This window comes from Proteus cibi, assembly GCF_003144405.1.
Classification (GTDB): domain Bacteria; phylum Pseudomonadota; class Gammaproteobacteria; order Enterobacterales; family Enterobacteriaceae; genus Proteus; species Proteus cibi.
In genome coordinates this window covers 1-115343 of the sequence record NZ_PENW01000010.1, presented here as the reverse complement: position 1 = coordinate 115343, position 115343 = coordinate 1, and the positions used below count along the sequence as shown (strand labels likewise).

103 protein-coding genes, 1 tRNA gene, 1 pseudogene and 2 riboswitches (1 of these 107 running past the window's edge) are annotated in these 115343 nt (G+C 38.0%); of the genes and pseudogenes, 51 read left to right on the top strand and 54 right to left on the bottom strand.

The window, feature by feature from the left end:
• From fliN to fliF, 9 genes are all read right to left on the bottom strand, one after another.
• Positions 1–74 carry the 5' portion of a flagellar motor switch protein FliN gene (gene fliN / locus DK865_RS06200; protein WP_023581830.1) on the bottom strand. 337 nt of this gene lie to the left of the window's left edge, so 74 of the gene's 411 nt are visible here — the first part of the coding sequence; it begins with the start codon at positions 72–74; the stop codon falls past the left edge of the window.
• Positions 67–1098, bottom strand: a complete 1032-nt coding sequence (gene fliM / locus DK865_RS06195; protein ID WP_023581831.1) for a flagellar motor switch protein FliM — start codon at positions 1096–1098, stop codon at positions 67–69. The genes fliN and fliM overlap by 8 nt, the downstream gene beginning before the upstream one ends.
• 5 nt (positions 1099–1103) lie before the next feature.
• Positions 1104–1586 carry a flagellar basal body-associated protein FliL gene (gene fliL, locus DK865_RS06190; RefSeq protein WP_006533151.1) on the bottom strand — a complete coding sequence of 161 codons (483 nt, stop codon included), beginning with the start codon at positions 1584–1586 and terminating at the stop codon, positions 1104–1106.
• A gap of 177 nt (positions 1587–1763) precedes the next feature.
• Positions 1764–3167, bottom strand: coding sequence for a flagellar hook-length control protein FliK (locus DK865_RS06185; protein WP_109391454.1), 1404 nt, complete (start codon positions 3165–3167; stop codon positions 1764–1766).
• Complete coding sequence (gene fliJ / locus DK865_RS06180; protein WP_006533149.1) at positions 3167–3613, bottom strand: flagellar export protein FliJ; 447 nt, start codon at positions 3611–3613, stop codon at positions 3167–3169. The genes DK865_RS06185 and fliJ overlap by 1 nt, the downstream gene beginning before the upstream one ends.
• Positions 3614–3649: 36 nt before the next feature.
• Positions 3650–5017 (bottom strand): flagellar protein export ATPase FliI, encoded by a 1368-nt coding sequence (gene fliI, locus DK865_RS06175; protein WP_109391453.1) that lies wholly within the window; start codon positions 5015–5017, stop codon positions 3650–3652.
• Positions 5017–5736: a flagellar assembly protein FliH gene (gene fliH, locus DK865_RS06170; RefSeq protein ID WP_023581834.1), complete on the bottom strand. Its 720-nt coding sequence runs from the start codon at positions 5734–5736 to the stop codon at positions 5017–5019. Before fliH ends, fliI begins: the two co-directional genes overlap by 1 nt.
• Entirely contained in the window at positions 5729–6727 is a 999-nt protein-coding gene (gene fliG, locus DK865_RS06165) for a flagellar motor switch protein FliG (RefSeq protein WP_023581835.1), read from the bottom strand. The genes fliH and fliG overlap by 8 nt, the downstream gene beginning before the upstream one ends.
• Complete coding sequence (gene fliF, locus DK865_RS06160; RefSeq protein ID WP_023581836.1) at positions 6724–8451, bottom strand: flagellar basal-body MS-ring/collar protein FliF; 1728 nt, start codon at positions 8449–8451, stop codon at positions 6724–6726. Before fliF ends, fliG begins: the two co-directional genes overlap by 4 nt.
• A 276-nt stretch (positions 8452–8727) precedes the next feature.
• Between fliF and fliE the strand changes: the two genes are divergently transcribed.
• The 8 genes from fliE to DK865_RS06120 all read left to right on the top strand — a co-directional run bounded on the left by fliE (position 8728) and on the right by DK865_RS06120 (position 14289).
• The gene (fliE, locus tag DK865_RS06155; protein ID WP_004248328.1) at positions 8728–9039 is read left to right on the top strand and encodes a flagellar hook-basal body complex protein FliE; all 312 of its coding nucleotides are present in this window, start codon (positions 8728–8730) and stop codon (positions 9037–9039) included.
• Positions 9040–9595: 556 nt separating this feature from the next.
• Positions 9596–10471, top strand: coding sequence for a hypothetical protein (locus DK865_RS06150; RefSeq protein WP_036912721.1), 876 nt, complete (start codon positions 9596–9598; stop codon positions 10469–10471).
• A gap of 169 nt (positions 10472–10640) precedes the next feature.
• A complete protein-coding gene (locus DK865_RS06145; protein WP_109391452.1) occupies positions 10641–10979 on the top strand; it encodes a GlpM family protein in 339 nt (112 codons plus the stop codon).
• Positions 10980–11032: 53 nt separating this feature from the next.
• Positions 11033–11263, top strand: coding sequence for a DUF6500 family protein (locus DK865_RS06140; protein ID WP_023581838.1), 231 nt, complete (start codon positions 11033–11035; stop codon positions 11261–11263).
• A 104-nt stretch (positions 11264–11367) separates the two neighbouring features.
• On the top strand, positions 11368–11583 hold the full coding sequence (locus DK865_RS06135) for a hypothetical protein (RefSeq protein WP_023581839.1): 216 nt from the start codon (positions 11368–11370) through the stop codon (positions 11581–11583).
• Positions 11584–11958: 375 nt separating this feature from the next.
• Positions 11959–13092, top strand: a complete 1134-nt coding sequence (locus DK865_RS06130; protein WP_109391451.1) for a hypothetical protein — start codon at positions 11959–11961, stop codon at positions 13090–13092.
• Positions 13093–13277: 185 nt separating this feature from the next.
• On the top strand, positions 13278–13559 hold the full coding sequence (locus DK865_RS06125) for a DUF2622 domain-containing protein (protein ID WP_109391450.1): 282 nt from the start codon (positions 13278–13280) through the stop codon (positions 13557–13559).
• A 259-nt stretch (positions 13560–13818) separates the two neighbouring features.
• A complete protein-coding gene (locus DK865_RS06120) occupies positions 13819–14289 on the top strand; it encodes a GNAT family N-acetyltransferase (protein WP_023581842.1) in 471 nt (156 codons plus the stop codon).
• A 141-nt stretch (positions 14290–14430) separates the two neighbouring features.
• Here DK865_RS06120 and fliT read toward each other — a convergent pair whose 3' ends face one another.
• Genes fliT through fliD form a run of 3 tightly spaced genes read right to left on the bottom strand, consistent with a single transcriptional unit; the run spans position 14431 to position 16640 of the window.
• Positions 14431–14784, bottom strand: coding sequence for a flagellar protein FliT (gene fliT / locus DK865_RS06115; RefSeq protein WP_023581843.1), 354 nt, complete (start codon positions 14782–14784; stop codon positions 14431–14433).
• Positions 14785–14802: 18 nt separating this feature from the next.
• On the bottom strand, positions 14803–15201 hold the full coding sequence (gene fliS / locus DK865_RS06110) for a flagellar export chaperone FliS (protein ID WP_023581844.1): 399 nt from the start codon (positions 15199–15201) through the stop codon (positions 14803–14805).
• A gap of 20 nt (positions 15202–15221) precedes the next feature.
• Complete coding sequence (fliD, locus tag DK865_RS06105) at positions 15222–16640, bottom strand: flagellar filament capping protein FliD (RefSeq protein WP_109391449.1); 1419 nt, start codon at positions 16638–16640, stop codon at positions 15222–15224.
• A gap of 386 nt (positions 16641–17026) precedes the next feature.
• Between fliD and DK865_RS06100 the strand changes: the two genes are divergently transcribed.
• The 6 genes and pseudogenes from DK865_RS06100 to fliZ all read left to right on the top strand — a co-directional run bounded on the left by DK865_RS06100 (position 17027) and on the right by fliZ (position 22111).
• The gene (locus tag DK865_RS06100; protein WP_109391448.1) at positions 17027–18127 is read left to right on the top strand and encodes a FliC/FljB family flagellin; all 1101 of its coding nucleotides are present in this window, start codon (positions 17027–17029) and stop codon (positions 18125–18127) included.
• 214 nt (positions 18128–18341) lie between these two features.
• Complete coding sequence (locus DK865_RS06095) at positions 18342–18620, top strand: type II toxin-antitoxin system RelE/ParE family toxin (protein ID WP_109391447.1); 279 nt, start codon at positions 18342–18344, stop codon at positions 18618–18620.
• The gene (locus tag DK865_RS06090) at positions 18620–18934 is read left to right on the top strand and encodes a HigA family addiction module antitoxin (protein WP_023581847.1); all 315 of its coding nucleotides are present in this window, start codon (positions 18620–18622) and stop codon (positions 18932–18934) included. Before DK865_RS06095 ends, DK865_RS06090 begins: the two co-directional genes overlap by 1 nt.
• 272 nt (positions 18935–19206) lie before the next feature.
• Positions 19207–20358 (top strand): annotated as a pseudogene (locus tag DK865_RS19005) (FliC/FljB family flagellin).
• A gap of 441 nt (positions 20359–20799) precedes the next feature.
• Complete coding sequence (locus tag DK865_RS06080) at positions 20800–21522, top strand: RNA polymerase sigma factor FliA (RefSeq protein WP_036912728.1); 723 nt, start codon at positions 20800–20802, stop codon at positions 21520–21522.
• A 58-nt stretch (positions 21523–21580) separates the two neighbouring features.
• Positions 21581–22111: a flagella biosynthesis regulatory protein FliZ gene (gene fliZ / locus DK865_RS06075; RefSeq protein ID WP_088495242.1), complete on the top strand. Its 531-nt coding sequence runs from the start codon at positions 21581–21583 to the stop codon at positions 22109–22111.
• A gap of 428 nt (positions 22112–22539) precedes the next feature.
• Here fliZ and putA read toward each other — a convergent pair whose 3' ends face one another.
• A complete protein-coding gene (gene putA, locus DK865_RS06070) occupies positions 22540–26508 on the bottom strand; it encodes a trifunctional transcriptional regulator/proline dehydrogenase/L-glutamate gamma-semialdehyde dehydrogenase (RefSeq protein ID WP_109391446.1) in 3969 nt (1322 codons plus the stop codon).
• Positions 26509–26977: 469 nt separating this feature from the next.
• Here putA and putP point away from each other — a divergent pair, with 469 nt between their 5' ends.
• Complete coding sequence (gene putP / locus DK865_RS06065; RefSeq protein ID WP_109391445.1) at positions 26978–28462, top strand: sodium/proline symporter PutP; 1485 nt, start codon at positions 26978–26980, stop codon at positions 28460–28462.
• Positions 28463–28573: 111 nt separating this feature from the next.
• On the opposite strand, the gene DK865_RS06060 is transcribed toward putP, so the two are convergent.
• Together DK865_RS06060 and DK865_RS06055 are read right to left on the bottom strand one after the other, a co-directional pair.
• Positions 28574–29404: a hypothetical protein gene (locus tag DK865_RS06060; RefSeq protein WP_023581852.1), complete on the bottom strand. Its 831-nt coding sequence runs from the start codon at positions 29402–29404 to the stop codon at positions 28574–28576.
• 227 nt (positions 29405–29631) lie between these two features.
• A complete protein-coding gene (locus DK865_RS06055) occupies positions 29632–30468 on the bottom strand; it encodes a hypothetical protein (protein ID WP_162556612.1) in 837 nt (278 codons plus the stop codon).
• Between the two features lie 294 nt (positions 30469–30762).
• On the opposite strand from DK865_RS06055, the gene DK865_RS06050 reads away from it, so the two are divergent.
• The 6 genes from DK865_RS06050 (at position 30763) to DK865_RS06025 (ending at position 37793) form a co-directional block, all read left to right on the top strand.
• Positions 30763–31209 (top strand): DUF6386 family protein, encoded by a 447-nt coding sequence (locus DK865_RS06050; protein WP_023581854.1) that lies wholly within the window; start codon positions 30763–30765, stop codon positions 31207–31209.
• Between the two features lie 652 nt (positions 31210–31861).
• Positions 31862–32392, top strand: coding sequence for a fimbrial protein (locus DK865_RS06045; protein ID WP_023581855.1), 531 nt, complete (start codon positions 31862–31864; stop codon positions 32390–32392).
• Between the two features lie 62 nt (positions 32393–32454).
• Positions 32455–33180 (top strand): fimbrial biogenesis chaperone, encoded by a 726-nt coding sequence (locus DK865_RS06040; RefSeq protein WP_023581856.1) that lies wholly within the window; start codon positions 32455–32457, stop codon positions 33178–33180.
• Positions 33181–33196: 16 nt separating this feature from the next.
• Positions 33197–35725, top strand: coding sequence for a fimbria/pilus outer membrane usher protein (locus tag DK865_RS06035; protein ID WP_109391443.1), 2529 nt, complete (start codon positions 33197–33199; stop codon positions 35723–35725).
• Positions 35722–37101: a fimbrial protein gene (locus DK865_RS06030; RefSeq protein WP_052026884.1), complete on the top strand. Its 1380-nt coding sequence runs from the start codon at positions 35722–35724 to the stop codon at positions 37099–37101. The genes DK865_RS06035 and DK865_RS06030 overlap by 4 nt, the downstream gene beginning before the upstream one ends.
• Before the next feature lie 2 nt (positions 37102–37103).
• Positions 37104–37793 carry a fimbrial biogenesis chaperone gene (locus tag DK865_RS06025; RefSeq protein ID WP_109391442.1) on the top strand — a complete coding sequence of 230 codons (690 nt, stop codon included), beginning with the start codon at positions 37104–37106 and terminating at the stop codon, positions 37791–37793.
• Positions 37794–38040: 247 nt separating this feature from the next.
• On the opposite strand, the gene DK865_RS06020 is transcribed toward DK865_RS06025, so the two are convergent.
• A tRNA-Lys gene (locus DK865_RS06020) sits at positions 38041–38116 on the bottom strand.
• Positions 38117–38376: 260 nt separating this feature from the next.
• On the opposite strand from DK865_RS06020, the gene cycA reads away from it, so the two are divergent.
• From cycA to DK865_RS06005, 3 genes are all read left to right on the top strand, one after another.
• Positions 38377–39789 (top strand): D-serine/D-alanine/glycine transporter, encoded by a 1413-nt coding sequence (gene cycA, locus DK865_RS06015; protein ID WP_109391441.1) that lies wholly within the window; start codon positions 38377–38379, stop codon positions 39787–39789.
• A 287-nt stretch (positions 39790–40076) separates the two neighbouring features.
• Positions 40077–40511, top strand: a complete 435-nt coding sequence (locus tag DK865_RS06010) for a universal stress protein (RefSeq protein ID WP_036912744.1) — start codon at positions 40077–40079, stop codon at positions 40509–40511.
• 202 nt (positions 40512–40713) lie between these two features.
• Complete coding sequence (locus DK865_RS06005) at positions 40714–41532, top strand: MBL fold metallo-hydrolase (protein WP_109391440.1); 819 nt, start codon at positions 40714–40716, stop codon at positions 41530–41532.
• Positions 41533–41605: 73 nt separating this feature from the next.
• Here DK865_RS06005 and DK865_RS06000 read toward each other — a convergent pair whose 3' ends face one another.
• Positions 41606–42190 carry a GrpB family protein gene (locus DK865_RS06000; protein WP_023581863.1) on the bottom strand — a complete coding sequence of 195 codons (585 nt, stop codon included), beginning with the start codon at positions 42188–42190 and terminating at the stop codon, positions 41606–41608.
• Positions 42191–42440: 250 nt separating this feature from the next.
• Entirely contained in the window at positions 42441–42887 is a 447-nt protein-coding gene (locus DK865_RS05995; protein ID WP_023581864.1) for a universal stress protein, read from the bottom strand.
• A gap of 235 nt (positions 42888–43122) precedes the next feature.
• Between DK865_RS05995 and psiE the strand changes: the two genes are divergently transcribed.
• Positions 43123–43536, top strand: a complete 414-nt coding sequence (psiE, locus tag DK865_RS05990) for a phosphate-starvation-inducible protein PsiE (RefSeq protein WP_023581865.1) — start codon at positions 43123–43125, stop codon at positions 43534–43536.
• Between the two features lie 146 nt (positions 43537–43682).
• Positions 43683–44498, top strand: coding sequence for a 23S rRNA (guanine(745)-N(1))-methyltransferase (rlmA, locus tag DK865_RS05985; protein ID WP_109391439.1), 816 nt, complete (start codon positions 43683–43685; stop codon positions 44496–44498).
• A 92-nt stretch (positions 44499–44590) separates the two neighbouring features.
• On the opposite strand, the gene mntP is transcribed toward rlmA, so the two are convergent.
• The 4 genes from mntP to pabB all read right to left on the bottom strand — a co-directional run bounded on the left by mntP (position 44591) and on the right by pabB (position 49347).
• Positions 44591–45178, bottom strand: coding sequence for a manganese efflux pump MntP (gene mntP / locus DK865_RS05980; RefSeq protein ID WP_023581867.1), 588 nt, complete (start codon positions 45176–45178; stop codon positions 44591–44593).
• A 59-nt stretch (positions 45179–45237) separates the two neighbouring features.
• Positions 45238–45376: riboswitch (yybP-ykoY riboswitch) on the bottom strand.
• 489 nt (positions 45377–45865) lie between these two features.
• The gene (locus DK865_RS05975) at positions 45866–47227 is read right to left on the bottom strand and encodes an L-serine ammonia-lyase (RefSeq protein WP_069367596.1); all 1362 of its coding nucleotides are present in this window, start codon (positions 47225–47227) and stop codon (positions 45866–45868) included.
• A 184-nt stretch (positions 47228–47411) separates the two neighbouring features.
• The gene (locus DK865_RS05970; protein WP_023581869.1) at positions 47412–47975 is read right to left on the bottom strand and encodes a CoA pyrophosphatase; all 564 of its coding nucleotides are present in this window, start codon (positions 47973–47975) and stop codon (positions 47412–47414) included.
• Entirely contained in the window at positions 47962–49347 is a 1386-nt protein-coding gene (gene pabB, locus DK865_RS05965; protein ID WP_109391438.1) for an aminodeoxychorismate synthase component 1, read from the bottom strand. The genes DK865_RS05970 and pabB overlap by 14 nt, the downstream gene beginning before the upstream one ends.
• Positions 49348–49459: 112 nt before the next feature.
• On the opposite strand from pabB, the gene DK865_RS05960 reads away from it, so the two are divergent.
• Positions 49460–49642 carry a YoaH family protein gene (locus DK865_RS05960; RefSeq protein WP_023581871.1) on the top strand — a complete coding sequence of 61 codons (183 nt, stop codon included), beginning with the start codon at positions 49460–49462 and terminating at the stop codon, positions 49640–49642.
• 96 nt (positions 49643–49738) lie between these two features.
• On the top strand, positions 49739–50128 hold the full coding sequence (yebF, locus tag DK865_RS05955; RefSeq protein WP_023581872.1) for a protein YebF: 390 nt from the start codon (positions 49739–49741) through the stop codon (positions 50126–50128).
• A gap of 105 nt (positions 50129–50233) precedes the next feature.
• On the opposite strand, the gene DK865_RS05950 is transcribed toward yebF, so the two are convergent.
• Positions 50234–50467, bottom strand: a complete 234-nt coding sequence (locus DK865_RS05950; RefSeq protein ID WP_023581873.1) for a DNA polymerase III subunit theta — start codon at positions 50465–50467, stop codon at positions 50234–50236.
• 1345 nt (positions 50468–51812) lie between these two features.
• Between DK865_RS05950 and DK865_RS05945 the strand changes: the two genes are divergently transcribed.
• Positions 51813–53285, top strand: a complete 1473-nt coding sequence (locus DK865_RS05945; protein ID WP_109391437.1) for an alanine/glycine:cation symporter family protein — start codon at positions 51813–51815, stop codon at positions 53283–53285.
• A 111-nt stretch (positions 53286–53396) separates the two neighbouring features.
• A complete protein-coding gene (locus DK865_RS05940) occupies positions 53397–54236 on the top strand; it encodes an N-acetylmuramoyl-L-alanine amidase (RefSeq protein ID WP_109391436.1) in 840 nt (279 codons plus the stop codon).
• 135 nt (positions 54237–54371) lie between these two features.
• On the opposite strand, the gene brnQ is transcribed toward DK865_RS05940, so the two are convergent.
• The 3 genes from brnQ to DK865_RS05925 form a co-directional block, all read right to left on the bottom strand.
• Positions 54372–55718: a branched-chain amino acid transport system II carrier protein gene (gene brnQ, locus DK865_RS05935; RefSeq protein WP_023581876.1), complete on the bottom strand. Its 1347-nt coding sequence runs from the start codon at positions 55716–55718 to the stop codon at positions 54372–54374.
• 302 nt (positions 55719–56020) lie between these two features.
• A complete protein-coding gene (yidA, locus tag DK865_RS05930; protein ID WP_109391435.1) occupies positions 56021–56827 on the bottom strand; it encodes a sugar-phosphatase in 807 nt (268 codons plus the stop codon).
• 127 nt (positions 56828–56954) lie between these two features.
• Entirely contained in the window at positions 56955–57341 is a 387-nt protein-coding gene (locus tag DK865_RS05925) for a helix-turn-helix domain-containing protein (protein ID WP_109391434.1), read from the bottom strand.
• A 360-nt stretch (positions 57342–57701) separates the two neighbouring features.
• On the opposite strand from DK865_RS05925, the gene mgrB reads away from it, so the two are divergent.
• Entirely contained in the window at positions 57702–57857 is a 156-nt protein-coding gene (mgrB, locus tag DK865_RS18800; protein ID WP_226892284.1) for a PhoP/PhoQ regulator MgrB, read from the top strand.
• Between the two features lie 149 nt (positions 57858–58006).
• On the top strand, positions 58007–59389 hold the full coding sequence (locus tag DK865_RS05915; protein ID WP_023581879.1) for an amino acid permease: 1383 nt from the start codon (positions 58007–58009) through the stop codon (positions 59387–59389).
• 95 nt (positions 59390–59484) lie between these two features.
• On the opposite strand, the gene pagP is transcribed toward DK865_RS05915, so the two are convergent.
• Complete coding sequence (pagP, locus tag DK865_RS05910; RefSeq protein ID WP_036912760.1) at positions 59485–60120, bottom strand: lipid IV(A) palmitoyltransferase PagP; 636 nt, start codon at positions 60118–60120, stop codon at positions 59485–59487.
• Positions 60121–60834: 714 nt separating this feature from the next.
• Positions 60835–60923: riboswitch (TPP riboswitch) on the top strand.
• Positions 60924–60974: 51 nt separating this feature from the next.
• On the opposite strand from pagP, the gene thiD reads away from it, so the two are divergent.
• Positions 60975–61772: a bifunctional hydroxymethylpyrimidine kinase/phosphomethylpyrimidine kinase gene (gene thiD, locus DK865_RS05905; protein ID WP_036912764.1), complete on the top strand. Its 798-nt coding sequence runs from the start codon at positions 60975–60977 to the stop codon at positions 61770–61772.
• Positions 61773–61822: 50 nt separating this feature from the next.
• Here thiD and fbaB read toward each other — a convergent pair whose 3' ends face one another.
• From fbaB to DK865_RS05865, 8 genes are all read right to left on the bottom strand, one after another.
• Positions 61823–62872 carry a class I fructose-bisphosphate aldolase gene (fbaB, locus tag DK865_RS05900; protein WP_006533078.1) on the bottom strand — a complete coding sequence of 350 codons (1050 nt, stop codon included), beginning with the start codon at positions 62870–62872 and terminating at the stop codon, positions 61823–61825.
• Positions 62873–62921: 49 nt separating this feature from the next.
• Positions 62922–63815, bottom strand: a complete 894-nt coding sequence (yegS, locus tag DK865_RS05895) for a lipid kinase YegS (protein ID WP_109391433.1) — start codon at positions 63813–63815, stop codon at positions 62922–62924.
• A gap of 296 nt (positions 63816–64111) precedes the next feature.
• Complete coding sequence (gene trhP, locus DK865_RS05890) at positions 64112–65491, bottom strand: prephenate-dependent tRNA uridine(34) hydroxylase TrhP (RefSeq protein ID WP_023581883.1); 1380 nt, start codon at positions 65489–65491, stop codon at positions 64112–64114.
• A gap of 119 nt (positions 65492–65610) precedes the next feature.
• Positions 65611–66318, bottom strand: a complete 708-nt coding sequence (gene baeR, locus DK865_RS05885) for an envelope stress response regulator BaeR (RefSeq protein ID WP_023581884.1) — start codon at positions 66316–66318, stop codon at positions 65611–65613.
• A 24-nt stretch (positions 66319–66342) separates the two neighbouring features.
• Positions 66343–67719, bottom strand: coding sequence for an envelope stress sensor histidine kinase BaeS (baeS, locus tag DK865_RS05880; RefSeq protein ID WP_109391432.1), 1377 nt, complete (start codon positions 67717–67719; stop codon positions 66343–66345).
• Positions 67716–70799: a multidrug efflux RND transporter permease subunit MdtC gene (gene mdtC, locus DK865_RS05875; RefSeq protein WP_109391431.1), complete on the bottom strand. Its 3084-nt coding sequence runs from the start codon at positions 70797–70799 to the stop codon at positions 67716–67718. The genes baeS and mdtC overlap by 4 nt, the downstream gene beginning before the upstream one ends.
• Positions 70796–73927 carry an MdtB/MuxB family multidrug efflux RND transporter permease subunit gene (locus tag DK865_RS05870; RefSeq protein WP_109391430.1) on the bottom strand — a complete coding sequence of 1044 codons (3132 nt, stop codon included), beginning with the start codon at positions 73925–73927 and terminating at the stop codon, positions 70796–70798. The genes mdtC and DK865_RS05870 overlap by 4 nt, the downstream gene beginning before the upstream one ends.
• Positions 73927–75162, bottom strand: coding sequence for an MdtA/MuxA family multidrug efflux RND transporter periplasmic adaptor subunit (locus tag DK865_RS05865; protein ID WP_023581888.1), 1236 nt, complete (start codon positions 75160–75162; stop codon positions 73927–73929). The genes DK865_RS05870 and DK865_RS05865 overlap by 1 nt, the downstream gene beginning before the upstream one ends.
• Before the next feature lie 104 nt (positions 75163–75266).
• Between DK865_RS05865 and DK865_RS18615 the strand changes: the two genes are divergently transcribed.
• Together DK865_RS18615 and dtpA are read left to right on the top strand one after the other, a co-directional pair.
• The gene (locus DK865_RS18615; protein ID WP_162556611.1) at positions 75267–75404 is read left to right on the top strand and encodes a hypothetical protein; all 138 of its coding nucleotides are present in this window, start codon (positions 75267–75269) and stop codon (positions 75402–75404) included.
• A 319-nt stretch (positions 75405–75723) separates the two neighbouring features.
• Positions 75724–77190, top strand: a complete 1467-nt coding sequence (gene dtpA, locus DK865_RS05860; RefSeq protein WP_036912769.1) for a dipeptide/tripeptide permease DtpA — start codon at positions 75724–75726, stop codon at positions 77188–77190.
• A gap of 134 nt (positions 77191–77324) precedes the next feature.
• Here the strand turns inward: dtpA and DK865_RS05855 are convergent, their stop codons facing one another.
• Positions 77325–78698 (bottom strand): MFS transporter, encoded by a 1374-nt coding sequence (locus tag DK865_RS05855; protein ID WP_023581889.1) that lies wholly within the window; start codon positions 78696–78698, stop codon positions 77325–77327.
• Positions 78699–79469: 771 nt separating this feature from the next.
• Between DK865_RS05855 and DK865_RS05850 the strand changes: the two genes are divergently transcribed.
• Complete coding sequence (locus DK865_RS05850) at positions 79470–79691, top strand: hypothetical protein (RefSeq protein WP_036912772.1); 222 nt, start codon at positions 79470–79472, stop codon at positions 79689–79691.
• A 72-nt stretch (positions 79692–79763) separates the two neighbouring features.
• On the opposite strand, the gene mgtE is transcribed toward DK865_RS05850, so the two are convergent.
• The 6 genes from mgtE to purM all read right to left on the bottom strand — a co-directional run bounded on the left by mgtE (position 79764) and on the right by purM (position 87504).
• Positions 79764–81227 (bottom strand): magnesium transporter, encoded by a 1464-nt coding sequence (gene mgtE, locus DK865_RS05845; RefSeq protein ID WP_023581891.1) that lies wholly within the window; start codon positions 81225–81227, stop codon positions 79764–79766.
• 232 nt (positions 81228–81459) lie between these two features.
• Positions 81460–82992: an exopolyphosphatase gene (ppx, locus tag DK865_RS05840; RefSeq protein WP_023581892.1), complete on the bottom strand. Its 1533-nt coding sequence runs from the start codon at positions 82990–82992 to the stop codon at positions 81460–81462.
• A gap of 4 nt (positions 82993–82996) precedes the next feature.
• Positions 82997–85078, bottom strand: a complete 2082-nt coding sequence (gene ppk1 / locus DK865_RS05835; RefSeq protein WP_109391429.1) for a polyphosphate kinase 1 — start codon at positions 85076–85078, stop codon at positions 82997–82999.
• A gap of 46 nt (positions 85079–85124) precedes the next feature.
• Positions 85125–85715, bottom strand: coding sequence for a spermidine N1-acetyltransferase (gene speG, locus DK865_RS05830; RefSeq protein WP_023581894.1), 591 nt, complete (start codon positions 85713–85715; stop codon positions 85125–85127).
• A gap of 105 nt (positions 85716–85820) precedes the next feature.
• The gene (purN, locus tag DK865_RS05825; protein ID WP_109391428.1) at positions 85821–86450 is read right to left on the bottom strand and encodes a phosphoribosylglycinamide formyltransferase; all 630 of its coding nucleotides are present in this window, start codon (positions 86448–86450) and stop codon (positions 85821–85823) included.
• Positions 86451–86463: 13 nt separating this feature from the next.
• Positions 86464–87504: a phosphoribosylformylglycinamidine cyclo-ligase gene (purM, locus tag DK865_RS05820; RefSeq protein ID WP_109391427.1), complete on the bottom strand. Its 1041-nt coding sequence runs from the start codon at positions 87502–87504 to the stop codon at positions 86464–86466.
• A 231-nt stretch (positions 87505–87735) separates the two neighbouring features.
• On the opposite strand from purM, the gene upp reads away from it, so the two are divergent.
• From upp to hda, 4 genes are all read left to right on the top strand, one after another.
• Positions 87736–88362: a uracil phosphoribosyltransferase gene (gene upp / locus DK865_RS05815; protein ID WP_023581896.1), complete on the top strand. Its 627-nt coding sequence runs from the start codon at positions 87736–87738 to the stop codon at positions 88360–88362.
• Between the two features lie 108 nt (positions 88363–88470).
• Positions 88471–89772, top strand: coding sequence for a uracil permease (uraA, locus tag DK865_RS05810; RefSeq protein WP_023581897.1), 1302 nt, complete (start codon positions 88471–88473; stop codon positions 89770–89772).
• A gap of 286 nt (positions 89773–90058) precedes the next feature.
• Entirely contained in the window at positions 90059–91264 is a 1206-nt protein-coding gene (locus tag DK865_RS05805; protein ID WP_023581898.1) for a mechanosensitive ion channel family protein, read from the top strand.
• Between the two features lie 222 nt (positions 91265–91486).
• Positions 91487–92194: a DnaA inactivator Hda gene (hda, locus tag DK865_RS05800; RefSeq protein ID WP_006533048.1), complete on the top strand. Its 708-nt coding sequence runs from the start codon at positions 91487–91489 to the stop codon at positions 92192–92194.
• Between the two features lie 214 nt (positions 92195–92408).
• Here hda and DK865_RS05795 read toward each other — a convergent pair whose 3' ends face one another.
• The 3 genes from DK865_RS05795 to bepA all read right to left on the bottom strand — a co-directional run bounded on the left by DK865_RS05795 (position 92409) and on the right by bepA (position 96191).
• Complete coding sequence (locus DK865_RS05795; RefSeq protein WP_109391426.1) at positions 92409–93659, bottom strand: MFS transporter; 1251 nt, start codon at positions 93657–93659, stop codon at positions 92409–92411.
• Between the two features lie 694 nt (positions 93660–94353).
• The gene (gene arsC, locus DK865_RS05790) at positions 94354–94710 is read right to left on the bottom strand and encodes an arsenate reductase (glutaredoxin) (protein WP_109391425.1); all 357 of its coding nucleotides are present in this window, start codon (positions 94708–94710) and stop codon (positions 94354–94356) included.
• An 8-nt stretch (positions 94711–94718) separates the two neighbouring features.
• Positions 94719–96191, bottom strand: coding sequence for a beta-barrel assembly-enhancing protease (gene bepA, locus DK865_RS05785; RefSeq protein WP_109391424.1), 1473 nt, complete (start codon positions 96189–96191; stop codon positions 94719–94721).
• 154 nt (positions 96192–96345) lie between these two features.
• On the opposite strand from bepA, the gene DK865_RS05780 reads away from it, so the two are divergent.
• Entirely contained in the window at positions 96346–97422 is a 1077-nt protein-coding gene (locus DK865_RS05780; protein ID WP_023581901.1) for an AI-2E family transporter, read from the top strand.
• A gap of 72 nt (positions 97423–97494) precedes the next feature.
• Here DK865_RS05780 and bcp read toward each other — a convergent pair whose 3' ends face one another.
• Positions 97495–97965, bottom strand: a complete 471-nt coding sequence (gene bcp / locus DK865_RS05775) for a thioredoxin-dependent thiol peroxidase (protein WP_109391423.1) — start codon at positions 97963–97965, stop codon at positions 97495–97497.
• A gap of 18 nt (positions 97966–97983) precedes the next feature.
• Positions 97984–98541 carry a glycine cleavage system transcriptional repressor gene (locus DK865_RS05770; protein ID WP_036912784.1) on the bottom strand — a complete coding sequence of 186 codons (558 nt, stop codon included), beginning with the start codon at positions 98539–98541 and terminating at the stop codon, positions 97984–97986.
• Between the two features lie 215 nt (positions 98542–98756).
• Between DK865_RS05770 and dapA the strand changes: the two genes are divergently transcribed.
• The 4 genes from dapA (at position 98757) to purC (ending at position 102804) form a co-directional block, all read left to right on the top strand.
• On the top strand, positions 98757–99656 hold the full coding sequence (gene dapA / locus DK865_RS05765; RefSeq protein WP_023581903.1) for a 4-hydroxy-tetrahydrodipicolinate synthase: 900 nt from the start codon (positions 98757–98759) through the stop codon (positions 99654–99656).
• Positions 99657–99672: 16 nt separating this feature from the next.
• Complete coding sequence (gene bamC / locus DK865_RS05760) at positions 99673–100719, top strand: outer membrane protein assembly factor BamC (RefSeq protein ID WP_023581904.1); 1047 nt, start codon at positions 99673–99675, stop codon at positions 100717–100719.
• Between the two features lie 291 nt (positions 100720–101010).
• The gene (locus tag DK865_RS05755) at positions 101011–101601 is read left to right on the top strand and encodes a phosphatase PAP2 family protein (protein ID WP_023581905.1); all 591 of its coding nucleotides are present in this window, start codon (positions 101011–101013) and stop codon (positions 101599–101601) included.
• 489 nt (positions 101602–102090) lie between these two features.
• A complete protein-coding gene (gene purC, locus DK865_RS05750) occupies positions 102091–102804 on the top strand; it encodes a phosphoribosylaminoimidazolesuccinocarboxamide synthase (protein ID WP_088495303.1) in 714 nt (237 codons plus the stop codon).
• A gap of 160 nt (positions 102805–102964) precedes the next feature.
• On the opposite strand, the gene DK865_RS05745 is transcribed toward purC, so the two are convergent.
• Together DK865_RS05745 and DK865_RS05740 are read right to left on the bottom strand one after the other, a co-directional pair.
• Positions 102965–103576: a glutathione S-transferase family protein gene (locus DK865_RS05745; protein ID WP_109391422.1), complete on the bottom strand. Its 612-nt coding sequence runs from the start codon at positions 103574–103576 to the stop codon at positions 102965–102967.
• 92 nt (positions 103577–103668) lie between these two features.
• Positions 103669–104367, bottom strand: a complete 699-nt coding sequence (locus DK865_RS05740; protein WP_109391421.1) for a helix-turn-helix transcriptional regulator — start codon at positions 104365–104367, stop codon at positions 103669–103671.
• A 266-nt stretch (positions 104368–104633) separates the two neighbouring features.
• Between DK865_RS05740 and ypfJ the strand changes: the two genes are divergently transcribed.
• The 3 genes from ypfJ to DK865_RS05725 all read left to right on the top strand — a co-directional run bounded on the left by ypfJ (position 104634) and on the right by DK865_RS05725 (position 108083).
• Entirely contained in the window at positions 104634–105518 is an 885-nt protein-coding gene (gene ypfJ, locus DK865_RS05735) for a KPN_02809 family neutral zinc metallopeptidase (protein WP_109391420.1), read from the top strand.
• Between the two features lie 61 nt (positions 105519–105579).
• Positions 105580–106032 (top strand): DUF441 domain-containing protein, encoded by a 453-nt coding sequence (locus tag DK865_RS05730; protein WP_006533030.1) that lies wholly within the window; start codon positions 105580–105582, stop codon positions 106030–106032.
• Positions 106033–106034: 2 nt separating this feature from the next.
• Positions 106035–108083 (top strand): tRNA(Met) cytidine acetyltransferase TmcA, encoded by a 2049-nt coding sequence (locus DK865_RS05725; RefSeq protein ID WP_109391419.1) that lies wholly within the window; start codon positions 106035–106037, stop codon positions 108081–108083.
• Here DK865_RS05725 and DK865_RS05720 read toward each other — a convergent pair.
• Complete coding sequence (locus tag DK865_RS05720) at positions 108046–108255, bottom strand: YpfN family protein (RefSeq protein ID WP_023581910.1); 210 nt, start codon at positions 108253–108255, stop codon at positions 108046–108048. The genes DK865_RS05725 and DK865_RS05720 overlap by 38 nt on opposite strands.
• Before the next feature lie 99 nt (positions 108256–108354).
• Between DK865_RS05720 and DK865_RS05715 the strand changes: the two genes are divergently transcribed.
• Positions 108355–108738 carry a DUF454 family protein gene (locus DK865_RS05715; protein WP_023581911.1) on the top strand — a complete coding sequence of 128 codons (384 nt, stop codon included), beginning with the start codon at positions 108355–108357 and terminating at the stop codon, positions 108736–108738.
• A gap of 2 nt (positions 108739–108740) precedes the next feature.
• Here the strand turns inward: DK865_RS05715 and DK865_RS05710 are convergent, their stop codons facing one another.
• From DK865_RS05710 to DK865_RS05700, 3 genes are read right to left on the bottom strand one after another with little or no spacing between them, the layout of a single operon-like run.
• Entirely contained in the window at positions 108741–109409 is a 669-nt protein-coding gene (locus DK865_RS05710) for a M15 family metallopeptidase (protein ID WP_109391418.1), read from the bottom strand.
• Positions 109406–110536, bottom strand: coding sequence for a succinyl-diaminopimelate desuccinylase (dapE, locus tag DK865_RS05705; RefSeq protein WP_023581913.1), 1131 nt, complete (start codon positions 110534–110536; stop codon positions 109406–109408). The genes DK865_RS05710 and dapE overlap by 4 nt, the downstream gene beginning before the upstream one ends.
• Positions 110537–110541: 5 nt before the next feature.
• On the bottom strand, positions 110542–110913 hold the full coding sequence (locus DK865_RS05700; protein ID WP_036912792.1) for an ArsC family reductase: 372 nt from the start codon (positions 110911–110913) through the stop codon (positions 110542–110544).
• Positions 110914–111119: 206 nt separating this feature from the next.
• Here DK865_RS05700 and DK865_RS05695 point away from each other — a divergent pair, with 206 nt between their 5' ends.
• Complete coding sequence (locus DK865_RS05695) at positions 111120–111680, top strand: hypothetical protein (protein WP_023581915.1); 561 nt, start codon at positions 111120–111122, stop codon at positions 111678–111680.
• 79 nt (positions 111681–111759) lie between these two features.
• On the opposite strand, the gene DK865_RS05690 is transcribed toward DK865_RS05695, so the two are convergent.
• Positions 111760–112383, bottom strand: coding sequence for a response regulator (locus DK865_RS05690; RefSeq protein ID WP_036912795.1), 624 nt, complete (start codon positions 112381–112383; stop codon positions 111760–111762).
• Between the two features lie 555 nt (positions 112384–112938).
• Here DK865_RS05690 and maeB point away from each other — a divergent pair.
• A complete protein-coding gene (maeB, locus tag DK865_RS05685; protein ID WP_036912798.1) occupies positions 112939–115221 on the top strand; it encodes an NADP-dependent oxaloacetate-decarboxylating malate dehydrogenase in 2283 nt (760 codons plus the stop codon).
• The last annotated feature ends 122 nt before the right edge of the window (positions 115222–115343 follow it).

Here is a 115343-nt window from a genome sequence, read left to right as displayed (position 1 = left end):
TGCTGTTCCATTGCATCAGCCCACATATCCTCAGCCGATTGTGAATTATCAGTTGGGCGATTTGCATCACTCATTGGTTTGTTCCTCATCCAGAGCGTTTAAAACAGGGTTAATTAGGTGTTCAACACGAAGGGCATATTGCCCATTTACTGTACCGTATTGGCTTGTTAATACGGGCACACCATCAACATGTGCAATCAATCTTTCTGGTTTATCAATCGGGATAACATCCCCTTCTTTCAGGGTTAACACTTTTGATAAACGCAGTGGGATGTCAGTAAAGTTTGCAACCAGTTCAAGTTCTGAATGCTGAACTTGGTTGACTAAACTATCTAACCAAACCCCATCTTCTTGACGAACATTTTCAATTGGTGGATTGATCAGTCGTTCACGTAATGGCTCAATCATGGCGAACGGAATACAAATACTAAATTCCCCAACCATTGAACCAATTTCTACCTGAAAAGGTGTCGTAACAACAATGTCGTTCGGTGATGAGGTGATATTGGTAAATTTCACCTGCATTTCAGAACGAACATATTCCACCTGAATTTTGAATATGGAATCCCAAGCATCACGGTAGGCATCAAGTGCCAGTTTCAACATTTTGTTGATGATCCGCTGCTCTGTGTTGGTAAATTCACGTCCTTCCACAGGGATTGGAAAACGACCATCACCACCAAACAGGTTATCTACCGCGATATAAACCAGATTAGGTTCAAAGGTAAATAATGCTGTTCCTCGTAAAGGCTTTAAATGCACCAAGTTAAGATTTGTTGGCACAGGTAAGTTACGAGCAAAGTCGTGATAAGGGTGAATTTTAACGCCACCAACAGTAATGTCAGGACTCCGACGGAGCATGTTAAACAGCCCCATACGGAATTGACGAGCAAAGCGTTCGTTAATAATTTCTAACGACTGTAAACGTTCTCGAACCACACGACGTTGCGTGTTGGGGTCATAAGGCTGAATATCCGGTTCATTCGGATCCTTCGCTATCGCAGGTTCCCTGTTCGCGCTTTTTTTGGCGTCGTCACCTGATGTGTCATCATTCAGCAGAGCATCAATCTCTGCCTGTGAAAGGATATTATCGCTCATAATGATTATCGCAGAATAAACGTGGTAAACAGTACATCGGAGAGGATCTGTTCAGATTCTCCCGGTACGAGAGTCGGTCTCAGCGTTTCTTTTACATCCGTCATTAGCTGGAGTTTTCCATTGTCTGTCGCGAGCTTATTAGCTTGTTGACGAGAAAGCAGTAATAACAAGCGGCTACGAACCTCAGGTAAATAATCATGTAGACGCTTACGAGTGTCTTCATTGTGCAATCTTAATGTGATCCCTATGTAGAGCACTCTGTCTAAGTGTTCTTCGTCATCAATTAGATTTACCGTAAAGGGTTCTAATGACATAAAAACGGGTGCTGGTATAACTTTTTGCTGACTTGTGCCCGCTGAACCTGATTTAGCATGCTTCAATGCCCACCAACTATATCCACCGAATGCCGCTGCAATAATGGCGATCACCAATAATACGATGATCAGAATTAAGCTATAGCTTTTACGTTCATTGCTGTAATTAGACATGGACAGTTAAATTCCTGTTTTGTAGTGGATACGTGTTCACTGTTGTGGACTTCCATATCCATCTAAATCAACCTTAATTATCCCGCTATTTCTGTTTTTTAATTGCAGAAACAGATGGGGAAAAAACCATTAACTCTTACGTTTATTGACATAGTGTGTCCTCCCAATACATTTGTATTAGGCAAAAATATCAACACCACCACGAGCAGATGCTAATTCTTGAGGCGTAAGGGTTATCTTTTGTAGTGCCGTTTCGGAGGCTAATTGCAGAGAATTACCCTCGCTTCCTTGATGATTATCGGCACCATCTCCACTAAATTGAGAGGAATCTGACATATTTTGTTGTTGCCAACTGTCAGATGTGTCGCTAGACACCTGACTCTGCGTGAGCTGGATCCCATTTTCAGAGAGTGCTTGACGCAATTGATTCATGGCATTTTCTAATACAGAACGAACTTGTCCGTTTTGTGAAGCAAGGTGTAACTGCGCTTGCCCATCTTCTATTTTCATGCGGATATGCAATGAACCTAGTTCTTCAGGGTGTAAACGTAGTTCTGCCTTTTGTAAGCCATTACGGCTAAACATCACAATTTGTTGATTCAGTTGCTGTTGCCACTCTTGTGTTCCCACTTGTGCATTTAATACCTGTGTTGCCATCGGTGAAAATTGCATTTGTGGTTGTGTTGAAGAGTGAGCATGACCCGTAATACTTTGTGATGCCAAAGAAGAAGAGGTAGAAAGGGTGTTGTGCAGATCGTTTTCTACAACACGATTACCTGTCACCATTTGCTGAGCAACATTGTCCGCTAATTTTGCATTTGCAACTTGCTTATCGCCGTTTAGCAATGCATTCACTTTTTCTGCTGTTGGCGTTAAAAGCGTGGCGATGCTATCGACTTTTTTCGCAGACGGCTTTTCTGTTTGATTCGCACCGACAAGTGCACTTTCTGTTGCTAATGTTGCTGTCTCTGGACGTAGCTGGGTTAACAAAGACTTTTCATCTGATTTTGATAAGTTTAGCTTGTCGGTAAGGTTGAAGTCCGACATATCGCTATCTTTTGAAATAGTACGCGCTAACGAGGCTAAACCTGCATCATGTTTAACTGATTGAGGCTGTTGTAATGCTTGAGTCAGTTGTTCTGAGGGTAGGGTTAGACGTTTTAATCCAGGGAGTCCTGCTAACTGAACGGGAAGCTCAGCGGCAAGCTCTTCTGCTGACATTAATAAAGAAGGGGTTTTATTTTCAACAATCGCCGCAAATTGTTCATTATCCGGCAAAGTCAGAGCCAATTGAGGTTTCTCAAGAGAGGACTCTTCTATCACATTGGGTTCTGTCGTGACAGACGCAAGATGACTATCATCTTCTTTTGTTTTGTCTTCATCAGAGTGTGAATGTGCTTTGTTTTCTTTTGTTGAATGGTTTGTGATATTGGCTGTCTTTTTATCACTCTGTGCATTTTGGGGTTGAGAGCCCAAAAGCTGAGCAAATGTCGGGGCATTATCACCGGGCTGACTATTTGAAGCGGATGTCGTTCCCGAAGAGGCTGCAGCGACATCCATGGTCAGAAGCGTTATCTCCATCAAGTTGTTCTCCGTAAAGTACTACGCTGTGCGTACTCGTCCATTTGTTTCTGTTCAATACGATCAAGATGTCGCTTACGGCTATCTTCAGCACGTTGCTCCAAAGTCTCAAATGCATTGAGTCGTTGCTGTTTTTCTCGCCATTGTTCAGTTGCAAGATCGAGCTGCGCCTGCCAATGTTGAAGTTGTTGTTTATGTTGTTCGATAGTCAATTCGAGCGTTTTGAGAAATTGTTGGTAGTTTTGCCACGATGCTGACGACATCCCCCCCAAATTCAACGTTTCATTTAGACGTACACGGTATTCATCCTGATACCCAATCAACATATTGAGTTGCTGTTCCATTTGTTGATGACTCTGCCGGACCTGAGCCAGTTGAATAGCGGCTTGTTCAGCCGCTGTCTGTGCCAGTTCTCTCAGTGTCACTAAAGGTGACTGCTCCCGCATTGGAACCCTCTTTACTTTCTCTGATTATGTTCAGAATTAGTTTACTGTGATCAGTTGATTAAGTTGCTCACATGCACTTTGATAACTGCATTGCTCTTGGATATCTTGTTGTAAGAACTTCGCGAGGGACGGATAAAGTGCAATGGCTTTATCAAGCATAGGATCACTCCCCGCCGCATAAGCCCCTACGTTAATTAAATCGCGGTTACGTTGATAACTCGACAACAGCTGTTTAAACACTTGTACGCGACGATAATGTGTTTTATCAATTAATGACGTCATTGCACGGCTTATAGACGCTTCGATATCGATAGCAGGGTAGTGCCCAGATTCTGCAAGAGAACGCGAAAGCACAATGTGACCATCTAAAATCGCACGCGCAGAGTCTGCAATGGGATCTTGTTGATCATCACCTTCTGTTAGCACAGTATAGAAAGCCGTGATAGAACCCCCACCATCAACGCCATTTCCCGCACGTTCGACTAGTGCAGGCAATTTAGCGAAGACAGACGGTGGATAGCCTTTGGTTGCAGGCGGTTCGCCTACAGCAAGGGCGATTTCACGTTGTGCCATACTGTAACGGGTGAGTGAATCCATAATCAGTAAGACATGTTTTCCGCGATCACGAAAATCTTCTGCAATACGTGTTGCATAAGAAGCACCTTGCATACGAAGAAGCGGTGATACGTCAGCCGGTGCAGCGACAACCACGGAGCGCGCTAAACCGTCAGTACCGAGAATGTTTTCGATAAAGTCTTTAACTTCACGTCCACGTTCACCAATTAATCCAACAACAATGACGTCAGCTTGAGTAAAACGCGCCATCATGCCTAATAGCACACTTTTACCGACACCAGAACCGGCAAAAAGCCCCATACGCTGACCACGACCCACGGTTAATAGTGAGTTGATTGCGCGCACACCTACATCCAATACATCAGTAATAGGGGTACGTTGTAGTGGGTTGATTGGTGGAGTGATCAGTGGGGCACGATAACCTGTATCAGGTGGTGGTAAACCATCTAAAGGGTAACCAGAACCATCTAAAACACGCCCTAACAGCGCATCTCCAAGAGGTAACTGGCGACCTTCATTTTCACCACCCGGAGTGGCCTGTGCGTAAACACGGGCACCCGGTGTTAATCCCTCGACTTCCTGTAAAGGCATTAACAACATTTGGCTACCATTGAACCCAACGACTTCACTTTCAACTTCTTCAACCGTTTTACCAATAGTACGTTCTATTAAGCAGGTAGAGCCAAGAGGCATAACAAGCCCCTTAGCTTCCATGACTAAACCTGTTGCTCTGGTTAAACGACCATATTGACGTACACGCGGGATTTTATTTAAACGCGCTTCGGCATCACTGAGTTTTTCTAACCAACGCCCCAATCTTGCTGTCATTACAACGCCTCCGGAGCAGCAAGACGACAAAGTTCATGCCAACGAGTTGCAATCGTGGCATCAAGATCGCCATCATTTGTCACCACACGGCATCCACCAACATGAATACTGTTATCGGCAACCACTTTCCAACCATGAGCAGAAAGTGAATCACCCAGCTCTTTTTCTATTTGTGGAATATGTTTTGGGTTAACTCTTAACTGTGGGTTGTTTGAGAACATTTGTTCTTGTTGCAACATTAAGGTTATTTGTGCCAGTAATGCAGATCCATCACAAACCGCAGGCTGACCTAAAACTTCTTTTGCTGCGGTGAGGGCGATTTGCATTAAACGTGAAGCAATAACACTGTCTAACCCGTTTAAAGAGTGCCTAAACTCCGCTAACAATCCTTGCCATTCATTAATTAATGGTGATTGTTGAGCAATGCCTTGGCGAATACCTTCTTCAATACCTGATTGTAATCCAGCCTGATAGCCTTCCTGATAACCCTGGTTTTTCCCTGCCTCAAAGCCTTCAGCGTGGCCCAATTTCTGGGCCTTGTCTTTCATGTCATCAAGCATATTAATTTGCTCAAGGACTTTCTGTTGCTGAACGACTTCTTTTTCCTGTTTTTCGACTTCCTTTTCGTCTTCTGTCGTTTCCTCGACAGTTAATGCCCAATCAGTGAGTTCTTTGGGAACCCAAGGCTTCCAGTTAGTATCAGTATGTTTATCAGACATAGGTATCGTCTCCTCCATGAAGAACAACCTCTCCAGTCTCTGCTAATTTGCGTACCACAAGCAGAATAGCTTTCTGCTCTGCTTCCACTTGAGACATTCGAACAGGGCCGCGAGAACTCAAGTCATCACGCATGATTTCAGCAGCACGTTGCGACATATTGTTGAGGAAGTGATCGCGCAGCTCTTGATCGCATCCTTTCAATGCCACAACCAAGGAGTCGGATTCCACTTCCTGTAGAATGCGCTGGATAGAACGGTTGTCGATATCGATAAGGTTTTCGAACAGGAACATTTCGTCGATAATTTTTTGTGCCAATTCGCCGTCGTAATCGCGAACCGCAGTAATGACATTCTCTTCTTGCTGACTCTTCATCAAGTTGATGATTTCAGCAGCAGTACGAACACCACCCATTTTACTGCGTTTGAGGTTTTGACCATCAAGCAGGTTATTCAGAACTTCTGTTAATTCTGCTAATGCTGACGGTTGAACACCACCAAATGTTGCGATACGTAACATCACATCATTACGTAATTTCTCATCAAACAGTGCCAGAATATCGGCTGCTTGACCCCGTTTGAGGTGAACCAAGATGGTTGCGATAATCTGCGGATGTTCGTCGCGGATAATATCGGCAGCCATTTGTGGCTCCATAAAGTTAAGTGTCTCGATACCCGTCGTTGTTTCGCGAGTTTCTGAGATCTCATCTAATAGATTATTTGCGCGTTCTTCACCCAAGGCTTTAACAAGAACAGAGCGTAAATAGTCGTTCGCATTGACGTTCAATGCCGCGTATTGAACAGCGTCTTCTTCAAAGCTTGCCATAACATCAATCAATTGCTGATTTGAGATATGGCGCATTGAAGACATTGCAATACTCAGTTGTTGAACTTCGCGTGTACTTAGATGTTTAAATACTTCCGCCGCTCGGTCTTCACCGAGTGTTAGTAACATAACGGCGCTTTTTTCGGTTCCAGTTAAGTTATTACTCATTGTTCTTTACTCATCCATTGACGAATGACCATTGCAACGACACGAGGGTCTTTCTCTGCCATTTCACGGATACGTTGGCTCTGCAATTCGGCACTGACACGTTTACGTGCTTGTTTACGTCTTGCTTCGTCATCTAATTCTGCTTCATCAACATCATCTTTAACTTGTAGCTTAGTTTTCAGCACGGCTTTCTGTGCGGCAATTTCAGCTTCACGGCGTTTTTCAAGCTGTGGTTTCACCAGTTTGCGCCATAAGATCCATGCGAGGATGACAAGTAATAACCAGCGACCTAAATCTAATGCTTTCGCAAGAATTTCTGGATTTTCCCATACAGGAACGGTGATCACTTTCTCTTCAATATCGTTGAACTGCGAGTTCACGACACTTAAAGAGTCACCACGTTCTTGGGAATAGCCCATCGCTTCACGGACAAGCCCTTCAATTTGCTGAATTTGCTCATCAGTTAGCGGAACAAGTTTAGTTTCAACAACAGGCTCTTCGCCTTCAGCCGCTTCTTTCTTATCTTCAACTGTTTTGTAGTTCACAATAACAGCGACAGAAAGACGCTCGACATTGCCTACTGGACGCTTGATATGGCGAATTCGGCGATCAACTTCATAGTTGGTTGTTTCATCTAAACGGCTATTGCTGTTTGGATTACGTGTTAATGTGCGATTCGTACCAGTTGCATTAGCGTCATCTGTTTTCTCACCTTCTTGCGCTTTTGGCGTTTCAATCGGCGCTTGTGGTGGAGCAACAGGCTGATTAGATAATGCACCAGGAACACCGCCAGCTAACATGCCACCATTTTGCTCACTTTGGCTCAACTGCTTTGAACGCACAGCGGCTTGATTAGGTGGTTGGTTTGGTTTGTACTCTTCTGCTGTCTCTTCTGTATGAGAGAAATCAACTTGAGCAGTCACCTGCGCATGAACGTTTCCACGACCCACAATTGGACCTAATAACGTTTCAATACGTTGCTGATAACGGCTTTCTAGCTCTTGAACATATTTCAGTTGGATAGAGTTAAGATCGCGACCTAACGCATCAGGCTGTGTCAATAATTTGCCACTTTGGTCAACGATGGTCACACTGCTGTCAGGCATACCCGCGACACTGCTCGCAACGATATGCACGATGGCATTAATTTGACCTTCGTCCAGTGCTCTACCCTGTAAAAGACCCACCGTAACGGATGCAGAAGGGGATTTCTGTTCACGAACAAAAAGAGATGGTTTCGGTAGTGCTAAATGAACTCGAGCATTTTGTACAGGACCTAATGTCTCGATAGTGCGAGCAAGCTCACCCTCAAGTGCACGTTGATAGTTAATCTGTTCACTAAATTGGCTGATCCCGAACTTTTCTTTATCTAACAGTTCAAAACCGGCAGCACCGCCTTTTGGAAGTCCCGCTTGCGCGAGTTTCAGGCGTAATTCATGAACCTGATTGTCAGGTACCATAATCGCCGCGCCATTTTGTGACAAGCGATAAGGTACATTCATCTGTGTTAACTGTGTGACAATTTCGCCACCGTCTTTATCGCTAAGATTACTATAAAGCACTTTATAATCAGGGCTTTGTAACCATAAAAATGCAGCAACAAAAATGGCAATCGCCGCCGAACCCGCAATAATGAGCGGAATTTTCGGATCGGCTTTTATCCGGTTAATAATGGCGTTAAAACCCTTATTCTGGTTCACAACGTCGGTTTTTTCGGCATTCATAGACAATCCTTGCCTTGTAGTTCGGGATGAATACTAAAAGCGTGGCGTAACAAAACAGACTCCCCTTACGCAAATAAATAAACCTACTCTCAGGTGTCTCATTATTGGCCTTTTGCGTTTCATTTAATGGCGTAATTAGCCCTTAACTTTTGCGTTAATTACTCGCTTTGGAATGAAGCCCCTGTGTTAGGGTATAACTCGGTAAGCGTGTTGGTTCACTTCCTTACTATGACATTGATTCAGTAATTGAATTAGATGATTAACGCAGAGGTTTATATGTCAATTCCAGCTATTGAAAGTGTTCTGGATAAAATGCAAATCCAGACTTTGCAAGCATCCAATATTGCGAAACCCCAGCCAGTACAAGCAGGATTTGCAACTCAGCTTGTTCAAGCCGTGGGTAAAATTAATGAAACTCGAGTGAATGCAACCAACAAAGTTCAAGCGTTTACCTTAGGTACACCGGGTGTTGAATTAAATGATGTGATGGTGGACATGCAAAAATCCAGTATCTCATTACAAATGGGCGTCCAAGTCCGTAATAAGCTTGTCGCCGCGTATCAAGAAATCATGAGTATGCAGGTGTAGTACCTTATCATTTGATAACGGTAGCTTTTCTTTTATATAACGATAAAGAAGCACCTAATCAAAACAGAATGGGGCAACTTGCTCAAGATCATTGAATAGATGATATAAGCTTTCGAATGTCATTAAACATTCGAATACTTCTACTATTGTTTGCTATTGATGATAATGAGCGCCCCGATTTGTACAAAAAGAATATACACATCATTTTATTGATGTGCGCTTTTGCACATCTATATCAAAGCAACTCGCTCTTTTGTCTCTTCTTATTTTCCAAAAAGAATAAAAGCAATTGTTAAATAAGTGACTTAACCTATGTTGGATTAGTTTTGTATAAAGCTCGGTTATCGTCTTTCTTCTTGATTTTTTCTATTTTATTTTTTCTTTATTTGATTAATCATAGATATATTATGTGTTATTTGTTTTTATCTATTTGATTATATTATCGTTATTTTATTTTTTAAAAATGAATAGAGAGATTGTTATTTAGCAAATAAACTGTATATTTAAACAGTGTTTTGATGTGTTAAATAATGGAAATGTAAATAAGGATATTATTATGTCAACTGTAACAACAAATAAAGCACTTGTTTTAAGCGGTGAAAGTAAAAATGCCATTCTAACGTTAGATGAGCAACTTGTTCATTGTATTGGTGAAAATGCCCAAATTATTCATACCGGCAAAAATATCAAAATTTATGATAATGAAGGCAGTGAAGATGACGAAGAGAACGGTACTATCAAGCACGGAAAAAATTCACTTTTTATTACCTCAGGTGAAGAAAGTTTTGTCGAAGCTTCAAGTCAATCAGTGACTTTTTCGTCTGGGCAAAGAGCGACGATTTCCCATGGTTATGATTCAGATGAAAATGGAACGCCTTTAGTAAAAAACACCATTGCTATTACAACAGGAGATGAAGCCATTATTTATGGTAATGCAGAGAATTCAATAGGTATTTCAACTGGCGATAATACTTGGGTGCAAGATCTTACGGAAGGCAGTATAGGTATTGCGACAGGAAATAACGCGAATGTTGTCTCTGAAGGTAACTTTAAAGCTGCCGCAATTTTTGGCGATCACTCTGAAATTAGTGGAATGGATGCCAGTTGTTCTGCTTTTGTTGGCGGGCAAAATTGTTCTGTTAATATTGGTGAGAATGGCTTGTTACTGTCTGAATTTCCTTTAAATGCACTGACTGCTGGCGCTAACTCAGTCATTGTTGTGGGGTGGCATGATGGTGAACGTAAACGTTTCTCAACTTATTACCAAGGGACTGATTTTGAAGGTGATGTTTATTGGGTTACAAAAGATCCTGAAACAGGGAAAAAAACGCAACACTATAGAAATAACACCTATAAAACAACAGAATTAGGTGAATTGGTATTAACAGGAACACAAGAAAGTGAAAAAGATATTTCTTGGCAAAAAGACTAATGTTTGTTTAAAGAACATTTAATCTGCTTTAAAGCTCAATAATTTTATTGGGCTTTTTCTAATGGTTGGTATTTAATCATATTTTAAACCACAAAAAATAAAATCAGCCCACATACAAATATGAATAGGTATGATAAAACTAAGGTTTTTATAACTTGATGAAAACACCATGGGATTACTGATTAAAGCGCTGATAGGCGCATTTGTAGTGGTATTAATCGCCGTATTATCGAAATCTCGTCATTACTATATTGCGGGGTTGGTACCGTTATTTCCAACGTTTGCGCTTATCGCACACTATATTGTTGGTTCTGAACGCTCAATTGAAGCGTTACGTACCACAATTATTTTTAGTCTATGGGCTGTTATTCCTTATCTGGTTTATCTCATTTCACTCTATGTGATGATCAACTATGTAAAATTATTTACAGCATTGGCGACGGCGGTTATCTGCTGGATTATCGCAGCTTGGTTACTTATTCAATTATGGAATAAATATCATGGATAGCGTATTTGTTTTTACTTATTTATTACCATGCAAAAAATAATATTAGAGAGAATATGAAAAAATCCCTACAACAAAAAATAATTCAAATATGCGATGACAAAATTTCAGCCAAAGGCGAGGGTGTGGGATTATCTTTTTATGCTTTTTTTGCCAATAAAAATGATGATCCTGAATTATTAATGGAAGCTGCAACATGGTGGATTATGACACATAAATTGGATCACTTTGAAAAAGCAGTAAAAATAAAAAAATTAGTACAATCAGAAATGAAAGAGTGCGCTTAATTTTCTTACGATGAAGTTCCTCTTTTTATAAAACGATTTTATTAAACTAAAAATTATTGATTATTATCACATTAAAGCGGGTCATAAACAGCTATGGTAATTGCATGATTAATAACGTAAACGGTGATGATATGGAATATTGGTTTATTGCGTATAAAGTGCGTTCCAGAAATGGTGATACCTACGCCGGACATAAAATTGTAGAAACAGAAAGTGGGATCACACCCCATATTGCGTTAGAAAAAGCATGTCAGGAAGTTGCTGAAGGAGCACAAGCTGATATTCCTGCGGTGAGAGTAGTTGCTTTTAATCGTTTATAAGACATTCTACCTAATAGAAAATCCTACATTTAATGAATTGACCCCAGTTCATTAATTAATGTGGGATTTTTTTTATCTAAATTTCAGAATTGATTATTTAATGCACTTTATTTATCAACAGATTTACTAATAGAAATAATAAAAAAATAAGGTATCCACTTATATAATTTAATTACATTGATCTGATAGAGCTTTTTTATTTATTTTATTTAATTAAAATTTAATTATGTGATCTCGGCTCTACTAATTTGCTTTTACCCATTGAATAAAAAAAGTCCTATGGTTAATGTGCTGGTGAGCTAAGGAATAGCTCAATACAAGGAAATAAAAATCATTATTTTGATTTTTTAGTTATTAATAAAAGGAAATTTAATTATGACAGTATTAACCGTTTATTTATGTGGTACGGGATCTAACTCATTTGATAATAATAATCCGACTTTCTGGCAAGGCGAATTAGTCTCCACTCTAGCGCAAAACAACCAAGGAAGAGAGTTTGCACAGTGGTTTATTGTTGATGGCCCGGGTAGTGGTAATTTGCAAGAAGATGATTTATGGGTTGAAAGCCCTAACTATTCTGATATCAAGGGGTCGTTATTTGGTAGTGGTTGGGAAGAAAATGTTAATCACGCACTTTGCTTAATGAAAGGTAACTTTGATTGGCAACGTGAAAAGTTAACAGAAGAGCAGTATAACCAGCTGAAAAAAGCTGGTATTCCTATTGAAGATGTCAAAGTTACAGGCTCTTTTTTATGGCGTAAATATGACTATGGCGACCGTCAAGTCACTCAGCAACAACTTCAACAGCAAATTATTCGCATCTTTCGCAAAGATGGCATTATTCCAACACAAGTTAACTTAGTGGGTTGGAGTCGTGGCGGTATTACATGCCATATGTTAGCGAATGCGATGTTGGCAGATCCTCAATTAAAAGATATTCCAGTGAATATTTTTGCTATTGACCCTGTTCCAGGTCCACTGAATTTCCAACCTGAAAAAGTCACGCTTGGTAAAAACGTCAAAGAATATGTCGGATTTTATGCAAGAGATGAGCGCTCTAAAGGATTTACTTGCGTGATCCCAACCGTCGCTGCTGATACTAAAATGCATATTTTCCCGATTTCAGGACGCCACGCTACATTAGTCGGTAATGCTTCTATTGATGGTAGTGAAGGTGAAAATGCATTATATGCACCGGGTTTAGTGGTTCGCCATTTTGCAGAAGTTTGTTTAACTCGCTGGGGTTGTGATTTAGCAAATAAATTAGCCTTAATGGATACACAAATTACGGGCTATCACACCGATATTGCTAATGATGCAGATAAATATATAGCAATGCGTCGTAAAACCTATTCTATCCATGAAAGTACGGGTAAAGATGAACGTAAAGTCTCATTAGGTAAAGAGGGTAAAGCATTCTCTGAAATCCATGGTGAACAATATAGCCCATCAGTAGGTTTAACTGCAGATTATTTGTCTAATCAGCAACTCTACGATGTGATTAAATAAATTATTATTTATCATATTATTGTGATCTAATTTGTCGCCCACAGTGAAGTGGGCGATTTCTCTTTCAATCATTATCACATTATTTATCACAGTTTCTTACTAGGAAAATGATTGTTGATTTAATATACTTCCTTTCGAGAGCTAACAGAATTTTATTAGACATAGACAGACTGTAGGAGGTTTCTATGCCTGAGTTTACTGTTAGAGTAGAGTTATCCGATCCTGAAAATGCAGATTATGTGTTATTAACACAGAAGATGGTAAAAGAAGGGTTTAAAAAAGAGATTGATGGTTTGAAAGGTAAATATGTTCTGCCTCATGCAGAGTTTAATTATCATACTGAAACTAAAGATCACAAAGAAGTTATCGAGTTGGCTTTTTCAATTGCAGAAAAAATAACCTTAAATCCTGCCATTTTAGTGACAGAAGTAAAAAACCGAGCATGGAAAGGGTTAGAGCGACTTTGAGATTATCTTTATAAATAGATAAGCAAAGTCATAAAAGTCATAAAAGTCATCAAGGCTCGTGGGGGAGTCTGAACGTATTGAAATTAACGGTTTTATCGCCTATCTTTCTGCATTGAGTATTTATTCTTCTGTATTTTTCACTAGCAAAACGCACCATCAACATTATCATTTCATTATTTATAGTACACACAATTTTGTCGATGATATTGCATTATCATTGATTGTTTTGTTATCACTTTTAAACCATGGGATAAAGTGCATGAATTGGATTTTAAAATCATTTTCACAACTCACCACTGATGAACTTTACGCTATTTTGGCATTAAGAAATCAGGTTTTTATTTGTGAACAGCAATGTGCTTATCAAGATCTGGATGGGCTAGATCAAAATACCTTACATTTGTTTGCCAAAGAGGAAGATAGCCAGCAACTCATGGCTTATGCTCGTTTGTTGCCACAAGGTATTGCATTTAAAGAAGCCTCAATAGGGCGAGTGATTGTGGCTCAAAATCAGCGGGGAAGTGGTATTGCTCATCAGTTAATAAAAGAGGCGATTGCAACGACATGTCGTCAATTTAACACCGATACAATCAAAATAATGGCACAGGCTTATTTAATCTCATTTTATCAATCACATGGTTTTATTATCGATTCGGAAACGTATCTTGAAGATAACATTCCACATATTGATATGGTGTTAGTGCAATCTGTACAATCTATGTCTATGTAATCAAAAATAAAAAACAAAAATAAAAAGTGGTAGACGTTGGTTTTTACGTTACCGATAACAAGTTAAGCTGAATAATAAGCGTGATTTTTTCTAAGTAAAGACGCCATTAGCTAATAAAACCGCTTTTGGCGCAGAGGAGAGTTATTTAAGATTGAGATCAGGATAATAACTATGTTCTGTAAACTGACCATAGCTATTTTGTACCCTCTGCTCTTGTTCAGTCTGTCTTATTAATATGCCAAGCTCATCTAAACGAGCTCGTAATAAATTTCGCGTCTCATTTTCGTTTTCTAAGATTTTCTTTAGCATATCCGTGAGGCGTTGTTGTAGTCTCAGCTCACCGTCAGCAGGTTTTATCATCTTAGTGATACTTTCTACGCTTTTTAAATAATCCATTTCCATTTCTATCAGCTTGTCCCATTGCTGATCTTTGGCAAGCGTTAACATTTGCTCACTTGATTTTAAAACATGCTCGTAAGCCGCCATAATATCCATATTGTTGTCCACTCTAATTTAATAAGAATTAATCTGTGTGCCGATTTGTTGCCAAGCATCAGAAATTTCAGTTAAGAGCTTGATGACTTCATGAATTTTCTCTGGATTATTTTTTAAGTTAGCATCGAGTAGCTGATTAACCATATAGTCATAAAGGAGCTCCAGATTCTCTGCGAGCTCGCCTCCTTTCTCTTTATCCAAACCTTGTTTTAATCCGTTACCAATAATATTAATCGCTTTAGAAATATTTTCGCCTTTACCAGCGATATTTCCTTGCTCCATTAAGATTAAAGCACGGCGAAGGGCGCTAAGCGCCCCATTAAATAGGATCTGGATCAGCTGGTAAGGCGTGGCATTTAAAATCTCGCTTTCAACGTCGATTTGAGCATACATTTTACTGGCTGATTGTTGATACATAATGTCCTACTTTTAAAAAATTACATTAATAAACGGCCAATTGAGGCACTGGAGTTAGTCATGGAGTTGACCATTTTATCTAACTGTTGGAACTGGTTTTTATAACGTTCCATCGTAGCGGCAATATTACGTTCCGTATTTTTAATTTGACTATCTAATGTTTTCTTGCGTTTTTTTACGCCATCAGTGGCAATATCTAAAGTACCATCATTAGATTGCAGGGTTTTCTTTAGGTAATTATAGGTTTGAGTACCAAAACCGGTCTCTTTACCATCACCCATAAAAAACTCTTTCACGTTAGCGGGTTTTTCTTTTAACGCTTCATCCAGTTTTTTGCTATCGATATCTAAAGAGCCATCAACCTTAAATTTAATACCCATTTTATTTAGGGTATCCATATCTGAGGTACCTTGTGAGCTAGTCACAAAGCTTTTTAGCTCAGACATAATCATACGACTGGTAGTATCACCCAGTAATACACCATTATCTTTTGATGCTGCTTCGCCTTTCTCTACTTGCGTGTATTTAGTAAGAGATTTGTAGGTACTGTTTAATTCGTTATAAGCGTCAGTCCAAGCTTGGATCGCTTTTTTCATTGGCTCAATATCACGAGCAACAGTCACTATTTCAGGCTTATCTGCATTGTCTTTATTATCAAACGTCGTTTTTTTAAGATTTAACGTGATCCCTTCAGGCGCATCTTTAATTTCATTGGTTTGACGCTCAATTTCAATACCGTTAATCGTTAATTTAGCATTGTTTGCTTTAACGATTTCTTGCATTGCGCCACTGTTAGATTTAGATGAATAACTAAGAAAATTATTTAGCTCATCATCACCCTCAACAGTGATTTCCATTTGTGAATCAGTACCCTCTTTACGAGAGGTCAGTACTAAGTGGTTAACACCATCTTTTGCTTTAACAATAGTCGCTGAAACATTACCCTCTTTTTTATTGATTGCATCACGCAATTCAATCATGGAGGTTTGTTCATCAGTTAGCTCAATACGTAAAGGTTCTTTCTCACCAGGCTGGGTAATCACTAAGGTGCGTTTATTACCATCACCTAATGTTTTTCCAATTGGTACTTTTACATCGCTTACTGCTTTTGATTTCAGTGTTTGTGCGTGAGCAATTTTATCTATTGAGACGGTATAGTTACCAATACTGGCTTTACCATCCGTCGTCACTTTAAAGGCATCAAACTCATCATCTACTTTTGTTGCAACAATTTCGTCAAATTTCTTTAAGTTTTCTGATGCTTTTTGTAACTTATCAAGTTGGCTACGGATCTTACCGTAAGCGGTAATTTGCGCTTCGTAGCTTTTCATCTGTTTATCTAGGGGTTCAAGGCGTTTATTTTCCGCCGCCTCTAATTGTGCCAATGTTTGGCTAAGAGGCATCCCTGAGCCCACGCCTAGTGAAGCAATACCAGCCATACCGGTCTCCTTTCTGTGTTCGTAAAATAATCCTCAAGAACCGTTATCGGTAGAATCGGCGAAAAGTTTACGTCTATTTGGTATTTTTGATGACGTAAACAGGCTGCCATATAGAAGCCTTTTATTGCCATTGATGACCAAAGTCGAATTTAGATGAATAAAAATAGTTTGAGACGAAAATTGATAAAAAATGAATAAAAAAATAATAAATTAATTTCGTTATTTATCATTGACTTGATATTAATTCTATAAAAAATTGCAGAAATATTTGTAGGAAAAGTTAAAGGTTGTATGTGGGGTGCCGATAAACTTGTTGCCGGTGATTGACACCGTAAATGAATAGGCAAACTTTTATTTTATCGACTTGATTTTAAAGGAATCTAGCTATGGCACAAGTCATTAATACCAACTATCTATCTCTGGTAACTCAAAACAACCTGAACAAATCTCAGGGAGCTTTAGGAAGTGCAATCGAGCGTCTGTCTTCTGGTCTACGTATCAACAGCGCTAAAGACGATGCTGCAGGTCAAGCGATTGCTAACCGTTTCACTTCTAACATCAACGGTTTAACTCAAGCTTCACGTAATGCGAACGATGGTATCTCTATCGCTCAAACGACTGAAGGCGCGCTGAACGAAATCAACAACAACTTACAACGTATCCGTGAGTTAACAGTTCAAGCGAAAAACGGTACTAACTCTAACTCAGATATCACTTCAATCCAAAACGAAGTAACTGAACGTTTAGCTGAAATCAACCGTATCTCTGAACAAACTCAGTTTAACGGCGTTAAAGTACTGAGCGGTGAAAAGTCAGAAATGACTATCCAAGTGGGTACTAACGATAAAGAAGTTATCAAATTTAACTTAGATAAAGTTGATAACGATACTTTAGGCGTTTCAAGCGACAAACTGTTCGCTGAAAAAACAGAGACAAAAGGCGTAACAGCTGAAGGTGCTGCTGTGGATGCTGCTACTTTAGCAATCCCTGGTGGTGCTCAGTATAAAGGTATTACTGTTGCAGAATATACTGTTGATGGTAATAAAGTAAACGATAAATTCGTTGTAACTAAAGGCGCTGATAAATACTTAGTAGGTAAAAGTGACTTCGAAGTTACTGGTACTGATGATATTGAACTGAAAGCAGGTTCTGCTGTTGCAGGTAATAAATTTACTGCTGATGCAGGTAAAGACGTTAAAACTTTAGACGTTAAAGATGACGCTTTAGCAACTTTAGACAAAGCGATCAACACAATTGATGAAAGCCGTTCTAAATTAGGTGCGATTCAAAACCGTTTCGAATCTACTATCAACAACCTGAACAACACTGTTAACAACTTATCTGCTTCACGTAGCCGTATCTTAGATGCTGACTACGCAACAGAAGTTTCTAACATGAGCCGTGGTCAAATCCTGCAACAAGCGGGTACTTCAGTACTTGCTCAAGCAAACCAAGTACCACAAACTGTTCTGTCTCTGTTACGTTAATTCGTACTCTGACACAAAAGATACCTTTCTATATCCAAAAGGTCCTCGTAAGAGGGCCTTTTTTTGTTTTTGTACCTTATTTTTTTCTCATCTCTATTCTCCTAACTTATTTAAAGATAACGTTTTTCCTAAAATAGTAGCTAGAAGTTATTTTATATTGCATTACGGAAGCGTCATATTATGATGTTACATCTCGTGTAACATGGATTTAAAGATGATAAAATCATTTAAGCATAAAGGATTAAAGCAGCTTTTTGAAAAAGGTGTTACATCAGGTGTTCTTGCTCAAGATGCTGAAAGAATTAATGACAGACTACAAGCTATTGATATAGCTAAAGATATTAGCGAGTTAAATCGGAAAATCTATAAACTTCATAAATTAAAAGGTGATCGAGAAGGGTATTGGTCGATTACAGTAAGAGCAAATTGGCGTATTACTTTTCAATTTATTAATGGCGATGCCTATATTCTAAACTATGAGGACTATCATTAATGAGACAATTTAAAGTTTCACATCCCGGCGAAATTATTGCGCGAGATTTAGACGATATGGGGATCAGTGGGCGCCGCTTTGCATTAAATATTGGCGTAACTCCTGCAACAGTTTCACGTTTATTAACAGGGAAAACAGCATTAACACCGTCACTTGCGATCCGTATTGCTGCCGCATTAGGTAGCACGCCTGAATTTTGGTTGCGACTTCAAAGTACTTATGATTTAAGGCAACTTGAAGAAAAAATAGATACTTCTAAAATTGAAACTTATGGCGAAATGATTGATGAAGTAAATATTTTATCTAATCGCTAAGGTCAAACTAGGGGGAATTTTTCCCCTGTTATTTTATCTTTAAACCCACTCTTTTTTAGTTTTATTTTTTCTCTCAACCTCTTTTACTTTTTTCTGTAATCAATTACTTCTTATAAATTAATTGACTGGCTTTTTTTGCTAATTTCGCGACGCTAAAAATCGTAAAACCCTCGAAATTGATGACGATAGTGTTTAGGCAACGTTATTACAGTGACGTAATAACAAACCTATTCATTTAAAAATATTTTAAAATCAAGTCGAAGGAATATTGTATGGCACAAGTCATTAATACCAACTACCTATCACTAGTAACTCAAAATAATTTAAATCGTTCACAAAGTGCATTAGGTAATGCGATCCAACGTTTATCTTCAGGTATGCGTATTAATAGTGCAAAAGATGATGCTGCAGGTCAAGCCATTGCTAACCGTTTCACTTCAAACATCAACGGTTTAACACAAGCATCACGTAATGCGAATGATGGTATTTCCATTGCACAAACCACAGAAGGGGCATTGAATGAAATTAATAATAATCTGCAACGTATTCGTGAATTAACTGTACAAGCAAAAAATGGTTCTAATTCAGCTACCGATATTAAATCTATTCAAGAAGAAGTAAATCAACGTACTGCTGAAATTAATCGTATTTCTGAACAAACTCAATTTAATGGCGTATAAGTCTTAAGTGAAGATAGTGCATTAAATTTACAAGTTGGTGCGCATGATAAAGAGCAGATCAGTGTTAATCTGAAAAAAATGGATGCAACCACACTGGGTATTGATAAGTTAGATCTCACTGTTAAACCAGAAATGTTGCATGGTGGTTCTACAACAACTGTTTCTGTGGCGAATGGGGTAACAACACCTGTATCTAAAGATATTGATATCGATACTGCATCGTTAAAAGCAAGTTTAGCAACAGGCGAGTCTTTAGAGGGTGTCTATTATGCAGTGGATGCAAATGGTAAAGAAGATAAAACTAAACTGGCAATTGAAATAAAAGATGCCAAAGGTGAAGTCAAAACGTTTGAAGCAACTTTAGATACATCAAAAGTTATTGATGCCACATCAAAAGACTTTATTCCTGGTGGTAAAGTGACTTTAACGAAAGGTGCAGAAATTAAACCTAAAAACCCACCAACAATTAACGATGCACCATTAAAAGGATTGGATGATGCACTTGCTCAAGTTGATAGCTTACGCAGTGCCATGGGGGCGGTACAAAACCGTTTAGATTCTACTATTACTAACTTAGGCAACACCGTTAATAATCTGACTGCATCACGTAGTCGTATAGAAGATGCAGATTATGCGACAGAAGTCTCTAATATGAGTCGTGGTCAAATCTTGCAACAAGCAGGTACTGCGGTATTAGCCCAAGCCAATCAAATGCCACAAAACGTATTATCACTGCTTCGTTAATTTCAATTTCAAATAACCCGCAAATGACACCCGCTGCAAATTTTTGCAGTGGGTGTTTTATCATCAAAACAATCGTTTTTTTAATTAATCATTTATGCATTTTTTAACTCGCGCGCTAGACGCTAAAATCCCATAAAATAAAATACTATGATTTATATGTTATTTTTTTATGAACAGAATGCATATTCAATATGTCGATTTCTTTTAATGAGCTAAATTATCAATTTAATTAACGGTTTTTCTAAGGATTAGTCGCCCGTCTTTTAGGGTAAAGTAGTTCTCGTAATGCAATGACAAATTAATTATCAATGAAAACCCGATTTTTGCTGAAAATTTGGCATAGGTGAAAAAGAGGCGCTTTTGCTTCACTGTTCAGCCGATTGCTAAATTTATTTCGCCAGATAATGGTTTCCGGTCTTTTATCCAAAGGTGTCTTTTGTTGTGAGTGATTTGTATACCGCCGAAGGCGTGATGGACAAAAATAGCCTCTGGGAGCGATATGTCCCGTTGGTTCGCCATGAAGCATTACGATTACAGGTCAAGTTACCTGCGAGTGTTGAATTGGATGATCTTTTGCAAGCGGGTGGAATTGGGTTATTAAACGCTGTTGAGCGTTATGACTCAATGCAAGGTGCTGCCTTTACCACTTATGCTGTTCAACGTATCCGTGGCTCGATGTTGGATGAGCTACGCAGTCGAGATTGGGCGCCACGCAGTGTGCGTCGCAATGCAAGAGAAGTTACCCATTCTATTCATCAATTAGAGCAGGATCTAGGACGACCACCATTAGAACAGGAAGTTGCTGATCATTTGCAGATTGAGTTAGCAGAATACCGGCAGATCCTATTGGATACGAATAACAGCCAATTGTTCTCTTATGACGAATGGCATGAAATTTACGGTGAAAGCTGTGAACCGTCTCAAGACGAAGATCATGATGACAATCCATTACAGATGTTATTAGAAAGTGATATTCGCCAAAGAGTCATAGACGCGATAGAATTGCTTCCCGAAAGGGAAAAAATGGTTCTTACTCTGTATTATCAGGAAGAACTTAATTTGAAAGAAATAGGCGCAGTGCTTAATGTCGGGGAATCCCGCGTGAGCCAGCTACACAGCCAAGCCATAAAAAGGCTGCGAGCACGCTTAAACCCAGAGAAATAGAAGTTTTGCTTATTTTTGTTTTTGTTTATTAAGACTACAACACAGGGCTTTATCTCTTATGTCTGTTTCAACACAAAAGAAACGGCCGCTAAGCCGTTACATTAAAGACTATAAACACAGCCAGACTCATTGTCTACATTGCCACAAGGCGCTTGATCGGATCTCTCTCGTATTCAATCGCCAAGTTATCAATAAAGAAGCCATTTCTGAAATGACGGATTTAGTTGATGATGAAACGTGGGAAACGTTACAAGAGAAGTTCTCTGCGCTATGCCGTTTTTGTAGTGAGATTTACTGTAATAGTGAAACTGACTACTTTGACATTATGTCTTTTAAGCAGTATTTGTTTGAACAAACGGAGATGAGCCACAGTACTGTTCGTGAGTATGTGGTTCGTTTACGTCGGCTCGATGAATTACTGACTTCAACTAATTTTCCTCGTCAAGAGTTTACGACAGAGAAAATTCAGTCAGACTTGAGTAAAAAGCTCACTCCCTCTGCATTTAGTAACTACAACATTGCACTACGTAAGTATGAGCAATATCTCGATTGGTGCCAAGAGCCACCATCGATGAGTAGCAGTCACTAATTGCGCTCAAGAGAGACCTTAAAAGGAGTAGCCTATCCTACTCCTTTTTCTTGGCACTTATCATCACAGTTTATTTACCTTTCTGCTTTACCTTCTTTCTAAAAAGTTCTTTATTTATCCTTTAATAAGAATACTCACACAAATATCATATTGATTAATAGATAAAAAAAGCGCCCACAGTGGGGCGCAAGTTTCAGGTATTCATAAAGATATAATTAAATCAACTTCTAGGTTGACTTGGGCGTAAGTATATTTACTAAACTAACTCGTCGCGAATAATAATATTAAAAAGAGTGAGGATAGTCACAGCATTCAAAAAAATAATACTTTTAGCTATCTCTTTAGAAATAATGGCGTAACGAAAGAAAAAACCACCTTTAAGAAAATAAATTTTAAAGGTGGTCTCAAAGATAAGGAGAGAAAGGAAATTAACTAATCGTCATTAAACTTGCATTGCCTCCAGCCGCTGCCGTATTAATACTTAATGCTCTTTCATGTAATAAACGCTCTAGCAATAGACCAGTCTCACCGCGAGAAAATCCTTGAACAGAAATTATTGCTCCTTTGCGTTGCGCAATTTTCTGGCAAGTTTCACGCAATTGATCACCATCACCATGGTAAATTACCGCGTTTATTTTCAGTGACTCATCATTCCAGTTTTCAGTTACTGTGAGGGATTTTCTGACAATATCAGGTAATTCACGATAGGTTTTTTGTGAGAATAGGTTATTCACAACAACGGCATGGCAACCGGAAGCGAGAACAGCCGCAATTTGAGTGAATGCATCTTGTTCGTTATCCGAAATACACAATACATGACCACAAGGGACTAATTGATAAGTATTTCGTTCCCCAGTCGGACCCGGTAATACGCGTAATGTTCCTGCTTGGGAGGCAAGGGCATATTTCTCTAACGCTTCATAGTGTGATTTATCCGCTCTGTTTGATAGCCATTCCATATACTTATGATAAGTCTGTAATAACGTATTACGCATAGAAGTATCAAGAGGAAGGGTTTCATCTTGGCGCGCCAATGTTTGTGTTGCGGCATTTTCAGGGCGTTTAGATAATAAGCGATACAGATAAACGGGGCCACCTGCTTTCGGACCCGTACCCGATAATCCTTCACCACCGAAAGGTTGAACACCCACAACGGCACCAACCATATTGCGGTTTACGTATAAATTACCTACCTTGGCATTTGAGGCAACATAAGCAATTGTTTCATCTATACGCGTATGAACGCCCATTGTTAATCCATATCCTGTTGCATTAATCTCTTCTAGCAAAGCAGGTAAATCTTGGCTTGCATAACGTACAACATGTAACACAGGACCAAAGATCTCTTTCTTCAATGAACTCACTTTATCTAACTCAATTAAAGTCGGTTGAACAAAGGTACTGTTATTCTCAATGTGTTTTGACAAACTATTGTGTGATGCTTGATAAATATCGAAGCCTGTTGTGCGCATAGATTGGATATGCTGCTCAATGCCTGATTTTGCTTCTTTATCGATAACAGGACCAATATCCGTGGATAGCAAACTTGGATCACCGATTGTGGCTTGAGCCATCGCACCTTTAAGCATCTCAATAGTATGATCAGCCACTTCTTCTTGAATACATAACAGGCGTAAAGCAGAGCAACGTTGACCCGCGCTATCGTAAGCGGATGCCATAACATCAGTCACCACTTGTTCTGTTAATGCAGATGAATCAACAATCATGGCATTTAAGCCACCGGTTTCTGCAATTAAAGGGACTGGACGACCTTCGCTGTCTAATCGACCTGCTAAGGTCTTTTGTAAAATATGAGCAACATCTGTTGAACCGGTAAACATCACGCCACGAACACGCTCATCAGCCACTAAATGTGCACCAATGGTTTCACCTTGCCCTGGTAGCAGTTGCAGTGCAAAAGTAGGAATGCCTGCTTGATGGAAAAGCTCAACGGCTTTTGATGCAATTAAAGGTGTCTGTTCTGCGGGTTTGGCAAGTACGGTGTTACCTGCGGCTAAAGCTGCTGCAATTTGCCCACTGAATATGGCTAATGGAAAGTTCCAAGGGCTGATACAAACCACAGGTCCTAGAGGACGATGTGTATTATTATCAAAATCTTGAGCAACTTGTGCGGCGTAGTAATAAAGAAAATCAATGGCTTCACGGACTTCAGCAATGGCATTGCTGTAAGTTTTCCCCGCTTCACGCACTAATATTCCCATTAGCGGTCCCATTTGCTGTTCCATTAATTCCGCAGCACGGATCAAGAATGAAGCTCTTTGCGCTGGTGGTGTTGCAAACCAGATCTCACCTTTTTCTTGAGCGAGGGTTAAGGCAAAATCTGCCTCGGCTTTGGTCGCTTCTCTTACTGTCCCTACAATATCTGCATGATTGGCTGGGTTTAATATAGATTGCGGTTCTGGTGTTTTTTCTGAAGAATTAAACGTATCACCTAATAACGGTTCGCAATGTCGATTTTCAGTTGCTGATGTTAATAAAGCACTAGAAAGCGATGCCAAACGATGTTCGTTTGACATATCAATACCAGGTGAGTTTTTACGTTCATCACCATAGAGTTTATTAGGGAGTGGAATTTTAGGATGAGAAAGCCCAATTTGGCCTTCAGCTTGCGCCATTCTATTCACTTCTTTGACAGGATCTGCCACTAATTCATCAAGAGAAATTGTGGTATCAGCAATTCGATTTACAAATGATGTGTTAGCCCCATTTTCAAGTAAACGGCGGACTAAATAAGCGAGTAATGTTTCGTGAGTCCCTACGGGTGCATAAATACGACAAGGGCGACCTAATTTCCCATCTGCTATTTTACCAACAACTTGAGCATAAAGCGGTTCACCCATACCGTGTAAACACTGGAACTCATATTGTCCAGGGTAATAGTTTTGACCCGCTAAATGATAAATTGCTGATAGCGTGTGTGCATTATGCGTGGCGAACTGCGGATAAATAAAATTAGGTGAGGCGAGTAGTTTTTTTGCACAGGCAAGATAAGAAACATCAGTATACACTTTACGAGTATAAACTGGGTAATCTTCAAGACCATCAATTTGAGCGCGTTTTACTTCGCTATCCCAATAGGCGCCTTTTACTAATCGGATCATTAAGCGACGACGGCTACGGCGTGCCAAATCAATGACATAATCGATAACTAATGGACAACGTTTTTGGTAAGCCTGAATAACAAAGCCAATACCATTCCAACCCGCTAATTCAGGTTCAAAACAGAGTTTTTCAAGGAGATCGAGTGAAATCTCAAGTCTGTCGGCTTCTTCCGCGTCAATATTAATACCAATATCGTATTGCTTTGCTTGTAATGTTAATGAGAGTAGGCGAGGGTAAAGCTCTGACATAACTCGTTCATATTGAGCACGGCTATAACGAGGATGTAATGCGGAAAGCTTGATGGATATGCCTGGACCTTCATAAATACCACGGCCATTAGAGGCTTTACCAATGGCGTGAATGGCTTGTTGATAAGAGACTAAATAATCTTGTGCATCTTTTTCTGTTAATGCCGCTTCACCTAACATGTCATAAGAGTAGCTAAAGCCTTTTTCTTCAAGTTTGCGCGCATTCGCGAGTGCTTGAGAAATAGTTTCACCTGTCACAAACTGCTCACCCATTAAACGCATCGCCATATCAACACCTTTACGGACTAATGGCTCGCCACTTTTGGTAAGAATGCGATTTAAAGCGTTAGACAGCTTTTCTTCATTATGTGTAGAAACTAATTTACCTGTGAATAATAAGCCCCATGTTGCAGCATTCACAAACATCGACTGGCTTTGTCCTAAGTGTGAGCGCCAATTCCCATGACTGATTTTATCGCGGATAAGTGCATCACGCGTGGCTTTATCTGGAATACGCAATAAAGCTTCAGCTAAACACATGAGGGCAACACCTTCTTGTGAAGAAAGTGAGAATTCTTGTAATAGACCTTGAACCAGTCCTGAACGTCCAATCCCATTTTTCTGTTTACGTAATTTTTCGGCAATGGAATAGGCTAATTTATGCGTTGCTTGTGCCTCATTTTCAGGTAAGGTTGCTTGTTGCAATAACATCGGTACAGCTTGTGTTTCAGGTGTACGATAGGCAGAAGTAATTGCTGAGCGTAAAACAGACTGCGGGTGAATGTGCTCGGCAAACTCCAAGAAAGGTTGATAATGAGCAGTGGGTATTTCAGTGCTTTCATCAATATCTTGCTCTGTAAATGCTGAGTGACCAAGATTAACCTGATCATTTTCAATTTGTTCTAGATAATTGAAAATAGCCTGTTTAATTAACCAATGCGATGTTCTGTCTAATTTCTGTGCGGCTTCTTTTAATCTATTGCGGGTTTCTTCATCAAGTCTAACACCCATTGTTGTGCTACTCATGCAGTGCTCCTCATATTCTATTTCTCATTCACAAGTACATTTACCCGTTATTTTTATTAATATCATTCATGTTGCAACTTTGTGCAACATTGTTAACAATTTATTTCTAAATAATGTGAAAGTAGTCAGGTTTTGTGGGTGATAAAACAGGAGTCAATTTATTCTCTCTCTATATTTATTTATAAATCAAATAATTATATTTATTTTATTGGTATTTATATTTATAATACATCCTCGAATTAAGACAAATAGTGTGAAGTCATAAACAAAATTTAAACATTTAAACGTTAATTTCTTGTTAAATGCAGTTAACCTATTCTAGGATTGATGTGAATGCTTTATCTGTTGCTGTAAGAAATTATTTTAATTAAAAACTGAAAAGATCATTAATGCGCAACGAAGTGCAACGTTCCTGTACAAGTCAACAGCATACCGATGATCGGAAACAGATTTATGGAGAACTGCAATTATGGCTCTAACTTCGCCAATGCTAATTACATTTACGATCTATATCTTGGGTATGCTTTTTATTGGCTACCTTGCTTATCGTTCAACAAAAAACTTTGATGATTATATTCTAGGTGGTCGGCGACTGGGCAGTGTTGTTACTGCGTTGTCAGCGGGTGCTTCAGATATGAGTGGTTGGTTATTAATGGGATTACCTGGCGTGGTGTTTTTTGCTGGTATCTCAGAAAGTTGGATAGCGATTGGACTCTGTTTAGGCGCGTGGCTAAACTGGCGTTTAGTTGCAGGGCGTTTACGTTTGCAAACGGAAAAAAATAATAATGCATTAACGTTACCCGATTATTTGACATCGCGTTTCGATGATAAAAGCAAAATGCTACGTATCATTTCAGCGTTAGTTATTCTTACCTTCTTTACTATCTATTGTGCATCAGGCGTGGTTGCTGGTGGAATGCTGTTTGAATCTACGTTCCATATTCCTTATCACGAAGCGATGATTTATGGTGCGCTTGCAACTATTGCATATACCTTTTTAGGGGGTTTTCTGGCGGTAAGTTGGACAGATACCGTTCAAGCGACTTTAATGATTTTTGCTCTGATCCTAACGCCTATTATTGTCATTTTTTCTGTGGGTGGCATTGATACTTCTATTGCTATCATTAAAGCAAAAGATCCATCTTATTTAGATATGTTCAAAGGGCTTGATTTTATCGCAATTGTTTCGTTATTAGCATGGGGGCTAGGCTATTTTGGGCAACCGCATATCCTTGCACGTTTTATGGCGGCTGATTCTAACCAAACTATTCGTAAAGCACGCCGTATTGGTATGACGTGGATGATCCTCTGTTTAGGCGGAACCGTTGCAGTTGGATTCTTTGGTATTGCTTACTTTGAAATGAATCCAGCACAAGCGGGGGCTGTAACAGCTAAAAATGAACGTATTTTTATGGAGCTGGCTTCACTGCTTTTTAATCCATGGATTGCTGGTATTCTTCTGTCTGCAATTCTCGCTGCGGTAATGAGTACATTAAGCTGTCAATTATTAGTTTGTGCCAGTGCGTTAACGGAAGACTTATACAAGCCATTTATTCGTAAAAGTGCGAGCCAAAAAGAGTTAGTTTGGGTAGGGCGTGGCATGGTGTTATTAGTTGCGATTATCGCAATCTTTTTAGCGCGTGATCCAAACAATAAGGTACTTGATTTAGTCAGTAACGCGTGGGCAGGTTTTGGTGCCGCTTTTGGTCCTGTGATCCTCATTTCGGTAATGTGGAAACGTATGACTCGTAATGGTGCATTTGCTGGAATGTTGATTGGTGCTTTAACCGTGTTAGTGTGGATGCAATATAAATGGTTTGGGTTATATGAAATCATTCCTGGTTTTATCTTTGCCTCTATCGCTATTTTTGTCATTAGCTTAATGGGTAAAGAGCCAAGTAAAGAGAACCAACAACGCTTTGATGAAGCTGAAACTCAATATCGTAATACATAATAAAAAATAGAAAATGAGATAAATAAAAGGCCACTTTATTTAATAAGGTGGCCTTTATTCGGTGAACTCATTATAAAATTAAAAGAGAGTATAATTTATAACATTAGTAACTTATTCATAATATTCAAATTTATTATATACAACTGCTGTGCTGGTATCGATTATTGAGCCATCTTTTCTAACTTCACTGACCATATTCCATGTTAAGCAATTATTATATTTATCCCATTCTTGGCAAGTAAAGTCATACTCTCTTATATCGTCATACAAACTCGTAAATATTTGCATTTGATGTAAGATTTTACCCTCTTTACTATAATTAAACTCTAACATAACTTCATCATTATCAATTGCTTTTAAGAGGCGACCTTCATTATCATAAGAATAATAAATTGTGCTTCCCTGATTTTCAGCGTTAGATTCAATAATTGTTTCTGATGCAATCTTATTGGCATCATAAACAATTTTTGAAAAATCAGTACCGATAAGTGAGCCATCTCCATCATAGAAATGAGAGGTTTTATTTATTAGCTGGTTTTGACTATTTTTGCCATAGAGTTCATGAAGATAGAGAGTATAGACTTTGTGTAAACTCTTTAGCTGGTATTTATATTTAATATTATAAGGGACTGACATTCTGACAAGATTTGTTTCGATTCGCTCATGAATATATTCTTGCGTAGAAGAATCAAATTTAGTGAGTGAGCCGCATTCATCAAATTGAATTTCACCTTTATAGGCTTTAAATCGACCTTTTTCAGGTAATGTGCTAGTTATGATGATTGATTTTATAGGCCCATAATAAAATTCTAACAGAGTGGGCATATTATTAGATAGGTTTACCTGCTTTTGTTGATCGTTACAAGATGCTGATGCTGCGAATGTTGGGTGTGAAATAAAAAGTGTGTATAGAGAAAAAATAAAAAGAAGAGGTATTTTCATATAACGAGTCATCTTAAGTTTTATTAAAAAAGAATACGCTATAAAGCATATTCATCATTAATTGATTTAAGTAATTCTACACAAATTGTATTTTAATGAAAGTATCATGAAGGCGTATTTAACCATAGATAAAAAGTTATGTAATAAACATAAAAACCAGTCTATTTTTGATAGTCTGATTTTTATGTTATTAACCTAAATTTGATACAAAAAAGAGAATATAAAAATTATTCGTAGTAAGTAAACTCGTTATGAAGCACGGCTTTGCTGAAATTAATGACTTCATCATTAAATTTAATCGTACTTTCAAGTTCTTCTTTTGAACAATTCGCAAATTTGTCCCATTCACGGCAAGTAGTGATAAAGGCTTTATCTTCGCCATTAATACCTTTGATATAGTTTGATTGAGTAACAACTTTCCCTTCTGGATCATACTGATATTCTACATTTATTTTGCCGTCTTCTATTACGGATTGTAGTTTCCCTTGAGGATTATAGGTGTACTCTGTGGTGATAATCTCAGCTGTTGGATCAGACGATTTACTTGTTTCTTTGATAATGCGCCCATCTTTATAGTCGAATTGGCTGGTGATGGTATCCAGCAAAGTGCCATCATTTGCGTAATATTGAATTATCTTTTTGTTGAATCGGTTCTGTTCATCTTTATGGTAGGTTTCTTGCATGTAGATAGAGTGCGTGCCATAAGCATTTTTTATCTGAAATTGATAGCGAATAACCGAAGGATCGTTAGGCGATGTTCTTATTAAATTCGTTTCTACATTACCTTCAATATATTCTTGTAGTGATGTGTGATCTTTTAGGAGTTTCCTGCATTCATCAAATTGAAGTTCACCCTGAAATGCTTTAAAACGCCCATCGTGAGGCAGGGTACTTGTCATGATAACTGATTTAACCGGTCCATTATAGGAAGTGAGTAATACAATGTTGTTATTGGTAATATTGGTTTGCTTGTCAGTATCAGTACATTGAGTTGAAGCCGCGACTGCTGGCAATGAAGAAGCGGCATAAAGGGAAAGAGGGATAAGGAGTTGTTGTAATTTCATAAGACCGTCCATGTATATAGTCGTCATATTTCAAGCCGTAGCGTTGTTGCCTACGTTAATTCACACTAATCACATACTTATGTATGCTCATAGACTTTTCTAAGGAATAGATTCACGAGTCGTCTAGGTGTGTACCTTGAATTATTTAGAGCATAAGCAGAGCATAGGAAATAATTCTAGCATTATAGGTAATTGGTCTACCAAATAGTATAGATAAAATCTTATATGATTAACCGATGTATAAAGGGATAAAAATATTTTGGTACGATCAACACTATTTTGGGGAGCATTAAGATGCTAAATGCATTTTCTTTTATGACTGATACGGCAACGCTGGCCATCTTTGATTTACAAGCGATCCAACATAGAAAATCAGATACAGCAGATTGGTGGAGCCTACCCGATGATGAATTAGATGAAATGAACAAAGGTAATATTGCATTTATTGGTTTAGGTAATGATGGTTTTTACACCATTAATCTATGCGATAAAATTGAAGATCCAGATGTAAAAATAAACATAAGCTGTCCATCAGGTGAAATTTTTATTGGTGCAGGAGAAGACACAACTGGCGGTGATTTAGAGCCAGATGATCCACAATATCGTGCAGGAGAAATTATTTTTCTCCCAGTCGGTAATTATGAAATTTCCTTAAAAAAGGTAAACAACCTACTTTCTATTTCTATGATTTTCGGTAAAGCGAAAATAAATAAATTTGAGAATGTTTTACGTTTAGATTAGAGGAATATATAAATAGTAATATAAAGTTATAATGACGAATGAAAAATTACTATTATTTTAAGCGCTGCCAATACTCCTTATTAATATATTAATAAATAGAGATTGAACAAATTATGGTTATATTAAATATAATATAGCCATAAGTTTTTTATAAAAAAAGTTAATCAATTAACTAAGTGTTAATTGATTAACTTAATTTGAATATTCCTAAAAGGAAAAAATGATATAAATTATGATTTAATAATCAAATAAAGAATTGGAAAGGTTTTATTTTAAAAATTAAAGGAATTTAATAAATTTATTGACCTTGTTTTATTAAAAATGATAAATATCAATTTATGATGAATTAATACTATTTTTAATGGCAATCCTAATAAAAATAATGCTTTTTTTTGTTAAATAAATGTAGTAGTCATATTTAGACTATAAGAATATGCTTAAAATTATAAAATAGATACGTATTAACCTCTACGTATGGTGAATTTAGTTGCATTTTATGAGTAAATGAGTCGATAATTACACATACTTAAATATTAGTACGTAATAAACATGAAATAAGGTTATTAAAATAATTTTATTTCGTGTGTGCCTTTTCATTTATTGAAACCAAAAAATAATCTTATTTAGATATATTACCGGAGAGAATTTTATTATGAATAAAATGCTTCTTACTGCGATGATCGCAGGTATTTTTTCATCAACAGTTTATGCCGCTTCTGATAATACTATTCGCTTTCAAGGCGAAGTTTCTGATGAAACTTGTACTGTCACTGTTAATGGTAATTCAGCACTTCCTGTTGTTTTATTACCAACAGTACCCGTCACTGCATTAGATACTGCAGGTAAAACAGCAGGTCAGACACCATTTACTATCGCAGTGAGTGGTTGTACGGGTTCTAAACCAACCGATACAAATATTAAAACTATTTTTATTGCTAATAATCTGACAACAGACGGTCGTATTGGTAATACAGCATCAAATAACAATGTTAGCTTAGAAATTATTGACCCTGCAAAAACAGGTACCAAAATTGATTTAACGGGTGTTGGTAACGAAGGTTTAGTGTTAAAAGCAAACGAAAAATCAGCATCTTATGATTATGCTGTACGTTATTATGCAGATGATGTTGCAACAGCAGGTAAAGTAGAAGGTAGCGTGCAGTACTCTATCTCTTATCAATAATGCTTATATGTCTCCTTTATATAAAGGAGACATTTTCTATTTATATAAGAGGAAGATAAGTAATGAAAAAAATAATAATGTTAATTGCCGTATTTTTTTTAAGTTATAGCACAGCATCGTATTCTAGTGTCACTATGCTAAAAACACGTATTGTTTATTCATCGGATTCACGCTTTGAAGTATTAAAATTTATGAATAACGATGAAATTCCTTACATTATGCAAATGTGGGCGGATAAAGACAATCCTAATTCGACTCCAGATAATGCAGACGCTCCTTTTATTATTCAGCCTCCTGTCTTTCGTATCGATCCTAAAACAGGGAGAGATGCACGATTAATTTATACTGGTGAAGGTTTACCACAAGATAAAGAATCTATTTTCTATTTAAATGTGGCGCAAATTCCTCCTAAAGATTTGAATAAAGATATAAAAGAAGGAAATAGCTTTACGGTTATTGTGCATCATCGATTAAAAATATTTTATCGTCCAACAGCGATTGTCTCTCAGTTAAATAATATCGAGAAACAAATATCATTCTTAAAAGAAAGTAATGGCAATATAAAAGTTAAAAACGATTCACCTTTCTTTGTGTCATTTTCACAACTTGAAGCTACTAATGCGTCAGGACAAAAATTTATATTTAAATCAACTATGGTATCTCCGTTATCAACGGAAGTTTTAGTCGCTGAAAATGGTGGAAAGCTTTCCTTTTCGCCCGATAAGATGACCTATAAATACCTAAATGATCTAGGTGGGCAAAATAGCGCGATAGAATCTATTCATTAATAAAAATGGCATTGAAATGAAATTCATAGAAAATAGCACAGCACAATTAAATAAGAGAATAAAAGTCATATTCTTAATCGGCTCATTTTCTCTATTTACTCAATCGATGCCCTCTGCATTTGCTGATGATTATGAATTTGATCCTTCTTTATTATTAGGTAGCAAAAATAATATCAACATTAATCAGCTTCATGATAGTAATTATGTGGAGCCTGGTGATTATGATGTTGATATCTACATTAATAATCGTTTTATTGAAAGAAAAACTGTGAGTTTTCAATTAAATGATAAAGGTAAAGTGATACCTTGTTTTACTCAAAAACAGATTGAGGAAATGGGGATATTGCTGGATATCGAGCCAAGTCAAGATAATAACCAATGTTTAATATTAAACCAATTTAATAAAAACATCGTAGATTCGTTTGATGCTTCTAACTTTAGAATAACGATCGCAGTGCCTCAAATTTTATTAAAACGAAGACCACAAGGTTATGTCAATGAAGACGATTTAGATGCGGGCAACACCATGTTGTTCAGCAATTATTCCGGTAATTACTATAAGAATAAATCGAACGGACAAACTTCAGACTATGGTTTTGGTAGTGTCAACATGGGCGTAAATCTTGGCACTTGGCAATTTCGCCAACAAGCGTCTTACTCTTATCATTCATCAAAATCGGGAAGCAATAGTGAATTTAATTGGATAAGAACTTATCTACAAAAACCATTACTGACATTAAAGTCGATGTTCGTTGTCGGTGATATTTATACAACAGGTGCACAATTTTCAAGTCTGGCATTTAAAGGTATTCAATTAATGTCTGATGAAAGAATGTTACCGGATTCTCAAAAAGGCTATGCACCTGTTATTCGTGGTATTGCAACGACGACTGCCCGAGTAGTGATAAAACAAAACGGTACTGAAATTTATCAAACGACGGTATCACCCGGGCAATTTGAAATAAATGACCTTTATCCAACCAGTTATGAAGGGGATTTATTAGTCGAAATTCACGAAAGTAATGGCAAAGTTTCTTCTTTCACCGTGCCATTTACCGCATTACCTGAATCAGTGAGGGCTGGTCGCTTTAAATACAACTTTACTGCGGGTGAGGTGAATAATTTTGGTTCAGAAAATAGTTATTTTTCAGATATCGCTTTGCAATATGGTGTGAATAATACGGTAACGTTAAATACCGGAATGCGTGTAGGACATCAATATCAGGCAATATTTGTCGGCTCTGTTATTGCTACAAAATTAGGGGCAATAGGTTTTAATTCGGCATTTTCAAATGCTGAAGTGGGCGGTAAAAATTATCAAGGTGGACGATTAGGTGTTAGTTATAGCCGTACTTTCAGCCCAACTAATACTGTTATTACACTCGCAGGTTATAAATATTCAACAGAGAATTTCCGCGAATATAATGATGTTTTGGGATTGAGAAAAAGTGCAAGCAATGACATGGAATGGAATTCCAGCAGCTATAACCAAGAAAGTCAGTTTACACTTAGTGTTAACCAGTCTCTTGATAAGTGGGGGCAACTTTATATTTCAGGCTCTATCAGTAACTATTATGGTAATAAAGGACATGATGCACAGTATCAAATCGGTTATTCAAATACCTATAAAGATATTGCTTATAGCCTTGCCTATAGCCGCCAAAAAACGGGGCAAATGACGGCGAATAATACTTTTACACCAATAACTACTGATCCAATATCGGAAGATATGGTGATGTTATCTGTTTCTATGCCTTTAGGTCGCTCTGATTACTCACCAATGCTATCACTATCTTCTAGCCATTCTAGTGATGATTCGAGTTACCAAACGAACTTATCAGGGCTTTTAGGCGAAGATAAAACACTTTCTTATAGTATAAATGCAGATTATGACACACAAAATAGAGCGGTAGGCAGTGGTTTGCATTTAATTAAACAACTTCCTTTTACCACGTTATCAGGCAGTATCTCTAATGGAAAACAATACACTCAAGGCAGCGTCGGTATTCAAGGTGCGTTAGTTGCACACAGTGGCGGGATAACATTAGGGCCTCGTATTAGTGATTCTTTTGCTTTAGTGGAAGCCAAAGGCGCAAGTGGAGCGAGTGTGAGTAATGGTATGGGGGCTCAGATTGATCCTTTTGGCTATGCGATTGTGCCTTCCCTTGTCCCTTATCAATATAATAATGTTAGCTTGGATGGGAAAAATATTAGAAATAATAATATTGAGCTATTGGAAAATACTAAACAAATAGCGCCATATTCAGGCTCTAGTACCAAAATCGTTTTTAAAACCCAAGTCGGATACCCTGTATTGATTTCGGTTAAGCCTGCAAACTCATTGGCATTAGGTGAAAATGTCTATGATAAAGACAGACATATTGTTGGCATGGTGGGGCAAAGTAACCAGATTTATGTCAGGGTCGAAAATAAAAAAGGGACACTGACTGTCGGTAAAGATGAAGAGAGTTGCCAAATCGATTACTCAATACCAGAAGAAAAAGAAGCCGATAAACTCATTTTATTATCAGGTCAATGCTTATGAAATTAAATCGCTGTTTACTTTTCTGTCAGTCTTCTATTTTATTGGCGTTGATGCTATTTCCTTCTTTAGCTTCAGCAACATGTTATAAAATAACAACCACGACGACGAATCCCAATAGTGTGCTTTATACCGAGCCAGGTAAAGGTTCAGCGAAAAATTGGCAAGGTGCACGGGATGATTCAGGATCAATGGGAAGTACCCCTAAAGTAATTAATGTTAATAACGATCAGTTCCAAATTCCGGGTACATTAGTGGCGAGTGGCTTTGTCTCTTTTTTCGAGGCGGGTTATGAAGTTTATGATCCTGAACAAATATTGTTTCGTTGCACAGCCGATGAAGAGGGTAAATTAAGAGAGTTCTATTCAACGAATGGTGACTATAACTATGGTGGTAGAAATTTAGTTAATCCAGCTTTAGGCTTAAATGATACTTATATTAGTTTGGCAAGAGGGCTGGGTATTCGCATTAAAAATACCATTACAGGCGAATATTATAGCCGCTATTGGAAATCTCGCGCTTTAAATAATTTAGAAAGAGATAGCCAAGGATGGATCTTAGTAAAAGCAAAAGACTTCTCTAATATGGAAGTAGAGTTATTTAAGATTAACTATGAAAGAACAAGTGATATGCCACCCGCACAATCAAGTAGTGGGCTAATTACGTTTGTTAACCAGCCAGCAGGCTATATCGCCTTTCAAAGCTCTAACTTTTCTTATTTATTAAAAGATGGTTCCGATCACGCCACAAATTATCATGGCTTTTATGCTTATTGGCCGGCTGCTGTAAATATGTCTCGTCGTATTTATATTCGTAATGCGTCCACTTGTTTTGTGCGAAATGTTACACCTTATGTTTCATTTCCATTAGTCACTATTAATGAGTTAGCAAGTGGCAAAAAAGTGACTTTACCTATTACGATTGATTTTTATTGCCAATTAGCACCGCCTGCGAATGATGGCATGAGTAATATTTCCAGCGGAACTGGAGCAGGGCAAACCGCAATGGGATTTTTACCTAGACCGACAAATGTTAACAAGGCAATTGAATTAGGATTAACAGTACCTAATGGTGCTGCAATTACCCATTTAGTGACAGACGGCTATGGTACTGATACAAATATGGCAAAAGGGGTTGGTGTAAGAATATATCGTCCATCAGGTATGCCATTAAACTTGCTATCAACATTAGCGAATGAAGGGCAAGGTGAAAGTTATGGTTGGTACCCTATTTATGATGATGCTAGCTCAGTCTCATATAACAATGGTATTTCCGATTTAACTAAAACGTTATATGCCTCATTAGAAGCGTTACCGAGAGAAAAAATAACTGCTGGTAAATTTAATGCGACATTACAAGTGATTATACAGGTGCAATAAAGATGAAAAAGATCAGTATTCTTATTCTGCTACTGTGTTTTTCGTTTATCGCCAAAGCGAATTTAGCATTAGACGGCTCAAGAGTGATCCTTTATCACTCAGACAGAGAAGCATCTTTAAATATAAAAAATGATGGTGAATTTCCTGTGGTGGTTCAAACATGGGTGGATGATGGTAACCCAGAAAATACTCCAGAAACGATAACTGATGTTTCCGCTTTATCATTACCGCCAGTATTACAATTAAAACCGAGTGAATCACAACAAGTACGAGTTATTAATAAATTTACCAATACAGATAAAGAGAAAGAGACACTTTATTGGCTTAATTTATATGAAATTATGCCGAAGCCGGCAAACAAAAAATATGATGAAAATTTAATTAATGTCGTCGTCAGATTACAAGTAAAAGTATTCTATCGCCCGGATGATTTAATCATGGCAATTTCTGATGTCAGTCGCGCTCTTATTTTTACGAAATCAGATAAACAGTTAACAATTGAAAATCCGACGCCTTTTTATGTCACCATTAAATCAGCATCTGGTGAAAATAATCCTAATATTCTTATTCCTATGATCGCGCCACTTTCAAAACAGAAAATCAACCTAGTGGATAGCAAAATAAATACCATTAGCTACGTTTTGATTGATGATTTTGGTGGGGAATTTAAAGATAATAAAGAGATAAAATAGGTTTGCTGGTGGTTTGTGTTGGATTGTTTAATTAAATTAGACTAATCGTTTGTTGTAATTGGCTCCATCAATTATAGAAATCGAATGAAATGTAATCAGGTGCTGTTTTTCACTGCCGTATTATTTTAACTTGTGAGCTTAAGATAAATGCGACAATTTTGTCGCTATTTTGTCGCCACTTTCTTCCAGATACAAAAAAGCCACTTATTGCTAAGTGGCATAAATGTCTGATTTATCAGCTTAAATTTGGTGGGTCGTGGGAGGCTCGAACTCCCGACCAATTGATTAAGAGTCAACTGCTCTACCGACTGAGCTAACAACCCGATGCGCTGATTATTCTCCTCTCAAATGCGATGGTCAAGTGCTTATTTTGATTTTTTTTCGAATGGATAAAATATCGCCGCTTAAATTAAAGAAAGGATCTTATCTGGTTATCAAAGCATCATTCATTTTACTAAAAGTGATCTTTTCATTACTTATACTGAGATTTGTGTCACAATAATTTCGCAAACATATTACCGCGCCAAAAAATAAAATAGCGGTGAAAACAACATCGAAAATATGAAAACACTTCAGGTATGGTATGGAAGATCAAACAGAAATTTCTCCTCCCGTTAGAGTAAAGAATGCCACTCTACAGCGTGGGCTAACAAATCGTCATATTCAATTAATTGCTATTGGTGGTGCTATCGGTACTGGTCTATTTATGGGATCAGGAAAAACTATTTCGTTAGCTGGACCATCAATTATTTTTGTTTATATGATAATTGGCTTTGTCTTGTTCTTTGTGATGAGAGCGATGGGCGAACTATTATTATCAAATTTAGAATATAAGTCATTTAGTGATTTTGCTGGCGATTTATTAGGGCCGTGGGCTGGTTTCTTTGTCGGGTGGACATATTGGTTTTGCTGGGTCATTACAGGGATTGCCGATATCGTCGCGATAACGTCTTATATTAGTTATTGGGCACCTAATTTTCCTGAATGGGGGACATCCTTTATTTGTGTGCTGACATTGCTTATTTTAAATTTAGCGACAGTCAAACTCTTCGGAGAAATGGAATTTTGGTTCTCAATGATAAAAATAACCGCCATTGTCTCTTTAATTATTGTTGGTATTGTTCTTATCAGTATTGGATTTGAATCGCCAGCAGGGCACACTGCGGCTCTAGAGAATATTTGGAATGATGGGGGAATGTTCCCTAAAGGGGTAAGTGGATTTTTTGCCGGATTCCAAATTGCTATTTTTGCTTTTGTTGGGATTGAATTAGTTGGTACTGCGGCGGCTGAAACACGTAATCCAGAAAAATCCTTACCGAAAGCGATCAATGCTATTCCTATCCGTATTATTACTTTTTACGTATTAGCATTAGCCATTATTATGTCGGTAACGCCATGGCGTTCTATTTTGGCGGATAAAAGTCCATTTGTTGAGTTATTCGTTATGATAGGAATACCGGCAGCTGCAAGTTTAGTCAACTTTGTGGTATTAACTGCTGCCGCCTCTTCTGCGAATAGCGGGATATTTTCCACAAGTCGAATGTTATTTGGTTTATCTAAAGAAGGCGAAGCACCAAAACAGTTTAGCCAATTATCTAAACGTGCCGTGCCTGCCAATGGACTGTTATTTACGAGCTTATGTTTATCATGTGGAATTATATTAATTTACTTTATTCCTGATGTTATGCATGTATTTACTTTGGTGACAACAGTCTCTGCGTTATTGTTTATGTTTATTTGGAGTATGATTTTATGCTCTTATCTGGCATATCGTAAAAAACGCCCTCAACTGCATGAGAAGTCTATTTATAAAATGCCTTTGGGAATTTTTATGTCGTGGTTATGTCTTGCATTTTTTGCATTTATGACGGTGTTATTAGCTTTTGAACATGATACTCGCCAAGCATTAAGTGTGACTCCATTATGGTTTATTGCATTAGCCGTTGGTTATCAATACGTTAAGAAGAATAAACAGAAAAACTGTATTCAAAAATAATCCAATCGCAATATCAGAAAAATGAAAAGCCTTATTATTGAATAAGGCTTTTTATTAAAAATAAAATGCTAATACTAATAAAATAATTAATAGTTTATTAAAATAAAAAAGTATTAAAAATAAAGTTTATATTTACTTCCATTTATTTTTCACTTGGTTTTTTACCGTTATTTTGAGTGAAAAACAGCCTTTATTTTTCTGAAATAAAATATTTTTAAAATATGTTAACTACATCCGGTATTTTTCTAAAAATACACTATCCTACAATTAAAATAAAAGGAGGCGGTATGTATAAGAATATTTTGGTTCCCATTGATATTGATGAAGATAACCTGATGAACAAAGCAATTCCGTTAGTGGAAAATATTGCAAAAAATGAAGATCCTTATGTTCACTTTTTGTATGTGCTTCCTAAACTTCCACAATCTTCTTATTATCGACTTGTTATGAATGGCGATCAATTAGATCAAGGATGCTTAAAAACGTCAGCGGAAAAAGAGCTTAAAAAAATCATCGAACGTTTTGATTTGCCTGACGACAGAATGCAAACTCACATCTGTATTGGTACACCACGAGATGCAATATTGCAGATTGCTGATGAAGTGAATGCGGATTTAATTGTCATTGGTTCGCATAATCCTGAAGATAATTCTTATCATATCGGTTCAACCGCCGCAGATATTACACGCTATGCAAAACGTTCTGTTATGGTAGTAAGATAATAGGAGAGTCGTGTTTATAAGCGAAAAATAAGAATATTTGCAAGGGTTTGTGGTATCGCTGTTATGTTTCATTTGCACATAACAGCGATTATGTAACTAAAAAGGTAACGTAATCGCACAAATCAGTCGCTTTTATGTTTGGAACAAATTCGTTTTTTAATTACTATTAAGTTATCTCCTGATAATAATTAAAAAAATCCCTATGTTAACGATCACCGCATTACTAGAAAACAAATCGATTAATCCTGAACTTAACCATTATCCTGGTTTGTCATTATTGTTAGAAGATGATGAGTGCCACACTAAAATTCTCTTTGATACGGGAAAAGACCTTGCTTTTATTTCAAATGCAAAAAAAATGGGTATTGATTTAACCACATTGAAAACGATTGTTGTGTCTCATGGCCATTATGATCATTTTGGTGGACTCACACATTTGCCAACAGATTTTTTCATCGATAAACCACGAATTATTGCTCATCCTCATTTATTTTCTGTTCGTTATTCAGCACTTTTTTTAGGCAATAAAAGTATTAAATTTAAACGGCTAGCCCCTTTATTTGATCGTGAAAAACTCGAAGCGCAGTTTTCTTTTGAATTAACAGAAGTACCGTTAGCAATCGAAGAAAATTTTATCTATTCGGGACAAGTGACTCAACGTCAAGTGAATAAACGCTACGGTGTTATTATTCATGGATCAGGTGAAGAAGATGATTATGTTCTTGATGATAGCTTTCTTGTTTGGCAAGGGAAAAAAGGTCTAGTGATTATCACCGGTTGTAGTCATTCGGGGATTGAATCCATCATTGGGCATGCAAAAAAAATAACCGGAAATAACCAAATTCAAGCGATTGTAGGCGGATTGCATTTACGTTGTGCAACACTCTCTGCATTACAACGTGCTAAAAAAGCCATAGATGAAAATATCGATGTGTATGGATGTCATTGTACGGGAGTATTAGGGCGAAAATACCTTAATGCAAAAGATTTCAATGCAGGACAATCTTTATCTTTTGAATAAAAATAAACAGCAAAATTTATATCCTCACTTTAGAATAGTGTGAGGATATGAAGTAAAAAAGAGAATAAGTCGTTCAAAGGGAATCAAAAATTCGCTGATAAATCATTTTTACGATGTGATCTTTTTTCTGATTATATTGATGTACATTTTCAACATCTTCTTTTGCACTGAGTTTTGCATCTATATATAACTCTCTATCTTCTTTATGATTAATTAACCAATCTCTAAATAAAATATGTCTAAGATGCTCAGGGCAATTAGGTGCAAATACATGTAGATTCACATTAGGTGTTTCTAGTTTTAACATACGATGTTGATACCATGAAGGTTCTCTCACCGTAAGTTTATAGCCTAACTGATTTAACCAAGGAATATAGCTTGGTTCATCAGCAGGATCAGCAACAATTAAATCAATATCAATGATCGGTTTTGCATTTAACTCAGGTACTGCTGTTGATCCTATATGCTCAATAGCTAGGCATTTATCTTTTAATTTTTGGATAATCTGTTCTTTTTGTTGATTAAATAATGTTACCCATAATTTATTATATGGCTCAATCGTTATTACACTTGGTGTTGGTTTGCCATTTACCCATGGATTTTCATCAGGAGAACCTTCTTCAAAGGTACTGATTTTCTGTTTTAGATCTTGATTCATAAATATCTCATTTAAGGTTTTGGCAGATAGAAAATGAAAATAAATTTATTGAAATTACAGTTAGGATAAAAGCAGAAGTTGCGATAAAAAAGAGATGAAATTTTTGTTTTTTGACCTGCATTCTAGCAAGTTAACTATTTAAAATGAAAAATTTAAGGTGCATTTAGTGCTATTTAGGCAGAAGATTAAACAATGCTTTTGGCAATAACTGATGCAGTATTATTGCCAAAAGAAAAGCGTGTTAATGGTTTTACTTGCGAATAACCATGACTGAACGTGACGTATTATTTACAATATAATCCGCTGTTGAACCCAGCAATATATTGCGTTGATTACGTGAGCTTGAGCCTATAATAATGGTGTCCGCATCAATTTTTTCTGCCAACTCTAGAATATTATAATTAGGCGTACCAATAACGGCATGGCATTGGTATTGTTCTTTGGGTAAGTTAAATTGTTGTTTTACACATTGCTCTAATTTTTCAGTTAATAAAACTAAAGCTTGTTGCTTTTTCTCAACGACAGACGAGCTATCACAATTAAGCCCGTAAGCTTCTAAAGAGCGTAAATTAGGCATAACTGTAATGAAATGGAAATAATTTTCTGGTTTCCTAGCGAGAAAGTGAATATCTTCGATCATACGCTGAATTCTACTATCTTCTAATAAATCAATTGCAACGAGGTATTTGTTAGCCATAGTGTGCCTTTTCAATAAATTAGCCCTTAAATTAAGTATAAGTAAATCAGCTTACAAGTTGAAATTTAAAAGCAAATATTGCGATTATTGCATCATTATTCTTGGTTTTTTGGCTCGAATGGATAAAAAAATGGTGTGGTGAATGCGTAAATCCATTAAAATTTAGCAAAATTGTCTAATAGACTTTTTATTATTTTTATACATCACGGAATGATCTCACTAGGTTATAGTTTATATGAGAAAATCAAGCGAAGATTTACTGAAATGTATTGCCACTATATTACAGTGGGTACTTAATATTGGATTACTTATTTTAGCGATTGTATTAGTCAGTTTTCTTATCAAAGAAACGTATGTAATTGCTTCATTATTATTTAATTTAGGTGCAGAAGAGTCCTCTTATCAATTACTAGAAGGTATCTTGATCTACTTTCTTTATTTTGAGTTTATTGCACTTATTGTTAAGTATTTTTTATCTGGCGGACATTTCCCTCTTAGATATTTTATTTATATTGGAATAACAGCAATAGTGCGTTTAATTATTGTTGAGCATAAAGATTCCGTTGATACGTTAATTCAATCAGGTGCAATATTGCTGTTAGTTATCGCGTTATTTATCGCTAACACTGAAAAACTAAAACGAACTTGATTAGGCTATAAGTTGTGTTTATTACGCTACTTAGCATAGAAAGCATGACTTAAGATTAAAAATAAAGAGTTAGGTTTTCCGCAAGATGGGGAGAGGTATGTTATTATCTCTCCCAATTTTATTCTAGGTTATACAGAAATATTACTATGTCTTATCAATGTCCATTATGTTATCAGGCACTTTCTCTTCAAGCCCACAGTTGGGTCTGTGGTAATCATCATCAATTCGATTGCGCTAAAGAAGGGTATGTCAATTTGTTGCCAGTGCAATTTAAACGTTCAAAAGAGCCTGGTGATAGTGCTGAAATGATCAACGCACGTCGTGAATTTTTAGATGCGGGTTTTTACCAGCCAATGCGAGACAAAGTGGCTGAGTTAATACAATCATTATTACCTGAAGATAACAGTGTTGTATTGGATATTGGTTGTGGTGAAGGTTATTACACCAATCAGTTTTATCAAAAGCTAAAATTACATAATCCGCAAGTGTATGGTTTAGATGTTTCTAAGGTTGCGATTAAATATGCAGCTAAACGTTATTCATCAATTCATTTTTGTGTAGCGTCAAGTCAGCGTTTACCTTTTTGTGATGCTTCTTTAAATGCGGTTGTGCGTATTTACGCCCCTTGTAATAATGATGAATTAGCAAGAGTTATTGTGGACAATGGTTATATTATTACTGTGACACCCGCTCCTCGTCATCTCTATCAGTTAAAAGCACTGATTTATTCAGAAGTACATCTGCATCCATTAAAAGAAGAGCATTTTGATGGATTTAATAAAGTGTCTGAGCATCAAGTTGCTTATATGATGAATTTAAATGGTAAGCAGGCTTTTGATTTATTACAAATGACGCCGTTTGCGTGGCGTGCAAGTGAAGAAGTAAAACAGACATTAGCGGAAAGTAAAAGCTTTGAATGTGAAACAGACTTTTTAATTCGCGTCTATCAACGCCATGCTTAATAAAGTGAAATAAAAGGTATTTTGTGAAGTTAATAAAAAAGCTTAGGTCGTGATATTTTAAACCTAAGCTTTTTAATATGCTTTATTAGCGATTATTTTGCGTACATGAATAATTCTAAGTGTTCAAATACAATATTAAAGCCGATAGCAATTAATACGATCCCACCAATAATCTCTGCTTTTTTCCCAAGTACTGGACCAATATAACGACCAATTAGCATACCCAAAGTTGCCATGATCATCGTCATCATGCCAATTGTCATTGCGGTATGAACAATATTGACTTGAAGGAACGCTAAACCGACACCAATTGCCATTGCATCAAGGCTTGTTGCAATACCTGTTGCGATTAAAGACAGTGAGCCGTGGCGTTGTGGGGCTTCTTCTTCACAAGGGCACTCATCATCACGTTTTAAGCTTTGATAAATCATCCGGCTACCCAGTACAAACAGTAATCCAAAGGCAACCCAGTGATCCCATTGAATAATATATTGGCTTGTATATAAACCTAGAGCCCAACCAATAACAGGTGTGCTGGCTTCAATAATACCGAATATAAATCCAGTGCGGAGTGCTTCGCGAAAACGAGGTTTATGTAGTGTGGCACCTTTACAGACAGCGACAGCAAAAGCGTCCATTGAAAGGGCAAGGGCGAGAATGATAGTAGCGTAGAAACTCATAATAAAGCCTCGGTTGGGGTATTTCCATATACACACAATTGACCCCCAACCAAAGAAGTACAATTATGTGTCTATGGTCTTGCCAACCGTATTACGGCACCTGCACCACGCTAGATGAAAATAAGCGAGTATGTTGATACAGGTTTCTTAAAATAATATTTCTTATTTTAAGACAGGCTACTCCCCAATGACTTGGTGCAGAAGATAACATATTATTTTGGAAAGGCAACATATTATTTATTATATTTCAAAGATAATATTGATAATAATTATCATTATTAAGTTTGGCGACTTTATGTATATTATAAATAATCATCAGATGTTAAAAAAATGATAATTTTCAATGTGATGAATAATTAACCGTATAATAAGTAATGGGTTTTAATTATTTTTATAATAAAAACTCTATTTTTATAGAAATGAATACACCTGAAAATTATAAGCTTTATTTTCTACAAAATTAAATGAATATTAAATGAGCCTATATTTAATACGTATATTTAATGCTTGTATTTAATATAGGAAAATAAGAAAGATTTACGTTATAAAAAATATATTACTTAATTTTAAATGTGTATTTTATGATTATTATCTTTAGTTATCTAAGAGTTAAACGATGATTGTAATCAAGTCGCTAAAATAAAAAAGCCATTCAAAATGAATGGCTTTTCGTCTAAATCGTGTTAATTAGTCACACTGTACTTTGATTGCAAGACCACCGCGAGATGTTTCGCGGTATTTAGCATTCATATCTTTACCCGTTTCATACATGGTTTCAATGACCTTATCGAGAGAAACACGAGGTTCACTGGTACGACGGATTGCCATACGTGCGGCATTAACAGCTTTAACTGAAGCAATAGCATTACGTTCAATACAAGGAACTTGAACTTGACCTGCAACAGGGTCACAAGTTAAACCAAGGTTGTGTTCCATACCGATTTCAGCAGCAATACAGACTTGCTCTGGACTTCCACCTAATAATTCAGCAAGACCCGCAGCGGCCATTGAACAAGCTACGCCAACTTCGCCTTGACAACCGACTTCAGCACCTGAAATAGAAGCATTCATTTTGTAAAGAATACCAATGGCGCCGGATGCTAAGAAATAGCGTAAGTAGGTTTCTTGTGTAACAGGTTCTATGCAACGATCGTAGTAAGCTAATACCGCAGGAACGATCCCACATGCACCATTTGTTGGTGCTGTGACAACGCGTCCACCGGCTGCGTTTTCTTCATTTACTGCCAGTGCAAACATATTGATCAGATCAACCACTTTCATTGGATCGTTTGACAGGCTGTTGCTTGATGTTAATAAGCGATTTAATGCGGCTGCACGACGTGGTACACGTAATGGCCCCGGTAATACGCCTTCAGTATTTAAACCGTGTTCAATACACTCTTGCATTGTTTTATAAACATCAGCGAAATAAGCATTAATTTCTGCTTGAGTATGCAGATCCAGCTCATTTTTCATCATTAAGCTAGAAATGGATAAACCCGTTTCTTTACAGTGCTTTAATAACTCTTCTGCGCTAGCATAAGGGTATGAAACAGGCTTACTATTTAATGTTGATTTACCGAAGTTTTCTTCATCAACGATAAAACCACCACCAATAGAGTAATACGTTTTTCTATAGACTTCTTTGTCGCCAGCGAAAGCATGGATTGTCATGCCATTTTCATGCAATGATAGGTTGTCATTGCTGAAATGCATGCTTTCTGCTGGGAAATCGACCACTTTTAAGCCGTTTGCTAATGGTAGTTTGCCAGTTTCTTCAACTTCACGAATAAAACCGGGAATGCTGTCAATATCGACAGTCGCTGGTGCATTACCTGCTAACCCCATAATAATGGCGATATCAGTATGGTGACCTTTGCCTGTCAAAGACAAGGAGCCGTAAACATCAACAGCTACGCGAGTGACAGACGCAATCAATTCCTGGCTGACTAAATCATCGACAAATTCTTTACCCGCTTTCATTGGCCCTACGGTGTGAGAGCTAGATGGTCCGATGCCCACTTTAAACATGTCGAAAACGCTAATCACGTCAGACTCCTTAATAATAAGAGAGAGGGTTAAAAAGAATAAAATATAGTTATTTATAGTAAAGGGATCGTTTTTACGATTATATCGTCCCGTTAATGATGTAGTTTACAACATTTTTTTAAAATAGCTAAGTAGAGTTGTGAAGGCGGTGATAAAAAGCACAGACTGAATATAAAATAGCGTGTTAAGTAATATGCAGAGCGAGTCTATGCAAAATAGCCGCGGTTAATCCCCAGACAAGATGCCCATTATAAGGATAAAAGTAGATACGGTGATTTTCGCCAGCACGATGAAAATCTAATGGCTGATAATGTTGGGCATTAAGTACATGGCTTAGTGGCATTTCAAAGATAGAGGCGACTTCAGCGGGGTTATGGCGTAAAGGTAAACCCGCAGGAATAACACCCACAATCGGCGTGACTAAGTATCCGCTAGAACTTTGTAAAGGGGCTAACTGACCAATAACGGATACGGCATTGGGTGGGATCGCCACTTCTTCATGCGCTTCCCTTAGTGCGGTTGCAATAAGGTTGCTATCTTCAGGATCACGCTTACCGCCCGGTAAAGCGACTTGCCCTGCATGAGAGCGTAACGTTGATGCGCGTTCCGTTAGTAATAATGTTGGGTTAGGTTTATTGATAATCGGCAGCAAGACGGCTGCCGATTTTTGTGCATGAAGAGGCTGATTTACCTTGTCATCAGGTAATGTGAGTTGAAAACGATTGATAAAAGTATCAATGGGTGTCATCGATAGTAGACTCACTTAAAACAGTTAATATTTGCCCAAGTTTATCGAATGTTTCTTGGTACTCTTTTTCAGCAACGCTATCAGCAACAATACCACCGCCCGCCCAGCAGTAAATTTTATTTTTTTCAGTCAATAAAGTACGGATGCTGATATTGGTGTCCATTGTGCCACAAAAACTGATATAACCAATTGCACCACAGTATCCATGGCGACGATGAGGTTCAAGCTCCTCGATGATCTCCATTGCTCTGATTTTGGGCGCTCCGGTGATAGAACCGCCAGGGAAAGCGGCTCTTAATAAATCCGTGGCTGTTAAATGAGAAGGTAACTGCGCCGTAATCGTACTGACTAAATGATGTACTGCAGGGAAACGCTCAACGACAAATAACTCGGGTACTTTTACAGTGCCAGTTACTGCAACTTTGCCAATATCATTACGCATCAAATCGACAATCATCAAGTTTTCAGCGCGATCTTTTCGCGAGTTTGCTAATAACTCGGCTTGTTCATCGTCTTCTTTTGGTGATGCTTTACGAGGTAGTGTTCCTTTTATTGGGCGTGTTTCTATTTGATGATCAGCTAAATGAATAAAGCGTTCAGGTGAAATACTCATCACAAAATTGTTGGGTAAACACATAAAAGAAGAGAATGGCGCTTTATTAGCTTTATTTAATGTCAAGAATGCATTCCATTCACTGCCAGTATAGTTTGCACAAAAACGTTGTGCCAAATTAACTTGATAGCAGTCACCCGAAAGTAAGTATTGATGAATTTTAGCAATTTTCTCGTTATATTCATCACTACTGATGTTTGATTGCCAATCTGTTGTTAAGGTAAATGGCGAATCAAGAGATGGAGTAGTTTGGCTTTCTAACCACTGTAATCGTTCATCAATGCTGTGATAGCTAATTAAAGTGGCTTTTTTTAAGTGATGATCAACAATTAGTGCCCAATCATAAATACCAATTGCCATATCTGCGAAATTAAGCTCATTTTTCGCTATTTCAGGTAAGTTTTCAAAGCGACGACCTAAATCATAACTCCAGATACCTAAAGCGCCCCCCAAAAAAGGCAATGATTCATTATGTTCTGGGTGAAAATTGAACTGTTCTAACACAGATTGAATAAGCGTAAAGGGATCTTTTTTGGCGCGTTTTACGGTGCCATTTTTTTCTTTGATCGTTGTTGTTTGTTTGCGAGTTTCTAAAGTCACAGCAGGATCGGAGACAACAATATCAAAACGATTATGAGGATGTTCGGCAAAGCCAGAATGAAGTAAACTAGACCAAGGCAATGACGCAATAGGAGAAAATACCCGCAGTGCTAGATCAGGGGTATAAGTTAATTCACGTTGTTGTAATTGCATATCCATCTTATGACCATGTAAACAAAGTGTGTTGTATTATTCGCACAATAAATTGTAATCAAACAGATTACATTCATGTAAATACAAAATAGACGTTAATAAAGATAAGAGTAACATTATGTTTCTAGGAATGCCTACATTAACACATGAAGAGCAGCAAAAAGCAGTAGAAAAAATTCAATCTCTAATGGCGGATGGAATGAGCAGCGGAGAGGCAATTCAGTTAGTCGCTCAAGAATTAAGAGAGAAACATACAACCCGCGAATCAGTTTCTATCGTATTTGATGATGAGAATGAATAAAACAAATTTTTAACAAATGTCACAATTGTGTTATTAACCCTGTGCTATGCTTAATGGAAACACATCCTGTTTTAAAGGATATTTTCGGGAGGTTATATGAAATTAAGCAAGTTTGTTGGTCAAACAGGGATACTTGGAGCAGGTCTTTTACTTGCTGTTTCTTTTGGAGCATCTGCAGAAAGTATCGAAAAGGTTAATAAAGATATTGTGCGCTCTGCTCCCTTTGCGAGTTGTGTTAATTTAGATAATAATCAACTTGTTACAAGAGTAAAAAATGATTATTTACAAAATCGTTTACCTCGCTGGCAAGATGATAAAAATGCATTAGGACCAAAACCTGTTGCAAGTATTAATGCTAATGAAGTTATCAAGATGGATAATAGCTATCAGATGGTATTGAATGTAAGAGGGGCGAGAACAGATCTTCGTTACAATGTTCAAGTCAATTGTGATGACAATACTATTACTTATGTTTCTCCTAAATAATAGATCGGTAATAGTGGGTTGTAGTTAATCTATTGAAAGAAAAAGAGATAAACCAAGGTTTATCTCTTTTTTTTTACCAAGCTAAAAATAGCAGAGCGTGTTTGACTATTTTTTTACCGGCGGTTCATAGGGTAAACGAGAATAGTGCTGGCTTCTTGCACGATAAAATACCAGCCTTTCTTGAAAGAAGGCTTGAAAAGCTTGAGGTTGTTCTCTTAAAACAGCATCGGCTACAACGGGCATGTTATAGCGCTCTTTAAAAGCGACGCCTGAAGCGGCTAAGCTTATATTCAGCTTGTCTTTTTCTTCTTGTGTTAATTCTGAAAGGTTATAACTCATTATCTTTCCCTCAATAACAATATAAGTAAGGTAAAAGAGTGTGCTTATTAATGCAAGTAAATAAAGATATTAATCATTAATGTAGAGTAAAGATAATGTACTTTATTTAGGACGATTTTTAATCAAGCACATTAAATATAACAATAAAATCTTATTCAGCTCTAATTGTTATACCACTTTATGGGTGTTCCAAATAAGACAAATGATAAAACGAGCATTTTTATCTCTGATTAAATAGACTTTAAAATAGAGAGAAAAGCAATTTACCTATGAAAAGAGTAAATAATATGAATGTTTAATTTGATTTAGATCAATGAAAAGAGTGCGAGATTTTGCATTGAAAATAGGTGAATAATGTTAATTTATCAATTGGATATTTCATTTGTTTTTATTTTATATTATTTGACAAGGGGTTATATTAACATACTGAAATATTGAGATAAAAAAATGCCCTGTTGGGGAAACAGGGCGAAAAATAATACAACACCAGGGAAAAACATAGTATAAATAAAATTAACCAAATGGTTAATAGGTAAACTTACGTGATTATAGATTTTTTTATTAATATGAAACCAAATGTTATTAAACATTAATTAGTATTAAAAAAAATTAGGGTTATTAATGAATAACAAGTGAATAAAAAAGAGAAGAGAAACTAACCAAGAGTATTCATTAAAAATGAAAGATCACAAACCATGTTAGAAATAATACATTAACTAGGTGTGATAAAATAAAAATGTAAAGTTTATTTTTTATCTTATCTTAATATCTTATTAATATTAAAGCATTTTATTGAGTCAACAATATAAAGTATTTATTGTTAATTGGAGTAAAAATGTTTATTTCTCAAATGTTAATTACTAAAATGTTAAATTGAAGATTAGAAAAGGTCTTAATTAATCACTTTAATAGTTCATTTAAATCTTATATTTAGACAAATAGAAAATATTATTAATTGATGTTTTTTTAATCTGTTTATTGTTTTTTCTAAAATGACTGATTAACTTAATGACTAAAGTATTTACTTTACTTTTTCAAGTTAATAAAATAAATAAACAATTATTTATCCTAATGATATGTATGGTTTTTTTATTTTTCAATATTGTTTATTTTAGTTAACGAGATAATTAAATTAAAATAATAACATGTAAAAAAATAAACAAAAAATATACATCTCACACAATATTGTGTTACATTTAGTTCGCTTTTCACACAGTAATTTTTGATATTACTTTAAGACGGATTCGGATCAGTAATTGACTCAATTACACGATATCTGCTGACTTTTTTATTTCAATAGCGATGTAAGGATAGGTTATATACGTTATTATATAAGGGGATTAATTTGACAGGGCTAATAAACTTTGCGAATAACATTTTATGGGGATATGTTCTTATCTACTTACTTCTTGGAGTCGGTATTTACTTTACTATCCGTACCGGATTTATACAAATCCGACATTTTACTCATATGTTCTCTATTTTAAAAAATAGCCATAAGTCAGATAAATCAGGGATCTCTTCCTTTCAGGCATTATGCACCAGTTTAGCTGCGCGTGTAGGTACTGGAAACTTGACGGGTGTCGCGATTGCTTTAACGGCAGGCGGTCCTGGCGCTATTTTTTGGATGTGGGTAGTTGCTTTAATTGGGATGGCGACATCATTAATAGAAAGCACACTAGCGCAACTTTATAAAACAAAAGATGATGATGGTAATTACCGTGGTGGTCCGGCTTATTATATGACGAAAGGACTGAAAATGCGCTGGATGGGGGTTCTCTTCGCCATTTTCTTAATTATCGCTTTTGGCTTAGTTTTTAACGCTGTTCAAGCGAATTCGATTGCTCAAGCTACAGCATCTGCCTTTAATTTTGATCCGCTCTATGTGGGGATCTTTCTGGTATTGACCAGCGGGTTTATTATTTTTGGTGGCCTGCGTTGGGTTGCTCGTGTTGCTGAGCTAATTGTTCCTGTTATGGCAACCGCTTATTTATTATTAGCATTTTGGGTTGTTGCAGATCATATTGAACGCTTACCCGAAGTGTTCATTTTAATTTTTAAAAGTGCCTTTGGATTACAAGAAGCTGCCGCGGGTGCGATTGGCTATGGCATTAGTCAAGCGATGACTCAAGGTATTCAGCGCGGTCTCTTTTCTAATGAAGCGGGTATGGGATCGGCACCTAATGCGGCTGCTTCAGCAACACCGTATCCACCACATCCTGCATCTCAAGGTTATATTCAAATGCTAGGTGTTTTTATGGATACCTTGGTTATTTGTAGTGCCACTGCGGTGATCATTTTATCATCAGGAGTACTCGATAGTTATCCTGATGGTATTAACGGTATTCAATTAACACAATTGGCATTGTCATCTAGTGTGGGAGGTTGGGGGAGTACCTTTATTGCGATTGCAATTTTCTTCTTCGCTTTTACCTCTATTATTGCTAACTATGCTTATGCTGAAAGTAATATGATTTTTCTCGGACGTAATCACACGACTGGGCTATTTCTTTTACGTTCAGCGGTTTTAGCCATGGTCATGTTTGGCGCTTTAGCGGATATGCCTCTTGTTTGGAAAATGGCCGATCTTTCAATGGGATTAATGGCAATGACTAATTTAATCGCAATTATCTTGCTATCTGGCGTCGCCTTAAAATTAGTTAAAGATTATAACCAGCAACGACAAGCCGGTTTACTGCCTACGTTTGATATTCGCCAATATCCAGAATTGCAAGAAGACATTGAAGAAGGAATTTGGGATGAGAATATTGTGCCTGATGAACCTTTAGTTCGATGTGAAAAAGTGAGCAATAACTAAAACAATAACTAACGTAATAATAAAAAAGCGTCAAAACTCAAAACCCATATTTTTTAATATGGGTTTTTTTATTACAATTTAGCTTTGGGAATAATCAATCAAGGATCAGAAATGAGGTCTAGTCGGTATTATATAGGATTACTTATTGCAATAAGCCTCTTAACCAGTTGTGCCAAGCAACCCGTATTTATTGATCGAGGTGAATATATAGTTAAAGTTATTCCTAATAAGCAGGAAACAAATGACTGTGTAAAATATTTGGTGATGCACTATACCGCACTAGATGATGAACGTTCGCTTAAGGTTCTTACTGGGGGGAAAGTCAGTAGTCACTATTTGATCCCTACACATCCTTCATCGATTGATGGAAAACCAGTGATCACTTCATTAGTGGATGAAAAGCAAATTGCATGGCATGCGGGCGTTAGTCAGTGGGGAGAGGCAACCAGCCTCAATAATTGCTCCATTGGGATTGAGATAGTCAATCTAGGTTACCGTGATAATGGCAAGTTTAGGTATTGGTATTCTTATACAGCAGATCAAATCGTAACGATTTCAATGGTAATGAAAGATATTATTGAACGCCATGATATCGAGCCTCAAAATGTTTTGGGTCACAGTGATATTGCTCCTCTTAGAAAAGTTGATCCGGGACCTTTATTTCCTTGGGAAAGATTAGCCCGTCAAGGAATAGGCGCTTGGCCGGATAAGGAATTAGTACAAACTTATTTAGCAGGTAGAGATCCGTCAGAGCCTGTTGATATCGCAAACTTCCAAAAGCTATTACAGCAATATGGTTATCAAACACCAACAAATGGCGTATTAGATAATAATGCACAAAAAGTCGTGAAGGCTTTCCAAATGCATTTTAGATCAGCAAAAGCGAATGGTATTCCTGATGCTCAATCAGAAGCGATTTTAAGAGCATTAATTGAAAAATACCGAACTTAGAGTTTCTTGTAGATGAATAAATAGATAGTAAAAATGTAGATAATTGAAAAGCAAAAAGCGTCTCCAATATAAAATTGGCAAGACGCTTTTTTATTAATTTACAATCAGCATTACAAATTAGGTGTTACATACGAGTTATTTCGCAGTATTTCCTACTGGAAGATTGGCTTCTTTAAGGTTTAAGCTAACAATGAGTGAAATTACAAATGCAATTGCACCGGGTAATACCCAACCTAAGCCATAATCAGACAGTGGGATATAGCTAAATAATTGCAGTAAATCAGCATTTAACCACTTCAATTGTTTCAACGTATCGAAAAGACTCATCAAAACAATGATGGCAATTGTAAAGCGATAGGTAAAGCGAGGCGCTTTTAATTTGTTACGAACAAATTGCAGTAATACCAATGTGACTGCGGTTGGATAAATCATTAATAATGCAGGAATAGTCACTCGTAATAATGTATCAAGACCAAACGTTGATACGATTGTCGTCATTAGTGTAAATACCACAACCCAAAAGCGATAACCTAAACGATGGTGGAATGTCGCAAAGTAGTCTGCTGCGGCACTTGTTACACCCACTAGGGTTGTCATACTGGCTAATAAAACAATTCCTCCCATCAACCAGGTACCTACAGAGCCAAATAACGCATCAACATAGCGTGAGAAAATTTGTCCACCGTTAGTCGCATTGAGCGCGGGATCAGCAAAAACAGAAACAGAGTGGCTTGTCGCACCTAAATAGAAAAGGCACAGATAAAGTGCGGCTAACAGTAAGACTGAAATCATGCCCGCTTTTACGGTAATAAAACCAATCTGGCGTGGTTCTGTAATGCCTTTGGTATATAAAGCACGAGCAACGATGCCGCCAAATGCCATGGCAGAAAGGACATCCATGGTCTGGTAACCATCAATAAAGCCAGAGAAGAAGCCATTTACCGCATAAAGACCGGTTGGTTCACCAATTGGGGAAATCGGTTTAGCCACAACCGCAATGCCTACAACCACCAGCAGGACTAACAGTGCGGGTGTCATAAACTTACCAATGGCGCTTATCATTGTGCCTTGTTTAAGCATGAAGAACATACTTGTGATATTGAAAACAAGTGCGAAAGTAAGGTGTGTTACCGTATTTTTCTCAATCAGACCTAAAGGTAAGAAACCCATTTCATAAGCGGTATTGGTGACACGAGGCATCGCAAAGGTAGAGCCTACAATAAGGTACAGTGCTACCCAGAAAATGACGGCAACCCATGAAGGCAAATCAACAGAAAGACGCTCACCACGTCCGCGAATTGCAACAATAACTAAGGTTAGGAAAGGGAGTAAGACACCCGTCACGAGGAAACCTAACGACGTACTAAACCAGAGGCTTCCCGATTGGAAACCCGCCATAGGGGGGAAAATAATATTGCCAGCGCCAAGGAAGAGTGCAAAAACCATCATTCCAAGAACGAGCATATCTTTTGTAGAAAGCATAACTTAAACTACCTGTCTGTGAAGAAAATATATAAATGATTTATATTTGTTATTCTACATCTAGCCTAATTAACAGCTTAATATGTTGTGAAAATGCAGTTTGAATAACGAAAAGTGAATTGATAGTAACAAATTCTGAAGGATATGTAAGAAGAAAGGCAGATTTAACGCTCATTTAACAGCAATTATAAAATCATAAAAGGCTATGTTTTGGGTCGAAAAGCAGTGTGATCCTCTGCTAAGGATCACAATTGCTATATAATTTTGTAGACATTCGCGATAAAACACAAAAAAGATCGTGTTTAAATAAATTTATTGATAGCCACTGCAACACCGTGCTCTTCATTAGAAAGTGTGACGAATTTAGCGACTTTTTTCACTTCTTCCGGCGCATTTTCCATCGCAACACCTAAACCTGCATATTTCAGCATTGCCAAATCATTACCTTGATCACCAATACACATGATTTTTTCTGGTGTGATTTTCAAATGTTCAGCGACTTTTTGAACTGCACTTCCTTTATTGACATTGGTGTTCAACACTTCAATAAAATAAGGGGCGCTACGTAATATGCTGTATTGTTGATAAATATTCGTCGGAAGATATTGAATGGCATTATCTAAAACGGCAGGGGCATCAACAATCATAAACTTACTAAAATACATATCAGTTTGCATTTCATTCAGTGGACGATAATAAAGCGGAGTCCAAGATAAAAAGGCTTCTTGGCAGGTGAAATGGCTAATATGGCTATTGGTAGTATAAATCTTATTATCGCTGATAACGTGAAAATGGACGCCAATCTCACGAGCGAGGTTTTCGAAATAGAGGTAATCTTCAAAATTGAGTAGATCTTGAATAATAACTTCACCATTATCTGCTTGATGAATTTGGCTACCATTATTGCTGATACAGTAACAATCCGAGGTATTAAGATCGAGTGTTTTTAAATAGGGAGAGATGCCATTAAAGGAGCGTCCAGAAGCTAATACAATCTTAACTCCCGCCTCTTTTGCCCGCCGAACAGCGTGTTTTACTTCTGGCGTAATTTGGTGTTGTTTGTTAAGCAAGGTTCCATCTAAATCAATCGCGATAAGCTTAATACTCATTAGCATCCCCAATATTAAATAAAGCAATCATGATAAAGGAAGGGCGAAGCGGTCTATCATCACATAGCTTGAGTATTATTTATGTGACATTAAAAGCGATCTGTATAATGTCACATAAATGGAAGGGTTAATCACAACAAGGTGATTGTAAATGTAAAGGTTGTTTGGTTTCTAAAATGATCTCTTGATTTTGCCGAAAGTCGAAAGGCGTGATGCCATACTCTTTACGGAACATATAAGTAAAGTGAGATTGTGAACCAAAACCGAAATCAAGGGCGATATCGAAGATAGAGCGCTCGCTGGTACGTAATAAATGAATAGCGCCAGCCAATCTACGCTGACGGATATACTTTCCTAAAGAGGTGCCCGTGATTTCTTTAAAGATTTTCTGCATGTGCCAAAGAGAGTACCCAGAATAAGCCGCCAACTCTTCAAGATGGATAACACGGCCTAAATGCTCCTCAATCCATTTACTTAGCGCGCAAACTAATGCGAGATGATTATCTTGTGGCATTACAGTTCCATTCTATCAATGAAGTTAAGGTAAAAATCAAAATTAACTCCCTAATCTTATACAAAAAATGGCAGACAGAGAAATCCATATTAATGGATAGCTATCTATAATCGTTGGCAAAATGTGTACTTAAAATAATATAAGGTCATTTTACATACAGTTTAGATCGAAATAATGCAAATTATCTGAAGTTTGTCGAGGAAGCGTTTACCTTTCATCATGAAAGTTATGCTAAATTTACGCATAGAGATAATTGATTGTGAATCTTATAACAACAACTCCCTATCTTGTTATCGTATTTAAGCGAATACTTATAATGTGATAAGTCATACTAACAAAATGTATTTAAAGGATTTTAAATTGAACGCAAAGAAAATAATTATTAGCTTAATTATTGCATTAGCCATTACCTTTGGCCTCTATCTGGTGGCTTTAGATAATTTTTGCGATCGAGGAGAGGATTTCCAACAAGGTCTTTGTCGCTTTACCACATTATTCCCCTCTAAACATCACTAAAGATAACTTTTCTTATTATTTTTTCTCCTAGCATAAAATGTATTTGTTATTCAAGTCAGAATGGTGTTTTAATGGTGGCTTGAAATAAACAAAATCGTAAATATTAGTTTACACGTTAAGTTGATAAAATAATAAAGAGAAGAGGATGTATGGCGAGAGAGTCGCGACAGACAGAACTTAAGCGCGGTCTAAAAAATCGACATATCCAGCTAATTGCGCTGGGTGGTGCTGTCGGCGCTGGTCTGTTTCTTGGTATAGCGCAAACTATTAATATGACAGGCCCATCAGTAATATTAGGATATGCTATTGGTGGTTTTATTGCGTTTATGATCATGCGCCAATTAGGCGAAATGGTTGCCGAAGAGCCAGTTGCGGGTTCGTTTAGTCACTTTGCTAATAAATATTGGAGCCCATTTGCTGGCTTCTTATCTGGCTGGAACTATTGGGTGATGTTTATTCTTGTCGGCATGGCAGAATTAACCGCAGCAGGTAAATATATTAACTATTGGTTACCTGATATTCCTGTTTGGGTCTCCGTTGCTATTTTCTTTGTGGCAATCAACTTAATCAATTTGATTAACGTTAAAATGTATGGTGAAACCGAGTTCTGGTTTGCCATCATTAAAGTGTTGGCGATTGTTGGTATGATTTTATTTGGGAGCTACTTACTGGCAAGTGGTAATGGTGGCCCTCAAGCTTCGGTTAGCAATTTATGGGAGTTAGGCTTTTTCCCTCATGGCTTTACGGGTTTTATGTCTGCATTAGCCATTGTGATGTTCTCTTTTGGTGGACTTGAGCTGGTGGGTATCACCGCTGCTGAAGCTGAAAACCCAAAAGTCAGCATCCCGAAAGCGACTAACCAAGTTGTTTATCGCATTTTAATTTTCTATATCGGTTCGCTGTTAGTGTTACTTTCACTTTATCCTTGGACACAAGTTGTGAAAGGTGAAAGCCCATTCGTTCTGATTTTCCATAACTTGGATAATTTCTTAATTGCGAATATTTTAAATGCGGTGGTGTTAACGGCTGCTCTGTCTGTTTATAACAGTGGAGTGTATTCTAATAGCCGCATGCTTTATGGCTTGGCAAAACAAGGTAATGCCCCACATGCACTTTCTCGTATTAATAAACGTGGTGTACCGGTAGTGTCATTACTCTTGTCAGCTATTGCGACATCATTAGGTATTTTGGTGAATTACTTATTACCTGATCAAGCGTTAGAGCTATTAATGGCGTTGGTTGTTACTACCTTAGTCCTTAACTGGATTATGATCTGTTTGGCAAATTTAAAGTTCAGGGCTGCAAAAACGAAAGAGGGTGTAGAGCCTTTCTTTAAAGCACTTTGGTATCCTTATGGCAACTATATCTGTCTTGCTTTCTTATTCATGATCTTAGTGATTATCTTATTTATGCCACAAGTGAATATCTCGGTGATTTTAATGCCATTCTGGATTGCCTTCTTATGGGTCGGATTTAAGATCTCCCGTATGAAGAAAACAGCTAATAGTGCTCAAGTAAGCCAAGACATTTAAGTAGATTGATACATTCTGTTGAATAACAAAAAACGCATCTCAATGATGCGTTTTTTTTGTTTTATATTATTTGCAATTATTCTGAACAGAAAAAATTATTGCCAACGTAACCAAGCAAATAACACGTTACCATTGTTATAAGTCCCTGGTACATAGGTTGCTTGTAGTGAAAGATGTCCATAACCGACAGAAACTAACGGTAAAGGAAGTGGCATAGGAATATAGTTGTATTCATGGCGTGCTGTAATACTCAGGGTAAATCCGGCACCCATACGAAACCCGTCTTTATCACCGGGATACCACATTTTCTCAAAACCATAGCCCATAATAGGTTGTACACGGTTATTGGAGTCCATAAACGCCATCGCATAAAGAGAGTGCCAATCACCATCATTATCATAACGATATTTACCCATACCAAAGCCCCAAGGTGTTTCGTTATAACGATCAGTTTTTTCTTTATCGTAAGTAAAGCGGTTATGCCAAGTCCATACAGGTAAATAGTAATTATATTGGTCATTATCCCAAGTTTGATTGACATTACGCTTGAATTTTCCCCAGTAGCTCTCTTCATTATTAGATTGAGATGGATTGCTGGTGACTTGTGGATTTTCTGTCGTAATAGTCTGATGGGGATTTGTATTATTTTCAGAAGCGAAAGCGGAGGTTGTTAACACAAGTGAAAACAACGCGGTTGCTAATACGCTAGGGTGAAAATAGGATGATGACATAATATAACTCCGAGTACGGCATAAACAATGATTCTGGTGATGACAAATAAATATTACTAATAGTGTTATTTAATCGACAAGTATTTAAGATAAGAGGTATCCGAAACTTTACTTCTTAAATAAAATCGTAAGGGATTAGAATCGGTTAAGAAGAAAAAAATGGATTTATTGTACTGATGAACACCATTTTGTCTGATATTAAATGCTATTTTTTTTTATAATAATGTATTGTTTTTAATGAAAAATTAAGTTTTTATTAGATTTGAAATAAATAACTAATAAATAAGGAAATACAAGATATAATTTAGGTTTAATTCTTTTCAATAGAAAAAATCCACAAAATAGCTATTTTTATGACTTAATTGAAATATTAATAATATTTGCTGATAAAAAGGCATCAATTTCCTGCGGGATAATAGATTAACGAATAAATAGTGTTAAACAAAAAAAGAAAAAAACGGGGATTGGTTTATAAAGCGTTTAGGTTTTGAGGCTTTTATTTCACGGGGCGTCTATTTTTTATGCAGTTCATCCTAAGATGAAAGAGTATGAATGGAAGAATATCTGTTCATACTCTTTCAAAGCGAAAAGGATATTTATTGAGATAATTTTTCTTTGCTAACCTCAAAAATAGCGAATTTATAAATCGAGATTAGCTAGCAAACTAGCATCTTTATCTTGCGCATGCGATACTTCTTATCGCCTGAATTTACAGGCTTTGGCTCGGGGCGCCTTATGGCTGAGATGAACCCGTATAACCTGATCTGGATAATGCCAGCGTAGGGAAGTCAAGGTAACTCTGCTGATTAACAGAGCCCGACTTTTCTGTAACTGGTGAAAGGAGGAGTTAATCAGTGAGATTCAATGCATTGTCTATCGCAGGCACCGATCCTAGTGGTGGTGCCGGTATTCAGGCCGATCTGAAAACATTTTCCGCACTGGGTGTATATGGCACAACCGTAATGACGGCACTCGTTGCTCAAAATACGTGTGGTGTCCGTAGCGTCTATGATTTACCCCCTGATTTTGTTGCCGCTCAATTAGATGCTGTCTTATCTGATGTTCGAATTGATAGTGCAAAAATAGGTATGCTCTCGAATGCTTCGATTATTGATGTCGTTTGCGGCAAACTTCAGCAATATACGATCCCCTTTGTTGTACTTGATACTGTCATGATTGCAAAAAGTGGTGATCCGCTATTACAGCCTGATGCGATTAATAAAATGGTTAATCAGCTTTTGCCTCTGGTTGATTTGATCACGCCTAATTTACCTGAAGCGGCAGCACTGTTAGGTTGTGACGTCGCACAAGATGAAATAATGATGAAGCAACAAGGCTATGCATTGCTAAAGCAAGGATGCAAAGCGGTGTTGATGAAAGGGGGACATCTCACTAAGAATGAAAGTCCTGATTGGTTATTTACTCAAGATGGTGAGTGGCGATTCACCTCTAAACGCATTAATACGAAAAATACCCACGGTACAGGATGCACACTTTCCGCGGCATTAGCCGCTATTCGTCCTCAAGTTTCTAATTGGCAAATTTGTGTTGAACAAGCAAAAGCCTATTTACAGCAAGCATTAGAACATGCAGACAGTTTAGAAGTTGGACAAGGTTTCGGTCCGGTACACCATTTTCATCGCTGGTGGTAATGCGAAAAAGCCCCTTTTGTAGGGGCTTTAACGTGTCGCCGAACTATTTTTTAAGCAATAGTGACAGATTTATTGAGATAAACATCTTGTACAGCATTAATTAACGCAACACCGTCTTTCATGGATTTCTTAAATGCTTTACGCCCTAAGATCAAGCCCATACCACCTGCACGTTTATTAATAACCGCAGTACGAACAGCATCTTCAAGGTCATTATTACCTGAAGCGCCACCTGAGTTAATTAATCCCGCACGTCCCATATAGCAGTTAGCTAATTGGTAACGCACTAAATCAATGGGATTTTCAGTGGTGAGTTTGGTGTAAACACGTTCATCAGTATGACCAAAACCAATCGCTTTAAAGCCACCGTTATTTTCAGCCATTTTTTGTTTAACGATATCAGCACCAATGGTTGCGGCTAAGTGGTTGGCTTGACCCGTTAAATCAGCACTTGCATGGTAATCTACGCCATCTTTCTTAAATGCCGGGTTGCGTAAATAAGCCCATAATACAGTGACCATACCCAATTCATGAGCACGTTCAAATGCCATTGAAATCTCTTCAATTTGGCGACGGCTTTCTTGTGAACCAAAGTAAATGGTCGCACCCACTGCAACAGCACCCATTTCAAAGGCTTGTTCTACACTGGCATACAGTGTTTGGTCATATTGCGCTGGGTAGCTCAGGGTTTCATTGTGATTTAATTTCACAAGAAAAGGGATTTTGTGTGCATAGCGACGAGAAACAGAAGCAAGAACACCATAAGTAGAAGCAACACAGTTACAACCCGCTTCAATTGCTAACTCAACAATATTTTTTGGATCAAAATAGAGTGGGTTTGCTGCAAAAGAGGCGGCAGCAGAGTGCTCAACACCTTGGTCAACAGGTAGAATAGACAGATAACCCGTTCCCGCTAAACGCCCATGATTAAACAGGGTTTGCATTGAACGTAACACGCTATTAGGGCGATTGTTATCAATCATAACACGATCAACAAAGTCAGAACCTGGCAGGTAGAGATTTTCGCTTGGGATGGTTTGGCAACGATGTTCCAATAATGATTTCGCATCAGCACCTAACAAACTTACTATATCAGTCATTACATACTCCAGTTCATGATGAGATGAGAGTGATTGTCATTTATCTACATTAAGATAACAAGTCACATTGAGGCGGTAACCGGCAGTGGATCGCTTCAGGTAACACAATAAATTCAAATTTATTCCCTAAAAGGGGTTCTCCATCTAAATTAAATACCATTTCATGAGAAGCGCTAATATTTACCCAGCGACTTTCACGCTCGATAATCTTGTCATTTTTTTTACGATCAAACAGGCTATTTAAAAGAGAAGGGAGTAATTCGTGTGCTTCAACAATGGTGATATTGAGTTTATTGTCGTTAATTAAAGCGTCGGGGCAGAGTTGCTGTCCTCCACCTGCTTGACGACCATTACCAACACCGAGAATGAGTGATTCACCCTCCCAGTGGAAATTTTCTGCTTCAATCGTGCAATGATCCGCTTTTAAAGAATCGATACTTAAAAGACCATTAATAAAATAGGCGGCTCCACCTAATGCTGATTTTAACGCTTCAGGGGTTTCTGTGGTGATTTTGGTTCCAAAGCCGCCTGATGCCATATTGATAAAATAGTGAGTTTTATTCACCGCGATAACATCAATAGGTATTGCGCGACCTTTAACGGCTAAATTAAGTGCATTTTCCATATCACGAGGGATGTGTGCGCTAGTGGCAAAATCATTTGCTGTGCCTAATGGAATAATACCCAGGATTGGCGGTGATGACGGTGATAAATGAATGAGTTCAGATATAACGCTATTAATTGTTCCATCGCCTCCTGCGGCAATCACCGTTTCGGCTTGTATGTCGATAGCTTCTTGTACAAAACGGCGTATATCACTGGATTCCCAAGTCACCCTTACTTGGAGATTAACACCTTCGTTACGTAATTGGTAAACTGCATTTCTCAATGCATTGTTGTTAGCGCTTTTTCCATTAATGATTAGCAAACTAATTTTACTCATTGATGAGTTCCTTTAATTGAATCACTCTTTTAAAGGTAATGGATATCGGGAAAATTACTATTTTTTTTACAAATGATAACGAAAAAGGAGAGTGCTTTATACAACAGGGAGTTGATAAGAAAAGTACAAAAAGAAAAGGCAAATCCAAGGGAGATTGGATTTGCCAAGGAGGTGGTTCCTAGTCTTACTGTATTCATTCTAGTTCTTTATTTTTCGGAACTGATGATACGGCAAACAAATTATTATTGATGTGATCTGTATTTGAAATTGACTACTTCAAATCAGATTATGACGCTTTACTTCACTTCTACGGCATCAATTTTATGCGGTTGACGTGTTGTTGTACCTTGTAGGTTGCGGATCAGCAGTGCAAAATCTAAATCAACATCTTCAGGAACAGATAAATAAACCATGTGACCATTGCCTGGTGCAACATCCGTTGGTTGCTGTTTTTTATTAAACAGTGTTTCTAGCGTAAATTGAATATTTCCAGTTGGCGTCATTAATTCTAGGCTATCACCTAAAACAAATTTATTTTTAACATCCACTTCAGCTAAACCGTTTACGCGTTTACCTGTGAATTCACCAACAAATTGTTGAGTGTCAGAGACAGAGTAACCATATTCATAAGTTTGGTACGCATCATGGGTATGACGACGTAAGAAACCTTCGGTATAACCGCGGTGTGCTAAGCCTTCTAACGTCGTTAATAATGTTGGATCAAAAGGTTTACCTGCAACTGCATCATCAATTGCACGACGATACATTTGTGCTGTACGAGCACAGTAATAGAAGGATTTAGTACGACCTTCAATTTTCAGTGAATGCACACCCATTTGCGTTAATTGCTCAACGTGTTCAATCGCACGTAAGTCTTTTGAGTTCATGATATAAGTACCGTGTTCATCTTCGAACGCAGTCATATATTCACCAGGACGTTTTGCTTCTTCGATTAAGTAGACTTTATCTGTTGGTGCACCAACACCGAGAGTAGGCTCAACATTTTTAACGGGGATGGGGGTGTATTTTTCAACGATATTACCCACATCGTCTTCTTTGCCTTCTTCGACTTTATATTCCCAACGACAAGCGTTAGTACATGTACCTTGGTTCGGGTCACGTTTATTAATATAACCAGATAATAGGCAACGACCTGAGTATGCCATACATAAGGCACCGTGAACGAAAACTTCTAATTCCATATCAGGAACTTGCTTACGAATTTCAGCAATTTCATCAATAGAGAGTTCACGAGAAAGGATCACACGAGTTAATCCCATTTGACGCCAGAATTTTACGGTTGCCCAGTTAACGGCATTGGCTTGTACTGAAAGGTGAATATCCATTTCAGGGAAAGCTTCACGCACCATCATGATCAAACCCGGATCAGACATAATCAGCGCATCAGGTCCCATATCAATGACGGGTTTTAGGTCACGGATAAAGGTTTTTAATTTAGCATTATGCGGTGCGATATTAACCACAACATAGAAGCGCTTACCTAATTCGTGGGCTTCTTGAATACCTTTCGCTAGGTTTTCGTGGTTAAATTCATTATTACGCACACGTAAGCTATAACGTGGCTGACCTGCATAAACGGCGTCTGCGCCATAAGCAAATGCATAGCGCATATTTTTTAATGAGCCAGCAGGAGAGAGCAATTCGGGTGTAAACATGGTTAATTTCCTGGTTCTGATTTCAAGTCAGTCCCCCACACATTGGGTAGGGGTATATCATAAAGGGGTGGATTCTAGCGCTTAAGTGTAGCGAGGTTCAATGTATTCCTGAAAAAATATCATCGAAAACGGTAAGCTTGGGTTTCCCAACGATAGCCTTGACCATAAATTGAGCGAATAAATTCAATTTGATCGTTCAGTTGCTCAAGTTTGCGTCGTAAGTTTTTAATATGACTATCAATGGTTCTATCCGTCACAATGCGGTAGTCATCATAAAGGTGATCCATGAGTTGATCACGAGTTAATATTTTGCCGGGTTGAGTGGCTAAGGCTTTGAGTAAACGAAATTCAGCCGTCGTTAAATCGAGAATTTTATTGTTGTATTGGATTTGATAAGCCTGCTCATCAATAACGACTAATTTTTCGTTTTGAACAATATCCTGTGGTCGATAAAAACGACGCAATAAGGTTTTGACTCGGGCTACCACTTCTCTTGGACTGTAAGGCTTGCAAATATAATCATCGGCACCAATTTCAAGCCCGAGCAATCTATCGACTTCCTCTGTTTTGGCGGTGACCATAATGATGGGAATATCGGAAAACTGACGTAACTCTTTACAGATCGTGATGCCATCTTTAACAGGTAACATCAGATCTAACAATATTAAATCGTAATGTTGTTGTTTTACGCAATGGCTCACTTCGGCGCCATCTGCTAGCCAATGAGTCTGATAACCGGATGCTTGAAGATAATCAATAAGCAATTGGGCAAGTTTAGGCTCATCTTCAACAATCAGGATTGAATAGGGTGATTCAGATACTGTCATTTATTGGCTCAATGGTTATTAGGCTTAAAGATCATCAAAGTATGCGGGTAATTCTATAAGAATTTTCATGCCACCCAAAGAGGAAGGCATCGCACTTATCTTACCATTATGAGCTTCAACAATATTTTCGCAAATGGCAAGACCTAAACCTGATCCTCCACTCGCACGATTTCGTGAATTTTCCGCACGATAAAAGCGTTGGAAAACAACGTCGTATTGAGCACTATCTAGCCCTGGTGCACTATCTTCTAATGAAATTAGAACATGATGGTGCTCTTTTTTGGTGCTGATATGTAATTGACCGCCTGAATAAGTATACCGTACGCTATTCTCTAGCAGATTATGAAAAAGCTGGATCAACCTATCAGGATCGGCTTGCACAATCAGTGGAGATAAATCATCTAATTCGGTGAGTAGAGTAATATCTTTCGTTTGATATGTGTGACGATAAGAAGCAACAGCCAACAAAATCACCTCATTTATATCGATAAAGTCTTTACGATAAGTTAACGAGCCTCTATCTGATAATGAAAGCTGGTGGAGATCATTAACTAATTTTGTCAGGTTGGTGACTTCGAATAAAAGGGAGTTTAGCGTCTCTGTGGTGGGTTTTCTGACACCATCTTGTAACGCTTCAAGCTCACCTTTTAAAATGGCGAGAGGGGTTCGCAATTCATGTGAGATATCAGCCATATAATCGCGACGAATTTGCTCATTTTTTTCTAGCGTGCTAGCAAGTTGATTAAAGTCAGTCGCGAGTTGACTGATTTCATCTTTGCTGGTGGGCGTTACACGAACAGAGAAATCACCTGCTGCTAATTTATGTGTCGCTTCAACAAGACGTTTAACAGGGCGTATCATATTGCGAGAAAGAATAAGAGTGATCAATAAAGCAAACAGGACCGTTAAACCTGCAATTATCCAGCTAGTACGCAGTTGTTGTTTGTCAAAGCTAATATCAGCCTCATTACTGATTTTATCTGCGGCGCTGACAATCACCCATCCAACAATGTCATTGTGAAAGGTAATGGGTTTTTTAAATGTTTCTGCGGGAAATTGATTGTCATGTCCAAATAAGCGTTTCATCTCTTTATCAACGATCCAAAACTGTGTGCGCCAACCTCTGGGAGGAGGGCCTTCGCTACTTTGGCTTATTTGGTCAATGCTTCGTAATATTTGATAAAGAGAACGATCATCTCTATTAAGGAAACGCCAATCTCCCATCAAAGCATATTGCTCAGTTAAGGCTTCAGCTAAAAGAGTGGCACGCTGTTCACTGTTTTTCTTTATATAACCAATGAATCCTTGCTGGAAGCTGCCTCGAATACCGATGTGCATGGCGAGAACAACCACCATACAAGTCGCGAAAACCACTAAGAACAGCTTGCTTCTCAATTTCATGCATTTGCCTCTTTTTTGCTGATACGTCGTTGTTGCCAACGTTCACGCAATCCATCAAAAAATAGATAAATAACAGGGGTTGTATAAAGGGTCAGTAACTGGCTCATTAATAAACCACCGACAATGGTTATCCCTAACGGTTGTCTTAACTCTGCACCATCGCCACTACCCAACATCAATGGCAACGCACCAAATAATGCGGCAAGGGTTGTCATAATAATAGGACGAAAACGCAATAGGCTGGCTTGAATAATGGCTTCTTTAGCTGACAACTTGCCTTCACGCTGTGCGGTAATGGCAAAATCTACCATAATAATGGCATTTTTCTTCACAATACCAATAAGCAACATAATGCCAATCAGTGCAATCAGACTAAACGGTGTATTAAAAAGCTGTAACGCTAATAATGCCCCCACACCTGCAGACGGAAGGGTAGATAAAATGGTCAGCGGATGAATATAGCTTTCATACAGTATACCTAATACTAAATAGACCGTGACAATCGCTGCTAAGATAAGAATAAGCTGTGATTTGATCGTTTCTTGGAAAATCTGTGCGGTCCCTGCAAAGGTCCCTCTGACGGTATTAGGTACACCTAGTTCAGTCATTGTCCGTTCAATAGAATTAATCGCATCCGCTAAGGTATAGCCTTCAGGAATATTAAAGGCAATAGTAGAAGAGGCAGATAATCCTTGGTGATTCACACTTAATGGCGCATTAGCCGGATACCAACTTGCAAATGCGGATAATGGAATTCGTTCACCTTGATTATTGACCACATACATTTTATCTAACGCAGAGACATCTTGGGTATATTGTTCAGAGACTTCCATCACCACTTTATACTGATTTAACGGCGCATAAATGGTGGAAATCTGTCGCTGACCAAAAGCATTGTTCAGTAGATTATTGGCATCACTAACATTAATCCCTAGTTGCGACATCGTATCGCGATCGTAAGTCAGTGCCATTTCGGCACCTTTATCTTCTTTATCAGAGTTAACATCTACAAGCTGAGGCAGTTCACCTAACGCTTTACGGACAATCGGCTCCCATTTTCGCAACTCGCTTAAATCATCCGCTAATAACGTAAATTGATAACTGGCATTCGCTTGGCGTCCACCCGCTCTAACATCTTGCACTGGCATTAAAAAGAGGTTAGCGCCGGGTTCATTAGCTAATTTTGTCCGTAGGCGATTAATTACTTGGTTTGCGCTATCCGTACGCTCTGACAGCGGATTGAGGGAAATAAACATAAATCCACTGTTAATACGCCCCCCGCCAGTAAAACCGGTTACGCTATCCACGTCTTTATCGGCATTAATTTCTTGCATAAAACGGGTCATTTTTTCTTTCATTGATTGGAATGAAATACTTTGATCAGCACGCACAAATCCCATTAAACGACCCGTATCTTGATCGGGGAAAAACGTTTTTGGTGCACTGATGTATAAATAAGCATTTAAGCCCAAAGTCGCGAGAAAAATAGCCATAACCCAGCGTCGATGGCGCAATGCGGCTTGTAATGTGACACTGTAACCTTGCTGGGCGCGGAAAAGTAACTTACCAAAACCCCGTAAATGTGATTGTGCTTTAGGTTTCATTCCTTTTAGCAAATGCGCACACATCATGGGGGTGAGCGTTAGAGAAACAAATAGTGAGATAGCGATCGCCGTTGTTAAGGTGATGGCAAATTCTTTAAATAATCGCCCAACAAGACCATCCATTAACAGTAAAGGAATAAAAACGGCAACAAGAGAAATACTCATTGAAAGAACAGTGAAACCAACCTCACCAACCCCTTTTAAAGCGGCATCCTTAGGTTTTAAACCATTCTCAATATGGCGAGAAATATTTTCAAGCACCACAATGGCATCGTCAACCACAAAGCCCGTAGCCACGGTTAACGCCATTAATGACAGGTTGTTTAAACTAAAGCCACAGAGATACATCGCTGAAAAAGTACCAATTAATGAAACGGGTACAGCAACCGCTGGGATCAGTGTGGCACGACCTGAGCGTAAAAATAAGAATACGACTAAAATCACGAGTGCTACAGCAATGGCTAACGCACGTTCAACTTCAGCTAGAGAGGCACGAATGGTGGGCGTTCTATCTTGTGCAACTTTTAAATCAACACTGGCAGGAATAAGCTCACGTAATTCTGGAAGTTCATCACGAATGCGATTAACCGTTTCAATAATATTGGCACCCGCTTCTCGGCGAATAACCAGTAAAATTGCAGGCTCGCCACCACTCATTCCTGCTGCTCGTGAATTTTGCACTGAGTCGGTAACGTGTGCCACATCGCTTAAACGCACAACGGCATCTTGATTGTAATGCACAATAATTGGGCGATATTCAGCTGCCTTACTGAGTTCATCGTTAGTTTGGATCTGCCAACGCTTCTCGTCATTATTTATAAAGCCTTGAGGTCGGCGTACATTTGCTTGGTTAATCGCTTTTCTAACATCATCAAGGCTGACATTTTGGTTAAATAATGCATCAGGATTGAGGGCGACACGTATCGCGGGCAATGAGCCACCACCGACAGAAACTTCACTGACTCCTTCAATTTGTGAGATTTTTTGTGCCAATCGCGTTGAGGCGAGATCGTAAAGCTCTCCTGTATTTTGGGTATCAGAGGTGAGCGTTAAGATCATAATCGGTGCATCTGAAGGATTCGATTTATAATAACGCGGACGGCTTGGCATTCCTGAGGGTAATAAGCTTTGTGAAGCATTTAATGCCGCTTGTACATCACGAGCGGCTGTATTGATATCTTTGTTTAAATCGAACACTAACGTAATACTGGTACTTCCAAGTGAACTGCTTGATGTCATTTCATCAATACCCGCAATTCGCCCTAGGGAGCGTTCGAGCGGTGTTGCCACAGAAGATGCCATGGTTTCTGGTGACGCCCCCGGTAATGAGGCGTAAATATTAATAACGGGATAATCTACCTGTGGCAAAGGGGCAACAGGTAACAGCATAAAGCCTAATGCCCCACAGAGTGAAATCGCCAAGCTGAGTAACGTAGTTGCTACGGGGCGTTGAATAAAGAGGGCGAAAAACTTCATGATACAGCCCCGTTATTATTCTCAGCGTGTTTATGACGGTTAATGTAGAGCGATAATTTATCAAATAACAGGTAAATTACGGGTGTCGTAAATAGGGTTAAGATTTGGCTCATAATTAAGCCACCCACCATACAAACCCCTAATGGTTGACGTAATTCAGCCCCTACACCAGTACTTAACATTAAAGGTAACGCACCTAAAAGCGCCGCCATTGTGGTCATTAAGATTGGACGGAAACGTAATAAGCAGGCTTGATAAATAGCTTCGTAAGGTGTTAAACCTTGTTCTCGTTCAGCCGCAAGGGCAAAGTCTATCATCATGATCGCATTTTTCTTTACGATCCCGATAAGCAAGATGATCCCAATAATTGCAATAATATCTAGCTCATTACCAGCGGCGATTAAAGCCAATAATGCACCGACACCGGCTGTTGGCAACGTAGATAAAATCGTAATAGGGTGAATAAAACTCTCATATAGCACCCCTAATACAATATACATTGCGACAATTGCGGCGATAATTAGCCACAAAGTACTGGAAAGCGCACTTTCAAATGCCAATGTCGCCCCTTGGAATTGGGTGGTAATATCTCTTGGCATAGAAATTTGCTCTTCAGCTAATTTCACTGCTTTCACCGCTTCTTCAAGAGAGGATTGTTCAGCGACATTAAATGAGAATGTTGCTGAAGGAAATTGCTCTTGATGATTAATAGAAAGTGGAGCTAAGCGCTGTTCTACGGATGCAATAGACAATAAAGGCACCATCGCACCGTCTTTACCCGTTAAATGCACGGCTGAAAGTGCCTGTAATCCATCACCATGACGAATGTCTTGTTCTAATACCACGCGATACTGATTGGCTTGAGTATAGATAGTTGAAATTAAACGCTGACCAAAAGCATTATAAAGTGCGTTATCTATTTCACTCATCGAAATCCCTAAACGGCTTGCTGAGTCTCTATCCACTTTGATATACGCCATCATGCCGTTGTCTTGCCAATCACTGCTGATATCCGTTAATTCAGGACTCTCTTTTAGAGCTTGAGAAAGCTTGGGTACCCAATAAGCTAACTCATCTAATGAAGTTGCTTGTAGCGTAAATTGATACTGAGTACGAGAAACTTGCGTATCAATGGTTAAATCTTGAGTCGGTTGCAGATAGAGAGTCATTCCTGAAATAGAAGCGATACGCTCTTGTAAACGAGGAATAATCACATCGATCCTATCGTCACGCTGATCAAGGGGTTTTAGCGTGATTTGTAATCGTCCCGTATTGAGTGTTGCGTTACTACCATCAATCCCCACAAAACTGGCAATATTATCAACGGCTGGATCATCAATTAATTTATCAACGACTTGTTGCTGTTTTTCTACCATTGCTTGATAAGAAATGGATTGTGACGTTTCAATAGTTCCTTGCAATAGCCCGTTATCTTGTAATGGAAAAAAGCCTTTAGGAATAAACAGATATAGCAATACAGTTAGCACCAATGTGCTCAGTGCTACGCCAAGTGTTATCCATTGATGGTTTAAAACACGTTTGAGCCAAACGGCATACACCGCAATCATTCTTTCAAAAAAACGTTCACATGCCATTTCAAAACGGTTGTGTTTGATTTCATTTTCAGGCTTTAGCAATCGAGCACACATCATTGGCGTTAATGTGAGTGAAACCACCGCAGAGATTAAAATGGCGACAGCAAGGGTGATTGCAAACTCTCTAAACAAGCGACCCACAATATCACCCATAAATAGCAGCGGGATCAGTACGGCAATCAGAGAGAAGGTCAGCGAAATAATGGTAAAACCAATCTCGCCAGCGCCTTTTAACGCGGCGGTTAATGGTTTATCACCACGTTCAAGGTAACGGGAGATATTTTCAATCACGACGATTGCATCATCGACAACAAAGCCTGTGGCAATAGTGAGCGCCATTAAGGTGAGGTTGTTGACAGAGAATCCACAAAAATACATCACCGCAAACGTACCCACTAATGAAAGTGGTACGGCAATACTTGGAATTAAGGTTGCGACACCATTACGTAAAAAGAGATAAATCACCATCACTACAAGGGCGATAGCTAACCCCAGTTCAAACTGCACATCTTTAACTGAAGCGCGGATCGTTGTGGTTCTGTCGGTTAAGATCTCAACATTAACGGATTTTGGTAAATTAGAGACTAGATCCGGCAATAAACGACGAATGTTATCAGTGGTATCAATAACGTTAACACCAGGTTGACGTTGAACATTGATAATAATGGCTTGCTCATTATTCGCCCATGCACCGAGTTGGTTGTTTTCCGGTGCTTGCTCTATGGTTGCAATATCCGATAGGCGAATTGGTGCGTCATTTTTATAAGTAACGATTAATTGACGGTAATCGTCTAATGATTTCATCTGATCATTCGCAGATAACGTCACAGAGCGAGTTGGTCCATCAAGGCTCCCTTTCGCTGAGTTAACGTTCGCATTATTGATGGCTACACGAATTTTTTCGCTATCTAAACCGTAAGATGCGGCAGCTTGTGCATTGAGTTTGACTCTAACAGCAGGGCGCTGACCACCCGCTAATGCCACCAAACCTACGCCATTGACTTGTGAAATTTTTTGCGAGATACGGGTTTCAACCATATCTTGCAACTGTGTCATTGGTAATGTGGAGCTAGTCACTGCTAAGGTTAAAATAGGCGGATCAGCCGGATTGACTTTGCTGTAAATCGGGGGATACGGTAAATCGGATGGCAGCAGATTAGTGGCCGCATTTATCGCTGCTTGTACCTCTTGCTCTGCAACATCTAAGGGTAATGTTAATTGGAACATCAGTGTGATCACCGATGCGCCCCCCGAGCTTTGTGACGACATCTGTTTTAATCCAGACATCTGCCCAAATTGACGCTCTAATGGGGCAGTAACCGCGGATGTCATGACATCAGGGCTTGCTCCAGGATAGAGCGTAACGACCTGAATGGTTGGATAATCAACCTCAGGTAATGCTGAGACAGGGAGCATGCGATAGCCGACAATCCCTGCTAGGAGTATGGCAACCATAAAAAGGGTGGTTGCAACAGGGCGCAGAATAAATAAGCGAGAGGGTCCCCCGCCTGTACCGTGTGTTTTTTCGATCATTACGCTTTCTCCGCAACAACACGGTTATTTTCTTTAGTTTTTGGTGCCGTTGGTGTCACGATATCGACTTTTGCACCCTGTGTTAATCTATCCACACCATCGGTTACAACGCGTTGCTCTGCCGATAAACCGGATGCGATTACGACTTTTTCCGCATTTTGTAATGCCACTTCAACACGTAATTTACTCACTTTATCTTCATTGTCGACAACCCAGACAAAGTGACCTTCATTACCCATTTGTAACGCTGCATTAGGAATAACAACGGCTTTTTCTAGTGTTGTAACATAAAGACGGACATTGACGAATTGATTAGGAAATAACGTCGTTTCTTGTTGTGGAAAACGTGCTTTTAACTTAATAGTACCTGTTGCGGCATCTATTTGATTATCAACACTGAATAACGTTCCTTGAGCTAATTCAAATTGGTTATTTCTATCTAACGCCGTTACAGGCAAATCTGCATTGTTTTTACGTGCTTGAATAACCTTCGCGAGATCTTGTTCTGGCAATGTAAAAAGCACATCAACAGGGTCCATTTGATTGACGACGACGATAGGCGTAGATGAGCCACCAGAAATATAATTACCAACATCAACTTGTTTTAAACCCACTTGACCTGAAATAGGTGCGGTGATTTTGCTGTAAGTGAGTTGTAATTGCGCATTACGGATAGCGGCTTCATCAATACGAATACTGGCTTCAGACTGTTTAACTAAAGCTTGTTGAGTATCCAATTCTTGTTGTGAGACTAAATGGGTTTTCGCTAATTTCTGATAACGTGCTAAATCAAGACGAGCATTCGCTAATGTCGCTTGATCTTTTGCTAATTGTCCTTTGGCTTGGGCTAATTGAACTTCAAATGGGCGAGAGTCAATTTCAGCTAAGAGATCACCTTGTTGAACGTGTTGACCTTCCGTGAAATGTAATGCCATTAATTCCCCTTCAACACGGCTAGTGACGGTGACACTGTTAGTGGCTTTTACCGTACCTAAAGCAGATAAAAACTGGGGTACATCCTCTTGTGTTGATATTGCAACTTGAACCGGTGGTAAAGGAGGGCGTCGAGATCCTGATGTACCTCGACTTTGTGAATTAGTGGCTTGAGCCCCTTTGTTTTCAGGCGATGCTGTTTTTGCTGCATTAAATTGCCAATAGGCGTAACCCCCTGCGATTACGACGATTAAAGCGATAATGAGAGAAACTCTTTTTTTAGCATTTTTGTTTTTATTCATTACTTTTGTGATCCCACTGGCAACTAGCTAATCAGAAATACTGAAATGAAAATCTGGAATGGTGACATTCTACCTGTTTCTTCACAGTTAAAAATGGAGGAAATATGGAAATTAAGTCAAGGAATGTGTTTTATTGGCGTTATTTTAATCAATTAAAACAAATTGCTACTGGCATTATTCTATCATTGTTATTCAATACGAACTCATTTAGCAAATTAGCGCTAAGCAGTAGCGTAGCTTAATTGTTTATATAGGGATAATTAAGTGGAAAATAATTTATTTATTATCAGTAAGTTATTTTGCTTGATGTTTTTTTAACCGCATAACTATTTTGTACAAATGCCTGTAACTATGATAAAACGCAATAGTTAGTTATAATTCTTAGATAATTATTCTTTCCAGTGATAGAATGCCAAACTTGTTTTTCTCTGCGTTGAACTCTTTTCAAAGAATAACAATCCAGTATGAAATTCACCGAGCTTTAACTCTGTCTTGAATAACGACATTTTTGTAAAAATCAGCCTAACTATAAAGGCGTAATAGAATAATTAGAGGTTTTTAGTGTCAACTGCAAACACACCTGACGATGGACAAAAACCGAGCCTGAATGCATTTAAACAGCCTCGTGCGTTTTATCTCATCTTCTCAATCGAATTATGGGAACGTTTCGGCTATTACGGTCTGCAAGGGATCATGGCCGTTTACTTGGTTAAAATGCTGGGCATGGGTGAAGCAGAAGCTATCACTGTTTTTGCTGCATTTACCGCATTAGTTTATGGTTTTGTTGCTATCGGTGGATGGCTTGGGGATAAAGTCCTTGGTACTAAAAGGGTTATTATTCTTGGGGCAATCGTACTGGCAATTGGTTATGCGATGGTGGCATTCTCTGATCACGATAAAGATGTGATTTATTGGGGGCTTGCAACGATTGCAGTAGGTAATGGTTTATTTAAAGCTAACCCATCTTCATTATTAGCAACTTGTTATGAGAAAGACGACCCACAATTAGACGGTGCATTTACGATGTACTATATGTCTATCAACGTAGGTTCGTTCTTATCGATGTTAGCAACACCATGGTTAGCGGCTAATTATGGTTGGGATGTTGCGTTTGCATTAAGCGTTGTAGGGATGCTGATCACGTTAGCAAACTTTATGGTTTGTCGTGGTTGGATCAAAGATAAAGGTTCTAGACCGGATTTTGAACCACTTAATTATTCAAAATTGTTGTTAACGCTGGTGGGGATTGTTGCTTTAACGGCAGTATCGACGTGGTTGTTACATAATAATGAAGTGGCAAGTTGGTCTTTAGCAGTCATCTCATTAGGTATCATCCTGATCTTTGCGCGTGAAACCTTTATGATGAAAGGTGCAGCACGTCGCAAGATGATTGTGGCATTCTTGCTGATGGTTGAAGCAGTGGTATTCTTTGTTCTTTATGATCAAATGCCAACATCTTTAAACTTCTTCGCAATCCATAACGTAGAACATTCTCTATTAGGTTTCAGTGTTGAACCCGAGCAATTCCAATCACTTAATCCATTCTGGATCATGTTAGCAAGCCCACTTTTAGCGGCTGTATATAACTTTATGGGTGATAAACTGCCAATGCCATATAAGTTCACCGTAGGGATGTTCTTAAGTGCGACCGCATTCTTAGTGTTACCATTGGGTGCAAGCATGGCAAATGAAGCGGGTATTGTGTCTTCATGGTGGTTAGTAGCAAGTTATGGTTTCCAAAGTATTGGTGAGCTAATGATTTCAGGACTGGGTCTTGCCATGGTCGCTCAACTTGTACCACAGCGTTTAATGGGCTTTATTATGGGCGCTTGGTTCTTAACTTCGGCAGCTGCTGCAATTATTGCAGGTAAAGTGGCGAGTTTAATGGCAGTACCTGAAGATGTACAAAGTGCTCACGCTTCATTAGAAATTTACAGCAGTGTATTTTTACAAATCGGTATTGTAACGGGTGTTATCGCAATTCTAATGCTGATCACGGCACCTATGTTAAGCAAAATGACACAATAATTTGTGCCATTAAAAAACAAAAAATGTAAGAAAAACAAAGGATGCCATAAGGCATCCTTTTTTGTTGTATATAAAAAAATACAGCTCCTATCAAGGAGCTGTATTGAACAGGAGATATTGATAATGAGTCGATTTTAATTAACGACTTTATCAATTTGTAATGCAACTTCTTTCTCTCTCACTTTGGGGGTTACTGCCGTCCAGCCTTTATAAGCTAAAGGTAAGAATGCAACGACGATAGCTAAAGCAGAAACACCAGCAACATAATAAGCACCCGCCATGGCGGTTTTTTCTAACCATATTCCTGTTAACATTGGCGTTAAGCCACCGAACAAGGCATAAGCCATATTGTAAGCGAAAGACAAACCAGAAAAACGAATTGATGGTGGAAATGCTCTTGTACTAACAATAGGTGTAGTTGCAATCGCACCAACAAAAAAGCCCATCAAACCATAGTTAAATGCCAATTGGAAACCGGACATTGTTGCATCTAAACTGCCATAAAAATGGAATGCGGTCACAATTAACCCGCCCCATGATAATGTCATTGATGCACGTGTTCCTAATTTGTCACCAATCCAGCCCCAGAATATGCAACCTAAGGTTAAGGTTAATGTTGCAACACAGTTCGCTTCTAATGACGTCGTTCTATCAATTTTATAGATCCCTTCAACAATGACTCCAGGTGTCATCAAAATGGTGACAACAATAGCGGTTGATAAAGACCATGTTAATGCCGCTGTAATCAAGCACGCCTGTTTATGATTTTTAATAACGGAAACCACGGGCATTTCTTGTGCTAACGCTTTTTTCTCCGCCATCTCTTTAAAGATAGGGGTTTCTTGTAAAAAGCGACGTAAGTAAACAGAGATTAAGCCAAAAACCCCCCCTAAAATAAAGGGAATACGCCATGCAAAATCATTCACTTCTTGGGCGGTATAGCTACGTTGAACGATAATCGCCACGATTGAACCTAATAAAATACCGCCTGTAATGCCCGAGGTTAATGTTCCTACGCCTAAGCCATAACGTTGTTTTGGCGTGTGTTCTGCAATAAACACCCAAGCCCCTGGCATTTCACCACCAATCGCCGCGCCTTGCATAATGCGCATTAATAACAACAATAATGGTGCTGCAATACCAATACTGGCATAAGTAGGTAATAAACCAATAACTAATGTTGGTACAGCCATTAAGAAGATACTTAAGGTAAACATGCGTTTACGTCCAATAATATCCCCGTAGTGTGCCATAATAATGCCACCTAAAGGGCGAGCAAGATAACCGGCGGCAAAAATACCTAATGTCTGCATTTGTGCAATAAAGGCGTTATCACCGGGGAAGAACAAGTGGCTCAATGTTTTCGTAAAGAATACGAAGATCACGAAATCATAGAACTCCAATGTTCCCCCTAGTGAGGATAAACCCAACGTTTTATAGTCGTTGCGGTTCAATGGTCTTGCCGTAGGTTGACTCAACGGCTGAGTGGAGTGTGATTGTGATGTCATAATAACAACCTATAATAATCATCGTGATAAAAATAATAAGTAATAAGATCACAATGAGATCCTTTTTAAATTAGCAAATAAAATAGAGTGAAATTAAATAACAGCAAAAGGCTATTTAAAGGCTATTTATGCAAGAAAGAATAAAATTGTGATGATGGTTTAAGTTATAACAGGAAGCTCTGAATAATGTAAGTGGATGAAATTAAAATAACATAATTAACTTGGTTTTGTTATTTTTGTGGGTTTGTTTACTATTAAATTTCAATTAATTGAAGTTAAATGCCGTAATTTCAATTTTTATCATTATATAATAAATATATTTTATGTATTAAAAGTGAGTGATAATTTTGTGTTTTTTAATAACAAAGGTTGAATGTCGAATATATTTATTCAAACTCCAATAAATATTGGAAATAAAAAATTAAGTAATAATTTAATTTATTATTTTCCATAAATAAAGTTATTACTAGATAATTAATAAAGCTAATCGTGTTTATAATGAAAGATATGATCTGATAGAAAATGAATTATTAGAATATTCCACTATATGTTAAATATCGGCTTGTTGAAATCAAATTGCGTATTTTGTGTGATTTATGAAATTCAAAGTTAATCAAAATACAAATGATAATTTTATTTTGGTATTTTTATGCATTATGTGGTTTTTTTGAGTTTTGCGGTTGGGTTAAAAATAAAAACAAAAATAGGCATCAAAAAAACGATCATCGGTTATAATTACATCAGTCAGTCAATTGATATATCGGAGGGTTTATGGTCTCTATCTCAATGAGTACTGTTCTCTTAGCTGCAATTGCGTTGTTCGCATCGCTTTCTATTGTTGCATTAGGTGGTGGTTTAGTATTAAAAACCATGCTTGATAACACCAATCAGAATGACAGTTATTTATTAAGTGCTTCTGTTAAAAAGACTTTTATCACTTCATTGATTATTGCATTGTTGCTTGTCTATTATTACCTCTCTACAACGGCCTAATATCTGTTTGATTGGCATAAAAAAACGCCACTGTCATTTATTATCAGTGGCGTTAGTGTTATAGGGCGTGTTTTAGACTAAGAAGATAGTTGCTAAACCTAAGAAGATGAAGAAACCACCTGTATCGGTAATGGCGGTTATCATAACACTTGAGCCAATCGCGGGATCTTTACCTAATTTAATCATGGTCATTGGGATCAATACACCCATCATGGCAGCCATTAAGAGGTTTAATACCATCGCCATTGTCATTACCGCACCCATAGCAATATCGCCATAGAGTAGGAAGGTGACAATACCCATTATGCCTCCCCACACAATACCATTAATAAGGGCGACACCTAACTCTCTTAAAATCAAGAAAGAGAAACTACCTGTTTGTATTTGATGTAGTGCTAAAGCACGTACAATCATTGTGATGGTCTGATTACCTGTATTTCCCCCAATACCCGCAACAATCGGCATCAACGTAGCGAGAGCTACTAATTGGGAAATGGTATGTTCAAACACACCAATCACACGAGAAGCCACAAAGGCGGTACATAAGTTAATAGCAAGCCAAGTCCAACGTGTTTTAACGGCTTGTCCAACAGGGGCAAAGACGTCTTCTTCTGGGCTCAAACCCCCCATACGACGAATATTGGTATCGCTCTCTTCATGCATGTTATCAACGATATCTTCAACCGTTAATCGCCCCATTAGAAGACCATTACTATCAACAACCGCGGCTGAAATTAAGTCATAACGTTCGAACGCACCCGCCGCATCTTCACCTTTTTCTTCAGGCATAAAACTAACGGTGTCTGTTTTCATTACATCAGAAACAAGTTTATCCGGAGATTGCGTTAAAACGGTGGTTAATGGAAGTTCGCCCAACAGATGGTTTTTATTATCAATAACGAAAATTTTATCCGTTGCTTCTGGAATAGAGCCTCGTTGGCGTAGATAACGCTGTACCGTTTTTAACGTGACATTGCCTCGCACAGTGACGAACTCAAAATCCATCATCTGACCGACACTGTCTTTGGGATATTGAAGAACTTCTCTTATTCTATTACGCAGGCTTGGTTCTAAATAGGTAAGAAGGCGACGCATTGTATCGCGAGGTAAGTGCTCTGCGATGTATGCTTGCTCATCCACATGTAATGTGGCGACCGATCGTAATAACTCACGGTCAGTCATATCTTTAATTAAGCTGTCCCAAACGGCGACAGACGCTTCGACTAAAACAGCACCACGTTCATTGTTATCAACCAAATGCCACAGGGCTAGACGTTCGTCATAGGGAAGGGCTTCAAGAATATCTGCAATATCTGCCGCGTGTAGATCTTGTAGTAATTCTCTAACAGTGGTGATTTTTTCATGAAGTTCATGGTGGCTCAGCCTATCATTTTCACTTGCTTCACCTAAAACGGTTTCAACAAAATGATCATCTTCGAGAAAGATGCTCAAAATTTGTTGACGCAGGTGTGCCACTTTTTGTGAATACGGATTGATGGCAGCCGCAGTATCATTGTTGATAGCTGTTTGAGACATGTTATTCCTTTTTAATTCTTACGAGGGAGATAACCATTGACACTAATTATTCCATTTTAGGATGATTATCGGTCTTCTCCGTATAAAAAATATGAATCTTGAACAATATTGCGTTGGTGATGTTCATATTATGGTCACAAATCAAACCTATGTTGTTATGTGATAGTTGTTGTATGATAGATGCAACAAAAGACGCATTGACTAGCGTCTTTTTCTGTATAATATCATATTGTTAAGCAGATTCCTCTTTTATATCCAGTTTCCACCCCGGAACTGACTGCCAATGTTCTTGCTCTTTTTCTAAATCCAATTCCATCAATGTGTTATCGGAAAGATATTTTTTAGGAAAATAAAGCGTCCAATGATTTTCATCTGTAATTAAACGCAAAGAGGCGGGTTTTGTCGTCGATTGTCGCTGATTATTAAGTAAAGTTGCTAATCTTAGTATTTGTACGAGTGGAAAATACTGTTTCTTTTTATAAAGATTAAATTTAGGCAACTCATCTAACTTGATCCCTTTTCGGTGATAACGAACGAGGGTGGTTAATAAGAGTTGTTGCTCTTGATTAAAACCGGGTAAATCAGTATTTGAAAGAATATAGGCAGAATGGCGATGTAACCCACTCAAATTTATGCTTAATCCCACTTCATGTAACATGACCGCCCAAACTAAAATAGCTTCTAAATCAGGACGAACCAGTTTTGGGTTTTGCTGTGCCCACTGTGTGTAAAGAGATTGCATAGTTTCAAGAACGCGCTTTGCTTGCTCTCTATCGATATTATAGTGCTCTGCAAGACTTTTAGCTGTGCGCTGGCGAATATCTTGATGGCGGAATCGACCTTCCATTTCATAAAGGACTCCTTCACGTAATGCACCATCAGATAGGTGTAGGGCTTTTAATCCTAATGAATCAAAAATACCACATAAAATCGCTAAACCAGGTACAAAAACATGTTTACGTTCATCGGATAACCCCGGTAGGGAGATATCTTTAAATTTCTTAAATCGTAAAACTTGTTTAGTGAGCATAAGTAGGCGTTCAGGTGTAATAACACCGTCTTTTTCACCAAACTCAACTAAGATCTCATGAGCCGCTTTAATTGTTCCTGATGCCCCTAAAGCCACATCCCAGCCCGTCATTTTGTATTGCCATGCGATTTTTTCCATTTTACGCGCTGCTTTTTCTCGCGCTTTACGAAAAGCAGATTCGCTAATTTTCTGTTCTGGAAAAAATTGACGACTAAAACTGACACAACCCATGCGTTGGCTTTCGATTAAAATGGGTTCAAAATTTTCACCAATCACTAATTCTGTTGAGCCACCACCAATATCAATAACAAGCTTTCGACCTTTTTCAGATTGAGTGTGTTCAACACCCATAAAAATAAGTCGCGCTTCTTCATGCCCTGAAATAATTTCAATCGGATAAGGAATGACTTCTTTGGCTCGTTGCAGAAAGACTTTCGCATTAGTGGCGACACGTAAAGTGTGCGTTCCTACGACGGTGACATTTTCTGCCGGAAAGCCCTGTAACCTTTCAGCAAAAAGAGAAAGGGCGGAGAGCCCACGTAACATAGCTTCTTCGCTTAATTCGTTATCATCATCAAGTCCATCAGCAAGGTAAACTCGCTGTTTTAAACGACTTAATACTTGTAATGCGCCATTAACAACACGCGCAATTATCATATGAAAACTATTAGAACCGAGGTCAATAGCCGCAATTTCTAAAGGACGTGGTGAAGAGTCATCTTGTGATAAAGGCATAAAATTACGCTCGTGAATCGGGTTGTTCTAACAATTTAATGTATTCATAGACAGCAAGCTGGGAACGGATTTTACGTTTATTTCCACGAGGAACATAGCTATTTGTTAAATCTTTATCGATATAACGTGCTTTTACGGTGTCATTAAATTGAATATCTAGGATATCTAAAACACGCTGTTTAAGTTGCGGATCAAGTAAAGCCACCGCAACTTCAATACGATAGTCAAGGTTTCTCGTCATCCAATCTGCAGAAGAGAGAAAGATTTTTTCATCACCTTTATTCGTAAACACATAAACACGGTCGTGTTCTAAAAAGCGGTCAACAATACTGGTTACCTGAATATTCTCACTAAATCCCGGTTGATTAGGGACTAAAGAACACATTCCACGGACTAACAATCGTACTTTTACGCCAGCTTCTGATGCGTCATAAAGGCGATTAACGAGCTCTTCATCCACTAAGTTATTCACTTTTAATGTGATCCCTGCTGGATGTCCAGCTTGGGCACTGTGAATTTCATTAGTAATTAATTGATTTAAAAGGATACGTGAGTTTTGTGGTGACACCATTAAATGCTCAAACGTCACAGGGCGATAAGGATTTTCAATGAAACTAAAAACGCGGCGTACTTCATTGGTAATTTCAGTATTTGCAGTTAATAACGAATAGTCAGTATAGAGACGCGCGGTTTTCTCGTTGAAATTTCCCGTACCAATATGGGCATAGCGGATAATTTCACCATCTTCTAAGCGAGAAATGATAAATAATTTTGCGTGAATTTTCAGACCTGGAGCAGAGAAAATAACGTGTACCCCAGCTTCTGTCAGACGTTTTGCCCAGTGGATATTCGCCGCTTCATCAAAACGTGCTTGTAGCTCAACAACGACCGTGACACGTTTGCCGCTATGTGCAGCGTGGATCATCGAATCAATGATCCGAGAATCTTTAGCAACACGGTAAATATTGATTTTTATTGAGATAACGCTTGGGTCAAAAGAGGCTTGACGCAACAATTCGAGCACATGTTCAAAAGTATGATAAGGATAATAGAGCAAAACATCACGCTCACGTATCGCATCAAAACCATTGCGGAAATTATCAAACCAAATATGGCGTAAACGTGGGATCGGTTTATTTAACAGAAATTTACTGCCTTCATTTGGGAAGTTAATAAAATCTTTAAAATTATGATAACGACCACCAGCAATGACGGAGTCATTATTCGATAAACCTAATTTACTGCGTAGCAACGCCACCATTTCATCCGGCATATCACGTTGATAAACAAAACGGACAGGCTCTGCGGTAAGGCGTTGTTTTAATGTTGATGACATCATTTCAAGTAAACTCGATTCCATTTCTGTCGCAAGATCGTACTCTGCATCTCGCGTCATTTTCATGGAATAAGCACTTAATGAGTCATAATCAAAAAAGCCTTTAAACACCTCATCAAGACAGTAGCGTAAAATATTATCCAATAAAATCATGGATTTTTTCTTACTACGCCCTTGGTCTGTTGGCAGAATAACAAAACGAGGTACTTTATCTGACGGAATTTCTAACAGGGCATAATGAATAATTTGCCCTTGCACAATTTCAACTGCTAAGTAGGTATAGTCATCTTTAAGAAACTCAACGAGGTCTGTTTCAGGGTTAATCAAAATAGGTGTGATATGTTTTCTTAAATTCTGACGGAAATATTGGCGTAACCAGATTTGTTGATTCGGTGAGATTTGGCGTTCATTAATTAAGAAGATTTGATTTCGTGCCATTTCAAGTAACAAATCATTGTATAAAGCATCAAATTCTTGGTCGGCTTTAGCCACTTTTGATTGAATTTTCTTGATAAGATGGCGAGCATGGCTTGATGCAGAGCGTGAGCCACGCTCTTCATTAATTAAAATACGGCGTTTTACATCGGCAAAGCGAACCTTATAAAACTCATCAAGATTGTTTGAATAGATCCCCAGAAACCTGACTCTTTCAATTAGCGGGTTTCGTTTATCAGCAGCTTCTTGTAATACACGTTCGTTAAACGCTAGCCAACTGATCTCTTTATCAATATAGAGTCGTTCCTGGGACATCTGAACTCCAACAAAGGTTAAAGTTAAAACTTAATATCTGAATAAATCAGACGTATTGCTTAATCGTTGCACCCGGTTTAACAAAATTTTCGGGTTTTGCCTCTTTGGCTTTTTGCTCAAAATAAGGTGCTTGGAAAGTACACATTCTAATCGCAGAACGGTAGGCACCGTTAACAAAAAACTCATCTATTAAATCACCTTCTTTTTTAAAGCCAAGCTTTTCATAAATATGAATCGCTTTAGCATTCTCTTTATCGACGATTAAATAGAGCTTGTATAGATTAAGTACAGAAAAAGCATAATCCATCGCAAGTTTTGCTGCCCTTGCCGCATATCCATGACCTTGATGTGCAGGGGCGATAATAATTTGGAACTCTGCGCGACGGTGAACATAATCAATTTCGACCAACTCGACAAGCCCAACTTTAGTGCCGTCACTTTCGGCAATAAAACGGCGTTCACTTTGGTCGTGAATATGTTTTTCATAAAGGTCACTTAACTCGATAAACGCCTCATAAGGCTCTTCAAACCAATAGCGCATAACGCTGGCATTATTATCAAGTTGATGGACAAAAGAGAGATCTTCTCGTTCGAGAGGACGTAATTTTATAGGTGGAACTTTCTTACCACCGGACATAAGCACCTCGGTGAATGCATTGAATAAAAAGAGAAAAGGGTGACACAAAAAAGTCACGTGGGCTACAGTGTAGCACAATGTGACTTTTTATCTTAAATGAAATAGTTAGCCAAGGTTGTCGAAAAGCGCAATGTCATCGAGAAAGGCTTGATTATTCTTCATTTTTAATCGATCTTCAGCTAACCATCTGATCGCTAATGGATAGATTCGATACTCTTCCGCTTGTATTCTTGTTTGTAATGATTGTTCTGTATCATCCGGTAAAACAGGAATACAGGCTTGAATAATCTTGGGACCTCCATCAAGTTCTTCTGTAACAAAATGGACGGTAACACCATGAAAAGAGTCTTTATTCGCTAAAACTTGGCGATGAGTATGTAATCCGGGATATTTAGGAAGCAAAGAAGGATGAATATTCAATAACTTATGCTGATAATGCGTTACAAAACCAGGCGATAAAATACGCATAAAACCAGCTAAAACCACAATATCGGGCTTATAAGCATCGATTTGTTCAATTAATGCACTATCGTAGTCAGCTCTGTCATGATATAGAGCCGGATCAACAAAATAAGCTGGAATATCAGCAAGCTTTGCCCGTTCAAGACCATATGCATCAGCTTTATTACTTAAGACAGCAACCACATTACCCGTGATTTTATTTGTCCTACAGGCGTCAATAATCGCCTGTAGGTTGCTGCCGTTTCCTGAGATGAGGACGACAATATTTTTCATTCACATGTTTTCATTAGTTAATAATAACTTGTGCTTCGCCTGTGGCTTGTGGTGCAATTTCACCAATTAACCATGCGTTTTCACCGCACTCAGCAAGATGTGCTAATGTTTTTTCAACGTCATTTGGGTTAACGGCAATTAACAATCCAACGCCACAGTTAAAGGTACGATACATTTCATGTGTGCTGACTTGTCCCGCATCTTGTAACCATTTGAAAACCAGAGGCCATTCCCAGCTTTTACTGTCAATGCGCGCTTGCGTGTTTTCAGGTAATACTCGAGGAATATTTTCCCAGAATCCGCCACCTGTAATATGTGCCACAGCATGGATATCCACATTTTCAATTAATGAAAGCAGGGATTTCACATAAATACGGGTAGGCGCTAATAGGTGATCAGCTAATGATTTATCGCCTAAGGATGTGCTTTCAGCTTGTGTATTGCTGACTTCAAGAATTTTTCTGATGAGTGAATAGCCATTAGAATGAGGTCCACTTGATGCTAAAGCGATTAGCGCATCGCCAGTTTCGACTTTGCTACCATCGATAATTTCTGATTTTTCAACAACGCCGACACAAAAGCCTGCGATATCATAATCATTACCGTGATACATTCCTGGCATTTCAGCAGTTTCACCACCGACTAATGCACAGCCAGATTGCTTACAACCTTCGGCAATACCCGTTACTACGCGTGCTGCCGTATCGACATCTAATTTGCCTGTGGCATAGTAGTCAAGGAAGAAAAGGGGTTCTGCACCTTGAACAATTAAATCGTTGACACACATTGCGACCAAATCAATTCCGATGTCATCATGGCGATTTAAATCCATCGCAAGGCGAAGTTTAGTGCCTACGCCATCTGTGCCTGATACTAAAATAGGTTCGCGGTATTTAGATGGAATTGCACAAAGTGCGCCAAAGCCACCTAAACCCCCCATAACTTCAGGGCGACGAGTTTCTTTTACTACACCTTTGATACGATCGACTAAAGCATTACCTGCATCAATATCGACACCGGCATCTTTATAGCTGAGAGAGGATTTGTTAGTCACGTAGAGCCCTCACGGCAAGTTGCTGTTAAGAAAAAATGTGTGCGGACGCTATTCTAACAGGCAAAGCAAACGTTTGCGAGGATCTTCTTTATCGGTCACAATTATTCATGTTGGTGTGGTTAAAAGCTGTGCGTTTGATCAATATCAATAGAAAAACGATGGAATGTTGGCAAAAAAGCGGTATAATCTCGCGATTTTTTTGTCAGGCTGCGTCGTACATTAGGAGAAATTATGAAGATCGTTGAGGTAAAACACCCACTCATTCAACATAAATTGGGGCTGATGCGAGATCATGATATAAGCACTAAACGCTTTCGTGAACTGGCTTCAGAAGTTTCCAGTCTACTGACGTATGAAGCTACCGCCGATTTAGAAACAGAGACGGTAACAATAGAAGGTTGGTGTGGTTCGGTAGAGATAGAACAGATTAAAGGAAAAAAAATCACAGTAGTTCCTATCCTCCGTGCAGGTATCGGGATGATGGACGGAGTATTAGAAAATATTCCTAGTGCCCGAATCAGTGTAGTTGGCGTTTACCGCGATGAAGAAACATTAAAACCTGTCCCTTACTTCCAGAAATTAGCATCCAATATTGAAGAGCGTATGGCGCTTGTTGTTGACCCTATGTTAGCAACAGGTGGTTCTATGATTGCCACAATTGATTTATTAAAAAATGCGGGCTGTACTTCAATTAAAGTATTAGTACTGGTTGCTGCTCCAGAAGGTATTAAGGCATTAGAAGAAGCTCATCCAGATGTGGAATTATATACTGCGTCTATTGATAGCCATCTTAATGAGCACGGGTACATCGTTCCAGGTCTTGGCGATGCGGGTGATAAGATATTTGGTACAAAATAATAATTAAGCCGACTTTGATAGTCGGCTTTTTTTTGGACCTGTTATCTTGTTCTATAGTTAGAAATATACAAACCAATTTCACATTCATATTAAAGAGAGGTCGTAAGCATGACTCGTCGTGCAATCGGGGTAGAAGAGCGCCCACCATTATTACAAACAATCCCGTTGAGTCTTCAACATCTGTTTGCAATGTTTGGCGCCACCGTACTTGTGCCAATTTTATTTAAAGTTAATCCGGCAACAATATTGTTATTTAACGGGATCGGAACCCTGCTTTATCTCTTTATTTGTAAAGGACGCATACCCGCTTATTTAGGTTCAAGTTTTGCATTTATCTCACCTGTACTTTTATTGCTACCTTTAGGGTATGAATTAGCACTCGGCGGATTTATCGTCTGTGGTGTGTTGTTTTGTATCGTTGCAGGTATTGTCAAAATAGCAGGACGAGGCTGGATTAATGTGATGTTTCCACCTGCGGCAATGGGCGCAATCGTTGCCGTCATCGGGCTTGAATTAGCAGGAACAGCGGCGGGAATGGCAGGATTATTACCAAGTGCAGATGCACCAGTTGATAGTCAAACACTGCTTATTTCTATGGTGACTTTAGGTGTAACTATCTTAGGCTCTGTGATGTTTAGAGGATTCCTTGCTATTATTCCTATTCTTATTGGGGTATTAGCAGGTTATGCACTCTCTTTCTTCTTGGGCGTTGTTGATATTACTCCGATTAAAGAAGCTAACTGGTTTGCACTACCGACATTCTATTCACCGCGTTTTGAATGGAGTGCGATCTTTATTATTCTACCTGCCGCATTAGTTGTTATTGCTGAGCACGTTGGACACCTTGTTGTCACCGCCAATATTGTGCAACGTGATTTAATGAAAAACCCAGGCTTACATCGTTCTATGTTCGCAAACGGTTTCTCTACCATTATTTCGGGTTTCTTTGGTTCAACACCAAATACCACTTATGGTGAAAACATTGGCGTTATGGCTATCACTAAGGTTTACAGTTCATGGGTTATCGGTGGCGCGGCAATTCTTGCCATCTTATTATCTTGTGTCGGTAAACTGGCTGCGGCTATTGCTGCTGTACCTGTTCCAGTGATGGGTGGGGTTTCATTACTGCTTTACGGTGTTATTGGTGCATCCGGTATTCGTGTTTTGTTAGATTCAAAAGTGGATTATAACAAACCGCAAAACCTGATATTAACGGCCATTATTCTGATTGTCGGTGTGAGTGGTGCTTCCATTCAAATTGGCGCGGCTGAATTAAAAGGTATGGCATTGGCAACCATCGTGGGTATTGTTTTAAGCTTAATCTTTAAATTAGTGAGTATTATTCGCCCTGAAACAGAATTAGTGGATAACACGATTGAATCGGTGAGTGGCACAGCAAACAAAAAGTAATTGATTAAGAAAATCTAAATCAATATGCTGAATTTAATAAAAAAGGTGGATGATCTCCACCTTTTTTTATTGTGTTTTATTTTTATTTCATATTAAAAACTAAGATTTTTGATATTTTAAGTGTTTAAAACTTAGAAAAGCATGATTAATTCAATCATGATGTTTATTTAAATAAAATAAATGAGACAATAGGTGCCTGTTCTTATGCGAAATAGGCATTTTGTTTGCGACTTAAGTGATATTCGTTTTAAGGTTGGGGTATCTCAAAAAAGGTATAACGTAATTTATGGAAAAGCTGATTGAAATTTATGATTTCATTACATCAAAGCAAATTTTTACCACACTCTTTTTAGTTATTGTGTTGCTCGTGGTATGGTTTCTCGCCAAAATGATTTTCAGCCGAATTGCAAAGCGTTTACTTTTTTTATTTACTGAGCTTTCAGATGAAGAAACGATAGAAGATATTGCTAAAAAGAGTGCATCTATTGTTGCTGTTACACTCGTTCTCTATATTAATCAGCTACTACCGTCATTTTCAGCTGAAATGAATATTATCTTTGAGACGGTTGCTCGCGCCTTTATTATCATCAATATCGCTTCATTGCTTAATAACGCCCTTGATATCTTCAATATTAGGCATGCCAAAAAAGCCTGGCATCGGAATAATTCCATTAAAGGCTATATTGAGATTGCCAAAATTGTGGTCTGGATTATCTCTTTCATCCTGATTATTGCGTTATTCACTGAACAATCCCCACTTATTATTATTTCAAGCTTTGGTGCTATTGCAGCGGTGTTAATGTTTGTTTTTCAGCATACACTTATCTCTTTTGTTGCCAATATTCTTATTTCTAACGGAAAAGTATTAAAGCTTTATGATTGGATTGAATTACCCAGTAGTAATATCAGCGGTGAGGTTATTGATATCGCATTGCATACGATCACTGTGCGTAATTGGGATAATACGATTTCACGTATTCCAACCAAAGATTTTTTGACTGAAAAATATACAAACTGGCAACCGATGTTTTCATCAGGCGGGCGCCGGATCAAACGCAGTTTTTATATTGACCAATCTTCGATTTCATTTGCAACGCAAGAATTAGTCTTAGAGTTAAAAAATACAGCACCGCTTCGTAAGAGTATAGAAACGATGCTCGAAGGAAAAGAAGAAGAGATTGGTGATATTAATGAGTGGTTAGAAACAAAAGGTGTGACTAACTTACAGCTATTTCGTAAGTACATGCTAAATTGGATAAAAATGCGAGGCGATGTTCGACCTGATATGTATTTGGTGATCAGAACAATGCCACCGACGCCAATGGGGTTGCCTGTAGAGTTATATTGTTTTACTCGAGCAACTACTTGGGTTGAATATGAAGAGACTCAATCTGAAATTTTTGAGTATATAAATGCATCAGCCAAATATTTTAAGCTCGACATTTATCAGCAACCTTCTGGTAATGATGTTGCGAAATTAAATTTCAGATAATAAAGTGAAACTAATTAGCACGGCATGTTTTTTGATTTTGCTTTAAATAATTCGAGGAACAGCCAAGCAACAATTCAATAAGGCGCTTGAAGTTTATAAAATAGACTTATTTGGGTGATCTTGCTGTTATCTTAACCTGTGTCATGTGCTTTTTTAATATTGGTTCTGACCTTGTGAGAATTTGTGTTAGAATCACCACGTTTATTAAACTATTCAGGTGAGGTGCTTCTGAATACGCCGTCACAGCTATCATTACCACTATCTCTGCCCGATGATGAGACATTCGATAGCTTTTATGCAGGGGAAAACGCGTCGTTAGTCGCGGCAATTCGAACCGCCATTCATCAATCTCATGGCAGTTATATCTATTTCTGGTCTCGTGACGGAGGTGGAAAGAGCCATCTATTACATGCCGCTTGTGCTGAGCTTTCTTTAAAAGGTGATGCTGTTGGGTATGTTCCTCTTGATAAACGTGCCTACTTTGTTCCCGATGTTCTTGAAGGTATGGAACATTTATCCTTAGTTTGTATTGATAATGTTCAGTGTATTGCGGGTGATGAAGAGTGGGAACTCGCCTTATTTAATCTTTATAACCGTGTTTTAGAGCATGGACGAACCTGCTTATTAATTACAGGGGATCGACCGCCTCGCCAAATAGAGCTACAACTTCCTGATTTAGCATCTCGCCTCGATTGGGGGCAAATTTACCGTTTACAGCCTTTAAGTGACGAAGAAAAAATTCAAGCGCTACAATTAAGAGCAAAACTTCGTGGTTTTGAATTACCTGAAGATGTTGGTCGTTTTGTATTAAAACGGTTAGATAGAAAAATGCGAACCTTATTTGAAATGCTTGATGAACTTGATCACGCATCTATTGTTGCTCAACGTAAACTGACTATCCCATTTGTGAAAGATATACTCAAACTTTAAATAGCCTCACTCATCTTGTTAGGTGAGGCGAATAATCTCAATCTTGTCCCCATCTCCCAAATTCAATACCCAATCAAGGTAACAATCCTTGTTATTTATTAATGGTGGATTTTCTATTTTTATCTCTCATAAAAACACGAGATAAAAAAACCGCTTGTCTTTATATAAGGCAAGCGGCGAGAGACACAAACAATAAAAGAGGAGGGCTAAATAGTTAGTTTGCTTCTACTACTTTGGTTTTCTTCTGAGGAACCAGTAAGAAAATCAGATAAAGTGCAGTAATAGCGATAGTGTAGCCAGTGAAGATTAACCAGAATGATTTCCAATCAACCGCACCATTAGTGGTATATAAATCAATGACCCAGCCACTTAACATGGCACCTAAATAAGTACCAAAACCGTTCACTAAGGTCATAAACATGCCTTGTGCTGTTGAACGATATTGTAATGGGATCTCTTTTTCTAAGAACAGTGAACCTGAGATATTAAAGAAGTCGAATGCACAACCATACACAATCATTGATAATAATAAGACGATTTGACCTAATGATGTGTAGTCACCGTAAGCAAAGAAACCGAAACGTAAGATCCAAGCAATCATACTGAATAACACGATAGTTTCGATTCTTACGCGTTTTAATAACAGTGGTAGAAACAGAATAAATACGACTTCTGAAATCTGTGAAATAGATAAGAATACAGAAGGATAACGTGCAAAGAATGAATCATCTGCATTTGGCGATTGTGCAATATCTTGCAGGAATGGCACACCAAATGTATTCGTAATTTGCAGTACAGATCCTAATAATGTTGCGAAGAATAAGAAAACAACGACATTTTTCTTTTTAAAGACTTGCAAGATATTCGTGATACTAAATGCCACTTCTTCGGCTTTAGTTTCGTTTTTGTCAGTTGCTTTAGTTGCAGGTAAGAACATGGCAAATACCGCTAAAGCAATAGATGCGATCGCTGCAACAAAGAGCTGGTGATAGCTATTACCTAAACCTAAGAAGCTAATAACCCACATAGCTGCAATAAAACCAACAGTGCCGTAAACACGAATTTTAGGGAAGTAGTTATTAGGCTCTAAATGTTTTTGTTCTAACAGTTCGAAAATGATGCTGTTTGCCATTGAAATACTTGGCATAAAGAACAACAAATGTAATAAAGTTGCAAAAAATAGCGTAGTGACTGTGGTCATTTGCGACATTAACACTAATGCTAATGCGGAAAAAATATGCAGAGTAATAAACACTAATTTGCGGTTATTTATTTTATCTGCAATAAATCCCATGATGACGGGTGCGATAAGTGAGGCAAGTCCAAGAGCACTAAAAATAAGCCCAACATCACTACCTTTAAAATGCAGTTCTCCAAAAAGATACGAGGCGAATGTTACCAGCCAAGATCCCCATATAAAGAACTGGAGGAATGAGACAAGTTTTAATCTAAGTACGATATTCATCTGTTTTCCTATTAGCCTAGCAATCACCCGACACCAATAATGGTGATTGGTTAGTTTTAATTGCCCATAATGTTGGCTATAACGTTGTTTATTTCATATACATCTATAACTTCATTTCACACTGATTAATTGTTATCAAGTTAAAAAACAACAATATAAGAAGAGATAGAGCAAATAATAAATTGAAAGTTTATTGCTGTATTGCAGTATTGTTTTAAATGTGTGTTTCTTGTTAATTTCTTTCTTGGATGATAATAAAAAAATATTTTGGCAAGAATTTATTGTTTACGCATTCTGCTATCATATTTTCTGAAGTCCATGATATGTAGGAATGCATTTGTGTAAAGAGACTTGAGTCACAATATAAATGAAACACATGATTATTTTTTTCTTATAATTGTGAGTTTATACCGCATGATGTGATCGCGATAAAACTTTTCAAAAATAGCAATTTCTTACTCATAAAAAATATGAAACTGAGATGAAAAATTTTGAAAGCATAAAGCGATAAGTTTTTTTCTATTACGGAAATAAGAAATGCTTTGCTGATTGTAATATTTACAATTTAATAACATTCGATGATTAGTTTCTTAAATTGAGAAAAGCGAGTAAACGGTTGCGGGATTAATCATGATGTAAATAGAGAAAAGCCCATATATGCAAGAACATGAATATGGGCTTTAAATTTTGAATATTAGTTAAACAGGTCTTTCACTTGTTCTGGTGGACGACCTAAACGTGCTTTATTACCAACAACCACAATAGGGCGCTCAATAAGTTTAGGATTTTCATGCATCGCTTGAATTAATGCATCTTGTGATGTTTCATCAGCCAGTTTTAGCGTTTTATAGATTTCTTCTTTTGTACGCATTAACTCTCTTGCATCATTAAAACCGAGTGCTTTGAGCAGTGTTTTTAGATCCTCTACTGAAGGGGCACTATCTAGATAGTGAATAACATTAGGTGTTATTTGCATTTCTTCTAGTAAATGTAAGGTTTCACGGCTTTTTGAACAGCGTGGATTATGATAAATCGTCACTTTCTTGGTCATATTGTCCCTTATTTAAATTGACTGTCTCTTTGCTGTATTTTTCTTAGCTGGTCAATACGTGCATCAAAGCGAGCTTGATCATTACTACCTAGTTTAACTTGTCTACTTGCATCACCTAAGTAACGGATTGCTGTTTCAAAGTCACCTCGAAGTGCTAAATCTTCCGCATAAGCGGCTAATTCATGGGCTCTGTCACCTTGTTTAGCGGCGTTTTCAGCCATTAATTGCCAACCAATAGGATCACTTGGATTATCAAAGGTATAACGATAAAGCAGTCTATTAGCTTCGTTATATTGCTTATTATGCATATAGGAATTTGCTAAGTTAGCAATAAGAACATTGTTGTTAGGTCTCTGTTTTAATGCTAATTGTAATCTTGCAACAGCATCACTTGCCCGATTTTGCTCTAAATCGATATCGGTCATAGCATCAATAAGCCAAATATTGTTAGGCTCTTTTTCTAACATTGGCGTGAGCAATTTTCTTGCGTCATCAAATTTGCGATCACGAGAATAGATCAGTATTAGCGCATAATTTGCGGCTGACCTTTCAAGTGCAGTACCTTGCTTAAACTGATCAAGTATCGTTTGTAATGCATTCTCTGATGTTGGATTTTTCGTCAGCATGGTTAATACACGCATTTTAGCAAACAGAAAGTCAGCTGACTGTGGAACTTGTCGAGCAGGAAATTGACTTGCTCGGCTTCTTGCATCGGATAAACGGCTATCAGGTAAGGGGTGAGTTAATAGCATTTCAGGGGGTTTAGAGCTATATCGTACCTGATCAGCAAGAATTTGCATAAAGTCAGGCATCCCTTTGGGATCAAATCCTGCGCGATAGAGTGTCTGTATTCCGATACGGTCTGCTTCTTGTTCGTTCATTTGTGTAAATGTGATCATATTCTGTTGCATTCCCGCCATACTCCCCGTAAAGGTTGCAAGACCTGCATTGGGGTTTGCCATAAATATCAGAATAGAACCTAATACACCCGCAAGAGCAAGAGGGGTTGTTTTCGCTTGATCTTCAAGCATTCTCGCTAGATGTCGTTGAGTAACGTGTGTGATTTCGTGTGCCATCACTGAAGCTAATTCGCTCTCATTTCGGCTATATCGAAAGAGGGCAGAATGTAAAACAATATTTCCCCCAAAATAAGCGAAGGCGTTAATATTGGGGTTATTGACGAGATAGAAATGAAAAGGGGTTTTTACCGAACTGGCATTAGAAACCAGTTTTTGCCCTAAGTTGTTAATATAGTTAGAGAGTAATGGATCAAAAACTAATGGTGCACTATTTCGCAGTTGGCGAGTATAGTAATCACCCATAGCAATTTCTTGATTAATACTCAAGGTTGAACCAGCAGTGGTTCCCATATCAGGTAAGGAGTCTTCAATATCAATCGCAGCATGCGCTGGCACTACTGATGTTGATAGCAACGCAGAAACAAGAAGCGCGACTAAGGGTTTTTTAAGTCTGAGTTTCATACAACTGTATCCTGATGGCTATCTTAACGAAAAATTAATAATTAATGATGTATGATAGCAAAACCTAACGTAAAATCTGTCAAAAGATTATTGCTTATGTAAATGAATACATACAGCTCTATTGTTCTGATTATTATAAAGGATCTTTATTTTCATGCTGGACTTGCTTGTTCAATGGTACAAACGCCGATTTGCTGATCCACAAGTTATCGCCCTTGTGGTTATTTTGATTGCCGGCTTTTCAATTCTGTATTTCTTCAGTGGCATACTTGCTCCTTTATTAGTGGCAATTGTGCTTGCCTATCTTTTAGAGTGGCCAACGCATTTACTTGAAAAATTAGGATGCGCTCGTATATGGGCAGTATCGATAATTCTGACACTCTTTATCGGTATTAGTGCCATTGTTATTTTGATTTTAGCGCCAACCGTGTGGCAACAGGGAATGACACTGATTTCAGATATCCCTAATATGATTAATAAGTTTAATGAATTTGCACATGAATTACCCGATCGTTTCCCTGCATTAATGGATGCTGGCATTGTTGATATGATGGCAGAAAACTTACGCAGTAAGTTTTCAACGGTGGCTGAATCTGTATTAAAAGTGTCTTTAGCTTCGTTAATCGGAATTATTACACTGTCGATTTATCTTATTCTGGTTCCTTTAATGACGTTCTTCTTACTTAAAGATAAGCAACAGATGCTTAATGCGGTTCGTCGTGTTTTACCAAAAAACAGAATATTAGCCGCCCAAGTTTGGATTGAAGTTAATCAGCAAATTACCAATTATATTCGCGGTAAAGTCACTGAAATGATCATTGTGGGTATTTTCACTTATTTTGTCTTTGCTTTCTTTGACTTGCGTTACTCTGTATTACTTGCGGTGATCGTCGGTGTTTCTGTTTTAGTCCCTTATGTTGGTGCTGTTTTAGCAACGATCCCCGTTATTGTGATTGCATTATCTCAGTGGGGATTAGGCTCTGATTTCTGGGCGTTATTTATCGCTTATCTTGTTGTTCAAGGATTAGATAGCAATTTATTAGTGCCAATTCTGTATTCTGAAGCTGTAAATATGCACCCTTTGGTCATTATATTGTCCGTTATTATATTTGGTGGAATGTGGGGTTTTTGGGGCGTTTTCTTTGCTATTCCATTAGCAACGCTGATCAAAGCAGTATTGCATGCATTACCCGATGAAATTGCAAATGAACAACATATAAAGAAAAGCTAAATAAGATATTGAATGCACAGATAAAAACAGACAGTGTACGCTGTCTGTTTTTTTATCTATTCGACGATTTTATTATGGATGTTGAGTGAGATATTCGAGAACGACTTGATGGTGATTACTGGTTTTAAAGTTATCAAATACGTGTTCGATAACACCATTTTTATCAATTAAGAAGGTGGTACGATGAATGCCATCGTACGTTTTTCCCATAAATTGCTTTTCTCCCCAGATACCAAACTGTTCTGCGATCTTATGATCTTCATCTGAAAGCAACGTGAAATTTAACATCTCTTTTTCAGCGAAACGGGAAAGTTTTTCTGATTTATCTGTGCTGATACCTAATACTTCAACTTTGGCTTTTTTTAGTGCATCCATTTCATCACGTAAGCCACAAGCTTGCGTTGTACAACCAGGTGTCATTGCTTTAGGGTAAAAATAAACGAGCACACGTTGGCCTGCGAAATCAGATAAATTAATTGTTTCTCCATCTTGGTCGGGCAGACTGAATTGAGGCGCCTTTTCACCGGCTTTTAATGGGTTCATTAGGTCATTCTCCATTTTTTACTGTTTCATCATCAGACTATTTACGATACTTATTGTGCCTTGAGCGTTTAACTCTGTACATAATTGATTAAATTTCTCATTAATAACAAGACCATGATCATCTAATGGATTATGCGCCGTAATTTGTATTTCTAAACGGGCAGGTGAGCCATCTTCTGATGGATGTGTTTTAGATATTAATTCAGCAAGATTAAAATTATGTTGGCTAAATAGATTAGTAAAGCGTTCAACAATACCGGGTGCATCTTCAATATCAACTTTCGCTGCGATTGTTGAAGGATAGGTAATTGGTGCACCATTGGTGGTTCTTTTCATTACGGTCAATAAATCCAGTTCCGCACTTTTAATGGGCAACAACGCTTCTAATTGTGCGATAGCGTTCCAGCCACCTGAAAGTAGCATGATAAACGTAAACTCTTGACCAAACATCGCAAGTCGGCTGTCCTCGATATTACATCCGCATTGGCTGACTAATTGTGTAATGGTATCAACAATACCAGGACGGTCAGCACCTAATGCAGTAATGACGAGAAAATGTTTATCAGGTATGGGCAAAATAAGGTTCCTTTTGACTTTCAGTTTATTCTTAACAGGTAAACACAAATTTCGATGTCTGCCAAGATCCCTTGCTCACTATCTTTAATTATTATATCTCTTTAATTCACATCAAAGAATATTAGCAAATTTCATTAGAAACCTAGAGTTAAGTAGTTTTCAATAGAGCAATGAATGAGTACCATTGAGTATACGTCTATCTCGGAGCAATAATTATGGTGAATAACGAATTTAATTTTACAGGCAGTATGGTGGCATTGGTTACACCAATGGACGCAAAAGGCAATGTTGACCGGGTTAGTTTACGTAAATTAGTTGACTATCATGTTAATGCAGGCAGTGCGGCGATTGTTTCTGTCGGGACAACAGGTGAATCTGCAACATTAAGTCATGATGAGCATGTTGATGTTGTTCTAATGACATTAGATATGGCTGATGGGCGTATTCCTGTTATTGCGGGTACAGGTGCTAATGCAACATCTGAAGCTGTTTGGTTTACACAACAGTTTGAAAATAAAGGTATTGCTGGTTGTTTAAGTGTAACGCCATATTATAATAAGCCGTCACAAGAAGGGTTATATCAACACTTTAAAGCGATTTCTGAAAGCACAGCATTACCACAAATCCTGTATAATGTACCGGGTCGTACGGGATGCGATTTATTGCCTGTAACAGTTGCACGTTTAGCCAAGTTGGATAATATTGTGGCAATTAAAGAGGCGACAGGGAACTTAAGTCGTGTTAGTCAAATCCAAGAGTTGGTTAATGATGATAGTTTTATCCTATTAAGTGGCGATGACGCATCATCATTAGACTTTATGCAACTTGGCGGCCATGGTGTTATTTCGGTTACTGCTAACGTTGCTGCGTCAGAGATGGTAGAATTATGTCGATTAGCAAATGCGGGTGAGTTTGCGAAAGCACGTGAACTTAATCGACGTCTGATGGACTTACATCATCAGTTATTTGTTGAACCTAATCCAATCCCAGCTAAATGGGCGTGTCAACGTATTGGATTGATTGAAGACGCCACATTGCGCTTACCTATGACTCCGTTGACATCATCAGGTCAGCAAATTGTTGAGAAAGCGCTGTTAACAGCGGGAATACTGTAAAACTTAGGGAATTTTAATGGCAACACTATTGCATAAATCAAAGATTATGAAAGTCGCGGGTCTGTCGCTGGTGGTTTTACTGGCAGCCTGTTCAAGTGATCAGCGCTATAAACGTCAGGTCAGTGGTGATGAGTCTTATTTAGAGACGGCAGGGCTAAAGAATTTAGCGATTCCGGCGGGTATGGTGTTGCCTTTGCAAAATGGGGAATATGACATTCCAACCCCTAAAAAAACTGAACCTGTTGGTTTAGCGCTTGATATTCGTCCACCAACTCAAGCACTGAATCTGTTAAGTGGTTCACGCAGTGAAAATAATGCAGATAACAGCCGTTTGTTATTACCAAACTCACCTGAAAATACAACTTTGTATGAGCAAGTTAGCACCATCTTAAAAGATAAAGGTGTTGCGATTACTAAAAGTGATGCTGGGCAAAAAGAGATCCATACTGATTGGATAACATGGTTGCGTGCTGATGAAAACGTACCTTTCCAAACACGTCAACGCTTAGTGATTGCACAGTCAGGCAATGTTATTTCGTTAACAGTGACTAACGAAGGTTTACGCCAAGGCGAAACTGAAATGACTGATCCGGCTGAAGTAAAGCGTTACAATATTTTAATGCTTAACGAATTGGTTGATGGCTTAAACCGTATGCGTAATTTAAGCGAAAATACGGCAAACAGCAGTTTACAAGGTATTATCGATGTCCAAAGTGGCAGTGATAATGCAGGTCTTCCAGTGATTATCGTTCGTGCGCCATTTGATGTGGTTTGGGATAGATTACCTATCGCATTAGAAAGTGTTGGTATGAAGATGGGCGATCGCACACGTTCTAAGGGTTCAATTGAAGTAACCTATAAAGGAATGAGCAGTGCCAACTGGAGTGCATTAGGTGTTGATAGACCTACTGTTGAAGAAGCTGATTATAAATTACAAGTCGGTGATTTAAATAACCGCAGTAGTTTACAATTTATCAGTGATAAAGGTAAACCATTAACACAATCACAAAATGATCAAATGGTTGCTGCACTGAAAGCAGCTTTCAGTAAGCCTGTTAGATAAGTCTTATTTCTTAAAAATAGGAGAAGCCGCACAATATTTATTTATTGTGCGGCTTTTTTATGCCTTGAACATAATGGCATTAATCTAAATTGAAATTTATTTATAAAAATGCAATTGGAATTATCAGACTAAGCATTATTAATTAAATGCTCTTTTAATGATAGGGTTTAATTTAATTTTATTAATAATATTAATCTTAATGCAATACGCTTAAATTTATGCAATATTGCGTCAATTCTTAGACTTAAATAAAAATAACAAAGCATTCTCTGACTATATGAAGGAGTATTTATGAGTGCAGGTGATATGATTATTCACTTGATATTAAGTGGGATACTCATTGTAGGTGTTTATCAATTTTATTTTTTTACTCAACGATATACATTGAGAGAAGTGAAAATTATTAATTCACCGATTGATGAAAAAATTCCTTTCTGGCCATGGTGGTCATGGATCTATAGCTTTTTATATTATCCTGCAATTTTATATCTCAATTGGATCATTCAAGACTCAAGACAATTTATTATGATTGTTTTTAGTTATATTGTTTTGTTAGTCATGCAAATGTTTTTCTTTGTTGTGTTCCCTGTTGCAACCCCTGCACATTGGCGCACTTTAAACCCAGGAAAAACAGCGTCAGAGAAATTCCTTAAGTTTGTTCAGTATTTTGATGACTCCTCAAACTGCTTCCCAAGTATGCATGTTTCCGTTGCAACACTCACGGCATGTCTTGCTTATGCAACTTTAGGACCATGGGTTTTCTTATTCCCATTATTTATTGCATTATCTTGCATGTTTACAAAACAACATTACTTAATTGATTTACCTGCTGGGGCTTTATTAGGCTGGTTTGCTTATGAGATCTACTGTTTCATTATTTAATTAAAGCATGATGTTATTAAGAGATTAAATATAAAAATAGATAAGGGATAAATCATTAAAACTTGTTGATACTAATATTGATAACCAGATTACTTTTCAATACAAAGAAACTAGTCTGGTTTTTTATTGTTGATTATTCAAAATAAATGTAATTTGAAAAAGCTCTCATGCTTACTAAAAATATCTTCTGAAAATAGAAATCATGTGGTGATATAATCTATAATTATTCTTATTCTGACTTTTTATATTTTATATATTCTGATTTTATCAAATCTCCCTTTTATTAGTGTCATGACGCAATAGAATTAATTGGAATATCATCATCTAATGATGGCGTGGTGTTCAACAAAAAAACGTTGTGAGCAGTACGTTGTAGATGAGATTTTTTAGTGATAGTACTCACGTTTTAAAAGCTTTTTTATCTAATCTAGAGTAGAGTAGGGGAAGCAAATTTCTTGTTAAACCTATCACATCTTTGGAGTGTGTCAGATGCAGAAAAAAGCTGAGTTGTATCGTGGAAAAGCCAAAACGGTCTATGCCACTGAATCTTCTGATTTTCTTATCCTTGAATTCAGAAATGATACATCAGCGTTAGATGGCCAACGTATTGAACAGTTTGATCGTAAAGGTATGGTAAATAACAAATTTAACCATTTCATTATGAATAAACTGGAAGAAGCGGGTATCCCAACGCAGATGGAACGTTTGCTTTCTGATAATGAAGTGCTAGTAAAAAAACTCGATATGGTACCTGTTGAATGCGTTATCCGTAATCGTGCAGCGGGATCATTAGTCAAACGTTTAGGTATCGAAGAAGGTACACTTTTAAACCCACCCATCTTTGATTTATTCTTAAAGGATGATGCGCGTCATGATCCGATGGTCAATGAATCTTACTGTGAAACCTTTGGTTGGGTGTCTAAAGAAAACCTCGCAGAAATGAAACGTTTGAGCTATAAAGCAAACGATGTCCTTAGCGAACTCTTTGATAAAGCAGGACTTATTTTAGTCGATTTTAAACTAGAGTTTGGTCTATTTCATGGCAAAGTGGTATTAGGTGATGAATTCTCTCCTGATGGAAGCCGTCTATGGGATAAAAACACGTTAGATAAAATGGATAAAGACCGTTTCCGTCAAAGCTTAGGCGGATTAATCGAAGCATACGAAGAAGTTGCACGTCGAATCGGTGTTTCTTTAGACTAAATACGCAAACGATTACGTCAAGCTAAACAAGATGTCATTAGAAAAGGTCAGCTTAAAAGCTGACCTTTTGTCTTAGACGGTAAAATGGAATGTAGTAAACGAGCATAATTCGGCAGTTATAGAGATAGCTTGATTGAGTTATGCTTAATCATAAGAAAACTTATCGCAATCCTAAGCTTTCTAGTAATTGTTTAATCTCATTATTCAGCGCAAGGCTATCAATATATTGATTAATCAGTGGGGTAGGTTGGATCAGCGCATATTTGCACAAGAATATAAGGAAACAACCTACATAAACATCAACAGCAGTCAGATTTTTACCACAAAGATAAGGCTGGGCACTGGCTAAGCCCGTTTCTAAGCAATGAAAAGCGCGTTCAAAAGAACCAAAACCAGATGATTTTTGCTGTTCCTCATTAAGCTCAATACCAATCTCTTTCATCGTAAATGCGGATTCAATAGGGCCTGCTGTAAAAAAGAACCAACGATAATAAGCCGCACGCTCAGGTGAATTGAAGGCAGGTGCAAATCCTTTTTCAATAAACTTATCTGCTAAATAAGCACAAATTGCCGCCGTCTCTGTCACGACGATTTTGCCATCAACTAATGCAGGAACTTTTGCCATCGGATTAATCGCGAGATATTCAGGGGTACGCATTGGTTCGCCATACTCTAATTCAACACGCTGATAAGACACATCTAATATTTTTAAGAAGAGCTCAACAGTGTTACCGCGAGACATTGTATTAGTATAAAGAATAAGTTCACTCATAATGCTTCCTTACTGTGTTGATTAATAGGATGTTGTTTAAACTGAAACAGCTAAACGAAGAACAGCAAGGAAGATATTACGTAAACGGTGAGTCAATTTTTGTCAGGAGTCTCTTTTAAGATCTCTTTTTTCCATCTATCGAGTAAATAACTTTTTGGGTAAGGCAAATTATCACTTAATACTTCATAAGAGATAATTCTATCTAACCTAAAATGACGATAGCTTTGTCGTAATTCACACCATGCGGCAATAACTTGAGATCCTTGAAAGTAGCCCACAGCAATGGGCCAAATAATTCGAGTGCTTAATTGCTTTTGAGCATCTTTATAATCTATTTGAGCTTTCTTTTCTTCGCGCAAACTAAAACGCATATCTTTAGCAATGGTATGATCAACTTCAATAATTTGGTGAGTGGGAACAAATAAGGTATTTTGCTCCAGTAAGGCTTGATGCCGTGTTGTTACCACAGCATTGATTTTATTAATTGCCCGTAATGCCGAGTGACTTAATTCTTGATCTGTATTACTTTCGACCCAGCGTAACCCCAGAATAAGTGCTTCAAGTTCATTAATATCAAAGGTTAATGGTGGCAGGAGTAAACCTGACTTTAGCTGATAACCTATACCCGCTTCACCTGTGATTTCAGCACCTTGATTACGTAAAGATTCAATATCACGATAAATAGATCTAACACTAATTTGTAATTTATCTGCGAGTACTTCTGCTGTTATCGGATAGCGATTCTCTTTTAAAATCTGTAATAAAGTGAGTAAACGTTGAGTTCGAGTCATTAAATTATCTGTTTATTAGTGAAGAAAAAGCACAAAGGTAGAAATAAGAAGTCTATTATGAAATCGTTAAAAAAGCAGGTTTAATTCCTGATGATGACTATTTCTTCGTTGTGATAACGGGGGCTATTTTACTCTGATAGTCTCTATTATCTTGTTTTTAAAAAATAGGGAATAGAGATTGCAATTATTTGTTATTATCTCAAATCAAGTGATAAATTTGTTCATAATAAAGCTAAAGTCGTCTATTTAAAATGTGGGGATAAGTTATGCGCTGGAATGATCGCCGAAGAAGTGACAATGTTGAAGATCGAAGGGGACAATCTTCTCCCGCATCTGGCGGTGGTAATCTCCCATTAGGATTGATTGCACTTTTATTACGCACTAAATACGGATTTGTGATTATTATTGTTTTAGTGATAGCCAGTTTTATGGGGTTTGACTTTAACTCACTAACGGGTGAAACCAACCAAGCGCCACAACGCAACGAACAGCAAAGTGCTCTTTATAATGAAGCGGCAGATTTTAGTAGCGTCGTTTTAGCCAGTACCGAAGATTTTTGGCAAACTATTTTTGCACAAGCAGGCAAACAATACAGTTATCCTAAACTTGTTTTATATACCAACAGCACTACAACGCAATGTGGTACAGGTACGAAAATAATGGGACCTTTTTATTGCCCCGCAGATAGAAAAATTTATCTAGATCTCTCTTTTTATAATGAAATGAAACATAGCCTAGGTGGCGGAGGTGAATTTGCTCAAGGTTATGTGATTTCACATGAAGTCGGGCACCATGTTCAGCATTTATTAGGTATCACTAATCAAATGCGTGAAAAACAACAAATGGCGCGTTCAAAAGCAGAGGCAAATCGTTTATCCGTAAAATTAGAGTTGCAAGCAGACTGTTTTGCTGGAATGTGGGGACATTTTATCGCAGGTGAAGGTCGGATTGATGAAAGTGATTTATTAACTGCGATCAAAACGGCGCAAGCGATAGGTGATGATAAGTTACAGAAACAACAACAAGGTTATGCTGTGCCTGATAGTTTTACACACGGTACGGCAGAACAGCGCAAGACTTGGTTTATGAGAGGCTATAACAGTGGCAGTATCAAATCTTGCGATACATTTGCTTCTTCGTCTTTGAACTAATACCATTCGTCGGTAAATAAAAGATAATTAACGCTATAAAGAGAAAGGCTTAGGAACAAAAATGAGTAACGTTGATCCCTCACTATTAATTTTGCTGGTTCTCGCCGGACTTGGCATTATTAGTCATAATATGACTGTAACGTTAGCAATGCTTGCTTTGCTAGTGATTAAAATCACGCCTCTAAATCAATATTTTCCTGTGGTTGAAAAATATGGCATGACCATCGGGATCTTAATTTTGACTATTGGGGTAATGACACCCATCGCAACAGGGCGTATTTCAGGGCAAGAAGTGCTTAACTCATTTTTAAACTGGAAATCACTGCTAGCAATTGCTATCGGTATCGCCGTTTCTTGGTTAGGCGCACGGGGTGTTTCTTTAATGAATAACCAACCTTCAACGGTGGCTGGCTTATTAGTGGGAACGGTTATTGGTGTCGCACTATTCCGAGGCGTGCCTGTTGGACCATTAATTGCAGCGGGTATTCTTTCATTGTTAATCGGTAAATCCTAGCTGTGCCATTTTCTCAGTTACATCAATATCAGCAAAAATTAGCTCAATTAGGGCAACGTCAGTTACTGCTATTAGCGGGTGAACCCGCATGGCAAACGGATCAGATCAAGCAAATTACTCCATTATGCCAAGGTGATTGGATCACGATTTCTTCCAATCAACCCGATGCTATTTTACCTGAACAAGCGATTCGTCTATTAGGGCGTGAGTTTCTGCATGCTGTTTTTGATGCCAATACGGAATTTAATACTGATGCTTTAGCGATGTTAACAGGCACATTAAAAGCAGGGAGTGTATTGATTTTATGTCTGCCTGATATTGAAAGTTGGAACAGTTATATTGATAACGATAGCCAGCGCTGGAATGATGCCCAGGGGGGACTTTCAACACCAAACTTTATGGCGTGGCTCAAAAATATCACTTTAGGTAATAACCAAGTGATGGTTTGGCAACAATCAACATTGTTACAATTACCAGTGATAATGGAAACGGCAGGAGCTTGGGCGCTTCCACAAGGTGAACCAACCGCAGAACAGCAAGTTATTTTAGATAACTTACTTTTGTCGACCTCCTGTGTTTGGAGTGTTATTGCACCAAGAGGTAGAGGAAAGTCAGCGCTAGCGGGAATGTTTATCGAGCAATATCAAGGAAATGTACTCGTATGTGCGCCTGCAAAAAACAGTATAGATGTTTTATCTTCACACACCAATAAAGCGATTTCGTTTTACTCTCCTGATAATTTATTAGAGCTATGTATAAATAACGAAATTCAAAGTGATTGGTTGATTATTGATGAAGCCGCGTCTCTGCCCATTGCACAACTAGAAGCGCTGTGTGGTTATTTTCCTAATGTATTAATGACAACGACTGTACAAGGCTATGAAGGAACAGGGCGAGGTTTTATGCTGAAGTTAGGAAACAATATTCCTAATTTGCGTACCTATCAATTAAAAACACCTATTCGTTGGGCTAAAGATTGTCCATTAGAAAATTGGCTTAATCAGTTGCTGTTACTTGATGAACCTGAGTACGATGTTGATCTTCAGCAACAAGGAGAGGTCGATATCCACCCGCTGCAAGGAAATTGGCATAATAACATTTCACAACTGCGTGATTTTTATCAGCTACTTACTAGTGCGCATTATCGAACAACGCCACTTGATTTCCGACGTTTACTTGATGGTCAAAAACAGCGTTATTGGTCAGCGTCAATGAATCAAAAAATTGTGGGCGCTGTGTGGTGTATCGAAGAAGGGGGATTATCTTCTGAACTTGCTCACGATGTCTGGTTAGGTACTCGTAGACCGAGAGGTAATCTGGTTGCTCAATCATTAGTCACTTATGGTTTAACACCCGATGCAATGTGTTTGAACGCATTGCGTATTAGCCGTATTGCCGTGTTACCTCAATATCGACGCCAAAAAATTGCGGCAACTTTAATTGCTAATATTGTAAAAGAGAGTCAAAAACAGGCTATTGATTATCTTTCGGTGAGCTTTGGTTACACCGATGTGTTGGCGCAGTTTTGGAAGCAATGTGGCTTTCAAATAGTACGATTAGGGGTACATAAAGAGGCAAGCAGTGGATGTTATGCCACAATGGCGATGTATCCACTAACAGAACAAGGTGAGCAGTTATTACAATCTTCTTTAAGTGCCTTTTCTTTGCAATATCCGCAGATAAAACAGCAAACAAAGCTCCACTTAGCGGATAATTTAATACCAAGACATATTGCTACACCACAAGAACGTTGGTTAATGATGGCGGGTTTTGCTTTTGCTCATCGCCCTGCATTGACTGTTTATGAGAGTGTTGCTAACTTTTTGGTCGGTTATGAGCAACACTTCCCGTTATTGGAGGCTTTTTTTGTAGACAATAAGTCAGTTGAGCAGTGTGTGGCTGAGTTTTCTTTATCAGGGAAAAAAGTCTTAACTAAGCAATTAAGAGCGCAATGTGCGCAATTAATGGCTGAAAAAGATGCTAAATTAACCTTGCGTTATCAACAGTGGTTAGCTACTTGTTCTCATCCTTCTTGTTTTGATTTTGTTTAGGCCAATCCTCTTCATCATCCCATTTATCATTAAAATCACGATGTGGTGGCAAATCCCGCTTATTTTTAAGAAATTTTTTGGGATCAATTTTATTCATCTCTTTAATAGCGTTAATAATAATTCCCACTAAAAGAATTAAAATTACCCACCAATAATCAGCAAACCAGTGCATAAATACGCCTTCTGTTTTAAAATTGTTATTGAGAATGAGGATCTTTTTTATTTGACTCTATAAAATAACTTAATACAGCATGAGTTGGAAAAGCACAACATGAAACGGATATTATTGATTATAGCAGGTTGGTTATGCGTTGGATTAGCCACGCTAGGGGTTATTTTGCCAGTGTTACCCACTACACCTTTCTTATTACTTGCTGCATGGTGTTTTTCTCGTTCGTCAAAGCGCTTCCATTATTGGTTACTTTATCGTTCTTGGTTCGGTCCTTATTTACGATATTGGCAAACTTATCACGCTATGCCTAAAGGGGCGAAACCTAAAGCTATCTTGGTGATCTTAATTACCTTTGCCATTTCATTGTGGTTAGTATCTATGCTTTGGGTCAGAATATTATTGCTCATAATCTTAGCGTGTTTGTTGATATTTATGTGGAGACTTCCTGTTAACGATCAACAAGAAGCCCCATGTGAAAAATAGTATTATTCGGGCAAAACAATGTAACGAGTAAAGATCTCGTCAAGATTGGCTAATAACCACTGTTTGCCATAAATATTCTCTTCTTCTAACACAGATTTTAGAATATCGGGTGTATAAGCAAGAGAGGCTTCATGAGAAAGAGGCCAATAACTGATATGCCATGGTTCGTAAGCAATATCGCTCTCTTTATGAGTAAAAGGGCGATAAAAGTCATACGCGGACATATTCTCCGTTAACCATTCATTTAGCTCTGCAAAATAACCACCATTCTCGTATTCCCAAGGTTCTAATTGTAATGATTGACCTTCAGGTAAACGAAAAGGATCATAAATATCAATTTCAGTCCCCCAATGATGGCGACTTGCGCCGGGCAATGCTGACCATTTTAAAATAGCAATACAGCGCTCACCTTCTGATAATGCATGAATATCCATGGGGTGGCTTTGTGCATCTAAAACAGGGCGAGTCCCTTCAAACTTTCCATTCCATATTGCTAATTGGCGATTAAAATCACGAAAAGAGCTGGCTGGCATTAATTTAAAGCCTGCTTTTGTGGCTTGTTGTTGTAATGCTAAAAAAGCCTTAGTGGCATTAAATTGTAAGCGATGCTGACCGGATAAAGTGACTAAATGGTCGGTAGAACGGCCTGTTAGCATTAAAGGTGTTATCATAAAATAAGTTGCTCCATAACCCGCTGATAAATTCGGCTAAGCTGTTGTAAATCTGCTGCATTAACGCACTCATTAACTTTATGAATTGTTGCATTAACAGGACCTAATTCGATTACTTGAGCACCCATTTGGGCAATAAATCGACCATCAGAAGTGCCTCCGCTGGTGGAGAGCTCAGGCTCTAAATTGGTGTAATGCTTAACGGAGTAACGGACCGCTTCAAGTAATTTACCTTGCCCAGTAATAAACGGTTGACCAGATAAAGCCCATTCTAGTTGATAGCGAAGTTGGTGTTTTTGTAATAATGCTTCTGTACGTTGGCGAATTTCTTCATCTGTAATCGCTGTACTAAAGCGGAAATTAAATTGAATAAACAGCTCACCGGGGATCACATTATTACTGCCTGTACCTGCATGGATATTGGCAATTTGCATTGTGGTCGCAGGGAAAAATTCGTTACCTTCATCCCAAACAGTATGAACGAGCTCTTGGATAAAAGGGGCGGCAAGATGAATAGGATTTTCTGCAAGGTGAGGATAAGCGACATGACCTTGCACACCTTGAATAATTAAGTTTGCTGTTATTGAGCCTCGACGACCATTTTTTACCATATCGCCTAAATGAAGTTGGCTTGAAGGTTCACCGACAAGGCAATAATCGAGACGTTCGCCACGTGACATTAAAGATTGTACAACTTTAACTGTACCATCTGCGGCTTTAGCTTCTTCATCTGATGTAATTAAAAAAGCGAGTCGTCCACGGTGATCGGGATAAGAGCGAACAAAACGTTCAGCCGCGACAATCATGGCGGCAAGTGAGCCCTTCATATCTGCCGCACCGCGCCCATACAACATACCATCACGAATAGAGGGTTCAAAAGGTGGATTGTCCCATAAATTAGGATCACCAGTTGGTACAACATCAGTATGACCAGCAAAAGCTAGCGTTTCACCTTCACCACCACGACAAGCCCAAAGATTTTCAGTTTCACCAAAAGGCATTCTCTCAATAGTAAAACCCAGAGGGACAAGTCTATCAATAATCAGTTGTTGACAACCTTGATCATCAGGACTGATTGATGGACGCGAAATCAGTTGTTGTGCAAGCTCAATAACAGGACATGACATAAAAATTAGGCTCCTGTAAAGGTCGAATAATGATTGGCATCAAAACCAACAATAAAACGGTTGTCTGATGACACAAGAATAGGGCGTTTAATAATGGCGGGTTTATCTAACATAAGTGAAATTGCAGAGGTAACATCAGTGATTGCATTCTTTTCTTCATCGGATAATTGGCGCCAAGTTGTTCCTCTTTTATTCACAAGTGTCTGCCAATCTAAATTTTCTGTAAAGGTGCGTAATAATGCTTCCGTCAAACCCTCTTTGCGGTAATCATGAAACGCGTAAGGAATATGATTATCATCTAACCATTTACGCGCTTTTTTGATGGTATCGCAATTTTTTATGCCGTACATGGTATATGTCAGGTTTGTCGTGGACATGATATTTTCCTTATATGACAATACGTAATATTAGTATTGATGAGAATGAGTGTTATACAATTCCAAAATAACAGCTTTTGTTGTAGTGAAAAATCCTATTTACATTATAAAATATATCGGATATTAAACTGTCACGTTAGTGTAACGAATTGTGTAGCGTAGAGTAATACAAATACAAATAAAGATTTCCGTTGGTAAAAGAAAATATGAAAAGTATTTCACTGAGTCTTATATTGCTTTTACTCTCTTCTTTTAGCTGGGCTGACGAAGAAAATGACAGTCCAAAAGTTGATGAGTATAAAATAGCCTTAGAGGCCTTTTTTAACAGTGATTATTTATTGTGTTTGGGCGAAGGGAAATGGCCTGTGTACAGCAATGAAGATGATGCACCATGGGTATTAGAAAGAATGCATGCATTAGTTGAAGCTGGATTGATTGAACAAACCGCAAATGGAGAAGAGTGGGTGTTTAATCTTAGTGAAAAAGGGCGTAAAGCTTGGCAACCTTATCAAGACTTCTGTTATGGCCATCTTTTCATTAGTCAGATAAAAGAAATTCAGCCAATAGATTCAGGTAAAAGTAAAGTTTATTTTTATTATGGTGTGAAAGGCATTCCTTCATGGGCAACCAATGAAGAAATACAATCCGCCTTTAGCGAACTTGATATTGTGATTAATGGCATAAACCGAGAGTTGTATCAGTTAAATATCGAAAAATTACCCGATAACCATTTCAAAGTATTAAGTTATCCAGTACCTATTGAATAATAGATGATTTTATATAGATTTAAATGGAATATTAAATAGATATATCTTATTACCCCGACCCAGTGTCGGGGTAAAACGTTTAGTACTGATGCTTAATAAGAATAAGACTGGCAGCTAAACGAGAAGTGACCTGCAATTTCTTTAAAATATTACGAATGTGAACTTTCACTGTTTCTTCAGAAATAAATAAATTCTCAGCAATTTGCTTGTTTTTCATTCCGGCAGACACTTCATGAAGCACATCCAACTCTCTTTTAGTTAACGCTGAAAGTGGATCAGAATAATTTTGCCTAAGTTGAATATATTGCCACACTCGCTCACTATAGACTGGATGCCCAACAGCCGCTTTGCGTAGGCTAAGTAATAACATGTCTAACTCACACTCTTTTAAAAGATAACCGTTTGCGCCTGCATCCAACGCAGCGTAAACATCATTACGTGAATCAGAAACGGATAAAACAAGAACATAAGATGTTAAACCAGAGCGGCGAAGTGTTCGAATAGTATCAATACCAGAACGCCCTTGTAGATTTAAATCCATCATAATTAAATCTGGATTTAATTGTTTTGCAGCGGTTACAGCCTCTTGAGCATTGCCACTTTCGCTTACTACGACGAAATCCTTGTCTTTTTCTAACAATAGCCGTAATCCATATCTCATGATAGGGTGATCATCCACTATCATAATTGAGTAGCTAGGCATAACCCCTCTCCCTAAAAAAAATAATAATGTGCGTAATCTTTCCAATAGCAGAAAATAAAAAAGTAAATTCCAAATGAGGAATAAAAATTAGAATCAGACATCTTATTAAAACAATAAGAAAATAAAATTGACGGTTGGCAATATTACACCAATTATTGTTACGGGTAAAAAAGAAAATAACCAAAAAGACTAACAAAAAATCTAATTCTATAAAATCTTTATAGTTACAATGAGTTGTACGGAAGCTGGGCTATATTAAAAATAATCAACAAGTGAAAATAGTTATTGTTTTTTTAAACTATATAAAAATTTTAATTATTTTAAATGTTAATTTAATATCTGGTAAATAATAAACAAATATTGTCTTTTTTCTGTTCGAGTTTATTACACCGATGAAATTAAATAGCGGTAATAATATACCTATAACTAGGTATTAATTGTTTATAATAAATCGAGTTTACTAATTTGAAAAAAGTGTCGGAGCCGTCATGATTTAACGCTCCATTACCATTATACTAACGAAGCCCTTACCCTATTGATACAAAGGATATGAAGATGGAAGACAAATTAAAACAAAGCGCTCTAGATTTTCATGAATTTCCCGTACCTGGCAAAATCACCGTAACACCCACAAAACCACTCACAACCCAACGTGATTTAGCATTAGCTTATTCGCCAGGCGTCGCCGCGCCTTGTTTAGAAATTGCAGCAGATCCTCTTGCCGCTTATCGCTACACAGCTAAAGGTAATCTTGTCGCGGTGATTTCAAATGGTACAGCAGTACTTGGACTTGGAAATATTGGTGCCTTAGCAGGTAAGCCTGTGATGGAAGGTAAAGGCGTTTTATTTAAGAAGTTTTCTGGTGTTGATGTTTTTGACATCGAAGTTAATGAAACCGATCCGGATAAACTCGTTGATATCATCGCGTCATTAGAGCCAACATTTGGTGGTATTAACCTCGAAGATATTAAAGCACCAGAGTGTTTCTATATTGAGAAAAAACTGCGTGAGAAAATGAATATTCCTGTATTCCATGATGATCAGCATGGTACAGCGATTATCTCTACCGCCGCCATTCTTAATGGTTTGCGCATTATTAAAAAAGAAATTAGCAAAGTAAAATTAGTGGTATCAGGAGCCGGTGCTGCATCTATTGCTTGTATGAACTTATTAGTTGCTTTAGGGCTAACACGCGAAAACATCACTGTATGTGACTCGAAAGGGGTTATCTATCGTGGACGTGAAGCTAATATGGCAGAAACCAAAGCCGCTTATGCGATTGAAGATAACGGTACTCGTACATTAGATGATGTGATTAATAATGCTGATATTTTCTTAGGTTGTTCAGGACCTGGCGTATTAACGCAAGAGATGGTCAAAAAAATGGCACGAGATCCACTTATTCTCGCGCTTGCAAATCCTGAGCCTGAAATTTTACCTCCGTTAGCGAAAGCAGTGCGTTCAGATGCGATTATTTGTACAGGACGCTCTGACTACCCAAATCAGGTTAATAACGTATTATGTTTCCCCTTCATCTTCCGTGGCGCATTAGACGTTGGTGCGACAGCAATTAATGAAGAGATGAAACTCGCTTGTGTGCATGCCATTGCAGAATTAGCATTAGCTGAACAAAACGAAGAAGTGGCTTCTGCCTATGGTGATCAAGAACTCTCTTTTGGTCCTGAATACATTATCCCAAAACCGTTTGATCCACGTTTGATCGTGAAAATTGCGCCAGCAGTTGCAAAAGCCGCGATGGATTCTGGTGTTGCCACTCGTCCAATTGAAGATTTCTCTGCTTATATTGAACACCTTAATGAGTTTGTTTATAAAACGAACTTATTTATGAAACCTATTTTCTCTCAAGCGAAAAAAGAGAAAAAACGTATTGTGTTAGCAGAAGGGGAAGAAAACCGCGTACTGCATGCAACACAAGAATTAGTCACATTAGGATTAGCCACACCAATCTTAATTGGTCGTCCTAGTGTGATTGAAATGCGTATTCAGAAATTGGGTTTACATATTAAAGCAGGTAAAGACTTTGAAGTGGTGAACAATGAAAATGACCCACGTTTCAAAGAGTATTGGCAAGAGTATCATCAAATCATGAAACGCCGCGGTGTATCGCAAGAGCAAGCTCGCCGTGCAATGATTGGCAATCCAACACTTATTGGCGCCATTATGGTTCGCAGAGGGGAAGCCGATGGTCTGATTTGTGGTACTGTGGGCAGCTATTCTGAACATTTTGAAATCTACAAAAACGTGTTTGGTTTACGTGAGGGAATGGAAACCGCTGGGGCAATGAATGCACTACTATTGCCAAGTGGTAACACCTTTATTACAGATACTTACGTCAACGAAGATCCAACCGCAGAACAACTAGCCGATATTACGATTATGGCTGCTGATACTATCCGTCGCTTTGGTATTGAGCCAAAAGCCGCGCTAGTTTCTCGTTCAAGTTTTGGTTCATTTGATAGTCCATCTTCAATCAAACTCAGAAAAGCATTAGAGATAATCAAACAACGTGCACCTGAATTAGAGATTGATGGTGAAATGCATGCAGATGCAGCACTAGTGGAATCGATTCGCCGTGATGTGATGCCAGATAGCCCATTAAAAGGCTCTGCAAACCTATTAGTTATGCCAACAATGGAAGCAGCACGTATTAGTTATAACTTACTACGTGTAACCAGCTCTGATGGTGTGACTGTGGGACCTGTATTAATGGGGGTTGCTAAACCCGCTCATATCTTGACACCAATCGCCTCAGTACGTCGCATAGTGAATATGGTGGCATTAGCTGTTGTTGAAGCTCAGGCACAGTCTCAACATTAATTGTTACGACTTAAATAATTCCATCTATAAAGCGCCTTTTATTTGAACTGACCCCAATTTATTGGACAGTTTAAATTAGTTAGGTAAAGACTGAGTTCGGTATTGAACTGGACTCAGTCCTT

Bases quoted from the DNA above. Each gene is read 5' to 3' on its own strand.
- uraA (WP_023581897.1), top strand. From the start codon at position 88,471: ATGACTCGTCGTGCAATCGGGGTAGAAGAGCGCCCACCATTATTACAA.
- mgtE (WP_023581891.1), bottom strand. From the start codon at position 81,227: ATGTCTCAAACAGCTATCAACAATGATACTGCGGCTGCCATCAATCCG.
- DK865_RS05730 (WP_006533030.1), top strand. From the start codon at position 105,580: ATGAGTAACGTTGATCCCTCACTATTAATTTTGCTGGTTCTCGCCGGA.
- purC (WP_088495303.1), top strand. From the start codon at position 102,091: ATGCAGAAAAAAGCTGAGTTGTATCGTGGAAAAGCCAAAACGGTCTAT.
- putA (WP_109391446.1), bottom strand. From the start codon at position 26,508: ATGAGTAGCACAACAATGGGTGTTAGACTTGATGAAGAAACCCGCAAT.
- speG (WP_023581894.1), bottom strand. From the start codon at position 85,715: ATGTCCGGTGGTAAGAAAGTTCCACCTATAAAATTACGTCCTCTCGAA.
- fliG (WP_023581835.1), bottom strand. From the start codon at position 6,727: ATGAGTAATAACTTAACTGGAACCGAAAAAAGCGCCGTTATGTTACTA.
- DK865_RS05865 (WP_023581888.1), bottom strand. From the start codon at position 75,162: ATGAATAAAAACAAAAATGCTAAAAAAAGAGTTTCTCTCATTATCGCT.
- fliL (WP_006533151.1), bottom strand. From the start codon at position 1,586: ATGTCTAATTACAGCAATGAACGTAAAAGCTATAGCTTAATTCTGATC.
- DK865_RS06035 (WP_109391443.1), top strand. From the start codon at position 33,197: ATGAAATTCATAGAAAATAGCACAGCACAATTAAATAAGAGAATAAAA.
- DK865_RS05700 (WP_036912792.1), bottom strand. From the start codon at position 110,913: ATGTCCACGACAAACCTGACATATACCATGTACGGCATAAAAAATTGC.
- DK865_RS06120 (WP_023581842.1), top strand. From the start codon at position 13,819: ATGAATTGGATTTTAAAATCATTTTCACAACTCACCACTGATGAACTT.
- DK865_RS05740 (WP_109391421.1), bottom strand. From the start codon at position 104,367: ATGACTCGAACTCAACGTTTACTCACTTTATTACAGATTTTAAAAGAG.
- DK865_RS05690 (WP_036912795.1), bottom strand. From the start codon at position 112,383: ATGCCTAGCTACTCAATTATGATAGTGGATGATCACCCTATCATGAGA.
- DK865_RS05715 (WP_023581911.1), top strand. From the start codon at position 108,355: ATGAAACGGATATTATTGATTATAGCAGGTTGGTTATGCGTTGGATTA.
- DK865_RS06095 (WP_109391447.1), top strand. From the start codon at position 18,342: ATGATAAAATCATTTAAGCATAAAGGATTAAAGCAGCTTTTTGAAAAA.
- DK865_RS06100 (WP_109391448.1), top strand. From the start codon at position 17,027: ATGGCACAAGTCATTAATACCAACTATCTATCTCTGGTAACTCAAAAC.
- ppx (WP_023581892.1), bottom strand. From the start codon at position 82,992: ATGCCTTTATCACAAGATGACTCTTCACCACGTCCTTTAGAAATTGCG.
- DK865_RS06030 (WP_052026884.1), top strand. From the start codon at position 35,722: ATGAAATTAAATCGCTGTTTACTTTTCTGTCAGTCTTCTATTTTATTG.
- DK865_RS05795 (WP_109391426.1), bottom strand. From the start codon at position 93,659: ATGAATATCGTACTTAGATTAAAACTTGTCTCATTCCTCCAGTTCTTT.
- cycA (WP_109391441.1), top strand. From the start codon at position 38,377: ATGGAAGATCAAACAGAAATTTCTCCTCCCGTTAGAGTAAAGAATGCC.
- putP (WP_109391445.1), top strand. From the start codon at position 26,978: ATGGCTCTAACTTCGCCAATGCTAATTACATTTACGATCTATATCTTG.
- DK865_RS06005 (WP_109391440.1), top strand. From the start codon at position 40,714: ATGTTAACGATCACCGCATTACTAGAAAACAAATCGATTAATCCTGAA.
- fliH (WP_023581834.1), bottom strand. From the start codon at position 5,736: ATGTCTGATAAACATACTGATACTAACTGGAAGCCTTGGGTTCCCAAA.
- yidA (WP_109391435.1), bottom strand. From the start codon at position 56,827: ATGAGTATTAAGCTTATCGCGATTGATTTAGATGGAACCTTGCTTAAC.
- DK865_RS05960 (WP_023581871.1), top strand. From the start codon at position 49,460: ATGTTTCTAGGAATGCCTACATTAACACATGAAGAGCAGCAAAAAGCA.
- ppk1 (WP_109391429.1), bottom strand. From the start codon at position 85,078: ATGTCCCAGGAACGACTCTATATTGATAAAGAGATCAGTTGGCTAGCG.
- DK865_RS05870 (WP_109391430.1), bottom strand. From the start codon at position 73,927: ATGATCGAAAAAACACACGGTACAGGCGGGGGACCCTCTCGCTTATTT.
- DK865_RS06145 (WP_109391452.1), top strand. From the start codon at position 10,641: ATGGGATTACTGATTAAAGCGCTGATAGGCGCATTTGTAGTGGTATTA.
- DK865_RS06090 (WP_023581847.1), top strand. From the start codon at position 18,620: ATGAGACAATTTAAAGTTTCACATCCCGGCGAAATTATTGCGCGAGAT.
- DK865_RS06060 (WP_023581852.1), bottom strand. From the start codon at position 29,404: ATGAAAATACCTCTTCTTTTTATTTTTTCTCTATACACACTTTTTATT.
- upp (WP_023581896.1), top strand. From the start codon at position 87,736: ATGAAGATCGTTGAGGTAAAACACCCACTCATTCAACATAAATTGGGG.
- DK865_RS18615 (WP_162556611.1), top strand. From the start codon at position 75,267: ATGGAAATTAAGTCAAGGAATGTGTTTTATTGGCGTTATTTTAATCAA.
- baeR (WP_023581884.1), bottom strand. From the start codon at position 66,318: ATGACAGTATCTGAATCACCCTATTCAATCCTGATTGTTGAAGATGAG.
- DK865_RS06040 (WP_023581856.1), top strand. From the start codon at position 32,455: ATGAAAAAAATAATAATGTTAATTGCCGTATTTTTTTTAAGTTATAGC.
- DK865_RS06135 (WP_023581839.1), top strand. From the start codon at position 11,368: ATGATTAATAACGTAAACGGTGATGATATGGAATATTGGTTTATTGCG.
- DK865_RS05720 (WP_023581910.1), bottom strand. From the start codon at position 108,255: ATGCACTGGTTTGCTGATTATTGGTGGGTAATTTTAATTCTTTTAGTG.
- bcp (WP_109391423.1), bottom strand. From the start codon at position 97,965: ATGAACCCATTAAAAGCCGGTGAAAAGGCGCCTCAATTCAGTCTGCCC.
- DK865_RS05745 (WP_109391422.1), bottom strand. From the start codon at position 103,576: ATGAGTGAACTTATTCTTTATACTAATACAATGTCTCGCGGTAACACT.
- DK865_RS06000 (WP_023581863.1), bottom strand. From the start codon at position 42,190: ATGAATCAAGATCTAAAACAGAAAATCAGTACCTTTGAAGAAGGTTCT.
- DK865_RS06010 (WP_036912744.1), top strand. From the start codon at position 40,077: ATGTATAAGAATATTTTGGTTCCCATTGATATTGATGAAGATAACCTG.
- DK865_RS05925 (WP_109391434.1), bottom strand. From the start codon at position 57,341: ATGCCACAAGATAATCATCTCGCATTAGTTTGCGCGCTAAGTAAATGG.
- fliF (WP_023581836.1), bottom strand. From the start codon at position 8,451: ATGAATGCCGAAAAAACCGACGTTGTGAACCAGAATAAGGGTTTTAAC.
- pagP (WP_036912760.1), bottom strand. From the start codon at position 60,120: ATGTCATCATCCTATTTTCACCCTAGCGTATTAGCAACCGCGTTGTTT.
- DK865_RS05940 (WP_109391436.1), top strand. From the start codon at position 53,397: ATGAGGTCTAGTCGGTATTATATAGGATTACTTATTGCAATAAGCCTC.
- DK865_RS06140 (WP_023581838.1), top strand. From the start codon at position 11,033: ATGAAAAAATCCCTACAACAAAAAATAATTCAAATATGCGATGACAAA.
- DK865_RS06025 (WP_109391442.1), top strand. From the start codon at position 37,104: ATGAAAAAGATCAGTATTCTTATTCTGCTACTGTGTTTTTCGTTTATC.
- DK865_RS05695 (WP_023581915.1), top strand. From the start codon at position 111,120: ATGAAAAGTATTTCACTGAGTCTTATATTGCTTTTACTCTCTTCTTTT.
- pabB (WP_109391438.1), bottom strand. From the start codon at position 49,347: ATGGATATGCAATTACAACAACGTGAATTAACTTATACCCCTGATCTA.
- dapE (WP_023581913.1), bottom strand. From the start codon at position 110,536: ATGTCATGTCCTGTTATTGAGCTTGCACAACAACTGATTTCGCGTCCA.
- DK865_RS05995 (WP_023581864.1), bottom strand. From the start codon at position 42,887: ATGGCTAACAAATACCTCGTTGCAATTGATTTATTAGAAGATAGTAGA.
- ypfJ (WP_109391420.1), top strand. From the start codon at position 104,634: ATGCGCTGGAATGATCGCCGAAGAAGTGACAATGTTGAAGATCGAAGG.
- dapA (WP_023581903.1), top strand. From the start codon at position 98,757: ATGGTGAATAACGAATTTAATTTTACAGGCAGTATGGTGGCATTGGTT.
- bepA (WP_109391424.1), bottom strand. From the start codon at position 96,191: ATGAAACTCAGACTTAAAAAACCCTTAGTCGCGCTTCTTGTTTCTGCG.
- DK865_RS06185 (WP_109391454.1), bottom strand. From the start codon at position 3,167: ATGGAGATAACGCTTCTGACCATGGATGTCGCTGCAGCCTCTTCGGGA.
- psiE (WP_023581865.1), top strand. From the start codon at position 43,123: ATGAGAAAATCAAGCGAAGATTTACTGAAATGTATTGCCACTATATTA.
- DK865_RS06150 (WP_036912721.1), top strand. From the start codon at position 9,596: ATGTCAACTGTAACAACAAATAAAGCACTTGTTTTAAGCGGTGAAAGT.
- DK865_RS05855 (WP_023581889.1), bottom strand. From the start codon at position 78,698: ATGACATCACAATCACACTCCACTCAGCCGTTGAGTCAACCTACGGCA.
- fliI (WP_109391453.1), bottom strand. From the start codon at position 5,017: ATGACAGCAAGATTGGGGCGTTGGTTAGAAAAACTCAGTGATGCCGAA.
- fliD (WP_109391449.1), bottom strand. From the start codon at position 16,640: ATGGCTGGTATTGCTTCACTAGGCGTGGGCTCAGGGATGCCTCTTAGC.
- DK865_RS05780 (WP_023581901.1), top strand. From the start codon at position 96,346: ATGCTGGACTTGCTTGTTCAATGGTACAAACGCCGATTTGCTGATCCA.
- DK865_RS06125 (WP_109391450.1), top strand. From the start codon at position 13,278: ATGCCTGAGTTTACTGTTAGAGTAGAGTTATCCGATCCTGAAAATGCA.
- bamC (WP_023581904.1), top strand. From the start codon at position 99,673: ATGGCAACACTATTGCATAAATCAAAGATTATGAAAGTCGCGGGTCTG.
- mdtC (WP_109391431.1), bottom strand. From the start codon at position 70,799: ATGAAGTTTTTCGCCCTCTTTATTCAACGCCCCGTAGCAACTACGTTA.
- mntP (WP_023581867.1), bottom strand. From the start codon at position 45,178: ATGAGTTTCTACGCTACTATCATTCTCGCCCTTGCCCTTTCAATGGAC.
- brnQ (WP_023581876.1), bottom strand. From the start codon at position 55,718: ATGCTTTCTACAAAAGATATGCTCGTTCTTGGAATGATGGTTTTTGCA.
- maeB (WP_036912798.1), top strand. From the start codon at position 112,939: ATGGAAGACAAATTAAAACAAAGCGCTCTAGATTTTCATGAATTTCCC.
- DK865_RS05755 (WP_023581905.1), top strand. From the start codon at position 101,011: ATGAGTGCAGGTGATATGATTATTCACTTGATATTAAGTGGGATACTC.
- DK865_RS05805 (WP_023581898.1), top strand. From the start codon at position 90,059: ATGGAAAAGCTGATTGAAATTTATGATTTCATTACATCAAAGCAAATT.
- DK865_RS06045 (WP_023581855.1), top strand. From the start codon at position 31,862: ATGAATAAAATGCTTCTTACTGCGATGATCGCAGGTATTTTTTCATCA.
- fliJ (WP_006533149.1), bottom strand. From the start codon at position 3,613: ATGCGGGAGCAGTCACCTTTAGTGACACTGAGAGAACTGGCACAGACA.
- fliE (WP_004248328.1), top strand. From the start codon at position 8,728: ATGTCAATTCCAGCTATTGAAAGTGTTCTGGATAAAATGCAAATCCAG.
- baeS (WP_109391432.1), bottom strand. From the start codon at position 67,719: ATGAAATTGAGAAGCAAGCTGTTCTTAGTGGTTTTCGCGACTTGTATG.
- DK865_RS06050 (WP_023581854.1), top strand. From the start codon at position 30,763: ATGCTAAATGCATTTTCTTTTATGACTGATACGGCAACGCTGGCCATC.
- trhP (WP_023581883.1), bottom strand. From the start codon at position 65,491: ATGTTTACACCCGAATTGCTCTCTCCTGCTGGCTCATTAAAAAATATG.
- fliT (WP_023581843.1), bottom strand. From the start codon at position 14,784: ATGGATATTATGGCGGCTTACGAGCATGTTTTAAAATCAAGTGAGCAA.
- fliS (WP_023581844.1), bottom strand. From the start codon at position 15,201: ATGTATCAACAATCAGCCAGTAAAATGTATGCTCAAATCGACGTTGAA.
- yegS (WP_109391433.1), bottom strand. From the start codon at position 63,815: ATGAGTAAAATTAGTTTGCTAATCATTAATGGAAAAAGCGCTAACAAC.
- fliZ (WP_088495242.1), top strand. From the start codon at position 21,581: ATGTCTGTTTCAACACAAAAGAAACGGCCGCTAAGCCGTTACATTAAA.
- fliM (WP_023581831.1), bottom strand. From the start codon at position 1,098: ATGAGCGATAATATCCTTTCACAGGCAGAGATTGATGCTCTGCTGAAT.
- DK865_RS06130 (WP_109391451.1), top strand. From the start codon at position 11,959: ATGACAGTATTAACCGTTTATTTATGTGGTACGGGATCTAACTCATTT.
- DK865_RS05710 (WP_109391418.1), bottom strand. From the start codon at position 109,409: ATGATAACACCTTTAATGCTAACAGGCCGTTCTACCGACCATTTAGTC.
- yebF (WP_023581872.1), top strand. From the start codon at position 49,739: ATGAAATTAAGCAAGTTTGTTGGTCAAACAGGGATACTTGGAGCAGGT.
- arsC (WP_109391425.1), bottom strand. From the start codon at position 94,710: ATGACCAAGAAAGTGACGATTTATCATAATCCACGCTGTTCAAAAAGC.
- DK865_RS06055 (WP_162556612.1), bottom strand. From the start codon at position 30,468: ATGAAATTACAACAACTCCTTATCCCTCTTTCCCTTTATGCCGCTTCT.
- DK865_RS05850 (WP_036912772.1), top strand. From the start codon at position 79,470: ATGGTCTCTATCTCAATGAGTACTGTTCTCTTAGCTGCAATTGCGTTG.
- rlmA (WP_109391439.1), top strand. From the start codon at position 43,683: ATGTCTTATCAATGTCCATTATGTTATCAGGCACTTTCTCTTCAAGCC.
- DK865_RS05915 (WP_023581879.1), top strand. From the start codon at position 58,007: ATGGCGAGAGAGTCGCGACAGACAGAACTTAAGCGCGGTCTAAAAAAT.
- DK865_RS05970 (WP_023581869.1), bottom strand. From the start codon at position 47,975: ATGACACCCATTGATACTTTTATCAATCGTTTTCAACTCACATTACCT.
- fbaB (WP_006533078.1), bottom strand. From the start codon at position 62,872: ATGACTGATATAGTAAGTTTGTTAGGTGCTGATGCGAAATCATTATTG.
- purN (WP_109391428.1), bottom strand. From the start codon at position 86,450: ATGAAAAATATTGTCGTCCTCATCTCAGGAAACGGCAGCAACCTACAG.
- DK865_RS05950 (WP_023581873.1), bottom strand. From the start codon at position 50,467: ATGAGTTATAACCTTTCAGAATTAACACAAGAAGAAAAAGACAAGCTG.